This window comes from Klebsiella pneumoniae complex sp. WS1778 (assembly GCF_049472055.1).
Classification (GTDB): Bacteria; Pseudomonadota; Gammaproteobacteria; order Enterobacterales; family Enterobacteriaceae; genus Klebsiella; species Klebsiella quasipneumoniae.
The window spans coordinates 1-114892 of sequence record NZ_JBKGTJ010000002.1 but is presented as its reverse complement, the minus strand read 5'-3'; the positions used below and the strand labels follow the sequence as shown (position 1 = coordinate 114892).

General features: G+C 58.1%; 99 protein-coding genes, 1 tRNA gene and 2 pseudogenes (1 of these 102 cut by a window edge). 48 read left to right on the top strand and 54 right to left on the bottom strand.

Annotated features, from left to right (window positions below; genetic code table 11):
• The 6 genes from mukF to ACLEXF_RS10520 form a co-directional block, all read left to right on the top strand.
• Nucleotides 1–1070: the 3' portion of a chromosome partition protein MukF gene (gene mukF, locus ACLEXF_RS10545; protein ID WP_002898189.1), read on the top strand. Its footprint begins 253 nt before the window's first position; the window shows 1070 of its 1323 coding nt (coding positions 254–1323); its start codon lies off the left edge, out of view; the stop codon is at nt 1068–1070.
• Nucleotides 1051–1755, top strand: coding sequence for a chromosome partition protein MukE (gene mukE / locus ACLEXF_RS10540; protein WP_004150840.1), 705 nt, complete (start codon nt 1051–1053; stop codon nt 1753–1755). Before mukF ends, mukE begins: the two co-directional genes overlap by 20 nt.
• The gene (gene mukB, locus ACLEXF_RS10535) at nt 1755–6203 is read left to right on the top strand and encodes a chromosome partition protein MukB (protein WP_004201401.1); all 4449 of its coding nucleotides are present in this window, start codon (nt 1755–1757) and stop codon (nt 6201–6203) included. The genes mukE and mukB overlap by 1 nt, the downstream gene beginning before the upstream one ends.
• 200 nt (nt 6204–6403) lie before the next feature.
• A complete protein-coding gene (gene ldtD / locus ACLEXF_RS10530; protein ID WP_004201402.1) occupies nt 6404–8194 on the top strand; it encodes a L,D-transpeptidase in 1791 nt (596 codons plus the stop codon).
• Nucleotides 8195–8497: 303 nt separating this feature from the next.
• Nucleotides 8498–9049, top strand: a complete 552-nt coding sequence (locus ACLEXF_RS10525; protein ID WP_004201403.1) for a YcbK family protein — start codon at nt 8498–8500, stop codon at nt 9047–9049.
• Nucleotides 9050–9062: 13 nt separating this feature from the next.
• Nucleotides 9063–9710 (top strand): MBL fold metallo-hydrolase, encoded by a 648-nt coding sequence (locus tag ACLEXF_RS10520; protein ID WP_407259867.1) that lies wholly within the window; start codon nt 9063–9065, stop codon nt 9708–9710.
• 66 nt (nt 9711–9776) lie between these two features.
• Here the strand turns inward: ACLEXF_RS10520 and ACLEXF_RS10515 are convergent, their stop codons facing one another.
• From ACLEXF_RS10515 to pncB, 4 genes are all read right to left on the bottom strand, one after another.
• Complete coding sequence (locus tag ACLEXF_RS10515) at nt 9777–10967, bottom strand: amino acid aminotransferase (protein ID WP_017899450.1); 1191 nt, start codon at nt 10965–10967, stop codon at nt 9777–9779.
• Between the two features lie 187 nt (nt 10968–11154).
• Nucleotides 11155–12237 carry a porin OmpK35 gene (gene ompK35, locus ACLEXF_RS10510; RefSeq protein WP_049116479.1) on the bottom strand — a complete coding sequence of 361 codons (1083 nt, stop codon included), beginning with the start codon at nt 12235–12237 and terminating at the stop codon, nt 11155–11157.
• Nucleotides 12238–12828: 591 nt separating this feature from the next.
• Complete coding sequence (asnS, locus tag ACLEXF_RS10505; RefSeq protein WP_017899452.1) at nt 12829–14229, bottom strand: asparagine--tRNA ligase; 1401 nt, start codon at nt 14227–14229, stop codon at nt 12829–12831.
• A 165-nt stretch (nt 14230–14394) separates the two neighbouring features.
• Nucleotides 14395–15597: a nicotinate phosphoribosyltransferase gene (gene pncB, locus ACLEXF_RS10500; RefSeq protein WP_004201408.1), complete on the bottom strand. Its 1203-nt coding sequence runs from the start codon at nt 15595–15597 to the stop codon at nt 14395–14397.
• 326 nt (nt 15598–15923) lie between these two features.
• On the opposite strand from pncB, the gene pepN reads away from it, so the two are divergent.
• Complete coding sequence (pepN, locus tag ACLEXF_RS10495) at nt 15924–18539, top strand: aminopeptidase N (RefSeq protein ID WP_017899454.1); 2616 nt, start codon at nt 15924–15926, stop codon at nt 18537–18539.
• Between the two features lie 204 nt (nt 18540–18743).
• Here pepN and ssuB read toward each other — a convergent pair whose 3' ends face one another.
• Genes ssuB through ssuE form a run of 5 tightly spaced genes read right to left on the bottom strand, consistent with a single transcriptional unit; the run spans nt 18744 to nt 22988 of the window.
• A complete protein-coding gene (gene ssuB / locus ACLEXF_RS10490; protein ID WP_004201411.1) occupies nt 18744–19517 on the bottom strand; it encodes an aliphatic sulfonates ABC transporter ATP-binding protein in 774 nt (257 codons plus the stop codon).
• On the bottom strand, nt 19514–20305 hold the full coding sequence (ssuC, locus tag ACLEXF_RS10485; RefSeq protein ID WP_004201413.1) for an aliphatic sulfonate ABC transporter permease SsuC: 792 nt from the start codon (nt 20303–20305) through the stop codon (nt 19514–19516). Before ssuC ends, ssuB begins: the two co-directional genes overlap by 4 nt.
• A gap of 10 nt (nt 20306–20315) precedes the next feature.
• Entirely contained in the window at nt 20316–21461 is a 1146-nt protein-coding gene (gene ssuD, locus ACLEXF_RS10480) for an FMNH2-dependent alkanesulfonate monooxygenase (protein WP_004201414.1), read from the bottom strand.
• The gene (locus tag ACLEXF_RS10475) at nt 21458–22420 is read right to left on the bottom strand and encodes a sulfonate ABC transporter substrate-binding protein (RefSeq protein WP_004201415.1); all 963 of its coding nucleotides are present in this window, start codon (nt 22418–22420) and stop codon (nt 21458–21460) included. Before ACLEXF_RS10475 ends, ssuD begins: the two co-directional genes overlap by 4 nt.
• On the bottom strand, nt 22413–22988 hold the full coding sequence (gene ssuE, locus ACLEXF_RS10470) for an NADPH-dependent FMN reductase (RefSeq protein WP_004201416.1): 576 nt from the start codon (nt 22986–22988) through the stop codon (nt 22413–22415). The genes ACLEXF_RS10475 and ssuE overlap by 8 nt, the downstream gene beginning before the upstream one ends.
• A gap of 248 nt (nt 22989–23236) precedes the next feature.
• Between ssuE and pyrD the strand changes: the two genes are divergently transcribed.
• On the top strand, nt 23237–24247 hold the full coding sequence (gene pyrD, locus ACLEXF_RS10465; protein ID WP_004201417.1) for a quinone-dependent dihydroorotate dehydrogenase: 1011 nt from the start codon (nt 23237–23239) through the stop codon (nt 24245–24247).
• 168 nt (nt 24248–24415) lie between these two features.
• Nucleotides 24416–24958: a cell division protein ZapC gene (zapC, locus tag ACLEXF_RS10460; protein ID WP_002898308.1), complete on the top strand. Its 543-nt coding sequence runs from the start codon at nt 24416–24418 to the stop codon at nt 24956–24958.
• Here the strand turns inward: zapC and ACLEXF_RS10455 are convergent.
• The gene (locus ACLEXF_RS10455) at nt 24955–26064 is read right to left on the bottom strand and encodes a YcbX family protein (RefSeq protein WP_114464918.1); all 1110 of its coding nucleotides are present in this window, start codon (nt 26062–26064) and stop codon (nt 24955–24957) included. The genes zapC and ACLEXF_RS10455 overlap by 4 nt on opposite strands.
• A 99-nt stretch (nt 26065–26163) precedes the next feature.
• Between ACLEXF_RS10455 and rlmKL the strand changes: the two genes are divergently transcribed.
• The 6 genes from rlmKL (at nt 26164) to rmf (ending at nt 34082) form a co-directional block, all read left to right on the top strand.
• The gene (gene rlmKL / locus ACLEXF_RS10450; RefSeq protein WP_004201420.1) at nt 26164–28269 is read left to right on the top strand and encodes a bifunctional 23S rRNA (guanine(2069)-N(7))-methyltransferase RlmK/23S rRNA (guanine(2445)-N(2))-methyltransferase RlmL; all 2106 of its coding nucleotides are present in this window, start codon (nt 26164–26166) and stop codon (nt 28267–28269) included.
• Between the two features lie 12 nt (nt 28270–28281).
• Nucleotides 28282–30189: an ABC transporter ATP-binding protein gene (locus ACLEXF_RS10445; protein ID WP_004201421.1), complete on the top strand. Its 1908-nt coding sequence runs from the start codon at nt 28282–28284 to the stop codon at nt 30187–30189.
• A gap of 14 nt (nt 30190–30203) precedes the next feature.
• Complete coding sequence (gene pqiA / locus ACLEXF_RS10440; protein WP_004201422.1) at nt 30204–31472, top strand: membrane integrity-associated transporter subunit PqiA; 1269 nt, start codon at nt 30204–30206, stop codon at nt 31470–31472.
• Nucleotides 31462–33099 (top strand): intermembrane transport protein PqiB, encoded by a 1638-nt coding sequence (gene pqiB / locus ACLEXF_RS10435; RefSeq protein WP_004201423.1) that lies wholly within the window; start codon nt 31462–31464, stop codon nt 33097–33099. The genes pqiA and pqiB overlap by 11 nt, the downstream gene beginning before the upstream one ends.
• Nucleotides 33099–33662, top strand: a complete 564-nt coding sequence (pqiC, locus tag ACLEXF_RS10430; RefSeq protein ID WP_004201425.1) for a membrane integrity-associated transporter subunit PqiC — start codon at nt 33099–33101, stop codon at nt 33660–33662. Before pqiB ends, pqiC begins: the two co-directional genes overlap by 1 nt.
• A 252-nt stretch (nt 33663–33914) precedes the next feature.
• Nucleotides 33915–34082 carry a ribosome modulation factor gene (gene rmf / locus ACLEXF_RS10425; protein WP_002898396.1) on the top strand — a complete coding sequence of 56 codons (168 nt, stop codon included), beginning with the start codon at nt 33915–33917 and terminating at the stop codon, nt 34080–34082.
• Between the two features lie 68 nt (nt 34083–34150).
• On the opposite strand, the gene fabA is transcribed toward rmf, so the two are convergent.
• Together fabA and ACLEXF_RS10415 are read right to left on the bottom strand one after the other, a co-directional pair.
• The gene (gene fabA / locus ACLEXF_RS10420; RefSeq protein ID WP_004201428.1) at nt 34151–34669 is read right to left on the bottom strand and encodes a bifunctional 3-hydroxydecanoyl-ACP dehydratase/trans-2-decenoyl-ACP isomerase; all 519 of its coding nucleotides are present in this window, start codon (nt 34667–34669) and stop codon (nt 34151–34153) included.
• 69 nt (nt 34670–34738) lie between these two features.
• The gene (locus ACLEXF_RS10415; RefSeq protein ID WP_017899459.1) at nt 34739–36496 is read right to left on the bottom strand and encodes an AAA family ATPase; all 1758 of its coding nucleotides are present in this window, start codon (nt 36494–36496) and stop codon (nt 34739–34741) included.
• Nucleotides 36497–36681: 185 nt separating this feature from the next.
• Here ACLEXF_RS10415 and matP point away from each other — a divergent pair, with 185 nt between their 5' ends.
• The gene (gene matP, locus ACLEXF_RS10410) at nt 36682–37134 is read left to right on the top strand and encodes a macrodomain Ter protein MatP (RefSeq protein ID WP_002898404.1); all 453 of its coding nucleotides are present in this window, start codon (nt 36682–36684) and stop codon (nt 37132–37134) included.
• A 194-nt stretch (nt 37135–37328) separates the two neighbouring features.
• Here the strand turns inward: matP and ompA are convergent, their stop codons facing one another.
• Together ompA and sulA are read right to left on the bottom strand one after the other, a co-directional pair.
• Nucleotides 37329–38399, bottom strand: a complete 1071-nt coding sequence (gene ompA, locus ACLEXF_RS10405; protein ID WP_002898408.1) for a porin OmpA — start codon at nt 38397–38399, stop codon at nt 37329–37331.
• Between the two features lie 352 nt (nt 38400–38751).
• Nucleotides 38752–39261 carry an SOS-induced cell division inhibitor SulA gene (gene sulA / locus ACLEXF_RS10400; protein ID WP_017899460.1) on the bottom strand — a complete coding sequence of 170 codons (510 nt, stop codon included), beginning with the start codon at nt 39259–39261 and terminating at the stop codon, nt 38752–38754.
• A gap of 25 nt (nt 39262–39286) precedes the next feature.
• On the opposite strand from sulA, the gene ACLEXF_RS10395 reads away from it, so the two are divergent.
• Nucleotides 39287–39592: a hypothetical protein gene (locus ACLEXF_RS10395; RefSeq protein WP_153351982.1), complete on the top strand. Its 306-nt coding sequence runs from the start codon at nt 39287–39289 to the stop codon at nt 39590–39592.
• Between the two features lie 17 nt (nt 39593–39609).
• Nucleotides 39610–40206 carry a TfoX/Sxy family DNA transformation protein gene (locus ACLEXF_RS10390; protein WP_004201433.1) on the top strand — a complete coding sequence of 199 codons (597 nt, stop codon included), beginning with the start codon at nt 39610–39612 and terminating at the stop codon, nt 40204–40206.
• A 10-nt stretch (nt 40207–40216) separates the two neighbouring features.
• Here ACLEXF_RS10390 and yccS read toward each other — a convergent pair whose 3' ends face one another.
• Nucleotides 40217–42352 (bottom strand): YccS family putative transporter, encoded by a 2136-nt coding sequence (gene yccS, locus ACLEXF_RS10385; RefSeq protein WP_004201435.1) that lies wholly within the window; start codon nt 42350–42352, stop codon nt 40217–40219.
• Between the two features lie 17 nt (nt 42353–42369).
• The gene (locus tag ACLEXF_RS10380) at nt 42370–42816 is read right to left on the bottom strand and encodes a YccF domain-containing protein (protein WP_004201437.1); all 447 of its coding nucleotides are present in this window, start codon (nt 42814–42816) and stop codon (nt 42370–42372) included.
• Between the two features lie 124 nt (nt 42817–42940).
• Between ACLEXF_RS10380 and helD the strand changes: the two genes are divergently transcribed.
• Entirely contained in the window at nt 42941–44995 is a 2055-nt protein-coding gene (gene helD, locus ACLEXF_RS10375; protein ID WP_407259865.1) for a DNA helicase IV, read from the top strand.
• Nucleotides 44996–45006: 11 nt separating this feature from the next.
• Here helD and mgsA read toward each other — a convergent pair whose 3' ends face one another.
• Complete coding sequence (mgsA, locus tag ACLEXF_RS10370) at nt 45007–45465, bottom strand: methylglyoxal synthase (RefSeq protein WP_004201439.1); 459 nt, start codon at nt 45463–45465, stop codon at nt 45007–45009.
• Between the two features lie 154 nt (nt 45466–45619).
• Here mgsA and ACLEXF_RS10365 point away from each other — a divergent pair, with 154 nt between their 5' ends.
• Complete coding sequence (locus ACLEXF_RS10365; RefSeq protein WP_004201441.1) at nt 45620–46033, top strand: CoA-binding protein; 414 nt, start codon at nt 45620–45622, stop codon at nt 46031–46033.
• A 28-nt stretch (nt 46034–46061) separates the two neighbouring features.
• Here the strand turns inward: ACLEXF_RS10365 and hspQ are convergent, their stop codons facing one another.
• On the bottom strand, nt 46062–46379 hold the full coding sequence (hspQ, locus tag ACLEXF_RS10360; RefSeq protein ID WP_002898441.1) for a heat shock protein HspQ: 318 nt from the start codon (nt 46377–46379) through the stop codon (nt 46062–46064).
• A gap of 59 nt (nt 46380–46438) precedes the next feature.
• Entirely contained in the window at nt 46439–47641 is a 1203-nt protein-coding gene (gene rlmI, locus ACLEXF_RS10355; protein ID WP_114505843.1) for a 23S rRNA (cytosine(1962)-C(5))-methyltransferase RlmI, read from the bottom strand.
• A 190-nt stretch (nt 47642–47831) separates the two neighbouring features.
• Here rlmI and ACLEXF_RS10350 point away from each other — a divergent pair, with 190 nt between their 5' ends.
• The 3 genes from ACLEXF_RS10350 to yccX are packed head-to-tail and all read left to right on the top strand — an operon-like array spanning nt 47832 to nt 49522.
• Nucleotides 47832–48386 (top strand): YbhB/YbcL family Raf kinase inhibitor-like protein, encoded by a 555-nt coding sequence (locus ACLEXF_RS10350; RefSeq protein ID WP_060656400.1) that lies wholly within the window; start codon nt 47832–47834, stop codon nt 48384–48386.
• Nucleotides 48387–48403: 17 nt separating this feature from the next.
• Nucleotides 48404–49192 (top strand): AraC family transcriptional regulator, encoded by a 789-nt coding sequence (locus tag ACLEXF_RS10345; protein WP_004201445.1) that lies wholly within the window; start codon nt 48404–48406, stop codon nt 49190–49192.
• A gap of 48 nt (nt 49193–49240) precedes the next feature.
• Nucleotides 49241–49522, top strand: a complete 282-nt coding sequence (yccX, locus tag ACLEXF_RS10340) for an acylphosphatase (protein WP_004201446.1) — start codon at nt 49241–49243, stop codon at nt 49520–49522.
• On the opposite strand, the gene tusE is transcribed toward yccX, so the two are convergent.
• Together tusE and yccA are read right to left on the bottom strand one after the other, a co-directional pair.
• Entirely contained in the window at nt 49519–49848 is a 330-nt protein-coding gene (gene tusE / locus ACLEXF_RS10335; protein WP_004201447.1) for a sulfurtransferase TusE, read from the bottom strand. The genes yccX and tusE overlap by 4 nt on opposite strands.
• An 87-nt stretch (nt 49849–49935) precedes the next feature.
• The gene (gene yccA, locus ACLEXF_RS10330; RefSeq protein ID WP_002898458.1) at nt 49936–50595 is read right to left on the bottom strand and encodes an FtsH protease modulator YccA; all 660 of its coding nucleotides are present in this window, start codon (nt 50593–50595) and stop codon (nt 49936–49938) included.
• 268 nt (nt 50596–50863) lie between these two features.
• On the opposite strand from yccA, the gene ACLEXF_RS10325 reads away from it, so the two are divergent.
• From ACLEXF_RS10325 to ACLEXF_RS10310, 4 genes are all read left to right on the top strand, one after another.
• Complete coding sequence (locus ACLEXF_RS10325) at nt 50864–52516, top strand: ABC transporter substrate-binding protein (RefSeq protein ID WP_423265764.1); 1653 nt, start codon at nt 50864–50866, stop codon at nt 52514–52516.
• A gap of 119 nt (nt 52517–52635) precedes the next feature.
• A tRNA-Ser gene (locus ACLEXF_RS10320) sits at nt 52636–52723 on the top strand.
• 301 nt (nt 52724–53024) lie between these two features.
• Entirely contained in the window at nt 53025–55451 is a 2427-nt protein-coding gene (locus ACLEXF_RS10315) for a glycogen/starch/alpha-glucan phosphorylase (RefSeq protein WP_114505844.1), read from the top strand.
• Between the two features lie 64 nt (nt 55452–55515).
• Complete coding sequence (locus ACLEXF_RS10310; RefSeq protein WP_004201450.1) at nt 55516–55857, top strand: STAS domain-containing protein; 342 nt, start codon at nt 55516–55518, stop codon at nt 55855–55857.
• A gap of 43 nt (nt 55858–55900) precedes the next feature.
• Here the strand turns inward: ACLEXF_RS10310 and ACLEXF_RS10305 are convergent.
• Nucleotides 55901–56662, bottom strand: a pseudogene (locus ACLEXF_RS10305) (EAL domain-containing protein); the annotation flags it as partial.
• Nucleotides 56663–56824: 162 nt separating this feature from the next.
• A pseudogene (locus ACLEXF_RS10300) lies at nt 56825–57436 on the bottom strand (CSS-motif domain-containing protein); the annotation flags it as partial.
• 400 nt (nt 57437–57836) lie between these two features.
• On the opposite strand from ACLEXF_RS10300, the gene ACLEXF_RS10295 reads away from it, so the two are divergent.
• The 4 genes from ACLEXF_RS10295 (at nt 57837) to ACLEXF_RS10280 (ending at nt 62623) form a co-directional block, all read left to right on the top strand.
• Nucleotides 57837–58853, top strand: coding sequence for an iron ABC transporter substrate-binding protein (locus ACLEXF_RS10295; RefSeq protein ID WP_023317875.1), 1017 nt, complete (start codon nt 57837–57839; stop codon nt 58851–58853).
• A gap of 21 nt (nt 58854–58874) precedes the next feature.
• Nucleotides 58875–60449 carry an ABC transporter permease gene (locus ACLEXF_RS10290; RefSeq protein WP_043521068.1) on the top strand — a complete coding sequence of 525 codons (1575 nt, stop codon included), beginning with the start codon at nt 58875–58877 and terminating at the stop codon, nt 60447–60449.
• A 1-nt stretch (nt 60450) separates the two neighbouring features.
• Nucleotides 60451–61479: an ABC transporter ATP-binding protein gene (locus tag ACLEXF_RS10285; protein ID WP_023317877.1), complete on the top strand. Its 1029-nt coding sequence runs from the start codon at nt 60451–60453 to the stop codon at nt 61477–61479.
• A 244-nt stretch (nt 61480–61723) separates the two neighbouring features.
• Nucleotides 61724–62623, top strand: a complete 900-nt coding sequence (locus ACLEXF_RS10280) for a GGDEF domain-containing protein (protein ID WP_114505845.1) — start codon at nt 61724–61726, stop codon at nt 62621–62623.
• Nucleotides 62624–62640: 17 nt separating this feature from the next.
• On the opposite strand, the gene ACLEXF_RS10275 is transcribed toward ACLEXF_RS10280, so the two are convergent.
• Entirely contained in the window at nt 62641–63474 is an 834-nt protein-coding gene (locus ACLEXF_RS10275) for a helix-turn-helix transcriptional regulator (protein ID WP_032455802.1), read from the bottom strand.
• Between the two features lie 261 nt (nt 63475–63735).
• On the opposite strand from ACLEXF_RS10275, the gene ACLEXF_RS10270 reads away from it, so the two are divergent.
• Entirely contained in the window at nt 63736–64503 is a 768-nt protein-coding gene (locus ACLEXF_RS10270; protein ID WP_017899475.1) for a phytanoyl-CoA dioxygenase family protein, read from the top strand.
• Between the two features lie 13 nt (nt 64504–64516).
• On the opposite strand, the gene ACLEXF_RS10265 is transcribed toward ACLEXF_RS10270, so the two are convergent.
• From ACLEXF_RS10265 to ACLEXF_RS10245, 5 genes are read right to left on the bottom strand one after another with little or no spacing between them, the layout of a single operon-like run.
• A complete protein-coding gene (locus tag ACLEXF_RS10265) occupies nt 64517–64858 on the bottom strand; it encodes a PTS fructose-like transporter subunit IIB (RefSeq protein ID WP_004201460.1) in 342 nt (113 codons plus the stop codon).
• A 15-nt stretch (nt 64859–64873) separates the two neighbouring features.
• Nucleotides 64874–65749 (bottom strand): [formate-C-acetyltransferase]-activating enzyme, encoded by an 876-nt coding sequence (locus ACLEXF_RS10260; RefSeq protein WP_423265763.1) that lies wholly within the window; start codon nt 65747–65749, stop codon nt 64874–64876.
• Entirely contained in the window at nt 65715–68012 is a 2298-nt protein-coding gene (locus ACLEXF_RS10255; protein WP_023317880.1) for a formate C-acetyltransferase, read from the bottom strand. The genes ACLEXF_RS10260 and ACLEXF_RS10255 overlap by 35 nt, the downstream gene beginning before the upstream one ends.
• 50 nt (nt 68013–68062) lie before the next feature.
• Nucleotides 68063–68383 (bottom strand): PTS fructose-like transporter subunit IIB, encoded by a 321-nt coding sequence (locus tag ACLEXF_RS10250; protein ID WP_004201463.1) that lies wholly within the window; start codon nt 68381–68383, stop codon nt 68063–68065.
• 20 nt (nt 68384–68403) lie between these two features.
• Nucleotides 68404–69480 carry a PTS fructose transporter subunit EIIC gene (locus ACLEXF_RS10245; RefSeq protein ID WP_407259863.1) on the bottom strand — a complete coding sequence of 359 codons (1077 nt, stop codon included), beginning with the start codon at nt 69478–69480 and terminating at the stop codon, nt 68404–68406.
• A 309-nt stretch (nt 69481–69789) separates the two neighbouring features.
• On the opposite strand from ACLEXF_RS10245, the gene ptsP reads away from it, so the two are divergent.
• A complete protein-coding gene (gene ptsP, locus ACLEXF_RS10240) occupies nt 69790–72291 on the top strand; it encodes a phosphoenolpyruvate--protein phosphotransferase (protein WP_259116442.1) in 2502 nt (833 codons plus the stop codon).
• Nucleotides 72292–72328: 37 nt separating this feature from the next.
• Here ptsP and ACLEXF_RS10235 read toward each other — a convergent pair whose 3' ends face one another.
• From ACLEXF_RS10235 to ACLEXF_RS10215, 5 genes are all read right to left on the bottom strand, one after another.
• Nucleotides 72329–73294, bottom strand: a complete 966-nt coding sequence (locus ACLEXF_RS10235) for a PDR/VanB family oxidoreductase (protein ID WP_407259862.1) — start codon at nt 73292–73294, stop codon at nt 72329–72331.
• A gap of 56 nt (nt 73295–73350) precedes the next feature.
• A complete protein-coding gene (locus ACLEXF_RS10230; protein WP_065697202.1) occupies nt 73351–74799 on the bottom strand; it encodes an NAD-dependent succinate-semialdehyde dehydrogenase in 1449 nt (482 codons plus the stop codon).
• 18 nt (nt 74800–74817) lie between these two features.
• Entirely contained in the window at nt 74818–75942 is a 1125-nt protein-coding gene (gene yeaW / locus ACLEXF_RS10225) for a carnitine monooxygenase, oxygenase subunit YeaW (protein ID WP_407259861.1), read from the bottom strand.
• Nucleotides 75943–75978: 36 nt separating this feature from the next.
• Nucleotides 75979–77586 carry a BCCT family transporter gene (locus ACLEXF_RS10220; protein WP_407259860.1) on the bottom strand — a complete coding sequence of 536 codons (1608 nt, stop codon included), beginning with the start codon at nt 77584–77586 and terminating at the stop codon, nt 75979–75981.
• Between the two features lie 522 nt (nt 77587–78108).
• A complete protein-coding gene (locus ACLEXF_RS10215) occupies nt 78109–79194 on the bottom strand; it encodes a tartrate dehydrogenase (protein WP_017899481.1) in 1086 nt (361 codons plus the stop codon).
• A gap of 82 nt (nt 79195–79276) precedes the next feature.
• On the opposite strand from ACLEXF_RS10215, the gene ACLEXF_RS10210 reads away from it, so the two are divergent.
• Nucleotides 79277–80239: a LysR substrate-binding domain-containing protein gene (locus tag ACLEXF_RS10210; protein ID WP_008805923.1), complete on the top strand. Its 963-nt coding sequence runs from the start codon at nt 79277–79279 to the stop codon at nt 80237–80239.
• Here ACLEXF_RS10210 and ACLEXF_RS10205 read toward each other — a convergent pair.
• From ACLEXF_RS10205 to puuD, 4 genes are all read right to left on the bottom strand, one after another.
• Nucleotides 80236–81516, bottom strand: a complete 1281-nt coding sequence (locus ACLEXF_RS10205) for an NAD(P)/FAD-dependent oxidoreductase (RefSeq protein WP_004201473.1) — start codon at nt 81514–81516, stop codon at nt 80236–80238. The two genes, ACLEXF_RS10210 and ACLEXF_RS10205, sit on opposite strands and share 4 nt — an antisense overlap.
• A gap of 2 nt (nt 81517–81518) precedes the next feature.
• Nucleotides 81519–83006, bottom strand: coding sequence for an aldehyde dehydrogenase PuuC (puuC, locus tag ACLEXF_RS10200; RefSeq protein WP_017899483.1), 1488 nt, complete (start codon nt 83004–83006; stop codon nt 81519–81521).
• Between the two features lie 320 nt (nt 83007–83326).
• Entirely contained in the window at nt 83327–83884 is a 558-nt protein-coding gene (gene puuR, locus ACLEXF_RS10195; protein ID WP_002898590.1) for an HTH-type transcriptional regulator PuuR, read from the bottom strand.
• Between the two features lie 25 nt (nt 83885–83909).
• Nucleotides 83910–84662, bottom strand: coding sequence for a gamma-glutamyl-gamma-aminobutyrate hydrolase (gene puuD / locus ACLEXF_RS10190; protein WP_025999163.1), 753 nt, complete (start codon nt 84660–84662; stop codon nt 83910–83912).
• 225 nt (nt 84663–84887) lie between these two features.
• On the opposite strand from puuD, the gene ACLEXF_RS10185 reads away from it, so the two are divergent.
• From ACLEXF_RS10185 to ACLEXF_RS10175, 3 genes are all read left to right on the top strand, one after another.
• A complete protein-coding gene (locus ACLEXF_RS10185; protein ID WP_002898595.1) occupies nt 84888–86309 on the top strand; it encodes a glutamine synthetase family protein in 1422 nt (473 codons plus the stop codon).
• 172 nt (nt 86310–86481) lie between these two features.
• Complete coding sequence (locus ACLEXF_RS10180) at nt 86482–86673, top strand: hypothetical protein (protein ID WP_049116019.1); 192 nt, start codon at nt 86482–86484, stop codon at nt 86671–86673.
• Nucleotides 86663–88054, top strand: a complete 1392-nt coding sequence (locus ACLEXF_RS10175; RefSeq protein ID WP_023289089.1) for an APC family permease — start codon at nt 86663–86665, stop codon at nt 88052–88054. The genes ACLEXF_RS10180 and ACLEXF_RS10175 overlap by 11 nt, the downstream gene beginning before the upstream one ends.
• 118 nt (nt 88055–88172) lie before the next feature.
• Here ACLEXF_RS10175 and ACLEXF_RS10170 read toward each other — a convergent pair whose 3' ends face one another.
• Nucleotides 88173–88295, bottom strand: coding sequence for a small membrane protein (locus ACLEXF_RS10170; RefSeq protein WP_002898600.1), 123 nt, complete (start codon nt 88293–88295; stop codon nt 88173–88175).
• Nucleotides 88296–88551: 256 nt separating this feature from the next.
• On the opposite strand from ACLEXF_RS10170, the gene ACLEXF_RS10165 reads away from it, so the two are divergent.
• Nucleotides 88552–88773, top strand: coding sequence for a hypothetical protein (locus ACLEXF_RS10165; RefSeq protein WP_004201478.1), 222 nt, complete (start codon nt 88552–88554; stop codon nt 88771–88773).
• A gap of 19 nt (nt 88774–88792) precedes the next feature.
• Here the strand turns inward: ACLEXF_RS10165 and ACLEXF_RS10160 are convergent, their stop codons facing one another.
• Nucleotides 88793–89581 carry an SDR family NAD(P)-dependent oxidoreductase gene (locus ACLEXF_RS10160; RefSeq protein WP_407259859.1) on the bottom strand — a complete coding sequence of 263 codons (789 nt, stop codon included), beginning with the start codon at nt 89579–89581 and terminating at the stop codon, nt 88793–88795.
• A gap of 115 nt (nt 89582–89696) precedes the next feature.
• Entirely contained in the window at nt 89697–90146 is a 450-nt protein-coding gene (locus ACLEXF_RS10155; protein ID WP_064794430.1) for a winged helix-turn-helix transcriptional regulator, read from the bottom strand.
• A 152-nt stretch (nt 90147–90298) separates the two neighbouring features.
• On the opposite strand from ACLEXF_RS10155, the gene agp reads away from it, so the two are divergent.
• Nucleotides 90299–91546 carry a bifunctional glucose-1-phosphatase/inositol phosphatase gene (agp, locus tag ACLEXF_RS10150; protein WP_023317888.1) on the top strand — a complete coding sequence of 416 codons (1248 nt, stop codon included), beginning with the start codon at nt 90299–90301 and terminating at the stop codon, nt 91544–91546.
• 65 nt (nt 91547–91611) lie between these two features.
• Here the strand turns inward: agp and ACLEXF_RS10145 are convergent, their stop codons facing one another.
• From ACLEXF_RS10145 to ACLEXF_RS10135, 3 genes are all read right to left on the bottom strand, one after another.
• Entirely contained in the window at nt 91612–91839 is a 228-nt protein-coding gene (locus ACLEXF_RS10145; protein ID WP_008805934.1) for a YccJ family protein, read from the bottom strand.
• Nucleotides 91840–91859: 20 nt separating this feature from the next.
• A complete protein-coding gene (gene wrbA / locus ACLEXF_RS10140; RefSeq protein ID WP_002898704.1) occupies nt 91860–92456 on the bottom strand; it encodes an NAD(P)H:quinone oxidoreductase in 597 nt (198 codons plus the stop codon).
• A gap of 127 nt (nt 92457–92583) precedes the next feature.
• Nucleotides 92584–92805 (bottom strand): hypothetical protein, encoded by a 222-nt coding sequence (locus ACLEXF_RS10135; protein ID WP_080935870.1) that lies wholly within the window; start codon nt 92803–92805, stop codon nt 92584–92586.
• An 87-nt stretch (nt 92806–92892) separates the two neighbouring features.
• Between ACLEXF_RS10135 and ACLEXF_RS10130 the strand changes: the two genes are divergently transcribed.
• Complete coding sequence (locus tag ACLEXF_RS10130) at nt 92893–93066, top strand: general stress protein (RefSeq protein WP_002898708.1); 174 nt, start codon at nt 92893–92895, stop codon at nt 93064–93066.
• A gap of 163 nt (nt 93067–93229) precedes the next feature.
• Nucleotides 93230–94168 (top strand): DMT family transporter, encoded by a 939-nt coding sequence (locus ACLEXF_RS10125; protein WP_064794428.1) that lies wholly within the window; start codon nt 93230–93232, stop codon nt 94166–94168.
• A 735-nt stretch (nt 94169–94903) separates the two neighbouring features.
• Here ACLEXF_RS10125 and rutG read toward each other — a convergent pair.
• From rutG to rutA, 7 genes are read right to left on the bottom strand one after another with little or no spacing between them, the layout of a single operon-like run.
• The gene (gene rutG, locus ACLEXF_RS10120) at nt 94904–96226 is read right to left on the bottom strand and encodes a pyrimidine utilization transport protein G (protein ID WP_117130259.1); all 1323 of its coding nucleotides are present in this window, start codon (nt 96224–96226) and stop codon (nt 94904–94906) included.
• A 21-nt stretch (nt 96227–96247) separates the two neighbouring features.
• A complete protein-coding gene (gene rutF, locus ACLEXF_RS10115) occupies nt 96248–96742 on the bottom strand; it encodes an NADH-dependent FMN reductase RutF (RefSeq protein WP_423265762.1) in 495 nt (164 codons plus the stop codon).
• 10 nt (nt 96743–96752) lie between these two features.
• A complete protein-coding gene (locus ACLEXF_RS10110) occupies nt 96753–97343 on the bottom strand; it encodes a malonic semialdehyde reductase (protein WP_017901103.1) in 591 nt (196 codons plus the stop codon).
• The gene (gene rutD, locus ACLEXF_RS10105) at nt 97340–98143 is read right to left on the bottom strand and encodes a pyrimidine utilization protein D (protein ID WP_065877937.1); all 804 of its coding nucleotides are present in this window, start codon (nt 98141–98143) and stop codon (nt 97340–97342) included. The genes ACLEXF_RS10110 and rutD overlap by 4 nt, the downstream gene beginning before the upstream one ends.
• On the bottom strand, nt 98140–98532 hold the full coding sequence (rutC, locus tag ACLEXF_RS10100; protein ID WP_102001583.1) for a pyrimidine utilization protein C: 393 nt from the start codon (nt 98530–98532) through the stop codon (nt 98140–98142). Before rutC ends, rutD begins: the two co-directional genes overlap by 4 nt.
• A complete protein-coding gene (rutB, locus tag ACLEXF_RS10095) occupies nt 98525–99235 on the bottom strand; it encodes a pyrimidine utilization protein B (RefSeq protein WP_004204506.1) in 711 nt (236 codons plus the stop codon). Before rutB ends, rutC begins: the two co-directional genes overlap by 8 nt.
• A complete protein-coding gene (gene rutA, locus ACLEXF_RS10090) occupies nt 99235–100326 on the bottom strand; it encodes a pyrimidine utilization protein A (RefSeq protein ID WP_004204507.1) in 1092 nt (363 codons plus the stop codon). The genes rutB and rutA overlap by 1 nt, the downstream gene beginning before the upstream one ends.
• Nucleotides 100327–100610: 284 nt before the next feature.
• Here rutA and rutR point away from each other — a divergent pair, with 284 nt between their 5' ends.
• Nucleotides 100611–101249 (top strand): HTH-type transcriptional regulator RutR, encoded by a 639-nt coding sequence (rutR, locus tag ACLEXF_RS10085; RefSeq protein WP_004204508.1) that lies wholly within the window; start codon nt 100611–100613, stop codon nt 101247–101249.
• On the opposite strand, the gene ACLEXF_RS10080 is transcribed toward rutR, so the two are convergent.
• Nucleotides 101250–101645 (bottom strand): lysozyme inhibitor LprI family protein, encoded by a 396-nt coding sequence (locus tag ACLEXF_RS10080; protein WP_023317894.1) that lies wholly within the window; start codon nt 101643–101645, stop codon nt 101250–101252.
• A 183-nt stretch (nt 101646–101828) separates the two neighbouring features.
• On the bottom strand, nt 101829–105791 hold the full coding sequence (gene putA / locus ACLEXF_RS10075; RefSeq protein WP_043523233.1) for a trifunctional transcriptional regulator/proline dehydrogenase/L-glutamate gamma-semialdehyde dehydrogenase: 3963 nt from the start codon (nt 105789–105791) through the stop codon (nt 101829–101831).
• Between the two features lie 420 nt (nt 105792–106211).
• Between putA and putP the strand changes: the two genes are divergently transcribed.
• Together putP and ACLEXF_RS10065 are read left to right on the top strand one after the other, a co-directional pair.
• Complete coding sequence (gene putP / locus ACLEXF_RS10070) at nt 106212–107720, top strand: sodium/proline symporter PutP (RefSeq protein ID WP_004147889.1); 1509 nt, start codon at nt 106212–106214, stop codon at nt 107718–107720.
• A gap of 134 nt (nt 107721–107854) precedes the next feature.
• Nucleotides 107855–108289: a DUF3574 domain-containing protein gene (locus ACLEXF_RS10065; RefSeq protein ID WP_004204513.1), complete on the top strand. Its 435-nt coding sequence runs from the start codon at nt 107855–107857 to the stop codon at nt 108287–108289.
• A gap of 31 nt (nt 108290–108320) precedes the next feature.
• Here ACLEXF_RS10065 and ACLEXF_RS10060 read toward each other — a convergent pair whose 3' ends face one another.
• Nucleotides 108321–109505 carry a NupC/NupG family nucleoside CNT transporter gene (locus ACLEXF_RS10060; RefSeq protein ID WP_025999331.1) on the bottom strand — a complete coding sequence of 395 codons (1185 nt, stop codon included), beginning with the start codon at nt 109503–109505 and terminating at the stop codon, nt 108321–108323.
• 270 nt (nt 109506–109775) lie between these two features.
• Here ACLEXF_RS10060 and efeU point away from each other — a divergent pair, with 270 nt between their 5' ends.
• The 4 genes from efeU (at nt 109776) to phoH (ending at nt 114366) form a co-directional block, all read left to right on the top strand.
• Nucleotides 109776–110606, top strand: a complete 831-nt coding sequence (gene efeU / locus ACLEXF_RS10055; protein ID WP_004204515.1) for an iron uptake transporter permease EfeU — start codon at nt 109776–109778, stop codon at nt 110604–110606.
• A gap of 51 nt (nt 110607–110657) precedes the next feature.
• Nucleotides 110658–111785, top strand: a complete 1128-nt coding sequence (efeO, locus tag ACLEXF_RS10050; RefSeq protein WP_017901109.1) for an iron uptake system protein EfeO — start codon at nt 110658–110660, stop codon at nt 111783–111785.
• 4 nt (nt 111786–111789) lie between these two features.
• Nucleotides 111790–113073 (top strand): iron uptake transporter deferrochelatase/peroxidase subunit, encoded by a 1284-nt coding sequence (efeB, locus tag ACLEXF_RS10045; protein ID WP_048323645.1) that lies wholly within the window; start codon nt 111790–111792, stop codon nt 113071–113073.
• 504 nt (nt 113074–113577) lie between these two features.
• Nucleotides 113578–114366 (top strand): phosphate starvation-inducible protein PhoH, encoded by a 789-nt coding sequence (phoH, locus tag ACLEXF_RS10040; protein WP_002898923.1) that lies wholly within the window; start codon nt 113578–113580, stop codon nt 114364–114366.
• The last annotated feature ends 526 nt before the right edge of the window (nt 114367–114892 follow it).

The following is a 114892-nucleotide window of genomic DNA, read 5'->3' as shown; positions in this document are numbered from 1 at the left end:
GTCTGCTGAACCGCTTTACCAGCGAAATTACCGAAGGCAATGCAATCTATCGTCTGACGCCGTTGGGGATCGGGATCACCGATTATTATATCCGGCAGCGCGAATTTTCGACGCTGCGTCTCTCGATGCAGTTGTCGATCGTCGCCGGCGAGCTGAAGCGCGCGGCGGATGCTGCGGAAGAGGGCGGCGATGAGTTTCACTGGCATCGCAACGTTTTTGCCCCGCTGAAGTATTCGGTAGCGGAAATTTTCGACAGCATCGACCTGACGCAGCGCATCATGGATGAGCAGCAGCAGCTGGTGAAAGACGATATCGCGCAGCTGTTGAACAAAGACTGGCGCGCGGCGATTTCCAGCTGTGAACTGTTGCTGTCGGAAACCTCCGGCACCCTGCGTGAACTGCAGGATACGCTGGATGCGGCGGGGGATAAGCTGCAGGCGAATCTGCTGCGCATTCAGGATTCGACCATGGCGCGCGACGATCTCCATTTTGTCGACCGGCTGGTGTTCGACCTGCAAAGCAAGCTGGACCGCATCGTCAGCTGGGGCCAACAGGCGATTGACCTGTGGATCGGCTATGACCGCCACGTGCACAAGTTTATCCGTACCGCTATCGATATGGATAAGAACCGCGTCTTCGCCCAGCGTCTGCGCCAGTCGGTACAGACCTATTTTGATGAGCCGTGGGCGCTGACTTACGCCAACGCCGACCGTCTGCTGGATATGCGCGACGAGGAGATGGCCCTGCGCGATGAAGAGGTCACCGGCGAGCTGCCGGCGGACCTCGAATTTGAAGAGTTTAACGAAATTCGCGAGCAGCTGGCGGCGCTGATCGAAGCGCAGCTGGCGGTCTATAAAGAGAAAGGAATACCGCTGGATCTCGGCCTGGTGGCGCGGGAGTTCCTGGCGCAGTATCCGCGCGGGCGTCACTTCGACGTGGCGCGGATCGTCGTGGATCAGGCGGTACAGCTGGGCGTCGCCCAGGCAGATTTCACCGGACTGCCAGCCAAATGGCAGCCGATTAATGATTACGGAGCCAAGGTACAGGCGCATGTCATTGACAAATATTGAACAAGTGATGCCGGTTAAGTTGGCGCAGGCGTTGGCCAATCCGTTATTTCCGGCGCTGGACAGCGCCTTGCGCGCGGGCCGACATATCGGCCTCGACGAGCTGGATAATCACGCATTTTTGATGGACTTCCAGGATTATCTGGAAGAGTTTTACGCTCGCTATAACGTCGAGCTGATCCGCGCGCCGGAGGGGTTTTTCTACCTGCGCCCGCGTTCCACAACCCTGATTTCACGCTCGGTGCTGTCCGAACTGGATATGATGGTGGGCAAAATTCTTTGCTATCTCTATCTCAGCCCGGAGCGCCTGGCAAACGAAGGAATTTTCACCCAGCAGGAGCTGTATGACGAGCTGCTGACCCTGGCGGATGAATCCAGGCTGCTGAAGCTGGTCAACAACCGTTCCACCGGTTCGGATCTGGACCGTCAGAAGCTGCAGGAAAAAATGCGCGCGTCGCTAAACCGCCTGCGCCGTCTGGGGATGGTGTGGTTTATGGGCCACGACAGCAGTAAGTTCCGCATTACCGAATCGGTATTCCGCTTTGGCGCCGATGTACGCGCCGGCGACGACCCGCGCGAGGCGCAGCGCCGCCTGATCCGCGACGGGGAAGCGATGGCCCTGGAAAATCACCTGCAGCTCAATGATGAGAATGAAGAGAACCAGCCGGATAGCGGGGAGGAAGAGTAATGATTGAACGCGGTAAGTTTCGCTCGCTGACGCTGGTTAACTGGAACGGCTTCTTTGCCCGGACCTTTGATCTTGATGAACTGGTCACTACCCTCTCCGGGGGGAACGGCGCCGGTAAGTCGACGACCATGGCGGCCTTCGTCACGGCGCTGATCCCCGATTTAACCCTGCTGCACTTCCGTAACACCACCGAAGCGGGGGCCACCAGCGGCTCACGCGATAAAGGCCTGCACGGTAAGCTGCGCGCCGGCGTCTGTTACTCAGTGCTCGACGTTATCAACTCCCGCCATCAGCGCGTGGTGGTCGGCGTGCGCCTGCAGCAGGTTGCCGGGCGCGATCGCAAAGTCGATATCAAGCCTTTCGCCATTCAGGGGCTGCCCACCTCTATCCTGCCGACCCAGCTGTTAACCGAAACGCTGAACGATCGCCAGGCGCGCGTAGTCAGTCTCAATGAGCTGAAAGAAAAGCTCGAGGCGATGGAAGGGGTCCAGTTTAAGCAGTTCAACTCGATCACCGAGTATCATTCGCTGATGTTCGATCTGGGCGTGGTGGCGCGCCGTCTGCGTTCCGCCTCCGATCGAAGTAAATATTATCGCCTGATCGAGGCCTCGCTATACGGCGGGATCTCCAGCACCATTACCCGCTCGCTGCGCGACTACCTGTTGCCGGAAAACAGCGGCGTGCGTAAGGCATTCCAGGATATGGAAGCGGCGCTGCGGGAAAACCGCATGACTCTCGAGGCGATCCGCGTCACCCAGTCCGATCGCGATCTGTTCAAACATCTGATTAGCGAAGCCACCAACTACGTGGCGGCGGACTATATGCGTCACGCCAACGAGCGGCGTATTCATCTTGATAAGGCGCTGGAGTATCGTCGCGATCTCTTTACCTCGCGTTCGCAACTGGCGGCGGAGCAGTATAAGCACGTCGACATGGCGCGCGAGCTGCAGGAGCATAACGGCGCAGAAGGCGATCTGGAAGCGGATTACCAGGCCGCCAGCGATCACCTGAACCTGGTGCAGACCGCGCTGCGTCAGCAGGAAAAAATCGAGCGCTACGAAGCGGATCTTGACGAGCTGCAGATCCGTCTGGAAGAGCAGAACGAAGTGGTGGCGGAAGCCATCGATCGCCAGGAAGAGAACGAAGCCCGCGCCGAGGCCGCCGAGCTGGAAGTGGATGAGCTGAAAAACCAGCTCGCCGACTATCAGCAGGCGCTTGACGTGCAGCAGACCCGAGCCATTCAGTATCACCAGGCGCTGCAGGCGCTGGAGCGCGCGAAGGCGCTGTGCCATCTGCCGGACCTGACGCCGGAGAGCGCCGACGAGTGGCTGGAAACCTTCCAGGCGAAAGAGCAGGAAGCGACGGAGAAAATGCTGTCGCTGGAACAGAAAATGAGCGTGGCGCAAACCGCGCACAGCCAGTTTGAACAGGCCTACCAGCTGGTGGCGGCGATTAACGGCCCGCTGGCGCGCAATGAAGCCTGGGACGTGGCGCGCGAATTGCTGCGCGACGGCGTGAACCAGCGCCACCAGGCCGAGCAGGCGCAGGGGCTGCGCAGCCGCCTCAACGAGCTGGAGCAGCGCCTGCGCGAGCAGCAGGACGCCGAGCGCCAGCTGGCTGAGTTCTGCAAACGCCAGGGCAAACGCTACGATATCGACGATCTGGAAACGCTGCATCAGGAGCTGGAAGCGCGCATCGCTTCGCTGGCCGACAGCGTTTCTAACGCTCAGGAACAGCGCATGACCCTGCGCCAGGAGCTGGAGCAGCTGCAGTCGCGCACTCAGACGCTGATGCGCCGGGCGCCGGTCTGGCTGGCGGCGCAGAATAGCCTTAACCAGCTGTGCGAGCAGAGCGGCGAGCAGTTTGAGTCCGGCCAGGAGGTTACCGAATACCTGCAGCAGCTGCTGGAGCGCGAGCGCGAAGCTATCGTTGAACGTGACGAGGTCGGCGCCCGCAAGCGCGCCATCGACGAAGAAATCGAGCGTCTCAGCCAGCCGGGCGGTTCGGAAGATCCGCGCCTCAACGCGCTGGCGGAACGGTTCGGCGGCGTTCTGCTGTCCGAGATCTACGATGATGTCAGCCTTGACGATGCGCCGTACTTCTCCGCGCTGTACGGTCCGTCGCGCCATGCCATCGTGGTGCCGGATCTGTCGCAGGTTGCCGAGCAGCTTGAAGGGCTGGAGGATTGTCCGGAAGATCTCTATCTGATCGAAGGCGATCCGCAGTCCTTTGACGATAGCGTATTCAGCGTGGACGAGCTGGAAAAAGCGGTGGTGGTGAAGATTGCCGACCGCCAGTGGCGTTATTCGCGCTTTCCGTCGCTGCCGCTGTTTGGCCGCGCCGCGCGTGAAAACCGCATTGAAACCCTGCATGCCGAGCGTGAATCGCTGTCCGAGCGTTTTGCGACCCTGTCGTTTGACGTGCAGAAAACACAGCGTTTGCATCAGGCTTTTAGCCGCTTCATCGGCAGCCATCTGGCGGTGGCCTTCGAGGACGATCCGGAAGAAGAGATCCGCAAACTCAACAGCCGCCGCGGCGAGCTGGAGCGCGCGCTGAGCGCCCATGAAAGCGATAACCAACAGAACCGCGTGCAGTATGAGCAGGCGAAAGAGGGCGTGTCGGCGCTTAACCGCCTGCTGCCGCGCCTGAATCTGCTGGCGGATGATACGCTGGCCGACCGCGTGGACGAGATCCAGGAACGTCTGGATGAAGCGCAGGAGGCCGCGCGCTTTATTCAGCAGCACGGCAATCAGTTGGCGAAGCTGGAGCCTATTGTTTCGGTGCTGCAGAGCGATCCGGAGCAGTTTGAGCAGCTGAAAGAAGATTACGCCTATGCGCAGCAGACCCAGCGCGATGCGCGCCAGCAGGCTTTTGCCCTGGCGGAAGTCGTCCAGCGCCGGGCCCACTTCAGCTACTCCGATTCGGCGGAAATGCTCAGCGGCAACAGCGATCTCAACGAGAAGCTGCGCCAGCGTCTGGAGCAGGCGGAAACCGAACGCAGCCGCGCGCGCGACGCGATGCGTGCCCATGCGGCGCAGCTTAGCCAGTACAATCAGGTGCTGGCCTCGCTGAAGAGCTCGTATGACACCAAGAAAGAGCTGCTTAACGATCTGTATAAAGAGCTGCAGGACATTGGCGTACGCGCCGATGCCGGCGCGGAAGAGCGGGCCCGTGCGCGTCGCGATGAGCTGCACATGCAGCTGAGCAATAACCGCTCCCGTCGCAATCAGTTGGAGAAAGCGTTGACCTTCTGCGAAGCGGAAATGGACAACCTGACCCGCAAACTGCGCAAGTTAGAGCGCGATTATTGCGAAATGCGCGAGCAGGTGGTGACCGCCAAGGCGGGCTGGTGCGCGGTGATGCGCCTGGTGAAAGACAACGGCGTCGAGCGTCGTCTGCACCGTCGCGAGCTGGCCTATCTTTCCGCCGACGAGCTGCGCTCCATGTCGGATAAGGCGCTCGGTGCGCTGCGTCTGGCGGTCGCTGATAACGAACATCTGCGCGACGTGCTGCGTATCTCGGAAGATCCGAAGCGTCCGGAGCGCAAAATTCAGTTCTTCGTTGCCGTCTACCAGCATCTGCGCGAGCGTATCCGCCAGGATATTATCCGCACCGATGATCCGGTGGAAGCGATCGAGCAGATGGAGATTGAGCTCAGCCGCCTGACCGAAGAGCTAACAAACCGCGAACAGAAGCTGGCCATCAGCTCCCGCAGCGTGGCCAACATTATTCGCAAAACCATTCAGCGTGAGCAGAATCGTATCCGGATGCTCAATCAGGGATTGCAGAGCGTCTCCTTCGGCCAGGTCAACAGCGTGCGTCTGAACGTCAATGTGCGTGAGACCCATTCGATGCTGCTCGATGTGCTCTCCGAGCAGCATGAACAGCATCAGGATCTCTTCAACAGCAACCGCCTGACCTTCTCGGAAGCGCTGGCTAAGCTCTATCAGCGCCTGAATCCGCAGATCGACATGGGGCAGCGCACGCCGCAAACCATCGGTGAAGAGCTGCTCGACTACCGCAACTATCTGGAGATGGAAGTGGAAGTTAACCGCGGCTCCGACGGCTGGCTGCGCGCGGAGTCCGGCGCGCTGTCCACCGGGGAAGCGATCGGTACCGGGATGTCGATTCTGGTGATGGTCGTCCAGAGCTGGGAAGATGAATCCCGCCGGCTGCGCGGCAAGGATATCTCGCCTTGCCGTCTGCTGTTCCTCGATGAAGCGGCGCGTCTCGATGCCCGCTCCATCGCCACGCTGTTCGAGCTGTGCGAACGTCTGGAGATGCAGCTGATTATCGCGGCGCCGGAGAACATCAGTCCGGAGAAAGGCACCACCTATAAACTGGTGCGTAAAGTGTTCAATAATCACGAACACGTCCACGTGGTGGGGCTGCGCGGGTTTGCCGCGCCGCTGCCGGAAGCGCTGCCGGGAACGGCCGACGCCTCCTGAGGCTGCGGCTACATTCTGGCGGTTAAGCGGTGAAGAGGGCAACGTTAAGTTGCCCTTTTTTTCTATCCAGCCCGGCATGTCAGGGTGGTATAATCTTTAAACTTCTTTACATTAGGTAAGGCAAAAGCCTTTTCGTCTTTATATACTGAAAAAGAGCCCCAATTTTGTGGGCTGCAATGTGTGACAACAGGGGGCAAGGGATGTTGCTAAAGAAACGGTATGGTCGTCCATTGTCAGCGCTCAGCCTGAGCCTGGCACTGGCATTTGCTCCGCTGTTCAATGTCCAGGCCGAAGAGCCTGAAGTCGTACCCGGCGACAGTTCCGCGACGCCCGCTGAGGTCTCTGTCGCGCTGGCGCAAAGCGATGGGCAATCGCCGGCGGTCGCGAAGCTGGCCGGTGAGCAGCCGCTGTCGATGGCGACGGCGGCAAACAGTCGCGCCCAGATCGAGGCGCTGTTGCCGGCAGGGTATAAACCCGTCTTTATGAATCCGCTGGTGTCGCTGTACGCCGCCAGGGATATGAAACCGATGTGGGAAAACCGCGAGGCGGTGCAGGCGTTCCAGCAGCAGCTGGCGGAGATCGCCATCGCCGGTTTTCAGCCGCAGTTTACCACCTGGGTCAGTCTGCTGACCGATCCCGCCGTCAGCGGCATGGCGCGCGATGTGGTGCTGTCGGACGCCATGATGGGCTATCTGCACTTTATCAGCGGCATCCCCACCCAGGGGACCCGCTGGTTGTACAGTTCAACGCCGTACAAGATGGCGACCCCGCCGCTGTCGGTGATTAACCAGTGGCAGCTGGCGCTGGACAATGGCTCCCTGCCGGCGTTTATCGCCGGCCTGGCGCCGCATCATCCGCAGTATGAAGCCATGCATCAGTCGCTGCTGGCGCTGGTGGCTGATTCTCGCCCGTGGCCGCAGATGACCGGCAGCGGCTCGCTGCGCCCCGGCGAATGGAGCAATGATATCGGTGCCCTGCGCGAGATCCTCCAGCGTACCGGGATGCTGGACAATACCGCCAATATCGTTCTGCCTGGCGATGTGGTGAGCCCGTCGGCGAAGAAAAAGAGCAAACCCGCGGCGCGCGGCGTGTACGATCGCCAGCTGGTGGAGGGGGTTAAGCGCTTCCAGGCGATGCAGGGGCTGGGGGCGGATGGCGTCATAGGCCAGTCGACTCGCGACTGGCTCAACGTCTCTTCCGCGCAGCGCGCAGGGGTGCTGGCCCTGAACATTCAGCGTTTACGCTTACTGCCGGGCAAACTATCCACCGGCATTATGGTCAATATTCCGGCGTTCTCGCTGGTCTATTACCAGGACGGCAGCCAGGTGCTGGCCTCGCGGGTGATTGTGGGGCGTCCGGACCGCAAAACGCCAATGATGAGCAGCGCGCTGAATAACGTGGTGGTCAATCCGCCGTGGAACGTGCCGCCAACCCTGGCGCGCAAAGATATCCTGCCGAAGGTGCGTAACAATCCAGGCTATCTGGAGCAGCATGGCTACACCGTGATGCGCGGCTGGAACAGTAAAGAGACCATCGATCCTTATCGGGTTGACTGGTCGACCATCACCGAGAACAACTTACCGTTCCGCTTCCAGCAGGCGCCCGGGGCGCGTAACTCGCTCGGACGCTACAAGTTCAATATGCCGAGCTCCGATGCCATCTACCTGCACGATACGCCGAACCATAATCTGTTCCAGAAGGATGTTCGTGCGCTCAGTTCGGGCTGTGTGAGGGTGAATAAGGCTTCGGAGCTGGCCAATATGCTGCTGCAGGATGCGGGCTGGAATGACTCGCGTATTTCTGATGCCCTGAAGCAAGGGGACACGCGCTATGTCAATATTCGGCAAAATATACCGGTGAATTTATATTACTTAACGGCGTTTGTGGACGCTGATGGACGTACACAATATCGAACAGATATTTACAATTACGATATCACTGCGCGATCCAGCGCACAAATTCTGACGAAAGCTGAACAATTAATCAGGTAAATGAAGTAGTTCAATGGATTTTGTTGTCCTAGCACTGGGTAAAAAAGGGCGCTGCTCCTCTGCAGCGCCCGATTTTCCTGGGGTGAGGCTGCCTTGACGTTGGCAATAATGCCCGGTAAGGTGCCTTTCGTGCGCCAGAAGTGCATATACATATCATTCCGCTCAATGCGTAGCGCGGTCAGCACGAACGCTCTCTTTTGCCGGGCTGCATCAAGGCTGTGGCGAGCGATGGCGTGCTGAGGTTCTGCATCGCGCAAGGCGGAAAAAGTATATAACGATTCATTGACTGTAGACCTGATTATCATGGACAAATTTGACGCTAATCGCCGCAGATTGCTGGCGTTGGGTGGTGCTGCGCTGGGTGCTGCCGCCATTCTCCCTGCGCCGGCATTTGCCACCCTCTCGACCCCCCGTCCGCGTATTTTGACGCTGAATAACCTGCATACTGGTGAATCACTCAAGGCGGAGTTTTTCGATGGCAGAGGCTATATTCAGGATGAATTAGCAAGACTTAACCATTTTTTCCGTGATTACCGCGCGAATAAAATTAAGTCCATCGATCCAAATCTGTTCGATCATCTTTATCGGTTGCAGGGACTACTTGGCACCAACAAACCTGTCCAGCTTATCTCTGGCTATCGTTCCCTCGATACCAATGATGAGCTTCGCGCACGAAGCCGTGGTGTAGCAAAACACAGCTATCACACCAAGGGGCAGGCAATGGATTTCCATATTGAAGGTATTTCGTTAAGCAATATTCGCAAAGCGGCGTTATCTATGCGCGCAGGTGGTGTAGGATATTACCCACGTAGTAACTTTGTGCATATTGATACCGGTCCCGTAAGGCACTGGTAACGAAAGGAGCGTCATGAACTATCGTATTATTCCGGTTACCGCGTTCGCGCAGAACTGTTCTCTTATCTGGTGCGAACAAACCCGGCTGGCGGCGCTGGTCGATCCTGGCGGCGATGCTGAACGTATCAAAGCGGTGGTGACGGAGGCTGGCGTCACGCTGATGCAGATTCTGCTGACGCATGGCCACCTCGATCACGTCGGCGCCGCTGCGGAACTGGCGGAGCATTATGGCGTGCCGGTTATTGGTCCGGAAAAAGAAGATGAGTTCTGGCTGGAAGGCTTACCGGCGCAAAGCCGGATGTTCGGCCTGGAGGATTGCCAGCCGCTGCGTCCGGATCGCTGGCTCAATGAAGGCGATGTGGTTAATGTAGGGAATGTGGCGCTGCGGGTGCTGCACTGCCCAGGCCATACGCCGGGTCATGTGGTCTTCTTTGATGACGCTTCCCGACTGCTTATTTCCGGGGATGTGATTTTCAAAGGCGGAGTTGGGCGCAGTGATTTTCCACGCGGCGACCATGGGCAGCTGATCGCTGCCATTAAGGATAAGCTGTTGCCGTTGGGCGATGACGCGACCTTTATTCCCGGCCATGGTCCGCTGTCGACGCTGGGTGAGGAACGCCGCAACAACCCGTTCCTGCAGGATGAGATGCCGGTCTGGTAACCCACCTGACGCGAAGATAAAAAAGGCCGCATTCGCGGCCTTTTTCTTGATATCGAATAATATTGCTTACAGCACGGCGACGATGGCTTCGCACAGCGGCGCCATGTTGTCAGGCGTCATGCCGGCCACGTTGATACGGCCGGACGCGACCGCATAGATGGCGAACTCTTCACGCAGACGCAGCACCTGCTCTTTCGTCAGGCCGCTGAACGAGAACATACCGTTCTGTTTGCTGATAAAGCTGAAGTCGCGGCTCGCGCCTTTCTCCTGCAGGGTATTGACGAACAGCAGTCGCATGCGCTGAATGCGCTGGCGCATATCGGTCAGCTCCTGCTCCCAGATCGCCCGCAGCGCATCGTTGCTCAGAATGGTCGCGACCACGGACGCGCCGTGCGCAGGCGGGTTGGAGTAGTTAGCGCGGATCACCGACTTCATCTGGCTGAATGCGCGGTCTACAGTCTCCTGATCGGCGGCGACCAGAGTGCAGGCGCCGACGCGCTCGTTGTACAGGCCAAAGTTTTTCGAGTAGGAGCTGGCGACCAGCAGCTCTTTATGCAGAGCAGCAAAGGCGCGCAACCCTTCAGCATCTTCTTCCAGGCCGCGGGCGAAGCCCTGATAGGCGAAATCGAACAGCGGCAGCCAGCCTTTCTCGACCGACAGCTGCGCCAGCGTCTGCCACTGATCGAGCGTGGGATCGATACCGGTCGGGTTGTGGCAGCAGCCGTGGAACAGTACCACGTCGCCCGCCTGGGCTTCGTTCAGGCTGGCCAGCAGACCATCAAAGTCCAGCGCGTGGTTAGCCGCGTCGTAGTAGGCATATTCACGCACTTCCAGCCCGGCGGAGGTAAACACACTCTTATGGTTTGGCCAGCTCGGGTTGCTTACCCACACGCGTTTCACGTCGGTGTTTTTGGCGAGGAAGTCTGCGGCGACGCGCAGTGCACCGGTACCGCCCGGGGTCTGCGCGGTGCGGGCGCGTTTATCGGCGATAATCGCATTGCCTTTACCGAACAGCAGCTCCTGGGTGCAGCGACCAAATTCAGGAATACCATCGATGCCCAGATAGTTTTTAGTCGTTTCATTTTCCAGCAGGTACTGCTCTGCTTTTTTGACGCTGGTCAGAACGGGGGTTTTACCAGTTTCATCCTTGTAAACACCAATTCCGAGGTTAATCTTTTCAGGGCGGTCATCGGCACGAAACAGATCGGCCAGACCTAAAATCGGGTCGGCTGGGGCGGCGGTAATGTTCTCAAACATGACGAGGTTCCATTGTGATTACTGAAGGGAAATCCGCTATCAGGTTAACGGGAGAACAACGAATTGCCAACCGTTTGCGACAAAAAGCGCGAAGGTTTTCGAAAGATACGATCTTTGCCTCACGAATAGAGAAAAGCAGGACCGAAGTCCTGCTCTGAAGGCATATCACGAAGGGGTGTACTGCAAATTAGAACTGGTAAACGATACCCACGGCCGCCTGGTCGTCGGTCGCTACGCCAGCTTCACGCGTATAAGCGTTGTCGTCCAGTTGGTTGAACTTGTACGCCGCATAGACGTTCATGTTCTTGTTGAAGTAGTACCAGGTACCCACTTCGACGTATTTAACCAGATCCGCATCGCCGCCGGAGAAGCCGCCGCGCGCCTGCAGGTCTTTGCCTTTGGTCTGTACGTAGCCGATGGACGGACGCAGGCCGAAGTCGAACTGATACTGTACAACGGCTTCGAAGTTCTGGGTTTTGCCAGCGAAGTAGTTACCCTGGTTTTCCGGGGTCATGTTGTAAGTCTGGGAGTACATGACGGCCGCGTAAACGTTGTTGGCGTCATATTTTGCAGAGGTTGCCCAGGCTTCGGCTTTGTCGCCATTGCCGTCAGCTTTCTGATCTACGCTACGGTTGGAACCGGAGTAGCCAGCAGACAGCGCAATACCGTTGTCGAACGCGTAGGTCGCCGCGGTGCTGAAGCCGTCGCCATTCTGCTTGTGAATCGAACGGTCGTGGTCGTTTTTACCCTGGTACTGCAGCGCGAAGCTCAGGCCGTCAACCAGACCGAAGAAGTCAGAGTTACGGTAGGTTGCCACGCCGTTGGTACGGCCGGTCATGTAGTTGTCGGTGTAGTTCCAGCCGTCGCCGCCCCATTCAACCAGCATATCGGTTGCTGCTTCGACGTCGTAGATTGCGCCGTAGTTACGGCCGTAGTCGAATGAACCATACTCGCCCGCTTTCAGACCTGCGAACGCCAGACGGGTTTTGGTCGGCTGGGAACCTTCAACGTTGGAGGCGTCCATGTTGTATTCCCACTGACCGTAGCCGGTCAGCTGATCGTTGATCTGAGTTTCGCCTTTCAGGCCGATACGGGCGTAGGTGGTATCGTCGCTGCTGGTCTTGCCATTGGTGGTCCAGACGTGCTCGCCGACCATTTTTCCGTAGAAGTCCAGTTTGTTGCCGTTTTTGTTATAGATTTCTGCAGCGTTAGCTGCACCGGCTACCAGCAGGGCAGGGATCACCACTGCCAGAATATTGCGCTTCATCATTATTTATTACCCTCATTAATATTTTTTATATGAACACGTGCCACTGCCGTCAATAAGTTCTGTCAATAAAAACTTACAGAACCATTGATGAGAGTTTGGTGTCTGAAGGCATCTTTCCATCCGCGACAACGTTTCGCTAGCCGGAAAATGCTACTAATATCTCATATGAGTAACAAAACGAAAAAACATGTAACTAAATATGTATTTCTGGGAACTTTGTGAACTTAATCAAAATTCCGTTCCACATGGTGAGGTAAATCGCCCTTCCATATCTATCTATATGAAATATTTATGATTAATTTGGATAAAGGTAAATTTGCTCATTTTATGTGTTGAATCCGCCTTCTTTTTATTCAGCCTTTGTCTTGGCAAGATGTGCGGCGTATGGTTAAAAAATGAGCAAATTAATCAGGGGTTTTGCTCTGTTATGAACAAAAAGTGCGATCTGTATCACCAGGATGCACCGAAACAGTGCGTAACATAAATGTGAATTCGAGGCCTTGATGTTTAAGTTTGTTGAATTTTGATAACAGTAATTGACATAAAAAAAGGCCAGCTTGCGCTGGCCTTTCAGGTTTATGTCAGAAAAATTTAGAATGTCGCGTTGCGCGGGGTCCGCGGGAACGGAATGACATCGCGGACGTTCTGCACGCCGGTCACGTAGGCGATCAGACGCTCGAAGCCCAGGCCAAAGCCGGAGTGTGGAACGGTGCCATAGCGGCGCAGATCGCGATACCACCAGTAGTCTTCTTTATTCAGGCCCATCTCGGCCATACGCGCGTCAAGCACGTCGAGGCGCTCTTCACGTTGGGAACCACCGATGATCTCGCCAATACCCGGCGCCAGGACGTCCATTGCCGCGACGGTTTTACCGTCTTCGTTAAGGCGCATGTAGAACGCCTTAATATCTTTCGGGTAGTTTTTCACCACCACCGGCGCTTTGAAGTGTTCTTCAGCCAGGTAACGTTCGTGCTCGGAGGAGAGATCCACGCCCCAGTACACCGGGTTCTCGAATTGCTTGCCGCAGTTTTCCAGAATGGTGACGGCGTCGGTATAATCCACCTGCGCAAAATCAGCGGTGATAAAGCGCTGCAGACGGTCGATAGCGTCTTTATCAACGCGCTCGGCGAAGAACTGCATGTCGTCCGCGCGCTCTTCCAGTACCGCTTTAAAGACGTACTTGAGCATCGCTTCCGCCAGGCCGGCAACATCGTTCAGATTGGCGAAGGCCACTTCCGGCTCCAGCATCCAGAACTCCGCCAGGTGGCGGCTGGTGTTGGAGTTTTCCGCGCGGAAGGTCGGGCCGAAGGTGTAAATCTTCGACAGCGCGCAGGCATAGGTCTCGCCATTCAGCTGGCCGGAAACGGTCAGGAACGACTCTTTACCGAAGAAGTCTTTGTCGAAATCGACTTTGCCCTGATCGTTACGCGGCAGGTTTTCCAGATCCAGCGTCGACACGCGGAACATTTCGCCAGCGCCTTCGGTATCGGAGGCGGTGATCAGCGGGGTGGAGACCCAGAAGAAGCCCTGCTCATCAAAGAAGCGATGCAGCGCCTGCGCCAGGGTGTGACGCACGCGGGCAACCGCGCCGATCAGGTTGGTGCGCGGACGCAGGTGGGCCACTTCACGCAGATACTCGATGCTGTGGCGCTTGGCCGCCATCGGATAAGTGTCCGGGTCTTCCACCCAGCCGGTCACTTCCACGTTGGTCGCCTGGATCTCAAAGCTCTGACCCTGGCCCTGGGAAGCCACGACTTTACCGGTGACAATCACCGAGCAACCGGTGGTCAGACGCAGCACTTCCTGATTGTAATTGGGCAGAGAATTATTAATAACGGCCTGTACAGGATCAAAGCAGGAACCGTCATAGACGGCGAGGAATGAAAAGCCAGCTTTTGAATCTCGGCGGGTACGCACCCATCCGCGGACCGTGACTTCGCTGTCAACGGCAACGCGGCCCTGGAGTACGTCGGCTACAGGCACAACGCTCATAATAATCTCTCTATATAGTCCAATAAAAAAGTCTCTTCCCCCTACAGCGGGGGGATATCTATGTTACCTGTCATCTTCCATCAGACAAGTAGATTTCGCATCATAAGCGGATAATTCGGCAATAAATAATAAAGAAAAAGGAGCCTGAAAGGCTCCTTAAGAAAATTAGCTCGCTTTTTTAATCGGCGGCAGGTCGAACGCTTCGCGCAGGGCGCGGACGAAGGCCTTATCGTGGCAGATGGTTTTCCCCGGGCTGTCGGAGAGTTTCGCCACCGGCTTGCCGTTACATTCCACCAGCTTAATCACGATATTGAGCGGTTTAACCTGCGGCAGATCGCAGGTTAAACGGGTGCCGATCCCAAAGCTCAGCTTCACCCGCGAGGCGAAGTGGCGATACAGGTCGACGGCTTTCGCCAGATCGAGATTATCGGAGAAGACCAGCACTTTGCTCAGCGGATCGATGCCCAGCTTCTGATAATGGGCGATGGCTTTTTCACCCCATTCCACCGGGTCGCCGGAGTCGTGGCGCAAACCCTGATAGCGGGTGGCGAACTCCGGACCGAAATCGCGCAGGAACGCATCCATGGTGATGCAGTCGGTCAGTGCGATGCCCAGTTGGTCAGGATACTCTTCCAGCCAGGCGGCGAGGGCCGCCCGCTGGCTGCTGGCCAGGTTCGGGCTGATCTGCTGATGAGCCTGGAACCACTCATGGGCCTGGGTGCCCATCGGGGTTAAGTTGAGACGGCGCGCCAGATCGTAGTTGCTGGTGCCAACAAACCATGGCTCCTGCTGCAGGCGTTGCACAATGGCTTCCTGCACCTCGCGTGAAAAACGACGGCGGGTGCCGAAATCCATCAGGCGGAAGGCGCTCATATCGAGGTCAGCGGTCATGGTGGCGAAGTCGCCTAGCTTATGTTCAAGCGCGTTTAGCGCTTGTTCCACGCCCGTCTCGGGTGAACGGTAGCGATGTACCAGCTCGCTTATCACCGCCAGCAGCGGGACTTCCCACATGATGGCTTCCCGCCATGGGCCGGTAAGGCGAATGTTCAGCTTGCCATTGTCATTGGTGACCGTGACCTGGCGTGGGTCATAGCGAAAATCGCGCAGCCAGTCGAGGTAATCCTGGCGAAAAAAAGGAAGGGTGGACAGCCAGCGATATTCATCATCCCGCAGCCTCAGGTCGCGCATGGACTCCACCTGCTCGCGGATCGCGTCGGCATAGATGCCGAGCAGGTCGTCTCCGCGGCAGCGAAACTCCGCCGCCACATGTACATCGCCGTAGCGGTGGAAGACAGCCTGCTGCATGTGCAGCTTGTAGGCATCCGTATCAAGCAGCGAGTGCAGTACAGGAGAAGTGAATTGTGTCATGGTGCGCAGTAGCATCCTCTCACTGGAGCGTTCCATCGAAACCAACGCGGAAAAAGGAGGCGGAGTATACCTTTATTACCCGGCTCTGTCCCGCGATGGCGAGCAATGGCGACGCTGACGGTCATTTGCGAGGCCTAGTTTAATATATTGAACATGGATCACACCACAAGCTTTGCGTCGGGTCGAGGGCATTTCGTGCCGCGAGTGTTAACAAAATGTAGCGATTTCCGTGTTTCACGTTGAAAAGATGAAGATTCTGCATAGCGCGATTGACACAACGGGAATAGACTGGGACGACACTTTACCGAAGATGCGAAAGGTTTTTTATGACACAACAGCCCCAAGCCAAATACCGCCACGACTATCGTGCGCCGGAGTATCTGATTAGCGATATCGATTTGACCTTTGACCTGGATGCCGCAAAAACCGTTGTTACGGCCGAGAGCAAGGTCTCCCGCCACGCGGCAGCGTCTGATGTGCCATTGCGCCTGGACGGCGAAGATCTGACTCTGATTTCGCTGCAGGTGAACGGACAGCCGTGGAGCGACTATAAAGAAGAAAACAATCAGCTGGTGATCGGCGGCCTGCCGGAGCATTTCACCCTGACCATCGTCAATGAGATCAGCCCGGCGGCGAACACCGCGCTGGAAGGCCTGTATCAGTCAGGCGAAGCGCTGTGCACCCAGTGTGAAGCGGAAGGTTTCCGCCACATCACCTGGTATCTGGACCGTCCGGACGTGCTGGCGCGCTTTACCACCAAAATTATCGCCGATAAAGCCAAATATCCGTTCCTGCTCTCCAACGGCAACCGTATGGCGGAAGGGGAACTGGAGAACGGTCGTCACTGGGTACAGTGGCAGGATCCATTCCCGAAACCGTGCTACCTGTTTGCGCTGGTGGCCGGTGATTTCGACGTCCTGCGCGACACTTTTACCACCCGCTCCGGGCGTGAAGTGGCGCTGGAGCTGTACGTCGATCGCGGCAATCTCGACCGCGCGCCGTGGGCGATGACCTCGCTGAAAAACTCCATGAAATGGGATGAGGAGCGCTTTGGCCTCGAGTATGACCTCGACATCTATATGATTGTCGCCGTCGACTTCTTTAATATGGGTGCCATGGAGAACAAAGGGCTGAACGTCTTTAACTCCAAATATGTTCTGGCCCGTACCGATACCGCCACCGATAAAGACTACCTCGATATTGAGCGCGTGATTGGTCATGAATATTTCCATAACTGGACCGGCAACCGCGTCACCTGCCGCGACTGGTTCCAGCTCAGCCTGAAAGAGGGGCTGACCGTGTTCCGCGATCAGGAGTTCAGCTCCGACCTCGGCTCGCGGGCGGTGAACCGCATCAACAACGTGCGCACTATGCGCGGGCTGCAGTTTGCCGAAGACGCCAGCCCGATGGCGCACCCGATCCGCCCGGATATGGTTATCGAGATGAACAACTTCTACACCCTGACGGTCTACGAAAAGGGCGCCGAAGTGATCCGCATGCTGCACACTCTGCTGGGTGAAGAAAACTTCCAGAAAGGGATGCAGCTCTATTTTGAACGTCATGACGGCAGCGCCGCCACCTGCGACGATTTCGTCCAGGCGATGGAAGATGCCTCGAACGTCGATCTGTCGCACTTCCGCCGCTGGTACAGCCAGTCCGGTACGCCGATCGTCACCGTCCATGACGACTATAACCCGGAAACCGAGCAGTATACGCTCACCATCAGCCAGCGCACGCCGCCGACCGCCGAGCAGGCTGAGAAACAACCGCTGCATATTCCGTTTGCCATCGAGCTGTACGATAACGAAGGTAAGGTGATCCCCCTGCAGAAGGGCGGCCATCCGCTGCACCCGGTGCTTAATGTGACTCAGGCTGAGCAGACCTTCGTCTTTGATAATGTCTATTTCCAGCCGGTACCGGCCCTGCTGTGCGAGTTTTCAGCACCGGTGAAACTGGAATACAAGTGGAGCGATCAGCAGCTCACCTTCCTGATGCGCCATGCGCGGAATGATTTCTCGCGATGGGATGCGGCGCAGAGCCTGCTGGCGACCTACATCAAGCTGAACGTTAACCGTCATCAGCAGGGACAGCCGCTGTCGCTGCCGGTGCACGTGGCGGACGCCTTCCGCGCGATTCTGCTCGACGAGAAGATTGACCCGGCGCTGGCCGCCGAGATCTTAACCCTGCCGTCGGCCAACGAAATCGCCGAGATGTTCGCCATTATCGATCCTATCGCCATCGCCACCGTGCGCGAGGCGCTCACCCGCACCCTGGCGAACGAGCTGGCGGACGAATTCCTCGCGGTATATAACGCCAATAAGCTCGACAGCTACCGGGTGGAGCATGCCGATATCGGTAAGCGCGCCCTGCGCAATACCTGCCTGCGCTATCTGGCGTTCGCAGAACCGACGCTGGGCGATAAGCTGGTGGCGGCGCAGTATCACCAGGCGGATAACATGACCGACGCGCTGGCCGCGCTGTCGGCGGCGGTTGCCGCTGAGCTGCCGTGCCGCGATGCGCTGATGCAGGAGTATGACGACAAATGGCATCAGGACGGCCTGGTGATGGACAAGTGGTTTATCCTGCAGTCCACCAGCCCGGCGGCCAATGTGGTCGAAACGGTACGCGGTCTGCTGAACCATCGTTCGTTCAGCATGAGCAACCCGAACCGCGTGCGGTCGCTCATCGGCGCTTTCGCCAGCAGCAACCCGGCGGCGTTCCATGCGGAAGACGGCAGCGGCTACCAGTTCCTGGTGGAGATGCTGACCGAGCTTAACCAGCGCAACCCGCAGGTCGCATCGCGACTGATTGAGCCGTTGATTCGCCTGAAGCGTTACGATGAGAAACGCCAGGCGCTGATGCGCGCCGCGCTGGAGCAGCTGAAGGGTCTGAAGGATCTCTCAGGCGATCTGTACGAGAAAATCAGTAAGGCGCTGGCGTAACCGTGGCGTAAACCCGGGTTGCGGCGCACATTGCGCCCTGTCCGGGTTACCTGGTGCCGCAGTGATGTTGTCGGGTGGCGCGATGCTTACCCGGTCTGGAATACGCGGCAGATTTGTCGTTGGTCGCCCGGCTGAGCAAAGCGCGAGCCGGGGACATGTCGGATGACGATATGCCCCCGTTCTGACAGCAGACCGTTACTCCGGTCAGCCATGACTAAATAAACGCGGCACGCTCTCGCTCTTGCCGCGCTTCATCACCCGATCCAGTACCTCCGCCTCCAGCTCGGCCAGCTTCGCCGAACCGGTGCGCCGCGGTCGCGGAATATCCACGTTCAAATCGAGACCGATCTTCTTCTCTTCAATTAACAGCACCCGGTCGGCCATCGCCACCGCTTCGCTGACGTCGTGGGTCACCAGCAGGACCGTAAAGCCATGCTCCTGCCACAGGGAGACGATCAGCTCCTGCATCTCCAGACGAGTGAGGGCGTCCAGCGCCCCCAGCGGCTCGTCCAGCAATAGCAGGCGCGGGCGATGGATCAGGGCGCGGGCCAGCGCAACGCGCTGCTTTTGCCCGCCCGACAGCGCCGCCGGCCACTCCTGCGCGCGACTCTCGAGTCCGACGCTGGCCAGTGCCTGCAGGGCGGCTTCGCGCCAGGCGCCTTTTAACCCCAGCCCCACGTTATCAATCACCGTTTTCCACGGCAGCAGGCGCGCATCCTGAAACATCATCCGGGTGTCGTCCTGGATCGCCGCCAGCGGCGTTGCGCCCGCCAGTAGCTCGCCAGCGTTCGGGGTTTCCAGGCCCGCCAGCAGGCGCAGCAGGGTACTTTTGCCGCCGCCGCTGCGGCCCACCACCGCCACAAACTGGCCGCTGGGGATATGCAGATCCAGCTCGTTAAGAATGGTGTTGTCGCCATAGCGTTTAGTCACCCCGTTCAGCAGCAGCGGGATACCTGGGTTTAGACGGGCAGTGTTCATGCGTTCGCCTCCTGAAGATGATACGCCGGGTTCCAGCGCAGCCAGAGCCGCTCCAGCAGCTGGGCGCTGACGTCGGCCAGTTTGCCAAGAATGGCGTAAAGAATGATGGCGACCACCACCACGTCGGTTTGCAGAAATTCACGCGCATTCATCGCCAGGTAGCCGATACCGGCGTTCGCCGAGATGGTTTCGGCGACAATAAGCGTCAGCCACATCAGACCGAGGGCGAAACGCACGCCGACCATAATCGAGGGTAGGGCGCCGGGTAAAATCACGTGACGGAAAAGAGCAAAGCCGGATAAACCATAGCTGCGCGCCATCTCCACCAGTCCGCGGTCGATATTGCGGATCCCGTGCCAGGTGTTGATATAGATCGGGAACAGGGTGCCCAGCGATACGAGGAAGATCTTGGCGGTCTCATCGATGCCGAACCACAAGATCACCAGCGGGATCAGCGCCAGATGCGGCACATTGCGCAGCATCTGGATCGACGTGTCCAGCAGGCGCTCGCCCCAGCGTGACAGACCGCTGATCAAGCCGAGCACCAGCCCAATGGAGCCGCCGATGGCGAAGCCGACCAGCGCCCGCCACGAGCTAATGGCCAGATGCTGCCACAGCTCACCGCTGGCCGAGAGGGTCCAGAACGCTTTCAATACGCCCTCCGGCGAGGGCAGCACCCGCGTCGACAGCCAGCCGACGGACGAGGCCAGCTGCCAGACAATGACCGTTCCCACCGGCAGCAGCCAGGGGGCGAGGCGTAATAACAGGGGATGGGTTGATTTTGCCATCACGACCTCCTCAGCTCTGCGCCACTTTACGCGGGATAAACTCGTTAGCGACGGCTTCTCCCTGCAGGCGCAGGCTTTGCGGCTGCGGGACAGACGGCACCGCGACGTCGAGCAGCGGGAACAGCAGTTCGCCGACCCGATACGCCTCTTCCAGATGCGGATAACCGGAGAAGATAAAGCTATCGATACCCAGCGCGGCGTACTCATTGATCCGTTCGGCCACGGTGGCGGCATCGCCCACCAGCGCGGTCCCGGCGCCGCCGCGCGCTAAACCGACGCCAGCCCACAGGTTGGGGCTGATTTCCAGCTTATCGCGTCGGCCATTGTGCAGGGCCGCCATCCGCTGCTGGCCGACGGAGTCGGTTCTGGCGAAGGCTGCCTGGGCGCGGGCGATAGTCTCATCATCAAGATGAGAGATAAGGCTGTCCGCTGCCTGCCAGGCTTCCTCATTGGTTTCCCGCACGATCACATGCAGGCGGATGCCGAAACGCACCCGGCGACCGTGCCGGGCGGCTTTCTCCCGCACCTGAGCAATTTTCTCTGCCACCTGGGCCGGTGGTTCCCCCCAGGTAAGATAGAGATCGACCTGCTCAGCGGCCAGATCCTGCGCCACCTCAGACGAGCCGCCGAAATAGAGCGGCGGACGCGGCTGCTGGAGCGGCGGAAACAGCAGTTTAGCGTCGCGAACGCGCTGATGCTTACCGTTAAAGGTGACAGTTTCCCCTTCCATCAGCTTGCGCCAGATGTGGGTAAATTCAGCCGAGGCCTCATAGCGCTCGGTGTGGTCGAGGAAGACACCGTCGCCAGCCAGCTCGGCGGGATCGCTGCCGGTGACCAGATTGAACAGCGCCCGGCCGTTTGACAGCCGGTCCAGGGTCGCCGCCTGGCGCGCGGCCACCGTCGGCGACACCACGCTTGGCCTGAGGGCGACAAGAAATTTCAGCCGCTGCGTTACCGGGATCATCGAGGCCGCAACCAGCCAGGCATCTTCACATGAGCGCCCGGTCGGGATCAGCACGCCGGTGAACCCCAGCCGATCCGCCGTCTGCGCGATTTGCTGCAGATAGCCATAATCGACCGGACGGGCTCCCTCTTCGGTACCCAGATAACGACCATCACCATGGGTCGGTAAAAACCAGAACATATTCAGACTCATGATTTCGCTCCTTGTGCGGCGGCGGGCTGCCAGATGCGGGCCCGGATATCTACTTTTTTCGGCACCAGCTTGTTCTCATAGAACAGGTCGGCCGTCTGCTGCTGGCGAGCGGCGGTTTCGGCGCTCACCGGGGTAACCGAGGTGGGGGGACGATGGTCCAGGTAGCTGGCGATCACCGCCTCCGGTAACCCCATCGTTTTCGCCAGCAGCGTAATGCTTTGCGCGCGCTGGCTATGGGTCAGGGCATCGGCCTGCGTAAAGGTATCGAGTACACCCTCAATAAAGGCGCCATTGCGTTCAGCGTAAGGGCGGGAAGCGAGATAGAAGGATCCTGTCTGTTTCAGGTCGGTTCCGTCGGTTAGCACCCGGGCGCCGCCCTGCAGCAGCGCGGCGGAGTAATACGGATCCCAGATCGCCCAGGCGTCGACATTGCCCTGCTGGAAGGCGGCGCGCGCATCGGCGGGGGCGAGATAGACCGGCTGAATGTCGCTAAACTTCAAACCTGCCAGCTGCAGGGCGCGCAGCAGCAGATTGTGGGAGCTGGAGCCTTTCTGAAAAGCAACCTTTTTTCCTTTCAGCTCCGCAACGTTATGAATCGGGCTGCCCTGCGCCACCAGAATCACTTCCGCTTTGGGCTTGGGCGGTTCCGAACCGATATACACCAGATCGGCGCCCGCCGCCTGCGCAAAGATAGGCGGAATGTCGCCAGTGCTGCCGATATCGATGCTGCCAACGTTCAGCGCCTCCAGCATCTGCGGACCGGCCGGGAATTCTATCCACGAGATATGGGTCTTTGGGTAGCGCTGCTCCAGCAGCTGATGGCTTTTCGCCAGCACCATGCTGACGCTGCCTTTCTGATAACCGATGCGCAGGGCGTCAGGCGCCGCCGGGGCGGCGTGGCCCAGGGTGGAAAAGAGCAGCAGTCCGCCGAGGGTCAGAGCGCGGAGAGGATTAAGCATGTTCCACCCCACGCAGAGACGTTAATGACGGCGCGCGGCTGCTGGGGCGGTGCAGCGCCTGCCAGAAGGTCTCGAGGGCTTCATCGAGGCGCCGCTGCAGGTTCGGGGTAAACTGCGGCTTGTGCTGGTAATCGGTCACCTGGCTGTCGTCGGCGAAGACGCCGTGGAGGATCTCCTGAGCCTTGAGGGCATTCAGCACCGGCTTCAGGGCGTAGTCCACCGCCAGCATGTGGGCGATGGTGCCGCCGGTGGCCAGCGGCAGTACGATTTTGCCCTCCAGCGCCCGCTCAGGAAGCAGGTCGAGCAGCGTTTTCAGGGCGCCGGAAAACGAGGCTTTATACACCGGCGTGGCGATGATCAAGCCGTCAGCCCCGGCCAGCTGCTCATTGAGCGTCTGCAGCGCCGGGTTGTCAAAGCGAGCGTAGAGAAGGTCTTCCGGGGCAAAGTTCTGCAGATGCCAGTGGCAGACTTCGATATCGGCGGCGGTGAGCGTCTCTCTGGCATATTCCAGCAGGGCGCTGGAACGGGAAGGGTAACGCGGGCTGCCCGCAAGCGTAATGACGCGCATCTCTCTCTCCTTATAACTAAATGTTTGCATTTATCTATAATTGATAACATTTATAGTGAGTGTGACAGAGGGCCATTATTTCCCTAAATGATTTATCCACCGTTAGATAGCCGAAAAGCGCATAACGGCGCGCGGGGAGGTAATCGTTTGCGCTGATGGGGGATTTTTTGTCGCAGGTCAATTCCCTTTCCGCAACAGATCGCACATAATACGCCCCCGGTTTGCACACCGGGAATCCAGGAGAGTTCATGTACTACCCCTTCGTTCGTAAAGCCCTTTTTCAGCTCGATCCTGAGCGCGCTCATGAAGTTACTTTTCAACAATTACGCCGTGTCACCGGGACGCCGCTGGAAATCCTGGTTCGCCAGAAGGTGCCGGCCAGGCCTGTCACCTGCATGGGGTTGACCTTTAAAAACCCGCTGGGTCTGGCGGCCGGGCTGGATAAAAACGGGGAATGCATTGACGCGCTGGGCGCGATGGGTTTTGGCTCCATTGAGATCGGCACCGTGACGCCGCGTCCGCAACCGGGCAACGATAAGCCAAGGATCTTCCGTCTGGTGGATGCTGAGGGGTTGATCAACCGCATGGGCTTTAATAACCATGGCGTCGATAACCTGGTCGAGAACGTGAAAAAGGCGCATTTTGACGGCGTGCTGGGCATCAATATCGGTAAAAATAAAGATACGCCGGTTGAGCACGGGAAAGATGATTACCTGATTTGTATGGAAAAAGTCTATCCCTACGCTGGCTATATCGCCATTAATATCTCCTCGCCGAACACCCCGGGGCTGCGCACGCTGCAATACGGCGAAGCGCTCGACGATTTACTCTCCGGTATTAAAAATAAACAGCTTGAGCTGCAGCAGAAGCATCAAAAATATGTGCCGGTCGCCGTGAAGATCGCGCCGGATCTTTTGCCTGAGGAATTGATCCAGGTTGCCGATAGCCTCGTGCGTCATAATATTGATGGGGTGATTGCCACCAATACTACTCTCGATCGTTCTCTGGTCCAGGGAATGAAACATTGCGATGAGACCGGCGGGCTTAGCGGTCGTCCATTACAATTAAAGAGTACCGAAATTATTCGCATGCTCTCCGCAGAGTTGAATGGCCGTTTGCCTATCATTGGCGTGGGCGGTATTGATTCCGTGATTGCCGCGCGGGAAAAGATGGCCGCTGGGGCATCGCTGGTGCAGATTTATTCCGGATTTATTTTTAAAGGTCCGCCGCTGATTAAAGAAATTGTTACCCACATCTAATCTTTTACCCCTTTGAATCCCCCCAGGGCTTTATTTCCGGCCCTGGTTGTTTTATATTCCCTCACTGTTGCTTATTTAAACATTTTAGACTTTTCTTAATTTTAGAAAATATTCTGCGGTAAGTCGCAACAGCTTTGCAGAGGCGTATGAAAGGGGACAGGGGGAAAAATGCGGATTAAACCTGACGATAACTGGCGTTGGTATTACGATGAAGAGCACGACCGCATGATGCTCGATCTGGCCAATGGCATGTTATTTCGCTCGCGCTTCGCCCGGCGCATGCTGACGCCGGACGCCTTTGCCCCATCGGGATTCTGCGTTGATGACGCCGCGCTCTATTTCTCTTTTGAAGAAAAATGTCGCGATCTCGAGCTATCGAAAGAGCAGCGGGCGGAATTAGTCCTTAACGCGCTCACCGCCATCCGTTTTCTCAAACCGCAGATGCCGAAAAGCTGGCACTTTATCGCCCATACCCATCACTGGCAGCCGAGCGGCGGCGACGCGGCCTGCGTCTGGCTGAGTGATACCGGCGAGCAGGTGAATTTACTGGTGGTGGAGCCGGGCGATAACGCCGCGCTCTGTCTGTTGGCTCAGCCGGGTCTTACGCTTGCCGGCCGGGTTATGCAGCTGGGCGATGTCATTAAAATCATGAACGACAGGCTGCAGCCGGCGCAGAGCGCGGTCAGCTACAGCCTGGGGCAGGCGGTTTAAGGCGCCAGGCGCAGGGCCGTTTTCGGCACGCAGCTGCAGGCGAGAATGGTGCCATCTCCGGCGACCGCGTTTTTCTTTAACGGACTCACTTCCCCCTCTTCAAGACGGATGCGGCAGCTGCCGCAGATCCCCGCCCGACACGAGTAGGGTACGCGAATGCCCTGTTGCTCCAGTTGTTCCAGCAGCACCTGCTGGTTATTGCCGGTAAATTGTTGACCCTGCCATTCAATGGCAACCGTGGCCTGCAGCTGCGCCTCGGGAGCCGGGGTATCGTCGCTTTCGCCGGCGCCGTAGGCTTTCGCCGGGCCGCGGGCGAGGATTTCCACTTCATCCCCCACCCGGATCACGCCGCTGTTACGGGCAATCAGGTTCTGACCAAAGTCAACATCGCCATTATCCTGCGCGGTGCGGAAGCGCTTTAAGGTTTCAAGCGGCTCTCCGCTGGGATGCTTCTGCCCGCGCTCCGGACTGACGGTGGTAAAAATGCAGCGGCTGCACGGTTTGGCGACGTCAAATACCACCTCGCCGACGCGGATCACTTTCCAGCTATCTTCATCCCAGGCCGCCGCGCCGGTGACCACGAGATTAGGGCGAAACTGTTCTATGCTTACGCTGGCCGGGCAGCGCTGCTGCAGATCGCGCAGGGAGGCTTCGTTCGCCAGCAGGTAAGGGTAGCCGTCGGCGAAGGAGAGCGGTACCGCATCGTGGCGCTTCACCCGGCGGGTTAACTGTGGCCCCAGCCAGCGCAGCTGGACGTCGCGATTGAAAAAGCCGCTGAGCCACTGATTAACCGCTGCGGGCGCGATAAGGGCGGTAAAATGGTTGCCCCAGACTTCTGTCGGTTCGGCCTGAGGGGCGAAATCGTTAAAACGCACCACGGCGCTGCTGCCGTCCGGTGCGGTCAGGTGAAGGCCATCATGCAGCGGCGCCGGAATAAATTTCACCATTTGCGGAAACTGACGGGCGGTAATAAAGGTGCCGTCGGTTTCGGTGACCATAAACAGGCGATCGAAGGCCAGGCCGCTGATATCGGCAAAGGCGTGGGTCAGGCCCATGCCGCGCATGGATTTAACGGGATGAATAAAAAGACGCGAGAGCGTTACCATACGCTGCCTCCGGGTTCCAAAAATAAGCCTATAACTTTATGACATAGGGCACATATTGGCTATAATGCGCACCAATTTTCTTTAAGTAAAAGTGACGATATGAATTCTCTGTTTGCCAGTACGGCTCGTGGGCTGGAAGAGCTGTTAAAAACTGAACTGGAAGGGCTTGGCGCGACGGACTGCCAGGTAGTCCAGGGCGGGGTCCATTTTCAGGGGGATACGCGCCTGCTGTATCAGAGCCTGATGTGGAGCCGGCTGGCTTCGCGCATCATGCTGCCGCTGGGCGAGTGTCGCGTATACAGCGATCTGGATCTGTACCTCGGCGTACAGGCCATTCCGTGGACGGAGATGTTCAACCCTGGCGCCACCTTCGCGGTGCATTTTAGCGGTCTCAATGAGGAGATCCGCAACAGCCAGTACGGCGCGCTGAAGGTCAAAGACGCTATTGTCGACAGCTTCACCCGTAAGAATCTGCCGCGTCCGAACGTCGATCGTGAGTCGCCCGATCTGCGGATCAACGTCTGGCTGAACAAAGAGACGGCGCACATCTCGCTGGATCTGAGCGGCGAAGGCCTGCACCTGCGCGGCTACCGCGATGGCACCGGTATGGCGCCGATCAAAGAAAACCTCGCGGCGGCGATCGTGATGCGCTCCGGCTGGGTGCCGGGCACCCCGCTGCTCGATCCGATGTGCGGCTCCGGTACCCTGCTGATTGAGGCGGCGATGCTGGCGACCGACCGCGCGCCGGGCCTGCACCGCGGCCACTGGGGCTTTGGCGGCTGGGCACAGCACGACGACGTCATCTGGAAAGAAGTGAAAGCGGAAGCGCAAACCCGCGCCCGTCAGGGGCTGGCGGCATATGGGTCACGCTTCTATGGATCCGATGTCGACGCACGCGTCATTGACCGCGCCCGCCGCAACGCCCGTCGGGCCGGCATCGGCGAGCTGATCGATTTTGAAGTCAAAGACGTCGCCCAGTTGAATAATCCGCTGCCGAAAGGCCCGTACGGCACCGTGATCAGCAACCCGCCGTACGGCGAGCGTCTGGAAAGCGAGCCGGCGCTGATCGCCCTGCACAGCTTGCTGGGCCGGATCATGAAAAGTCAGTTTGGCGGCTGGAACCTGTCGGTGTTCAGCGCCTCGCCGGAGCTGTTAAGCTGCCTGCAGCTGCGCGCCGACAAACAGTTTAAAGCCAAGAACGGCCCGCTGGACTGCGTGCAGAAGAATTATCACCTGGCGGAGAGCGAAGGCGGCAAGCCGGCGATGCTGGCAGAAGATTTTGCTAACCGTCTGCGTAAGAACCTGAAGAAGTTTGAAAAATGGGCCCGTCAGGAAGGCATTGAATGCTATCGCCTGTACGATGCTGACCTGCCGGAATACAACGTGGCCATCGATCGCTACGCCGACTGGGTGGTGGTCCAGGAGTATGCCCCGCCGAAAACTGTCGACGCGCATAAAGCGCGCCAGCGCCTGTTCGATATTATCGCCGCGACTATCGCGGTGTTAGGAATCGCGCCGAACAAGCTGGTGCTGAAGACCCGCGAGCGGCAAAAGGGGAAAAATCAGTATCAGAAGATGGCGGAGAAAGGCGACTTTATCGAGGTGCAGGAGTACAACGCGCGTCTGTGGGTCAACCTCACCGACTACCTGGATACCGGTCTGTTCCTCGACCACCGGATCGCCCGCCGTATGCTTGGCCAGATGAGCAAAGGCAAGGATTTCCTCAACCTGTTCTCCTATACCGGCAGCGCCAGCGTCCACGCCGGCCTCGGCGGCGCTCGCTCCACCACCACGGTGGATATGTCGCGCACCTATCTGGAGTGGGCGGAACGCAACCTGCGTCTCAATGGCCTGACCGGCCGCGCGCATCGCCTGATGCAGGCGGACGTCCTGGGCTGGCTGCGGGAGAGCACCGAGCAGTTCGATCTGATCTTTATCGATCCGCCGACCTTCTCCAACTCCAAACGAATGGAAGATGCTTTCGACGTCCAGCGCGATCACATTCGCCTGATGACCGATCTGAAACGTCTGCTGCGTAAAGGCGGCACCATTATGTTCTCGAATAACAAACGCGGTTTCCGTATGGATCATGACGGGCTGGCGGCGCTTGGCCTGAAGGCACAAGAGATTTCGCAAAAAACGCTGTCGCAGGATTTTGCCCGCAACCGTCAGATCCACAACTGCTGGCTGATTACCGCAGCCTGAAAGGAATAAAGAATGTCACTGATTAGTATGCATGGCGCCTGGCTTTCCTTCAGCGATGCGCCGCTGCTGGATAATGCCGAGCTGCATATCGAAGATAACGAGCGCGTCTGCCTCGTCGGACGCAACGGCGCCGGTAAATCGACCCTGATGAAGATCCTCAACCGCGAGCAGGGGCTGGATGACGGGCGCATTATTTATGAACAGGATCTGATTGTGGCGCGTCTGCAGCAGGATCCGCCGCGTAATGTCGCCGGTACGGTGTACGATTTTGTCGCGGAAGGCATCGCCGAGCAGGCGGCCTACCTGAAGGCCTACCATGACGTATCACATCAGGTCATGACCGATCCGAGCGACAAAAATTTAAATGAACTGGCGCGCCTGCAGGAGCAGCTCGATAACCTGGGGCTGTGGCAGCTGGACAGCCGCATTAACGAAGTGATTGAGCAGCTTGGCCTTGATGCCAATGCCCAACTGGCCTCCCTGTCCGGCGGCTGGCTGCGTAAAGCGGCGCTGGGCCGCGCGCTGGTCAGCGGGCCGCGCGTGCTGCTGCTCGATGAACCTACCAACCACCTGGATATCGAAACCATCGACTGGCTGGAAGGGTTCCTGAAAACCTTTAAAGGCACCATTATCTTTATTTCGCACGACCGCTCCTTTATCCGCAATATGGCGACGCGCATCGTCGACCTCGATCGCGGCAAGCTGGTGACCTACCCGGGCGATTACGATCAGTATCTGCTGGATAAAGAAGAAGCCCTGCGGGTTGAAGAACTGCAGAATGCGGAATTCGACCGCAAGCTCGCTCAGGAAGAGGTGTGGATCCGTCAGGGGATCAAAGCGCGCCGCACGCGTAACGAAGGCCGCGTTCGCGCCCTGAAGGCGATGCGTCGTGAGCGCGGCGAGCGCCGGGAAGTGATGGGCAGCGCCAGGATGCAGGTTGAAGAGGCTTCGCGCTCCGGCAAAATCGTTTTCGAAATGGAGAACGTCAACTATCAGGTTGATGGCAAAGTGCTGGTGAAAGATTTCTCCGCGCAGATCCAGCGCGGCGACAAGATTGCCCTGATTGGCCCCAACGGCTGTGGGAAAACCACGCTGCTGAAGCTGATGCTTGGCCAGCTGCAGGCCGACAGCGGGCGGATCCACGTTGGTACCAAACTGGAAGTTGCCTACTTCGACCAGCACCGCGCAGAGCTGGATCCGGACCGGACGGTGATGGATAACCTTGCGGAAGGTAAGCAGGAGGTGATGGTTAACGGTAAGCCGCGCCATGTGCTGGGCTATCTGCAGGACTTCCTGTTCCATCCGAAACGGGCGATGACTCCGGTGCGGGCGCTCTCTGGCGGGGAACGTAACCGCCTGCTGCTGGCGCGGCTGTTTTTGAAACCCAGCAACTTGTTGATTCTCGATGAACCGACAAACGACCTGGATGTCGAAACGCTGGAGCTGCTGGAAGAGCTGATCGATGGCTATCAGGGCACCGTGATGCTGGTGAGCCACGATCGTCAGTTCGTGGATAACACCGTAACCGAATGCTGGATCTTCGAAGGCGGCGGTCGCATCGGCCAGTATATCGGCGGCTATCACGACGCCCGCGGACAGCAGGCCCAGTCGTTGGCGCAGAAGCAGCCGGCAGCGAAAAAAACGTTGGAAGTCGCTCAGCCAAAAGCAGAAACTGTCAAACGCGGCGGGAACAAACTAAGCTATAACCTGCAGCGCGAGCTGGAACAGCTGCCGCAGAAGCTGGAAGCCCTCGAGGCCGAACTGCAGACGCTGCAGGAGCAGGTGGCCGATCCCGACTTCTTTGGACAACCGCACGATCGCACGCAGCAGGTGCTGGCAAAGCTGGCCGAAGCGGAACAGGCGCTGGAAGCGGCCTTTGAACGCTGGGAATATCTCGAAGGATTAAAGAACGGCGCCTGAGCCGAGGAGTTGTCATGTGCGATCATCATCATGCTGCGCGACATATTTTATGTCCCCAATGTGATTTGCTGGTGGCTTTGCCGCAGCTTGAGCATCGCCAGAAAGCCGCTTGTCCGCGCTGCGGTACAACATTAACCACCACGTGGGACGCGCCTCGCCAGCGTCCCACGGCGTATGCGCTGGTTGCGCTGTTTATGCTGCTGTTGGCCAACCTGTTTCCGTTCATCTATATGAAAGTGGGCGGGATCAGCAGCGAAATAGAGCTACTGGAAATTCCCAATGTGTTATTTACCGAGGATTACGCCAGCCTCGGCACTTTCTTTTTACTCTTTGTGCAGCTGGTACCGGCGTTTTGCCTGGTCACCATTCTGCTGCTGGTCAATCGGGTCAGAATGCCCGCCGGTCTCAAGGCGTTCCTTGCGCGTATTCTGTTCCACCTGAAAACCTGGGGCATGGCGGAGATCTTTCTTGCCGGCGTGCTGGTGAGCTTCGTCAAGCTGATGGCCTACGGCGATATCGGCATCGGTCTGAGTTTTGTGCCGTGGTGTATGTTTTGCCTGCTGCAGTTACGTACTTTTCAGTGCGTCGACCGCCGCTGGCTGTGGGATGATATCGCCCCCATGCCGGCCATTACCCAACCGCTGAAGGTCGGTGTGGCCGGTATCCGCCAGGGGCTGCGCTCCTGCGCGTGCTGCACGGCGGTGTTGCCGGCCGATCTGACGATCTGCCCGCGCTGTCACAGTAAAGGAACGGCGCGGCGTAAAAACAGCCTGCAGTGGACGCTGGCGTTGCTGGTGACCTCATTTATCCTTTATCTTCCTGCCAATATTATGCCGATCATGATCACCGATCTGTTGGGCGATAAAATGCCGTCGACCATTATGGCTGGGGTCGTTTTACTGTGGAGCGAAGGTTCTTATCCGGTGGCGCTGGTGATCTTTATCGCCAGTATTATGGTGCCGACGCTGAAGATGATCGCTATTGCCTGGCTGTGCTGGAACGCCAATGGCAACGGTGAGCGCGATTCGGAACGCATGCATCTGATCTATGAAGTGGTGGAATTTGTTGGCCGCTGGTCAATGATTGATGTTTTTGTCATCGCCGTACTCTCTGCGCTGGTGCGCATGGGAGGGTTGATGAATATCTATCCCGCTATCGGCGCGGTGATGTTTGCCCTGGTGGTGGTGATGACCATGTTTTCAGCCATGACGTTTGATCCCCGTTTACTCTGGGATCGTGAGCCAGATTCAAGCCATGAGGAAATACAACAACATGGAAAATAAGAGCGGAGAAGCGAAAGTGCAGAAGGTGAAGAACTGGTCACCGGTGTGGATCTTTCCTATCGTCACTGCGCTGATCGGGGCGTGGATCCTGTTCTATCATTACAGCCATCAGGGCCCTGAGGTCACGCTGATCACCACCAACGCGGAAGGGATTGAAGGGGGAAAAACCCGCATCAAGAGCCGCAGCGTGGACGTTGGGGTAGTGGAGAGCGCGACGCTGACCGACGATTTAACCCACGTGGAAATCAAAGCCCGCCTCAACTCAGGGATGCAGAAATTACTGCACAACGATTCCGTCTTCTGGGTGGTGAAACCGCAGGTAGGGCGCGAGGGGATCAGTGGTCTTGGGACATTGTTGTCCGGGGCCTATATTGAACTGCAGCCTGGGACGAAAGGTTCGGTGCCAGCGCAGTATCCGCTACTGGATTCTCCGCCGCTGGCCTCGCCGGATGCCAAGGGGATCCGTATTCTGCTGGAAAGCAGCAAGGCGGGGCAGCTGTCGCCGGGCGATCCGGTGCTGTTCCGCGGCTATCGCGTGGGGTCGGTGGAAACCAGCACCTTCGACACCCAGAAACGTCGTATCACTTATCAGTTGTTTATCAATGCGCCCAATGACCGCCTGGTGACCACCAATGTCCGCTTCTGGAAGGACAGCGGCATCGCTGTAGATTTGACTTCGGCGGGGATGCGCGTCGAGATGGGTTCGCTGTCGACGCTGTTTGGCGGCGGCGTGAGCTTCGATATTCCTGAAGGATTGGATCTCGGCGAGCCGGTGGCAAATAAAACGGAATACCATTTATTTGACGATCAGAAGAGCATCCAGGATTCGGTCTTTACCGAACATATTGACTATGTGATGTTCTTCAAAGACTCGGTTCGCGGCCTGCAGCCGGGCGCGCCGGTAGAGTTCCGCGGCATCCGTCTGGGAACCGTCGGCAAAGTGCCGTTCTTCATTCCCGGTCTGAAGCAGCGTTTGAACGACGATTATCGCATTCCGGTGGAAGTGCGGGTGGAACCGCAACGTCTGATTAACCAGCTGGGCGGCGATCCGAATATTCGTGCCCACATTGACGATCTGATCAACCGCGGACTGCGCGGCTCGCTGAAAACCGGTAACCTGGTGACCGGCGCGCTGTATATCGATCTCGACTTCTATCCGAAGGCGCCGCCGCGCGGGAAAATTCAGGAGTTTAACGGCTATCCGATTATCCCGACCATCAGCGGTGGTCTGGCGCAGATCCAGCAGCGTCTGATGGATGCGCTGGATAAGATTAATAACCTGCCGCTCAATCCGTTGCTGGAGCAGGCGACCAGCACCCTGGCGCAGAGCGAGAAGACCATGCAGCACGTGCAGACCACGCTGGATAGTCTGAATAAGATCACCTCCAGCCAGTCGATGCAGCAGTTGCCTGCGGATATGCAGACGACGCTGCGCGAGCTGAACCGCAGCATGCAGGGCTTCCAGCCGGGCTCCGCGGCCTACAATAAGATGGTGGCCGATATGCAGCGTCTGGATCAGGTGCTGCGTGAATTGCAGCCGGTCCTGAAAACGCTCAATGATAAGAGCAATGCGCTGGTATTTGAGGCGAAGGATAAAAAAGACCCACAGCCGAAGGGAGCGAAATAATGAAAAAATGGTTACTGGCGGCAGCCGTATGCGTGCTGACGGCGTGCAGTAGCGGCGGCGAAAGCAAAACATATTACCAGCTGCCGGTGGCGCAGGGCGGCGCACAGAGCGCCGCCAGCCAGGGGGCGCGTCTGCTGTGGGTTGAGCAGGTCAGCATCCCGGATTACCTGGCGGGTAACGGGGTGGTCTATCAGACCACCGACGTGCAGTATGTGATCGCCAATAATAATCTGTGGGCCAGCCCACTGGACCAGCAGCTGCGCACCACGCTGGTGGCGAACCTGAGCCAACAGCTGCCGGGCTGGGTGGTGTCATCCCAGCCGCTGGGTAGCGAGCAGGATACGCTCAACGTCGCGGTCAATGGCTTTCACGGACGCTACGACGGACGGGTTATCGTCAGCGGTGAGTGGCTGCTGAAGCATCAGGGACAGCTGATCAAGCGCCCGTTCAACATCGTGCTTAAGCAGGATCAGGATGGTTATGACGCGATGGTCAAGACCCTGGCGCAGGCGTGGAGCCAGGAGGCGGCGGCCATTGCCAGCGAGCTTAACCGTCTGCCATAAGTAAAATTCATCACGCTGATCTGCCGTGCGGTTCGTCTGAGCCGCACGGCTTTTTTTTGTCAGGTCAGTTCGTTACCGGCTGGTGTGTCAGATGAACAAAAAATGAACTCTTATATAGGTCACAAATATGACAATGGCGTGAATTTTGCGCATTGACGTTGCCTTCATTTCGCGGTATTCGTAACCCGTGGCTGCATAATTTGCGACCACTGTTTTCTTTTCCACCAGATCAAAGAATGAGGGAAACGAGGCATGAAGAGACAAAAACGAGATCGCCTGGAACGGGCACATCAACGCGGATATCAGGCGGGTATCGCAGGAAGATCGAAAGAAATGTGTCCATACCAGAGCCTTAATCAACGCTCATGGTGGCTGGGAGGCTGGCGAGAAGCCATGGAGGACAGGGTACTAACGGCCTGACACTGTCTCTTTAAAAAAGAAGCCTCCGCATAGCGGGGGCTTCGCCTTTTAACCGCTGCTGAACGTTATCAGAAAGCGGAAGTATCCTGGAACAGACCCACTTTCAGATCGCTTGCGGTGTAGATCAGGCGATCGTCAACCAGCACTTCACCATCCGCAAGGCCCATAATCAGACGACGGTTAACGATGCGCTTGAAGTGGATGCGGTAGGTCACTTTTTTCGCGGTCGGCAGAACCTGACCCGTGAATTTCACTTCGCCAACGCCCAGCGCGCGGCCTTTGCCTTCGCCACCGAGCCAGCCGAGATAGAAACCCACCAGCTGCCACATGGCATCCAGGCCCAGGCAGCCCGGCATCACCGGATCGCCGATAAAGTGGCAACCGAAGAACCACAGGTCCGGGTTGATGTCGAGTTCGGCCTCAACATAACCTTTGTCGTAGTTACCACCGGTTTCGGTCATTTTGATGACGCGGTCCATCATCAGCATGTTTGGCGCCGGCAACTGCGGGCCTTTCGCGCCGAACAGTTCACCACGACCAGAGGCAAGAAGATCTTCTTTTGTATAGGATTCGCGTTTATCTACCATGTTTTCAGTAAGCCTTATTTTAAGTTCGGGACGCAGGATAGCTAACACGTGTAAGCTGAACAAGTCCGATCAGTTAGAACTTGTCCCACCTAACCAGCGTAGCGGCCACGGAAAACGATGGCGAGTCTCCTGCTGGGTCGCCTGCGCTATCCGCTCCTGAATGGTTTGTCGCAGCGTCTGTCCTTCACCGTCCCACATCAGCTGGGTCAACATCGGCAGCGCTTCGCTAATATCGTCTATTGCCCAGATAGCAAACTGGTTGTCGGCAACGGCCTGACGTAGCTCGTGGCTCAGGCTAAGATGGCGAACGTTGGCGGCAGGGATAATCACTCCCTGTTTGCCGGTTAAACCGCGCTGCTGGCAGATAGTGAAGAAGCCTTCAATTTTCTCGTTCAGACCGCCGACCGGCTGCACACGACCAAACTGGTCGACAGAGCCGGTGATCGCGATGCTTTGATTAATCGGCACGTTGGCCAGAGCGCTGATTAAGGCGCAGAGTTCAGCCATGGAGGCGCTGTCGCCATCCACTTCACTGTAGGACTGCTCAAAGGTCAGCGAAGCGGAGAAGGGGAGTTGTTGCTCCAGCTCCAGCTCGGACATCAGAAAAGCCTGCATGATCATCATGCCTTTCGCATGAATGTTGCCGCCCAGCTCGGCTTTACGCTCGACGTCGATAAACTCGCCGTCGCCAATGTGCACGACGCAGCTGATGCGCGAAGGTTCGCCGAAGGCGCGTGGATGACCGGGGAATTCAATGACCGAGAGGGCGTTAATCTGCCCGACGCATTCGCCTTCGGTTTCAATCAGGATCTGTTCCTGCAGGATTTCCTCCTGCATACGCTCCGCCAGGTAGCCCTCACGCCACTCACGACGCGCCAGCATCGTCTGCATCGCTTCGCCGGTAATCTCTTCGCCTTCGCAGAAGGCGGCAGACTCACGCAGCTGGCGGGCTATCCATAGCGGGCTGAGCGGCAGGGTCTCCTGGTCGCCGGTGTAGCGCGTTCCTTCATCGATCAGCAGTGGCCAGGCATCGCTCGCCGGGCCCGGTAGTTCCAGCTGCTGTGCATTCTGCCATACCCACTGGCACCAGGCCTTCAGCGTATCGGCGTCTGCAAACTGCAGGGTGTCTTCATACTCACTATAGATGGCCTGGGCAGAGAGCTCTGGCTCCATTTCCTGGAAATCGGCCAGAGATTCGCGTTCGCCCACCAGCATGACTTTCAGGCTCAGCGGCATGGAAGGGATGCTGACCGGCAGCGGCCGTGATTCATCGATGGAGAGCCAGTCAAAGCGTTGACGGGTCACCATATTTTTCAGGCGCACCCACAGTAGCGGTTGTGCCAGTAGTGTGCGTAGTGAAAGCACCAGCACGCCGCCGTTGGCCTGATGGACCAGGCCAGGCTGAAGTGTGATTTCACCGTTAAACTGGCGTACGCAGCCAAACAGCTGTTCCGCCTCCAGCCAATCGGCCGCCACGACCGGAGCGGTACTGGCAAAATTATCTTCAGCGCGTTGCGCCGGCGCGAGCGTCACGTGAGCGCCGTTAACCTCATAGCGGACTCCGTGAAGCGGTGCGGCAGGTTCGTGCAGCGTACGAGTTTCAGCCGCCAGCCATTGCAGATATTCCGGCTCCTCAGGGGCTTTCACCAGCATGAAGGAGGAGACTGCCGGGGTGCACAGCAGCTGCTCAAGCGCATAGAACAAACGCGGCTGCAGATCGCCCGAGAGGGAAGGGGCCGGATGAGAGAGTTCAGCTTGAGCAAACAGCGCCTGGTAAGGTTCCAGATCAGGCGCAAGGTCGGTTCGGGTCAGTTTCGTAATGGTCAAAGTCGCTGTTTTTTAGTTAGATGTAAAGCGCGCAATTATACCTGATGCCGCGTCAGAGCACACGGAGGATTATGAGTACCCCGATGATTACCCGGCCATCCACATCACGAATAATGATTTATATTCAGCACATCAGGAAAAAACTGATATCCTGAAATGAGTTACACGGTCACATTGAGATCGCAATGAAATATCAACAACTGGAAAATCTTGAAAGCGGCTGGAAATGGAAATATCTGGTAAAGAAGCACCGGGAAGGTGAGCTGATTACCCGCTACATTGAGGCCAGCGCTGCGCAAGCTGCGGTAGATGACTTGCTGACGCTCGAGAATGAACCTGTGCTGGTGCATGCCTGGATTGAGCAGCATATGAATCCGGCGCTGATGAACCGCATGAAGCAGACTATCCGCGCGCGACGGAAACGCCATTTTAACGCCGAGCATCAGCATACGCGTAAGAAGTCAATCGACCTTGAGTTTGTCGTCTGGCAGCGCCTTGCCGGTCTGGCGCAGCGGCGGGGGAAAACCTTGTCCGAAACCATTGTTCAGCTGATTGAGGATGCTGAGCATAAAGAGAAATATGCCAGTAAAATGTCGAGCCTGAAGCACGATCTGCAGGTACTGCTGGGTAAAGAGTAACCGGCATGCCCGATCAGCGGTTGCTAAGGCGCAGGTCGCAGCGCACGGTCGACAATGCACAATCCATCGCTCACGGTCTTTAGCTATCAGCTATCAGCTATCAGCTATCAGCTTCAGCTTCAGCCTTCAGCCGCTAAAGCGAGCGAGAAGGCATAAAAAAACCCGCCGAAGCGGGTTTTTTCATCAGTGATAACTTAAGCCGCAGGCTGAGTTACAACTTCTTTGTAGCCTTTAACTTCGATCTCTACACGACGATCCGGAGCCAGGCAGTCGATCAGGGCAGCGCGAGCTTTCACGTTGTCACAGGTGTTGCCAGTAACCGGGTTGGATTCACCCATGCCGCGAGCGGAGATTTTGCCAGCCGGGATGCCTTTAGCAACCAGGTAGTCAACAACGGACTGAGCACGTTTCTCAGACAGCTGCTGGTTGTAAGCTTCGGAACCGATGCGGTCGGTGTAGCCCAGAACAACAGCGGAACCGTCTTTCGGATCCATGTTGCTCAGCTGGGTGTACAGCTGATCCAGAGCCTGCTGACCTTCCGGTTTCAGGGTTGCTTTGTTGAAGTTGAACAGTACGTCAGACTTCAGGGTGAAGTGCTTGGTCGCCACTTCCGGAGCCGGAGCCGGAGCCGGAGCTACAACCGGTGCAGCATCTTCCTGACCGAAACGGTAGGAAACACCCAGGCTCAGCATGCCGTTATCAGGACGGGTACCAACAGTGCCAGCGTCGCCGATGTTGTTAACCCACTGGTATTCCAGACGGGTAGCGATGTCACGAGTAACAGCCCACTCTACGCCGCCAGCAAATACTGGGGATACGCCAGTGTCGTGTTCGCTACGGGAAACGCCGGTGGAAGCGTAGTTGCCTTTGGAGTCAGCGCGCCAAACCATGCCGCCCAGACGGGTGTAGATATCCAGATCGTCAGTGATCGGGTAACCCAGTTTAGCGGTCAGCTGAACGCCCTGAGCTTTGAAAGCACCGTTATCAACGCTGCCTTTATATGCCATACGGCCCAGCCAGTCATAACCCATTTCGAAACCGAGGTACGGGTTAACCTGGTAACCACCGAACGCACCAGCACCAAGCTGATCGTTACGGGTCGGACCATTGTTGTTCTGGAAACCGTTACCGTAGAAACCGGTGTCGTGATACTGGGACCAACCCAGTTTACCACCTGCATACCAGGTGTTATCTTTCGGAGCGGCCTGCGCTACGGTAGCGAAGCCAGCCAGTGCCACTGCAATCGCGATAGCTGTCTTTTTCATTTTTTGCGCCTCATTATCATCCAAAATTCGCCATGAAGTTACAAAAGACCTCACGGTTAAATCCTTCACCGGGGGCGTGACTTGTTGTTAACTATGCTGATACATGCAGCGTAAGCCGATCACCCCTGGCGATGTAAAGTCTACAACTTAGTTCAAAACTTACAAGTGTGAACTCTGTCAGGCATATGAAAAAAAAGGGTTGTGTACACAATATTTAACAAATATGGTTGATTTTCGTACACGAAAAAAAGGCACAAATCCCCGTGTGGCAGGCATTCCGCGAAAAAGACCCTAAAAAACACAACGCCTTTACCACCGGTAAAAAAAATTCCAGGAATAATCCTAATTTCACTCAATGATACAAATTTGAGTGAATTTTTAGCCCGCTGAGTTGTCTGCCGAGCGTGCCCTGATTTCGGACCGGGCGCATGATGAACCCCATTGCGCAGCCTTCCTGGGCGGCATTGACCAGACGCTCATGTTCGTCAGCGGTTAACTCCTCCGCCAGCCAGCAGATAACCACACTATAATTACCGGTGCGCAGAGCACGGATCATAGAGTCTACGGTATGGCAAGGAGAGAGCTGGCTAATTTGCATGACTTTAGACAGCGGCAGACCGGCAGACTGAACCCACTCGCGGCTTAGCTTTTGTTGCGGCGTAAGCCACAGCTGCCAGCGAGACTGTTGACCCAGCTGCTGTAATAAAGGTAGCAACAACAACTGTGTCATCATGGGTTGATCTTCACGATAGACAATTTCACTGATCAGCCCATTGGCGGCCTGTTCGCCAGAACGATGAGCGTAGTGGCCTGCCGGAGCAGAAGCCTGTGCTGAACGGTTTGCGTGAGCTGAAGTAAACATAGTCTATCCCGCCTGTAGTTACTGTATGCATATACAGTATATCCGCCAGGGGAAAAGATCAACCGCAATTTGTCATTTTGCTGATGGAAATTTAATCGCTTTCAGCCACCCTGACTGTCCGGCTTTGCGGCTGACCTCAACACCATCCTTAACGCCAGCTAATCCTTTCTCTCCTGTCTTCCAGTTGCAGCAACAGCTGCAATTTTCTGAAAGCGTCTCGCAAAACCGCACTCTGGTGGAAAAGCAGGCAAAAATCATCTTGCTGCTGTCAGGGAAGTCCCTTATGTTTTCTCTTAGCGGATCCGTTAACAACTTAAGTTTAATTACATGATTCACAAAGGAATGATCATGAAAAAACTTGTATGTCCGCGGCTCCCGCAATTTCAGGCCTGCGTCTCACCGCTGGGTCAACTTCACTCTCGCCCCCTGTTTGGCGGCTACAGCCTGGCTATCGAAGATACCGTGTTTGCGATGGTGGCAGAGGGAAATATTTATCTGAAAGCCTGCGAGCAGAGCGCTGCCTATCGGGTAGAACACCATAATCCTTTATTGATGCTGCGCCGACATGGGCGCATCGTGCCGCTAAAGTATTATCAAATTGACGATGCCTTGTGGCGCGATGAGAAACAGCTTTTCCGCTTATCGCTGATGTCGTGGCAGAGCGCCCAGCGTGAAAAATGTCGCCGCCGGTCGTCGGGACGCCTGAAAGATTTACCTAATATCAGCTTTCATATGGAATTGCAGCTGATTCACTCGGGCATACCAGATGTGTTAGCGCTACGGGAGGTGGGCGCCCGCCAGGCCTGGCTAAAGCTGCGTGAGAACAATGCTTCCCTATCACACAACGTCTTGCTGGCGCTGGAGGGGGCTATCGTTGGCGTCCATGCCGCCGCGCTCCCGACGCCACGGCGTCAGGAGCTTCTGGAATGGGCGGCTGCCCGCTAGTGGACAACGGTTATTCCGTTTGAGCGTGTACCCGCTGCTGCAGGCGGCAGATTTCAGGCAACAGCGCCAGCAGCAGGCCAATCTGTTGTAACACAAGGGGCTCTTTACTGTCCGCGCGCGGCTCCAGATGGTGGATCCGGTCTTGCAGGCTGGCCAACGCCTTCTGCACTCGCTGTTCATCCGCTGGGGTATGATGTAAGGCGTCATCCACATAGCAGACCGCATCATCCAGCAGGGCGAGGATGTCCGGCGTGGACAGTTTTTCCCGATGCGCGCCGAGGGCGGAGATGTAGCTGGTGAAGGTATGATTGAGACACAGCAGGCGAAAGGCGGTCTCGCGCTGTGCGGCATCCGCCCGTGGTTCCGTCGACAAGTTCGAGACGACGGAAGCCAGCTCAGCATCGCGGTTGTAGGCGTCACGGCGTGCGACACGGTAGGCCAGCCGGTTGTCGCGGCCCTGGTGGTACTGCTCCAGGATGGCATCCAGATAACGGCAGTTCGCGTTCATCGCGCGATCCAACACCCGTGGCAGGTTGCGGAATTTCCAGTCCGGCCAGATGAAGCTCACTGCCGCCCAGGCGATGGCGCAGCCGATCAGCGTATCAATGATGCGCGGCAGGGCGACTTCAAAACCTTCGCCAAGCAGGTTAAAGCACAGCAGCACCAGCAGCGTAATAAACATCGTGGCATGGGCGTACTGCACGTTACGGAAGGCAAAGAACAGCACGCCGGTGAGAACGATCAGCAGCAGCTGTCCTTCAACCGACGGTACCAGCAGGAGGACCGGCAGGCCGATCGCCACCCCGACCAGGGTGCCGATGATCCGCAACGCCAGGCGATGGCGGGTGGCGTTATAGTTCGGCTGACAGACGAACAAGCTGGTCAGCAGGATCCAGTAGCCATGCTGAAGCCCGGTAAACTGGATAAAAGCGTAGCCGGCGCAAAGCACCAGCGACATACGCACCGCGTGGCGAAAGAGGGCTGACTCTGGCGACATATTGCGCTGCAGGCGCAGCCAGATATCGTTCAGCCCGCCGAGCCTGTCGTCGGCCAGCAGCGTCTCGGTATTACTCCCGGCGGGAGCGGTGGTTTGCACCGATTCAATCGTGGCCAGCTGCGCATCAATGGCGCGCAGGTTATTGAGTAAATAGCCGAGGGCGTTGAGCTGCTCGTCGGATGCGCCGCCGGCGCGCACGCGCTCGAGTGCTGCATCGAGATGCATAAACGCCCGTTCGAAATGGGCATCATGCTGATAGGGTTCGCGCAGCAGAATCGCCCGCGAGAGTTTCTGACAGGCCTGCGCCTGCATCGACAGCATGCGCTGGAAACGGAACATCACATCGCTGTAGCGGAATTGATCGCGCAGGGTCTGATATTGGATATGCGATGAGCTGGCGCGTTCATGAATATCCTGGGCCACAAAGTAATACTGCAGCGTGCGACGAGTACCGCGCTGCCCACGGTCGCCTCGTAGACGGGTCAACAGTGAAACCTTGGTTTGGTTAAGGGTCGCCACCAGCTGGCCGTTGGCGAGGGCCAGATCGTACAGCGGCGCCTGGCTCTCATCCTCAAGGTCTGGATCAAACAGCCGTGATTTGAGCTCCAGATAGCGGGCCAGTTGCTCATAGCTACGCGCCAGGTTGTCCTGCAGTGGACGAATCGGAAAGATCAGGTGGCCGGACAGCGTCAGCAGGTTGTACCACACGGCACCCGCCAGCAGGAACAACGGCTGCAGATACCAGTGATCGTACAGCGTAACGCCAAGCATGGTGTAGATGGCGATAAGCAGGGCGCCGAAGGCAATGGTCGCATAGCGCTGGCCGAGGCCGCCGAGCAAAATAAAGCCGATGGTAGACACGGTCAGACCAAGGGCAAACAGCGGCGGCCACGGAAACAGCAGCTCCACAGAGGCGGAGGCGATGAAAAAGCAAACCAGAGTAATGGCGAGGTTGCGCAGACGGCCCGCCAGACGGTCGTCAAGGTCGGTCAGCGCCGCGGCCACGACGCCGAGGGTGAGGGGGATGGTCAGTTTGACTTCGCCGATCCACCAGGGAAACAGCGTCGTGCCGCAGAGCGCGATAAAAATGCGTACGTTATAAAGCCAGGCGCTGTTCCAGGTGTAGCGGCGTAGCAGGGGGCTAATCATGTCCGTGTTCCGTTCGGTTACTGAAAGCGACGACGCGCATTGGCTTCACGCGCGGCGCGCGCGGTTTCCACAGAGACGACCCGGCGCCCCACTGGCCAGAGGGCGATGGCGGCGATTTTAAAATTAGCGATCCCCACCGGGATGCCTATGATAGTCAGGCACTGGGCGATGCCGCTGAAAATATGCATCAGGCACAACCACCAGCCGAAAAAAATAAACCACAAAATGTTCAGGATGGTGCCGCCGGCGTTCAGCAGACTGTTTTGTCGACCAGGCTCGAGCTCATCAACATGAATCGCCTCGTTACCGTAGGGGAATAACGAAAGGCGAGTGATTTCCCAGCAGGAACGAGTCAGCGGCAGCGTGACGATCAGCATAATGCTGACCAGGGTGGCGAGCAGCCAGCCTAAAGTGGTGGCGAAACCGCCAAGAATAAAGTTCAGAATATTCAGAATGGTACGCATAAACCCTCGGTTTTGCCCTGTGGATAAGAAGACCTGACAATTGTAACGTTTTTTTGCGCTGGAGCACCTGGTCCGGGGCGGTTAAACTGAAAAACAATCCACCCTGATTGAAAATCGACATTATATGGAACTTAAAGCGACAACATTGGGCAAACGCATGGCTCAGCATCCTTATGACAGGGTGCAGTTACTGAACGCCGGGGTAAAGGTTTCCGGCGATCGTCATGAGTATCTTATCCCTTTCAATCAGTTATTGTCAGTGCATTGTAAGCGCGGTCTGGTCTGGGGCGAACTGGAGTTTGTGCTGCCGGACGATAAAGTCGTGCGTTTGCACGGTACCGAATGGAGCGAAACGCAGCGCTTTTATCACCATTTACATACGCTCTGGCAGCAGTGGAGCACGGAAATGAGCGATATCGCCGCCGGGGTGCTGAAGCAGCAGCTGGCAGCCATCGAACGCACCCGGGCAGAAGGTAAGTGGCTGACGCGTCAGCAGGTAGCGAACGTTCAGGATAATATTCGCCATGCGTTAACCGGGCTGCCGATGCCCACCAGCCGGCTTGACGCCTTTGATAACTGCCGGGAACTGTGGCGGGAGTGTCAGCGCTGGTTAGGGGATATTGAAGCGGCGCGTCAGGCCCATAACCAGGCCTTTACCGAGGCGATGCTGGAGCAGTATCGCGGCTTTTTTGACGGCGTGGAATCCTCCCCGCTCAACCCGTCGCAGGCGCGGGCGGTGGTGAACGGCGAGCGCTCCCTGCTGGTGCTGGCGGGAGCGGGCAGTGGTAAAACTTCGGTGCTGGTGGCGCGAGCGGGCTGGCTGCTGGCGCGGGGAGAAGCGGCGGCAGAGCAAATACTGCTGCTGGCGTTCGGCCGCCAGGCGGCGCAGGAGATGGATGAGCGGATCCGCGAGCGTCTGGCTTCAGACGATATTACCGCTCGCACCTTCCACTCGCTGGCGCTGCATATTATCCAGCAGGGCAGCAAAAAAGTGCCCACCATCAGTAAGCTGGAAAGCGATACTGCGGCCCGCCACGCATTGCTGCTGAAAAGCTGGCAAAAGCAGTGCCAGGAGAAAAAAGCGCAGGCGAAAGGCTGGCGTCTGTGGCTGGAAGAGGAGATGGGCTGGCAACTGCCGGAGGGGGACTTCTGGCAGGATAAAAAAGTGCAGCGGCGGATGGCCAGCCGGCTTGACCGCTGGATCAGCCTGATGCGCATGCGCGGCGGCTCCCAGGCGGAGATGATCGCCGGCGCGCCGGAAACGGTACGCGATCTGTTCAGTAAACGGGTGAAGCTGATGTCGCCGCTACTGAAAGAGTGGAAAGCGGCGCTGAAGGCGGAGAATGCGGTCGATTTTTCCGGCCTGATCCATCAGGCGGTCAATATTCTCGATAAAGGCCGCTTTGTCAGCCCGTGGAAACACATTCTGGTGGATGAATTTCAGGATATTTCGCCGCAGCGAGCCTCGCTGCTGGCCGCGCTACGCCGGCAAAATAGCCAAACTACGCTCTTTGCCGTTGGCGATGACTGGCAGGCGATTTATCGGTTCAGCGGGGCGCAGCTCTCCCTGACCACCGCGTTCAACCATTACTTTGGCGAAGGGGACTGCTGTGCGCTGGATACCACCTATCGTTTTAACGGGCGTATCGGCGAAATAGCCAATGGTTTTATCCAGCAGAATCCGCATCAGTTAAGCAAACCGCTGAACAGCCTGACCGCGGGAGATAAAAAGGCCGTCACGCTGTTAGCCGACGATAAGCTGGACGATCTTCTGGATAAATTGAGCGGTTACGTTAAGCCCGAGCAGCGGATCCTGCTGCTTGCCCGCTATCACCATCTTAAGCCCGAGGCACTTGATAAAGCGGCGACGCGCTGGCCGCACCTGCAGCTTGATTTTATGACCATTCATGCCAGCAAAGGTCAGCAGGCCGACTATGTCATTGTGCTGGGACTGCAGGAGGGCGTGGATGCGTTTCCGGCCCCGGCGCGCGAGTCGATCATCGAGGAGGCGCTCCTGCCGCAGCCGGAAGATTTTCCGGATGCGGAGGAGCGTCGACTGCTGTACGTGGCCATAACCCGCGCCCGTCACCGGGTGTGGCTGTTATTTAACAAGGCGCAACCGTCGCCGTTTGTTGAGATCCTGCAGGCGCTGGATGTGCCTGTGGCCAGGAAGCCGTAATCGCGGCTCGATTATTTCAGGCGCTCGGCAAGATAGCGTGGATAATCCGGGATCAGAATATCGAGCGGTTGAGCGAAGTGCGGCGACTGGATAATAAAGTCAGCGGTGGAGACGTTAGTGGCGACCGGAATGTTCCAGACCGTGGCCAGGCGCAGCAAGGCTTTGACATCCGGGTCGTGAGGAACCGCGTTCAGCGGATCCCAGAAGAAGATCAGTACGTCGATTTTGCCTTCTGAAATGAGAGCGCCCACCTGCTGGTCGCCGCCCATCGGGCCGCTCAGCATGGCATTGACCTCCAGCCCGGTAGCCCGGGAGACCAGGTTGCCGGTAGTGCCGGTGGCGTACAAAACATGTTGCGCCAGCAGCGCCTGATGGCGAGCAACCCATTTCATCAGCATATCTTTGCAGTGATCGTGAGCCACCAGCGCGATATGTTTTTGCGCGGGCAGGGTACGTGTTGTCAGTTCCATATTTTCATTCCACATTTTGACCTGTTGACAGATTACTGAATGTGGCTGTCGCTGCAAGCATCGCGGATGAAAATTTTGCTGGATCTGTGGGTTAGCCTGGATGGCCCCCTGCTGCGGATTAGCATACACTTAGGTGAAATAGCAGGAGGAAACCATGAAAGAGAATGATATTGCTGACATCCTGACCTCGACACGGACGATTGCGCTGGTCGGAGCCAGCGACAAACCTGACCGTCCGAGCTACCGGGTCATGAAGTATCTGCTGGATCAGGGGTATCACGTTATCCCGGTTTCGCCGAAGGTGGCGGGCAAGACGCTGCTGGGGCAGCAGGGATATGGAACGCTTGCTGATGTTCCGGAAAAGGTCGACATGGTTGATGTCTTCCGTAATTCAGAAGCGGCATGGGGCGTGGCGCAGGAGGCGATTGCTATCGGCGCGAAAACGCTGTGGCTGCAGCTGGGAGTGATCAATGAGCAGGCCGCAGTGCTGGCCAGAGAAGCCGGGTTAAACGTGGTGATGGATCGCTGCCCGGCCATAGAGCTGCCGAGACTGGGATTAGCAAAATAACAAAAAACCCCGCCAGGCGGGGTTTTGTTTAGTTGCGAAGGCGCGGAGCCTGCAGCTGCTGGCGAATCGTTTTGGCCAGCTCGTCAAGGGACGGCTGTTCCGGGTGTTCGTCGCGGGTTTCGCTGCTCAGCTGCGCTTCTGCCAGATAGGTGTGGATCGGCTGACCGTCATCATCTTCCATCACTACATGGTACCAGGGCGCCGCACGCAGTTCGTCATTGGCGGCAATTTCATCCTCTTCCGGCTCCGCGAGCGAGTACTCGGGATCGACATCGACGATGACGCCCAGGTAGCCCAAGAGCGTATGGCGGACCTGTTGGCCGATACCGAATTTGCTGGCTATCATAGGCACCTCCTGGGAAACATGAATACTCCCTATATGAGGCTCATGTTTCGTTTTTCAAGTTACATGACGCGACAGGCAAACCCCTTCAGATACAGCCCTTCCGGGTAGGTTGCGATCACCGGGTGGTCGGCAGCCTGACGGAACTGTTCTATAAATTGTACATCACGCCCGGCATCAATTGCGGCATCCGCGATGATTTTCTGAAATAAATCGGTGGTCATCAGGCCGGAACAGGAGAAGGTCAGCAGCACGCCGCCGGGGTTCAGCAGCTGGATCGCCAGCATATTGATGTCTTTATAGCCGCGGCATGCACCCATCAACTGGCTTTTGTTTTCCACGAACTTCGGCGGATCCATCACGATGACGTCGAATTTCTCTCCCTGATCCCGGTACTTACGCAGCAGTTTGAATACGTCGTCGCGCACAAACTCCGCTTTGGACAGATCCAGTCCGTTGAGCTCCACGTTCTGGCGCGCAACGTCGAGCGCCTCCTGCGAGGTATCCACGCTGGTGACCTTGCGGCAGCCGCCCATCAGCGCCGACACCGCAAAGCCGCCGGTGTAGGAGAAGCAGTTCAACACCCGTTTGTCCGCCACGTAGCGACGGGTCGCCAGGCGACTGTCGCGCTGGTCGAGGTAGTAGCCGGTTTTGTGCCCGCCCTGAATATCAACCAACAGCTTCATACCGTGCTCGGTAATCGGCAGCAGCGCTGGCGGCAGTTCTCCCACCACCGGCCCCTGGGCCAGCTCCAGACCCTCTTTTTTACGCACCGCGACATCGCTGCGGTCGTAAATGGCGCAGTCCGGGAACAGGGTCTGCAGGGCGCTGATGATGGCGGCGCGCTGGTATTCGGCGCCTGCGCTGAGGAGCTGCAGCACGAAAAAGTTGCCAAAGCGGTCGATCGTCACGCCCGGCAGCCCATCAGACTCGCCGGCGATCAGACGGTAGCTGTCGAGGCCATCGCGCTCGGCCAGCCTGGCACGCCAGGTTTGCGCTTGCTGCAGGCGGCGTTCAAAGAAGGCGTTATCGATGGCTTCGTTGCGGTCGAATGTCCACACGCGGGCACGGATCTGTGACGAGGGCGAGTAAGCGCCGCGGGCCAGCCATTTTCCCTGATGGTCAACGATATCGATGGTTTCACCGCTGCGGGCTTTACCTTCCATACGGGCGACGCCGCCGGAGAAAATCCACGGATGGCGACGCAGCAGGGATTTCTCGCGTCCTTTGGCTAACACTAAGCGGGGGAATAGGGAATCTGTCATGGAGCTACCTTTAAGCAACGGGAATGTCGGCACCGAAAAATGGCGCGTAGATTAGCACACCTGGCGCACGCAAGCATCTTTCCTCCGGCAGGCGCAGGTGAGCGTTTCGGCACAAAACGCAGGCGCATCGGCACATTCACCGTGCATGGACTGTCATACCCTGTCTTCTCACCCCCAGGAGGAGAAGACGATGAAAACAGGAATGCGGATGACCGTGGCGATGGTCGCGGCAGTGAGCAGTGGCGCGATGGCAGCGCCGTTTAGCGTAAGCAGCGATGATATGCATGACGGGCAAGCGCTGGCCCAGCAGCACTGGTTTGCCGGTTTCGGCTGTACCGGAGGCAATGTCTCTCCGCAGCTGGCATGGAAAAATGCCCCAGCGGGGACGCGCAGCTTCGCGGTCACCGTCCGGGATCCTGATGCGCCTACCGGCAGCGGCTGGTGGCACTGGACGGTGGTCAATATCGCCAGCAGCGTCTTTTCGTTACCCGCTGGTGCGGGAGATAAAAACAGCGCTACACTGCCGGACGGAGCGGTGCAGGGGCGCAATGATTTTGGCTATGCCGGCTTCGGCGGCGCCTGCCCGCCGGCGGGAGATAAACCGCACCGCTACCGTTTTACGGTGTGGGCGCTGGATGTCCCCACGCTGCCGGTGAATGCCGAGGCCAGCGGGGCGCTGGTCGGGTATCTGTTACACAGCCATGCTCTCGCCAGAGCGCAATTGACGGCGACGGCCGGGCGCTAAAACAAAAGGTCGGTCTGATGGAGAGTATCCATTTTCAGCATAACGCCCTGACTGCCGCGGAGATTACCACCCGACGGCTGTGCAGGCTGCACCGCGTGCGTCTGTTTTCCCCGGCGCTCTGTCGGGTGAAACGCGGGAGCAAAGTGATTGTGCAAGGGGAGAGCCGTGTGCTGGCGACACCGCAACAGCTGATTGTGTTGCCGGCTGACGTTGAGCTGGAAGTGATTAACCAGCCGGACAACGGCCTCTTTTGCTCCGATCTGCTGTCGCTGACGCCTGAGCTGCTGACGGCGTTTAAGACCCGCTATCTCAGCGAAAAACCACCGGGGCGTCTGACTTCGCTCTGCGCCCCGGTGACCAGTGAGCTGGCTTTTATGTGGCAAAGCGTTCTCCAGGCGGTGCGGGAAGGATTATCCACTGCTTTGCAGCAGCACCAGACCATGGGCCTGCTGCTGGCGCTCCACGAGGCGGGGTATGCCGGCCCGCTGCTCGTCGAGCGGCAGCAGGATCTGTCGGCGCAGGTTCGGCAGCTGGTCATGCTATCGCCGGCGCAGGCATGGAGCGTGTCGCGGGTGGCGAAAATGCTCTTTCTCGGAGAGTCCACGCTGCGCCGTCGTCTGCAGCAGGAATCGCAGAGTTTTCGCCAGATCGTCGAGGAGGTGCGGATGGCCCACGCCCTGGGACAGCTGCAGACCACCTCGCGGCCAATAGGCGAAATCGCGCAGAACAGCGGATATCAGTCGGGATCGCGCTTTACCGCGCGCTTTCGCCAGCACTATGGTTTACTACCAAAGCACGTACGCTGAGCGAATTTGCTATCCTCAGCGTAAAGGGTAAGTCAAAAGGAGAGGTTAATGGCCAGTATCTGCACCATGGCATGGGTATACGGTTCCGTTCAGGGCGTAGGGTTTCGCTATTCCACGCAGCGGGAAGCGCTGCAGCTGGGGTTGACCGGCTATGCCCGCAATCTGGACGACGGCGGCGTAGAAGTCCTTGCCTGCGGCGAGGCGGAGCAGGTGGAGAAACTCATCGCCTGGCTGAAAGCCGGCGGGCCGCGCAGCGCGCGGGTTGACCGAGTGTTGACTGAACCCCATCAACCCACCCGCAGCTGGGACAAATTCGCGATCCTCTATTAGATGCACTTCACCGGCTTCGGCAGCCCGGCGATTTTGGTCGCCTGTTTGGCGGGGCCTTTCGGGAACAGGCGATAGAGATAGCGGCTGTTGCCTTTCTCTTCACCAAACTTGTTGGCCATCGCCTTGACCAGCATGCGGATCGCCGGTGAGGTGTTGAATTCAAGGTAAAACTCGCGCACAAAGCGCACCACTTCCCAGTGCTCAACGGCGAGCGTTATCCCTTCCTGCGCGGCGATAACGTCGGCCATCGCCTCGCTCCACTGGGTAGTATCCTTCAGATAGCCTTCGCTATCCGTCTCAATTTCGTTGCCTTCAAAAATAAACATAATTTTTCACATACCGCCTGAAACTGGCCGCAGTGTAGCAAAAAAAAAGGCCCCGCATAAGCGAGGCCTCTGGTAGCAGGGGAGCGGTTAGTCCCGGCTGGCGAAGCCCAGGATGCTCAGCAGGCTGACAAAGATGTTGTACAGCGAGACATACAGGCTGACCGTGGCGCGAATGTAGTTGGTTTCACCACCGCGGATGATGTTGCTGGTCTCGAACAGGATGGCGCCCGAAGAGATCAGGATGAACACCGCGCTAATCGCCAGGTGCAGCGCCGGCAGCTGCAGGAACAGGTTAGCGACCATACCAATCAGCACCACCACGACGCCGGCCATCAGCATACCGCCGAGGAAAGACATGTCTTTGCGCGTCGTCAGCACGTAGGCCGAGCAGCAGAAGAAGACCAGCGCCGTACCGCCCAGCGCCAGGCCGATTAAATCGCCCATGCCGGCAGAAAGGTATGCGTTCAGCATCGGCCCAAGGATATAGCCGAGAAAGCCGGTGAAGGCGAAGGCGGAAATAATCCCGGTGGGCTTATTCGCCGTTTTATAGGTCAGGAACATCAGACCGTACATCCCCACGAGGGTCAAAATCAGCCCCGGGGAAGGCAGCATCAGCACCGTGCTGGCGGTAGCGGTGATGGCGGAAAACGCCAGCGTCAGGCTGAGCAGGAAGTAGGTGTTACGCAGAACCTTGTGCGTGCTGAGCAGCGAGGAACGGTCACGCGATGATGTAATTATGCGATCCATGAGTCACTCTCTTATGACAGATGTAATTAGGGATAAAGAATAAGAAAAACAAGCGTGAAGCCCTAATGCTTTTACCCATCTTTACTTAGTTTTTGCCGCGTTTGACTAGCATAAAATTCTACATGGATTGGAAAAAGCGATATGTTTTCGCGTTTCGCTTCGGTGAGCCGATCGAAATCTTATAGGTTGCTGAAAAATATTGCTTTATTGAAATTCTGCGACTAAGTGTGGAAGGGGGAATAACTCCGTACGTTAAAGGCAAAGGGAAATGACATTACATAAAAACAATCACATCACGCGAACGCTCCTGGCCGTAAGTATGATAGCAATGTTCGGCGGGGCGCAGGCGGCGCAGGTGCCGCCGGGGACTCAGCTGGCAGAAAAGCAGGAACTGGTCAGAAATAACGGCAGTGAACCTGCCTCACTCGATCCGCATAAAGTCGAGAGCGACATTGAATTCAACATCATTAGCGATCTCTTTGAAGGGCTGGTCAGCGTGACGCCTGCGGGGGCGATCCAGCCCCGACTGGCGGAACGCTGGGAAAACAAGGACAACCTGTTATGGACCTTCCATTTACGCCCTGGTCTGACCTGGTCCGACGGCACGGCCATCACGGCGCAGGATATCGTCTGGAGCTGGCAACGGCTGGTCTCGCCAACCACCGCCTCCCCCTATGCGAGCTATCCCGGCAATATGCATATCGCCAACGCCCGTGAAATTGCCCTGGGGCAAAAGGGACCGGAGACGCTGGGGGTGAAAGCGCTGGACGACACCACGCTGCAGGTCACTCTGAACCAGCCGAATGCCGCCTTCCTGGCGATGCTGGCGCACCCTTCGCTGGTACCGATCGACAAAGTGCTGGTGGAGCGTTTTGCCGATAAATGGACCCGCCCAGAGCATATCGTTACCAGCGGCCCGTATAAGCTGACCCAATGGGTGGTGAATGAGCGGTTGGTGGCTGAACGTAATGCGAAGTACTGGGATAATGCGCACACCGTTATTAATAAAGTGACTTACCTGCCCATCTCTTCCGAGGCTGCCGATGTCAACCGCTACAAAGCGGGGGAGATCGATATTGTTTATACGGTGCCGATCAATCAGTTTGCGCAGTTGCAGAAAACCATGGGCGACCAGCTGGACGTTTCGCCGCAGCTGGCGACCTATTACTACGAATTCAATACTACCCGGCCGCCGTTTAACGACGCCCGAGTGCGTCGCGCGCTGAATATGGCGCTTGATAAAGATATCATTGCCGGAAAAGTACTTGGCCAGGGGCAGCGCCCGGCCTGGGTGATCAGCCAGCCGGATATCGGCGGTGTGACGCTGCACAACCCGGATTACGCCAGCTGGCCGCGCGAGAAGCGGATTGCCGAGGCGAAAAAACTGCTGGCGCAGGCGGGGTATGATGACAGTCACCCATTGGTCTTTACCCTGCTGTATAACACCTATGAGTCGCACCAGCGTATCGCCATCGCCGCCAGCTCTATGTGGAAGAAAAACCTCGGCGTCGAGGTGAAGCTGCAGAACCAGGAGTGGAAGACGATGCTGGATACCATGCATACGCATAACTTTGACGCTGTCCGCTATGCCTGGACCGCCGACTACGACGATGCCGCCACCTTCCTCAACACTTTCCGTACCGGGGATAGCGAGAACACCAGTCAGTACAGCAACCCGACTTACGATGAGGCGCTGCGCAATGCGGCGAAAGCCTCCGACGTGGCGAGCCGGGGCAAATACTATCAACAGGCGGAAGATCTGCTGGCGCAGGATGTTCCCGCCATTCCGGTCTATCACTATGTGCGTACCCATTTAGTGAAACCCTGGGTGGGAGGCTTCACGCCGGATAAGCTGGGGTATTACTACACCAAAGACATGTACATTAAAAAACACCCATCCGCTAGCGGCGACAGGCGCTGATTTTCTGCGCGAACTGCCTGAAATTCAGACGAATAACACAAAATTGTTTGTTTTTAAGGCAGTTGAACAAAATGGTGCTTTACAGCATCCGCCGAGGTGTTTATAGTGCGCCTCACACCGGAAGTGTGGCCGAGCGGTTGAAGGCACCGGTCTTGAAAACCGGCGACCCGAAAGGGTTCCAGAGTTCGAATCTCTGCGCTTCCGCCATATAAAAGAAGGGGTTACCGAAAGGTAACCCCTTTTTACTTTTCCCCTGGCCGTTCTGACGGCGCGTCATCTTCACGTCACGACTGCGCAAACCCACCCTGCCTGCAGCGTTATCGCTGGTGAAAATGTGACGATTAATCCATTTCAAATTGTTGTTATTTTAATTATTCAGTCTCACATTATAAACGGAAATGGTGCTCAGGAATAAAAAACCTGGTGCAAAATATCTTCGTCTATACTTGGAAAACGATGATTTACCTGCCATGGTGCTTTCGCAGAAACAGAGACCAGTGAGGTCAGCATGCCTGTCATTAACCCGCAAGATATCAAAGCATTACGGGCGTTGGTTGAACAGAAATTAAAATACACGCTGTGTGTTAACTTAAATAAAGCGACAAATGGCGATATTTTTAACGCGGTGGCGCTAGCCATTCGTCATTTTCAGCAGGACCATTTTCTGACGAGCCAGGCGCGGCAGCGCGAAGAGCGAAAAAAGCGCGTTTACTACCTGTCGATGGAATTTTTACTCGGCCAGTCGCTGCGTAATAACCTGGTGAATATGAATTTACTGGATGAGATGCGCCAGGTGGTCAATAACCTGGGGTTTGATCTTGAACTGATCCTTGACGAGGAGCCTGACGCCGCGCTGGGTAACGGCGGGTTAGGCCGTTTAGCCGCTTGCTTTATCGACTCGATGGCTACCCTTGATATTGCCGCATCCGGGCATGGCATCAAATACGAATATGGGCTTTTTCGCCAGTCCTTTCAAAACGATCAGCAGGTCGAGCATCCTGATGACTGGCACTCCATGCATTCCCCATGGCTGGTGGAGCATCACGCTCAGCAAATTCTGATCCCGCTGGGGGGGTATATTGAGCACAGCGAAGATATTGATGGCAACTACAATCCGATGTGGCTCGGTTGGAAAACCATCATCGGTATTCCCCATGATTATTTTGTTTCCGGCTACCGGGATACATCAACTAACACGCTGCGCCTTTACAGCGCGGTGGCCTCTGACTCCTTTAATATCCATATTTTTAATCGCGGGGATTATATTAAGGCAGTAAGTGAGAAAATCGCCTCGGAGAATATTTCAAAAATACTCTATCCTTCCGATGAGGTCCTGACCGGAAAAGAGCTGCGTCTGACGCAGGAGTATTTTTTGGTGGCCTGTACGCTACGGGATATTTTTCGTGACTATGCCGAGGTTAATGACGACATTACTTTGCTAGCGCAGCATGTGGCTATTCAGCTTAATGACACCCATCCGGCATTAGCGGTGGTGGAGCTGATGCGGATCCTGGTCGATGAATACCGACTGCCATGGGAGCAGGCGTGGGAGATAACGCAAAATACCTGCGCCTATACCAATCATACGCTGATGCCGGAAGCGCTGGAGACCTGGCCGGTGTCGTTGTTTGAGAAACTACTGCCGCGTCATTTGCAGATTATCTTTGAGATTAACCATCGTTTCCTTGAAGAAGTAGCCCGGCGCTGGCCGGATAAACCTCATCTGTTATCTTCACTGTCTTTAATTGACGAGCATCACGATAAGCAAATTCGCATGGCTAATCTGGCCATTGTCGGTAGCCACCGCGTCAACGGAGTAGCGTGGCTGCATTCGGAACTGGTCAAAAAACAGTTGGTGCCCGACTTCTATTTTATGACCCCGGAGAAATTCATTAATCAGACCAACGGCGTCACGCCGCGTCGTTGGGTGCAGCAGGCTAACCCGGGCCTGGCAGAATTTTTACAGCAACAACTGGGGGAAGGGTGGCCAACTGATTTACCCCTGCTTTCCCGCCTGGAAGATCTGGCCAGCGAGCCAGCCGTGATTGAGCGTATCCGGGCCATAAAATTTGCCAATAAAACCGCACTCAGCAAGCTGGTGGCTCAACGCTACGGCATCGCGCTGGATCCGCTGGCGATGTTTGACTGTCAGGTCAAACGTATTCATGAATACAAGCGCCAGTTGCTCAATATTCTGCACGTGATCGCGCTGTATCTGGATATCAAAGAGAACGGGCGCACTATCGCGCCAAAGGTGCATCTGTTTGCGGGTAAAGCGGCGCCAGGCTATCGGATGGCAAAGCTGATTATTCAGTTGATTAATACCGTTGCCCGAAAAATTAACAGTGACCCGCAGGTTGCCGGGCAGCTTAAAGTGGTATTCCTCGAAGATTATAAAGTCTCGCTGGCGGAGAAAATCATTCCCGCCACGGATCTCTCTGAGCAAATTTCCACCGCCGGCACCGAGGCGTCCGGCACCAGCAATATGAAGTTTGCCATGAACGGGGCGTTAACTATTGGCACCTATGATGGGGCGAACATCGAAATCCGCGAGGCGGTGGGGAGCGAGAATTTTTATCTGTTTGGCGCGGTGGCGGAAGAGATTGAAGAGAGCCGACGCCTTGGGCGGCATCATGGGTTCTATCATGACAACCCGGCTATCGCGCGTGTTGTCGATAGCCTAGTGTCCGGGCTGTTTTCAGCCGATCGCGAGCTGTTTGCGCCGCTGCATCAGATGCTGACAGGGGCCGATCATTACTGCCATCTGCTGGATTTCGACAGTTATTGTCTGGTGCAACGGCAGGCAATGGCCGATTTTGAACAGCCGGATCAGTGGCACCGCCGGGCCTTGCTCAATATTTGCCGGATGGGGGAATTTTCCAGCGACCGAACCATCCGCGGCTACGCCAGGGATATTTGGGGTATCAGGTGCTAAAGAGAACACATGCCGAACAGAGCAGGGACGCGTCGACGGTTATCAGCCAACATTGAGGATGAACATGAACGTTGAATTACATACTGAGCAGGGCGTCAAGGTCATTGTCCCCCTGGTTCGCCGGCTGGATGCTTCCGTCGCATCAGCGTTTAAGCAGCAGGTTCTTGAGGCTCTTGACGGTCAGACGAAAAACCTGGTGCTGGACCTGAGCCACGTCGATTTCATCGACAGTAGCTGCCTGGGCGCCCTGGTATCCATTCTCAAGAGCGTCAGTGGGCAGGGAGAGCTGGTGCTCTGCTCGGTCAATGGGACAATCCAAAACCTGTTCAAGCTCACCCGCATGGATCGCGTCTTTTCGATTAAAGAGACTCGTCAGGATGCACTGAACCTGTTGACTGCGAAATGACGCTCAGGCAGGCCTGGAAGGCCGCGGATTATCGATCGCCCGTTCATTCTTCGATAATCCGCGCCTTTGGTTTGCTCAGCAGAAGCATCACCAGCGCGACGTAGGGCATCGGCTTCCAGAAAAAGTAGCCCTGCAGTAGATGAATATTCTGGCGATTGAGATACTCTAGCTGAGCCTGAGTTTCGACGCCCTCGGCAATGATGCGCAGTGACAACGTCCGCGCCATCTCTATCACGCAGTCCAGCAGTTTGCTTGACGGCGCCTCGTCAGTCACCCGGCCGACAAAGCTCTGATCGATTTTGATATAGTCGAAAACCAGCTCATGCAGATAGGAAAGCCCGGAATAGCCGGTGCCAAAGTCGTCCAGCGCGATGGAAAACCCGCGGGAGTGTAATGCGTTGAGCTTGTCGACAACCGCCTCGTTGAGCAACAGCGGCTCCTGTTCGGTGATCTCCAGCATCAGCTTCACCGCTGTGCCCTCAAAGCCGCGCTGAAAGTGCAGGCAGTCATCGATAAACGACGGGGCGTTGATATGTGATGCGCTGATATTGACGCCGATATGAAACCCGTCCGGCAGCTTACTGAAGATCGGCCTCATCTGGGCGGCGACCTGCGCCATCAGGCTACAAGTGAGTGGGATAATCAAGCCGGTACGCTCGGCCAGCGGAATAAATTCAGCGGGCGAACGCCACTGCGCCGTGGTGTTTGGCCAGCGGGCGAGGATTTCCACGCCATAGATCTCTCCGGTTTTGCCGTTCACCAGCGGTTGATAGTAGGGAACGATAGCGCCCTGAGCGATGGCGTAGCGCAGCCTCTCCTCTTCTGAGGTATAGACATTGAGGTATTTGCGCAACAGAAAATAAAACAGCAACGAAACAGAGAAAATAAAAATCAGCAGCCCGGACCCATTATGAAATAAGCGGCCGGGGCTAAAAAAAGGCGACTCAGGATAGGCAATATGAAATGGATAGTCTGGTGAGCTAAAAATATCCTGGTTCGGACCAGCGTTGAGTGGCTTCACATCGCCATATCTGGCAATCATTTGATTGTGAACCAAAAGCGCCAGCCCGCCGTTATCCTCATCGCTATACAAGGCATCGCGCAAATGGATATCGCTGATGCTGACAATGACTCTTACCTGCGCCGAACGAGTGTGATAGATCAGCACTGGCCGCTTATTCACCATCATTCTGGCGGGCAGCAGCTGCAGTGGCTCATCGGGTAAAGACTCAGGATGGAGCATCAGTACCCGATTGCCCGGCAGCGACGAGCACCACACCTGGCCCTGTTTTACCAGCACAATTGTGCGCAGATGCGGCTGCAGGGCGGCCTCGGTCCCGAGCTGAAACTGGCCCTGCACGGAGCAACCGCCGCGGCTAACGTTCATCGCCGTCATCGTTGCTGCGCGGGCCTCATCCAGAATAACGGCGATTTTCTTTGCCGCCTGACGGGCGGTGGCGACATGCGAGGCCTGATCGGAATGCCACAGTTGCCAGTTTATTACGAACACGCCAGCCAGAAATACCACCAGCGCCAGGGAAAAGGCAATCCATGCGTTTCGTCGCTTTATCTCTTTCATTTGTTGGGCATGCAATGGTGTTTGTGCATAAAGTGAACCATCTCTCTGGCAGTAAAGGCTTTTCTATGATCGTAGAAGGGAGATAACTTCCGCGATGACGGTGCATCATAAAAATATGATCGCTATCACAATACCTGCCGACAAAGGCCGGTTATATCGCGTTGACGCTACGTACCTCTTCTGCCGGTAATAAAAATAAAAAATTAATGTTTTCTTAATATATTTTTCTGGGCCGGCTGGTTATTAGCATTTTCCAGTCCGTAGTGGCGTGCTTGCGCTATTTTTTGCTTTTTTAAGTTTATGATAATTGTTTTCATTATCATTCTTTTTTTGCTGTGATTTAATCCTCTCCGCTCAGGCTATTTACCATTAATTTCCCTGGTTCATTAAGGATGCGTTCATGAAATCTCGCTTATCGCCCCTCTGTACGGCAGCGCTGGTTGCCGCTTCTCTGTTTCTGGCGCCGCAGGGGATGGCGGCTGACGGTCAGGACGGGATTGTGGTCTACAACGCCCAACACGAAAATCTGGTGAAGTCGTGGGTGGATGGATTTACGAAAGAGACTGGTATTAAAGTCACGCTGCGCAATGGCGATGACAGCGAGCTGGGTAATCAGCTGGTTCAGGAAGGCGCCGCGTCGCCAGCTGATGTGTTTCTGACCGAGAACTCACCGTCGATGGTGCTGGTTGATAACGCCAAACTTTTTGCCCCGCTGGATGCGGCCACCCTGCAGCAGGTTCCGGCACAATATCGCCCTCAGCACGGTCGCTGGATTGGCATCGCCGCGCGTAGCACCGTGTTCGTCTATAACCCGGCAAAAATCAGCGAGGCGCAGCTGCCGCACTCGCTGATGGATCTGGCAAAACCGGAGTGGAAGGGCCGCTGGGCGGCTTCGCCATCGGGGGCTGATTTCCAGGCTATCGTCAGCGCGATGCTGGCGCTGAAGGGTGAGCAGGCGACCCTCGACTGGCTGAAGGCGATGAAAACCAACTTTGTCGCCTATAAAGGCAACAGCACGGTGATGAAAGCGGTCAACGCCGGGCAGATCGACGGCGGAGTGATCTATCATTACTATCGCTTCGTTGACCAGTCAAAAACCGGCGAGAACAGCAAAAACACCCAACTGTATTACTTCAAACACCAGGATCCGGGGGCCTTCGTCAGCATTTCCGGCGGCGGCGTGCTGGCCTCCAGCAAACATAAAGCACAGGCGCAGGCCTTTATTAAATGGATCACCGGTAAGCAGGGACAGGATGCGCTGCGCACCAATAACGCCTTCGAATATGCGGTGGGGGTAGACGCGGCCTCTAACCCGAAACTGACCCCGCTGAAAGATCTGGATGCCCCGAAGGTGGAACCTTCCTCGCTGAACAGTAAAAAGGTCATTGAACTGATGACGCAGGCTGGCCTGCTCTGATCCTGAGGAAGTGATGTTGCTATGTCTGTTCTGAGTCTGTCGCTCGGAAAGAAAACAGGACGCCTGCCTGAGCGCAGGCGTCCTGCATTTCCGATGGTTGCCTTAGCGCTCCTGTTTTCATTGCTGGCGCTGTTGCCGTTAGGGTTTGTGGTGGCGGTCGGATTCGATACCGGCTGGCCGACAATCAAAGCGCTGGTCTTTCGCCCGCGGGTAGGCGAACTGCTCAGCAATACCCTGTGGCTGACGGTGCTGACTGTCCCCATCAGCATTGTGCTTGGCGTGACGCTGGCCTGGCTGACGGAACGTACCGCGCTTGCCGGGCGGCAGCTGTGGTCGGCTCTGGCGGTGGCCCCGCTGGCCATTCCGGCCTTTGTCCAGAGCTACGCCTGGATCAGCGCTGTGCCCTCGCTGCATGGCCTGGGCGCTGGGGTGTTTCTCTCGGTGCTGGCCTACTATCCGTTTATCTATATGCCGGTGGCGGCCGTGCTGCGCCGACTCGATCCCACCCTTGAGGATGTCGCCGCGTCGCTGGGCACGCCGCCGTGGAAAGTGTTTTTCCGGGTGGTGCTTCCGCAGCTGCGGCTGGCCGTCTGCGGCGGTGCGCTGCTGGTGGCCCTGCATCTGCTGGCGGAATATGGTCTGTATGTGATGATCCGCTTCGATACTTTCACTACCGCCATTTACGATCAGTTCCAGTCGACCTTCAGCGGTCCGGCCGCCAATATGCTGGCGGGCGTGCTGGCTCTGAGCTGTCTGGCGATCCTGCTGCTGGAGAGCGCTTCGCGTGGTAAAGCGCGCTATGCGCGTATCGGCGCCGGGGCGGCGCGCGAGCAGAAGCGCCTGGTGCTGGGGAAAGGGGCCGCCTTCGGCGCGCAGCTGCTGCTTCTGCTGCTGGTGCTGCTGGCGATGGGGGTGCCGTTGCTGGTCCTGGGGCGCTGGCTGTGGCTGGGCGGTATCGATAACTGGCTACATGCCGATCTGTGGCATTCCCTGCGCCAGACTCTGTTGCTGGGGGCGGGCGGGGCGCTGCTGACGACGGTCTGCGCGATCCCCATCGCCTGGCTCGGCGTGCGCTATCCGCGTCCGCTGTTCCGCCTGCTGGAGGGGTGTAATTACATCACCAGCTCGCTGCCCGGCATTGTGACCGCGCTGGCGCTGGTCACCGTCACCATCCACTATGCCCGTCCGGTGTACCAGACCGAAGTGACGCTGTTTCTGGCCTATTTGTTAATGTTTATGCCGCGGGCGCTGATTAACCTGCGCGCCGGTATCGCCCAGGCGCCGGTGGAGCTGGAAAACGTCGCCCGCAGTCTCGGACGCAGCCCGGCCCGCGCCCTGTGGAGTATCACCATGCGACTTGCCGCCCCGGGGGCGGCCGCCGGCGCCGCGCTGGTGTTCCTTGGCGTCAGCAATGAGCTTACCGCCACGCTGCTGCTCTCGCCGTTAGGCACCCGCACGTTGTCGACCGGCTTCTGGGCGTTAACCAGCGAGATCGACTATGTGGCGGCGGCGCCCTACGCGCTGTTGATGATCATCATTTCGCTGCCGCTGACGGCGGTTCTCTATATGCAGTCGAAAAAAATGGCAGGGTTGTAACATGCTGGAATTGTCTTCTGTTTCGAAATCCTTCGCCGATGCGCAGGTCCTCGATAATATTCATCTTCAGGTGGCTCCGGGTAGCCGGACGGCAATTGTGGGTCCGTCGGGTTCGGGAAAAACCACGCTGCTGCGCATCCTTGCCGGTTTCGAAACGCCCGACAGCGGACGCATCGTGATGCACGGCGCGCCTCTGTTTGCCGAGGGCGTGTTTGTTCCTGCCCACCAGCGACGGATCGGCTACGTTCCGCAGGAGGGGGCGCTATTTCCTCACCTCAATGTCGCGGACAATATCGCCTGGGGGCTGGACGCCAGCCGCGAGGAAAAACGTCGTCGGGTGGGCGCACTGATGGAGATGGTCGCCCTTGACCATAGCCTGGCGCGCCACTGGCCGCATGAGATCTCCGGCGGCCAGCAGCAGCGTGTGGCCCTGGCTCGCGCCCTGGCCCAGCAGCCGGCGCTGATGCTGCTCGATGAGCCCTTTTCTGCCCTGGACACCGGACTGCGCGCCAGCACACGCAAAGCGACCGCCGATCTGCTGGCGGAGACCGGCATCGCCTCGATTCTGGTGACTCATGACCAGACCGAAGCGCTGTCGTTCGCCACACAGGTGGCGGTGATGCGCCAGGGACGTTTCGCCCAGGTGGGTACCCCGCTGACGGTTTACTCGCAGCCGGTGGACGAAGAGACGGCGCTGTTTCTCGGCGATGCCCTGATCCTCCCCGCACGGCTGAGCCCCGGGCGGGCCAGCTGCGCGCTGGGCGACCTGGCGACAGACGCAGCGCATCCTGCTGGTGAAGGTAAGGTGATGTTGCGTCCGGAGCAGCTGAGCGTCAGCGTGAGCGGACCACAGGAAAGTACCGCCACCATCCGCGATGTTGATTTCTCCGGCCAGCTCTCCACGCTGACGCTGTCGATGTCCGGGCACGATCGGCCGATTGTTCTGCGAACCGTAAGCCAGCCGGCGTGGCAGCCAGGCGCGACGGTGCGACTGACGGTCAGCGGCAAGGCGCGCGTGTTCAGCGGCTAATCTCTGAGCAGGCGCCGCCGGATAACGGTGGCGCCGCACGGAAAGCTAATCAACTGACGGATTTAGCCGATAGTATCCGCGCCACTGACCTCGTCGCCATGGAGTGGTAGTACGTTGGAACAATTCCGCGGGGTCAGTCTACCTCACCGCCGTTTTGTCGGCGCGTCGCTTTTTCATTCGTCCCGCTGCGCTTAACTGCTATCCTGTCCCGCGATCGGCCCTGTTGTTACCGTGAGACATCGTTATGCCTGAATGCCATACTCCTGCGAATCGCTCCATTCCGTCCGCTTTGGCGCGGGGTACGTTGCTGCCTGCGCTGCTGGTCATCGTCGCCGTCGCTGTCGGCTGTGCGCTGGTGTCGCCGCCGATCGGCACGTGGCGTGAGATCCTGGCCAACCCCGGGCTCTATATCGATTTGCTGGCGCTGCTGTTTCTGGTGTTTATGCTGTGGAGCTCAGCAAAGGTGCGGATTAGCCATATCGCCGTCAACTGGGTGCGCTATGGGCTGCTGCTGTGGATTGCTGGCGGCACGTTCGATGTGATGGATGAGATAGTGGTTCAGCCGCGCTGGATGGGTTATTACTGCGAAGATCTGCTGCGCCTCTCCGGGATGCTGCTGACCGTGGTGGGCGTCTACAAAATTATTGAGCGCATCAACCTGTTGTACGTTGACGCGCGCTCGCAATCACTGAAGGATGAGCTCACCCAGTTGCCCAATCGCCGTTTTTTCATCGATACCATTCGCGAAAAGTCCGGGCATGCGCTGGGGCTCATGATTCTGGATATCGATTTTTTCAAGAAAATCAATGATACCTGGGGCCACCTGGTGGGGGATGAAGTGTTATTTTCCCTGGGGAAACAGCTGGCGAAACTGACCAGCGAGCAGGTCCTGCCGGCGCGTATTGGTGGGGAAGAGTTTGCCATTATCGTCGATGGCCTGTCGGAGCCTGAGCTGCACGCCCTGGCGCAGTCGATCCTCGACAATGCCCGCATCATCCTGATCAATCATCAGGCGCCGCTGTCGATCAGCATTGGCGTGGGAACCTGGCGGCCGGGTGAAGCGCAGGAGACGTTTATCCGCAAAGTCGACGAGGCACTGTACAAGGCCAAGCACAACGGGCGTGGGCGCGTGGAGTGGGCGTAATATTCCGACACGGCAGGTTAGGTCTGCTGCGTGCTGCGGCAGTGTCGCCGATACTCTGACGGCGAACGCTCGGTGTAGCGTTTGAAGACCCGGCAAAAATAGTTGCTGTCGACAAAGCCGCAGTTATGGGCGATCTCTTTCACCTTCAGGTCGTAGCCGCGCAGCAGCTGTTTTGCCTTTTCCAGACGCACCCGGGTCAGATATTCGTTAAATCCCACCGAGCCTGATTTCTGAAAAATATGCGAAAGATAGTTGGGCGTGATGTGAAAACGTCTGGCCACCGATTCCCGCGTCAGCGGCAGGCTAAGATTTTCCTCGAGGTAGTCCTGAACGGCGAGAAACAGATCCCGGCTGCGACTGACGCGCATTTCCAGCCCAACCAGCTGTTCGCGACAGTGACTCAGCAGCGCGGCGACCACCAACCGCGCGGTCAGCGGATCGGGCTGCAGGCTGACTTCGTTCAGGCTCAGCAACAGGTAAGAGCCCACGCGCGGTCCAAGGCGGGCAACGCTTTGCTTTTCCGTGTGCAGGCTTTTCCCGTCCCAGCGCTGAATACTGAACCCCAGCTTCTGTCGACCAAACAGAATACTCAGGGTGGTGGCCGGGCCGGTCCACTGCGGCAGCGTCCATTTTCCCGCCTGCACGTACAGCACCTGTAAAGTGGTTAACGTCGAGGCGGCCAGTGGCAGCCCCTGTTCACTGAGCTGGCCCTCCAGCACTATTTCCAGACGCGGAAACGGCACGTTGAGGGCGAGGGCAGGGACGGAGATATCCGGCTCAGGAAATCTCACCTGTAAATGATCTTTTTGACTGATTAACCGATGCAGAATATCTGGCAGATCTTCAATCATTCTTTGCCCTCAGCATGCGCATTATCCTGTTGATGGTAATCTATTTTTTATCCCCAGACAGCGTTTGTTTCGTCAATTTGCGCAGCGAATTCCCTGCCAGGCGCCGCGCATGCATCGCCGGAGAGGAGATTGTTGATGCCCATCACACTTCGGTGGCTCGCGTACGTATGTCCAGTTTTTCGTAGCGCTCGCCTCCTGTCATGCCGCGGATGGACCAGTAGAGTTTGTTTGTGTTATCGGAACGTTAAAAAGGAACGCAAAATGAACTCACCATCGGCTAGTTTTCTCGATGCGTTAGGCGCCAGTCAGGCGCTTAGTGCGCAAATGAAACATGAACTCGACACCCTCGGCTACACCGTCGTGCATAACGTCGTTGACGCCCAGTGGCTGAGCGAAATGCGCCGGCTAATTGATACCCTGGTTGAGCGTGAAGGCGACAATCTGGCGATGGAACACCATCAGGAAGCGACTGCGACGCGGATCGCCAACCTGGTGAATAAGGGGGTTATCTGGGAGAAAGTCTGGTCCCACCCGCTGATCCTCTCCGCCTGCCGCTATATCTTCAACGGTGATTTTAAAGTCTCCAGCCTTAATGCGCGTGAGGCGCTGTATAACGGCGGTCACCAGCCGCTGCACGCCGACTGGAAAAAGCCGCGCCCGGATTTTCCCAAAGTCCACCTGGTGAATACCATCTGGGCGATAGACGATTTAAGCGCCGCTAACGGCGCGCCGCGGATTATCCCTGGAACCCACCTGCGGCCGGAGTTGCCGGAAGAAGTCTTGGACGACCCGGAACAGGCCCACCCAGACGAGATTGTGTTTGCTGCGCCGGCCGGCAGCGTGATGATCTACAACGCCCACGCCTGGCACGGCGGTACCCGTAATCGTGAGGGTAGCCGACGACGCGTGCTGCATGGGTTATATATCGATCGCGCGGATACGCCGCAGCAGGACCAGCGGCGCTGGCTGACGCCGGAAACGGCAAGCCGCCTGACGCCAGCGCAAAAGTGGCTGCTGGATGTAGAGTAAGACTCGTCGCCGGTCAGGGAAGTTCTACATAGACGACCGGCTTTTTCATGATGCTTTTCACGGCCTCGACGATCTGCTGCGGCTGCAGCAGGAAGCTCTTGATGCTGGTTTTAATCGTCCGCAGGCCGCTAAAGCGCTGGGCGTCGTCAATTTCGATATCCGTCACCAGCAGCACCACTTCGGCGCGGGCGATATCTTCTGCGGTAATGCGATTTTCAACGCCGAGCGCGCCCTGGGTTTCCACCTTCAGGTGCCATTTTTCATGATGACCGACCTTTTCCAGCCGTTCGGCAGCCATATAGGTGTGCGCCACCCCGCTGACGCAGGCGGTGACGGCGACAATATTGAAGTCCATAACATCCTCCTGGCGTTAACCGCCGATAGTGACGTGGAATCCGGCCGCTTCGGCCATTATCCGATAAGGTTGAATGTCCGCTTCGCCAGGCGCTTTCACGCTGGCCAGCGTCCAGGGTTTGCCCAGCAGACGGTATTTTGGCTCGCCATATTGATGAAACGGCAACAGGTGCATTTCTTTTAGCGCGAACGGCGCGAGAAACGCCAGTATCTGGCGAAAATTATCCACGCTCATGGTGTAACCCGGGATCAGCGGCACCCGCGGGATCAGATTGATGTTTCTTGTCGCCAGCTGGCGAAAATTGTCCAGTACCCGCAGCTGATTCATTCGCAGCAGCGACCGCGCCAGCTCAGGATCCATGATTTTAAAATCAAACAGCACTTCGTCGCTGGATTCAGCCACCGGCAGCAAACGGTCAAAGGCGCCGTCGCCGGCGGTCTCGATGGCGGTGCGGATCCCCCACTGGCGCAGGCGCTGAAGAAAACGGGCGGCAAACCCGGCCTGCATGAGCACCTCCCCGCCGGAGAGGGTGACACCGCCGCCGGAGGCGCGGAAGAAGACTTCATCTTTGAGCACCTCCTGAAGGAGGTTCTCCAGCGTCACGTCGCGACCGATCTGCTCCCATGCCCCGGAGGGACACTCGGCGACGTCCTGCAGACAGCGGGTGCAGCCCAGACATTTGCTCTGCCGGCGCAGGGTCTGGATCTTCGGCGACATTGACTCCGGGTTGGCGCACCACTGGCAGGTGTGGGGGCAGCCTTTGAAAAAGACCACCGTGCGGATCCCCTGACCATCGTTGAGCGAGTAGCGCTGCAGGTTAAAAATACGCGCCCGATCGGCGCGCGTCTCGATCACCTCACAGCTGATGCGCGGTGCGGCGGATGATGTCATCCTGAATCTCCTTCGACAGCTCAACAAAGAAGGCGCTGTAGCCCGCGACGCGCACCACCAGGCCGGCAAAGTCCTGCGGCCGCTGCTGCGCTTCACGCAGGGTGTCGGCATTGACCACGTTAAACTGAATATGCTGCAGCTTGAGCTTGCAGAAAGCCTGTAAAAAGTCTGCCAGCTTGTTCAGCCCGCCGTCGCCGGCCAGCGTTGCCGGGGTGAATTTGACGTTAAGCAGCGTACCGTTCGACAGCAGATAGTTATCCAGCTTGCTGACCGATTTCAGCACCGCCGTCGGCCCCTGAGCATCCTGACCGACCATCGGCGACAGGCCGCCGTCCGCCAGTTGTTCGCCGGCCAGCCGCCCGTCCGGGGTAGCCCCCACTACCGAGCCCAGCGGCACATGCGCCGAGACGGTATAGGAGCCGGGAGTAAAATGGCCGCCGCGCGGGTTCAGGTACTGCTCCACCTCTTTGCAGTAAAAGCGCAGCAGATCGGCGCTAATATTATCGACTTCGTCGATGTCGTTACCGTACTTCTCAAAACGGTTAATCAACCGGGCGCGGATCTTTTCCCCCTCCGGCGTGCGGAAGTTGGCCTTCAGGACCGCCATCAGTTGGTCAAAACTGAGACGCTGCTGATCGAAAACCATCCCCTTCAGGGCGTGCAGTGAATCGCTCAGGTTGGCGATCCCGATGCCCTGGACGCCGGAAAAGTTATAGCGCGCGCCGCCGGCGGTGATATCTTTGCCGTGCCGGACGCAATCTTCAATGAACGAGGAGAGCAGGGGGACCGGCGCCCAGTCGCGATGGCCGATATCGCAGATATTGCTGCCCTCGACCATCAGCTTGATGTAATAACGAATTTTGTCACGGATCTGACTGATAAGTCCTTCCCAGCTGACCTCCGGTTGCCCTTCATTTTCCTGCAGGACCAGTTCCATAACCTTCAGCAAGTTGAACATGGCGATATCATGCAGGCCGTAGGTGCGGCCAGGGATCGACAACTCGACGCAGCCGACCACCGCGTAGTCGCGGGCGTCTTCCAGCGACACGCCGCGATTGAGGAAGGCGGGGACCACCACCTCGTCGTTGAAAATCTGTGGAATGCCGGTGCCCAGGCGGATGGTTTCAGCGGTTTTACGCAGGAACGGGCGGTCAATCAGCTCGTTGACCCGCACGCCAAGATTCGGCTGCGGCAATTGCACGTTCTGATAGGCATCGAGGCATAAAAACGACAGCGCGTTGACCGCGCTGCGTCCGGTTTCCGTCAGTCCGCCGAGCAGAGCTGTGTAGCCGGTGGGAAAACCAGCGAAATAGCGCGCGCTGCTCGAGGAGCGCAGCAGCACGATATCGTTGCATTTCACCCACAGCGACTCCAGGAGCTCCCTGAGATACGCCGGATCCTGACCCTCATTCAGCGACGCCTGATAAAACGGCAGCATATACTGATCAAAACGCCCCAGTGAAATTGAGCTGGCGTTGGATTCGTACTGCAGAATGATGTTCATATACCAGAACAGCTGGCAGGCCTGGGGGAAGTCCGTTGGCCGGTGCTCCGCGTTGTGGCGCGAAATAGCGGCGATGGTTAACAGCTCCTGCTGACGCTGCGGGTCCTGACAGTGCCCAGCCATCTCCTCGGCCAGCGCGGCGTAGCGCAGAATATGGCGCCGGGAGGCTTCCAGCAGGATCAGCACCGCCTGATAAAAGTGGTTCCCGGGTTGCTGCTCGCAGTGGGCTTTTAGCTCCGCCACCAGCGCCCCGAGGCCATGATTGAGCAGACGCGGATAGTCGATGATGATATGGCCCTGGCCCTTATCGGTCTGGTTCACGCTGAATATCTGGGTGCTGACGGCGGCCTTGACCTCGTCGGTCATCTGGCCGTTGATAAAATCCTTCATTGAGCGCTTTTCCCAGTAGGGGAACAGCGTTTCGCGGTATATTTGCTTATCTTCTTCGCTTATCGCGAAGCGGTCCTGCGGCCGGGTCGGAAAGGCGTCGAGTTCGTTGAGCAGCCAGTAGGGATCCATCTCCGGCGACATAATGCCTGCCCGCGGTTTGATGGTCCGGTTGCCAGCAATCAGTTCATCATCACGAATCGAAATGTCTACCTTATCGAGGATCCAGGCGGTGGCCTTCGCCCGGCGAATAATCACCGGTTCGCCCTCCGTTTGCTGATGACTGGCGGTATACAGCAGAGCGCGCTCCAGGGAGATTTCGCGCGGCTGGGCGAACAGGCTGGCTTTCAGGCGTTGAGTACGATTCGTCATGACAAACTCCATGTGGTGGCGAAGGGCGCGAGGGCGCCCCTTGTAAGGCTTCAGGTACGCTGAGAAAGATGGCTGTCTATCTTGTTCATGATGGCGTCGGCGCGCTTGACCGCATCGCTGATATTGACGCGCACGATAGTTTTCCCGGCAAAACGCTCTTCGAATTTGATACCGATATCTTTGGTCAGGATGACCATATCGGCGGCGGCGATCTCTTCGGCGGTCAGTTCGTTTTCAATGCCGATTGAGCCCTGGGTTTCGACTTTAACCTGCCAGCCTTTGGCTTTGGCGGCGCTTTCCAGCGACTCGGCGGCCATGTAGGTGTGAGCCACGCCCGACGGGCAGGCGGTGACAGCGATAATGTGGGTCATAATCTGTTCCTTCCAGTCTGTTAGTTAATTTCGAAATCAAGATCTAATTCGTCGTCGGCTTTAGCGTCAGACGATTTCTTTTTAGCCAGCGCTTTCAGCACAATGACGCAGGCGGCGCTGACGCAGGCACCGACCAACAGCGCGGCGATAAAGCCAAGTTTGCCCTGGACCACCGGCAGCACGATGAGCCCGCCCCAGCCGGCGTAACACTGGGCCCCCAACAGCGCCGCGGTGACGCAGCCGCTGGCAGCGCCAATCATATTGGCCGGAATAACGCGCAGCGGGTCGGCAGCGGCAAAGGGAATCGCCCCTTCAGTGACCCCGACGCAGCCCATCACCAGCGCCGCTTTGCCGGTTTCCCGCTCTTCGGCGGTGAAATATTTACGGCCGATCAGCGTCGCCAACCCCATCCCCAGCGGCGGCACGGCGATGCCGACGGCGGCGATAGCCACCACGCTGTAGACCCCCTGCGAGACGCAGATCAACATGAAGGCGTAGGCCACTTTGTTCACCGGGCCGCCCATATCAAAGGCCAGCATCAGGCCCATAATGATGGCCAGCACCACGATGCTGCCTTCACGCATACCCTGCAGCCAGCCGGTCAGGTTAGCGGTTAGCGTGCCCACCGGTTCGCCGAGCCCCCACATCATGATCCCGGCGGTAATAAAGGTGCCGATGATGGGAATAATGAAAATCGGCATCACCGAGCGCAGCACCTTGTGGACCGGTATTTTTTTCAGGTAGTAGACCACCAGGCCGCCGATCATGCCGGCGATCAGCGCGCCGAAGAAGCCGGCGCCGAAGCTGTTGCCCACCCAGGCGCCGATGGCGCAGGGCGCCAGCGCGGCGCGGTCGGCGATGGAGTACCCGATGTAGGCGGCGAGAAAAGGGACCATCAGCGTCAGCCCGGCGACGCCGATGTCAAACAGCTTCTTCAGGTTGGGATCGGTGGCGGCATCGGGAACTGCGCCTTTGCCATACAACATGACGGACACCGCCAGCAGGATCCCACCGGAGACCACAAAGGGGATCATGTGTGACACGCCGGTCATCAGATGCTGGCGGGTATTTTTTAGTATTTGCACCAGTTCGTTCATTGTTTGCTCCTGAGCGCTGTAGGGCCCGTGACAGTATTGATGGCTCAACATTAGAAAAAGGGCGCCGCATAAAACAGTAGAGAAAAAGTGCATTTACTGGACATTTGTAAGGTTAGAAAGGAATTGCGATCCACCTCAAATCTTAGTGATGGCAGGAAGGATGAGCGCTAAATGGATGGAATTGTGATGGCGGGCATAAAAAAGTATCGTGTGTACAATAGTCCAGTAATTGCCAGTTTTATCACCTAGTCCCCGGCCCCTTCATTCATTACCTTTTGGGTAAATAATGGATTGCTCAGGAGGAAGGCGATGGCTCTGGTCATTGAATTTACATGTGATTTGCCAAACGGCGTGCATGCGCGTCCGGCCAGTCTGGTCGAAACGCTGTGTAACCGTTTTTCATCGGCGATTGAATGGCGCAATCTGCGCCGCGAGACCAGCGGAAATGCCAAGAGCGCGCTGGCGATCATCGGCAGCAATACCCTGAAGGGCGATGCCTGCCAGCTGGTCATTCACGGCGAAGATGAAGCCGACGCGTTCGCCGCCTTAAGCGCCTTTATCGAAAATGAATTCCCGCAGTGCGACGCGCCGCTGCCCGCTGCGCCAACGCTGGATGTTCAGCCGGTGCCAGAGTCGCTTTCACGGCTGAACCCGACGCTGTTTCATGCCCATCCGGTGTGCGCCGGCAGCGCGGGAGGGACGCTGGTTCATCTCAAATCACGCGATCTGCACGAGCTGGGCGAACTGCCGGGCGCCGTCAGTCCCGAACAGGAGCAGGCGGCGCTGGATAATGGCCTGCGCCTGCTGGTAAAAGATATCGAGCTGCGGCTGCTGGACAATGACGGTACCGCCAGCGCAATCCTCGACGCTCACCGTTCGCTGGCGACGGATGCCTCGCTGCGCCAGCACCTGCTTGGCGGTATTCTCACCGGGCTGAGCTGCGCGCAGGCGATTGTCGCCACCAGCGACCACTTCTGCGCCCGGTTCCGTGATTCCGGCAACAGCTATCTGCAGGAGCGGGTGCTGGATGTGCGCGATGTCTGCTTCCAGCTGTTGCAGCATATCTATGGCGAAGCCCGCTTTCCGCCCCCGGGCCAGCTGCGGGAGGCCGCCATTTGCCTTGCCGACGAGCTGACCCCCAGCCAGTTTCTCGAACTGGATAAAGCGCATCTCAAAGGGCTGCTGCTGCGCGGCGGCGGCACCACGTCGCACACCGTGATCCTCGCCCGCTCGTTCAATATTCCGACCCTGGTGGGGGTTGACCTCGACGCACTGTTGCCGTGGGAGGGTACCCAGGTGCAGATCGACGGCACCGCCGGATTGCTGGTGGTGGATCCGAGTCCGGCGGTGGCGCGATACTATCAGCAGGAGGCGTGGGTTCAGGCGCAGATCCAGCAACAGCAGCAGGTATGGCTGGATAAGCCAGGGCAGACGGAAGACGGTATCCGCGTCGAGATCGCGGCGAACATCGCCCATTCGGTAGAGGCGGTGGCGGCATTCAACAATGGCGCGCAGTCGGTTGGCCTGTTCCGCACGGAGATGCTGTATATGGACCGGCCCGGCGCGCCATCGGAAGATGAGCTTTACAACATCTTCTGTCAGGCGCTGGAGCCTGCCGCCGGGCGCAGCATTATTGTGCGGACTATGGATATCGGCGGTGATAAGCCGGTGGCCTATCTCAACATTCCTGCGGAAAATAACCCCTTCCTCGGCTACCGCGCGGTGCGCATCTATGAAGAGTACCAGGCGCTGTTTCATACTCAGCTGCGGGCGATTCTACGCGCCTCGGCGCACGGCGCGCTGAAGATCATGATCCCGATGATTTCCTCCATGGAAGAGATCCTGTGGGTGAAAGAGCGGCTGGCGGAGGCCAAACAGTCGCTGCGCGTTGAACAGATCCCGTTTGATGAAAAAATCCCGCTGGGCATCATGCTGGAGGTGCCGTCGGTGATGTTCATCATCGATCAGTGCTGCGAAGAGGTGGACTTCTTTAGCATTGGTAGCAATGACTTAACGCAGTATCTTCTGGCGGTCGACCGCGATAACGCGAAAGTGACGCGCCATTACAACAGTCTCAACCCGGCCTTCCTGCGTGCGCTGGACTATGCCGTGCAGGCGGCGCACCGGCAGGGGAAATGGATCGGCTTGTGCGGCGAGCTGGGGGCCAAAGGTTCGGTGCTGCCGCTGCTGGTCGGCCTCGGCCTGGATGAACTGAGTATGAGCGCGCCGGCGATCCCGGCGACCAAAGCGCGTCTGGCGCAGCTGGACAGCCGCGCCTGCCGTCAGCTGCTGAATCAGGCGATGCAGTGCCGTACCTCGCTGGAAGTGGAGCATCTGCTGGCCCAGTTCCGTATGCGCCAGCAGGAGGTGCCGCTGGTGAGCGCCGAGTGCATTACGCTCAACAGCGACTGGCGTAGTAAGGAAGAAGTGCTGAAGGGGATGACGGATAACCTGCTGCTGGCCGGTCGCTGCCGCTACCCACGCAAGCTGGAGGCTGACCTGTGGGCCCGTGAGGCGGTGTTCTCCACCGGGCTTGGCTTTAGCTTCGCCATACCGCACAGTAAATCCGAGCATATTGAGCAGTCGACCATCAGCGTCGCCCGGCTGGCGCAGCCGGTGATGTGGGGCGATGAAGAGGCGCAGTTTGTGATTATGCTGACGCTGAATAAGCACTCGGCGGGCGATCAGCATATGCGCATCTTCTCGCGGCTGGCGCGGCGCATTATGCACGCGGAGTTCCGTCAATCTCTGGTATCCGCAGAGAGCCGCGAAGATATCGCGCAACTGCTGCGCCGCGAGCTGGAGCTATGATCGGTTTTCCGGCCAGCGGCGCTGGCCGGAGAGCGAGCTATAAATCCAGCACTAACCGGCCGCCTTTGGCGCGCGAGCAGCAGATCAGCATACTCTGTTGGCTGGCTTTTTCTTCCTCGCTGTAATACTGATCGCGGTGGTCCGCTTCCCCTTCCAGAATCATCGTTTCGCAGGTGCCGCAGACCCCTTCGCGGCACAGACATTCCACCTTCGCCGCTTTGTTATTCTCAATAACCTGCAAAATGGTCATGTTCTGCGGTACGGTAAATTCGCGGCCGGAACGCGCCAGCACCAGGGTAAACGCCTCTCCGCCTTTATCCTCAACGATAAACTGCTCAAAGTGCAGCTGACTGGCGGGCACCTGATGGCGTTCGGCGGCGGCTTTCACCGCCTCGTTAAGCGCCGCCGGGCCGCAGGTATACACGTGGGTTCCGGGCTCGAGGTCGGCGAACAGGCGCGGCAGGTCGAGACGGCTGCCGAGCGCTGATACATGAATATTGACCCGATCGCGCCACGGCGCGGCGCTGAGCGCATCGACGAAAGCATTATTGTCGGCGTCGTGGAAACAGTAGTGCAGCTGCCAGTCGGCCTGCTGTTGTTCCAGTTCCGGAATATGCGACAAGAATGGCGTAATGCCGATACCGCCGGCGATCAGCAGATGTTTTCGCGCCTGTGGTTCGATGGCGAACAGGTTGTTGGGCGTGGACACCGTCAGGGTATCGCCCGGGCGCACCTGCTGGTGCATAAAGCGCGAGCCGCCTTTGGAAGGCGACTCAAGACGCACCGCAATCTGCCAGCTGGTGGTATCCAGCGGCGAGCTCATCAGCGAATAAGCATTGCTGTAGCGCTGCTCGCCATCCTGCATCTGGACGATAATATGGCTACCGCCGCTGAATCCCGGCAGCGGGGCGCCGGTCGGCGACACCAGCGTAAAACGCTTCACCTGGGCGGTGATCTGTTCAACATCGCGAACGATCGTCTCAAACATTTGATAATCAGACATCGCTGAACTCCATCAAAAATCCCGGCGTGGCCAGAGCCGCCGCCGGGAGAATACATTTATAACCCCTGGCAGAGATACTTCATCTCCAGGTAATCTTCGATTCCGTGTTCCGAGCCTTCGCGGCCAAGACCCGACTGTTTCACCCCGCCAAATGGCGCGACTTCGTTGGAAATCAGCCCGGTATTGATGCCGACCATGCCGTATTCCAGCTGCTCGGAGACGCGCCAGATACGGGCGGCATCGTTGCTGTAAAAATAGGAGGCGAGACCGTAGATGGTGTTATTCGCCTGCTCGATGACCTGCTGCTCATCGTCAAATTTCACCAGCGCCGCCACCGGGCCGAAAATCTCTTCCTGCAGCAGCAGTGACCCCGGTTGTACGTCGCCGATCACCGTAGGGGTGAAAAAATTACCGCCCAGTGGGTGCGCTTTACCGCCGGTTAACAGCGTGGCGCCGCGGCTCAGGGCGTCGTCGAGCAGGGACTGGACTTTGCGCCCGGCGTCGGCGTTGATCAGCGGGCCAATCTGGACATCGGACTCGCTGCCATCGCCCACTTTCAGGGCGGCGACGCGGGCGACGAATTTATCGCAGAATTGGTCGTAGACGGCGCGATGAATATAGAAGCGATTGACGCAGACGCAGGTTTGCCCGGCGTTGCGGAACTTGGCGATCAGCGCTCCCTCGACCGCTTTATCGATATCGGCGTCATCAAAGACGATAAACGGCGCGTTACCCCCGAGCTCTAAAGAGAGCTTTTTGATGGATTCCGCGCACTGGCGCATCAGCACGCGGCCAACTTCGGTCGAGCCGGTAAAGGAGAGCTTACGCACCCGTTCATCGCCAGTGAGAACCGCGCCAATCTCACGCGACTGTCCGGTGACAACGTTAATAACGCCCTGCGGGATCCCGGCCTGATTCGCCAGTTCCGCCATCGCCAGCGCGGTAAACGGCGTTTCGTTGGCGGGCTTTATCACCATCGTACAACCCGCGGCCAGCGCCGGGCCGGCCTTACGGGTGATCATCGCCGCCGGGAAGTTCCACGGGGTGATCGCCGCGCAGACCCCCACTCCCTGGCGGATCACCATCAGGCGTTTATCGGCGCCAGGGGAGGGGATTATCTCGCCGTTGGCACGTTTCCCTTGTTCGGCAAACCACTCGATAAATGAGGCGGCATAGGCGATTTCGCCTTCCGCTTCCGCCAGCGGCTTGCCCTGCTCGGCGGTCATTATCTGCGCCAGCGCGGTCTTGTTTTCGAGGATCAGGCGGTGCCAGTTCTTCAATAACGCGGCGCGCTGGGCGGCGGTAAGCGCGCGCCATGCCGGCAGCGCGGCAGCGGCGGCATCCACCGCCTGCTGCGCTTCCGCCCGACCCATATTGGGGATCTGGCCGAGCGTCGCGCCGGTGGAAGGGTTGCTGACGGCAAGCGTCGTGCCGTCGGCGGCGTCGCGCCAGCTTCCGGCAATCAGCGCCTGCTGGCGAAACAGATCTGAGTGAAACACTGACATAGCCAACTCCTTCAACGATTACGGCTGGAACACCTGGGCCACCAGATTGTGGAAATGCGCGATACCGTGCTCGGAGATACCGCTGCCGCTGTTATCCGCCATAATGCGCCCCTGGCCGCGATAGCCGCGGGACTTCAGCCCCTTCTGCACGCTTTCCACCAGGCGTAAATCTTCCGGGCGGAACACGTCGCGATACCACTCAATCAGCGCTTTCTGATCGTCAGTCAGCTCTTCGTTGGTGAAATAGATGTCGTAATTCTGCAGAGTGGTCTCTTCATCCACCGGGAATTCATAGATCACGGTCATCATGCCCTTGATCGGCGTCACGTTGAACATGGTGCACGGCCACAGCCAGAAACCGTGGAACGCGGCGTCGGTACCTTCTTCGAATTTAAACGACTGCTCGGACGGCTTGGCGAAGCCATACTGCAGCGTCCATTTGCCGTGCATGGTGTGCCAGTAACGGTCAACCTGTACGGAATCCGAGAAGCCCGGGTGCGCCGGGCCGCAGTGGTAACATTCCAGATAGTTATCGACGATATTTTTCCAGTTCGCCGGGGTGAGAGTGGTAAAGCGCGCCGCCAGTTTCAGATCATGCACGTCCGGGCAGGCTTCCAACACTTTGTCCTGCAGGCCCGGCAGCTGCGTTTCCACGCTCTCCGCTTGCGGGGTCATATTGATAAACACAAAGCCGGCATACTCTTCCAGGCGAACCGGCACCAGCTGCGCCTTTTCGCTATCGAAATTCGCCACGTTTTCGCAGTTGCGGGCGTGGGCGAGATTGCCGTCAAGCTTGAAGGCCCAGGCGTGATAGGGGCAGGTAATCACGTTTTTGGCTTTACCTTCACCGCTCAGCAGCTGGTGGCCGCGGTGCGGGCAGACGTTATAGAAAGCGCGCAGAATGTTGTCGCGGCCGCGGACGATAACGATATTTTCGCCAATGATCTCCCGGGTGATGTAGTCGTTCGGCCGGGCGACCTCGCTGCCGTGAGCGACGCAAATCCAGCTATTGGCGAAGATGCGCTCTTTCTCGTGTTCAAACGCCTGGCTGTCGGTATAAAAACGGGCCGGAATGGTCCAGGCATCCTGCGGATTGGCGCAAAAGTTAATCGGCAGAGTAAAGTCAGGGCTCAAATTGCTCATGTAAGGTCACCTTGTGATTATTGTCAGTAAGAGGTTTTACAGCGACTGGCCGTCGCCTTTGAGTACCGTGCCAACCGGTAGCGTCTCGGCTTTAATCATTGGCTCGGGCGTATAGGTTTCTATCTGATTGACCGGCACGTGGGCGTAGTCCTGTTTTAGCCAGCGCACGAAGCCGCCGGTTTTAATCAGTAAAATGGCCAGGAATGGTAGGGCGGTCAGCACCACGGTGGTTTTCATGGTCTCAAGCGAAGCGCCGGTAAACAGAATTGATAGCGGGATGAGGGTGATTACCACGCACCAGAACAGGCGCATGCCGCGATCCGGATCGTCGCCTTCGCGCAGGTTGCGGGTGCTGGTCGCCGCCATGGTGTAGGCCACCGCATCCATATGCGAGGCGAGGAAAACAATCATCACGAACAGATAGGCGGCGAGGAACAGCTTACCTGCCGGCAGCGACATCAGGACCTGCTGGACGGCGGTTTCGCCGCCAAGAGTCTGCATCACCTGCGGTACGTTAATCACGCCGTTAACGAACTGGTGCATGGCGTAGCTTTCCATCACCCCAAAGAAGAACCAGCAGCCGGCGGTGCTACCAAGGAGCAGTCCCCATATCACCTCTTTGATTTTGCGCCCGCGGGAGACGCGGGTGACGAACATCGCCACGCCCGGGGTATAGGAGATCCACCACAGCCAGTAGAAGACGGTCCAGTTGCGGGTAAAGGCGCCGTCGCCGAGGGGATCGGTAAACAGGCTCATCTGCAGGAAGTTCTGAGTCGTCAGGCCGACGGCGTTAATGATGTTATTGGTGATGAATTCGGTTGGGCCAACCAGTAATACCACCAACGGCAGCAGAAATGCCCCCCAGCCGACCATTTTGCTCAGGCGCTGCAGGCCGTTGTTGATGCCAATCCACGAACTCATGCAGAAAATCCCGCCGGAGAGCAGGATCACAAACGCCTGCACGGTGAAGTTATCCGGCAGCCCGGTCAGCGCTGACAGGCCGCGGGTGAAGGTGGCGGCAGTGACCACCAGCGAAATGGTTAACGCGCCGACGGTAGCGATCAGGAACATCAGATCGACCAGACGGCCCCAGAAGCCCTGCGGACTCACTCCGGTGATCGCTGAAATGATCCCGGAGAGGCTGAGGCCTTTATTTTTCCGCACGTGGAAGTGATAGGCCATGATCAGCGAGGCGAGAGTGTAGGTCGCCCAGGCGCTAACCCCCCAGTGGAAGAAAGAATAAGGGATGCTGTATTCCAGCGCTTTCGGCGATTGCGGGGCAATGTTCAGGCCCGGGGTCTGGTAGTAATAAGCCCATTCGGCGACGCCCCAGTACAGCGTGGAGGAGCCGAGCCCGGCGCAGATAAACATAAACAGCCATGAGAGGGTACTGTATTCGACTTTACCTTCGCCGAGACGGATATTGCCGTATTTGCTGGTCGCCAGATAGAGCACCAGTCCCAGCGCCAGCAGCACCAGTACCTGTACCGTGGAACCCAGCAGGCGGGTCACGCCGTTAAAAATCGAATCAGCCGCCTGCGCGGTTTGCTGCGGGAAGAGACTTAATGTAGCGGCGATGAAAACAATGGCCGCCAGGCTGATGGCAATCAGCGGCACATCTTTTTTCTTTACGTTGCTCAACATGGGTGATCTCCTGGGCATGATTGCCCGTCGGTGGCTTTAGCCTGTCGTTGTTATCACGCTGTAGGGTCAAGGTTCGTAGCAAAAGCTATTAACAATCGGATTATTTCTTCGTTACATGAATTAAACAATTGGCCGTTTCGTGAAGCAATAAAACACGGAACGGAAATAATAAAAGGTGAATTGGCGCAGGTTCTGTCTTTTCAGGAATTAATAAAGTTTGACGCTGTGATGCGGTCCACTTGTCAATCGTGGGGGATTCTGCATAGCGAAAAGAGAGGGAAGTTGGCGCAGGTCTTCCCGGGTAGCGGCTGCGCCTTACCCGGGCTACGGTCCGTGCGGCCTGCCTTTAATTTATTCACCATTGTTGCTGAAACTGCCGGTGTTGGCGGCCTCAACATCGCTGAGACGTTCCCGGCAGGTCGGGGCAGCCCGCAGGGATGCGGGCTGAGGGCCGTGTTTTTACATTATTGTGCCTTTTGTAGCCCCGGTAAGCGCCGCGCGACCGGGGAGCGGCTTGGGTAATTACGCCAAAATGGCTTTGCAGATAGCGTCGCTGACCTGTTGCGTTGACGCGCTGCCTTTCATATCCGGGGTTTTCGGCCCGCTGGCAATCACCTGCTCAATCGCCGCCAGAATGCCGTTGTGCGCGGCGTGATAGCGCTCATCGCCGTTGCCGAGAAAATCGAGCATCATCGCCCCGGCCCATATGGTGGCGATCGGGTTGGCGATATTTTTACCATAGATATCCGGCGCCGACCCGTGAACCGGTTCGAACAGCGACGGGAAGGTGCGCTCCGGGTTGAGATTCGCCGATGGCGCAATACCGATGGTGCCGGTACAAGCCGGGCCGAGATCGGAGAGAATATCACCGAACAGATTGGAGCCGACGACCACGTCAAACCGCTCCGGCTGCAGCACGAAGCGGGCGCACAGGATATCGATATGCTGCTTGTCCCAGCGAATATCCGGATAGTTTTTGGCCATCTCTTCCACCCGCTCATCCCAGTAGGGCATGCTGATCGCCAGACCGTTGGATTTGGTTGCGGAGGTCAGCGTTTTGCGTGGGCGGCTTTGCGCCAGTTCGAAGGCGTAGCGCAGGATCCGGTCCACGCCGCGGCGGGTAAAGACCGACTCCTGAATCACCACTTCATGCTCGGTGCCTTCATTGGCGCGCCCGCCGAGGGCGGAATATTCGCCTTCGGTATTTTCGCGCACCACGTAAAAATCGATATCGCCGGCCTTTTTGCCCGCCAGCGGGCAGGGGACGCCGGGGAACAGACGCACCGGACGCAGGTTGACGTATTGGTCAAACTCACGGCGGAACTTCAGCAGCGACCCCCACAGCGAAATGTGGTCGGGAACGGTATCCGGCCAGCCGACGGCGCCGAAGTAGATGGCATCGAAGCCCTGCAGCTGCTCGCGCCAGTCGTCCGGCATCATCTTGCCGTGATGGGCATAATATTCGCAGCTTGCCCACTCCATCTGCTCGAAGCTCAATGACAGATCCCAACGCTGTGCGGCGGCTTGCAGCACGCGAATCCCTTCAGGCAGAACTTCTTTGCCAATTCCGTCACCCGGGATGGCGGCAATACGATAGTTTTTTTTCATTCCGGTTCTCACTTTTTAGCGATGATGTTTGACCACCTGCCTATCCTATAATTGACTGGTTCATAATTAATCACGCTAACTGGTGAAACATAAAACACAGATCATGAATAATCTGCCGCTGCTAAATGATTTACGCGTCTTTATGCTGGTCGCTCGCCGGGCCGGGTTCGCCGCCGCCGCCGAAGAGCTTGGCGTATCACCGGCGTTCGTTAGCAAGCGGGTTTCGCTGCTGGAGCAAACCCTGAATGTGGTGTTGTTGCACCGGACCACCCGCCGGGTCACCATTACCGAGGAGGGGGAGCGGATCTACGAATGGGCGCAGCGCATTTTGCAGGATGTCGATGAGATGATGGACGAGCTTTCCGACGTGCGCCAGGTGCCGCAGGGAACGCTGCGTATTATCAGTAGCTTCGGCTTTGGCCGCCGGGTGGTGGCCCCGGCGCTGTCGGCGCTGGCCCTTCAGTACCCGCAGCTGGAACTGCGTTTCGATGTCCAGGACCGGCTGGTGGATTTAGTCAATGAAGGGGTGGATCTCGATATTCGCGTGGGCGATGATATCGCGCCGAATCTGATTGCCCGCCAGCTGGCGGCCAACCACCGCGTGCTCTGCGCCTCGCCGCAATTCCTTGCCCGCCATCCACCGCCGAAACAGCTGAGCGATCTGGCCGCCTTACCCTGCCTGGTGATTAAAGAACGCGATCATCCGTTTGGCATCTGGCAGTTGCACAGCAAAGAGGGGCAGCATGCGATCAAGGTGACCGGGCCGCTGTCGTCCAACCATGGTGAAATTGTGCATCAGTGGTGTCTGGACGGGCAAGGAATTGCGTTACGTTCATGGTGGGACGTCCGGGAGAATATCGCCAGCGGCCATCTGGTGCATGTGCTGCCGGAATTCTTTCAGCCTGCCAACGTCTGGGCAGTCTATGTCTCCCGGCTGGCGACGTCGGCTAAAATTCGCACCACTGTGGAGTTTCTGCGCCACTACTTTCAGCAGCACTATCCGCAGCATGAGCCGACGGCCAGCGCCGTCGGCAGAGGCGATTAAACCCCCAGGCGGTCGCGCAGACTGTAGTAGGCGGCGCCCATGGCGGTGAAGGGAATGCGCAGGCTGCGGCCGCCCGGGAACGGGTAGTGCGGCAGTTTGGCAAAGGCGTCGAAACGCTCAGCGTCACCGCGCAGCAGTTCCGAAATCAACCGTCCGGCGAGGTGGGTACAGGTGACCCCATGCCCGCTGTAGCCCTGCATGTAGTAGATGTTGGTATCGAGGCGACCAAACTGCGGCATCCTTGAGAGGGTCAACAGGAAGTTGCCGGTCCAGCGGTAGTCGATTTTCACCCCTTTCAGCTGCGGGAAGGTTTTCAGCAGCTTCGGCATAATCAGCCGTTCCACATCGTCCGGGTCGCGGGCGCCGTAGACCACGCCGCCGCCATACAGCAGGCGGTTGTCGCCGGTGAGGCGGTAGTAATCCAACAGATAGTTACAGTCTTCCACACAGTAGTTTTTCGGGATCAGCGAGCGAGCGACCTCCTCCGACAGCGGAGCGGTGGTGACCACCTGGGTGCCGCAAGGCATGCTGCGCTTCGCCAGCTCCGGCTCCAGTTTGTCGCCGAGATAGGCGTTGCCGGCGACGATCACATAGCGGGCAGTGACCTGGCCGCGGGCGGTGCTGACCACTGCCGGAGTGGAGTGCTGAATGCGGGTGACCGGCGACTGCTCATAGACCCGGCCGCCGTTCAGGCGAATGGCGTCCGCTTCGCCGATGGCGAGGTTGAGCGGATGAATATGGCCGCCGCTGTGGTCGAGCAGGGCGCCGACGTAGCGGTCGCTGTCCACTTCGCGACGAATCGCCTCTCTGTCCAGCAGCTCCAGCTGCGTGTTGCCGTAGCGCTCCCAGTTGGCTTTCTGTTCTTCCAGCGTCTCCAGCTGTTTGTGATTCATCGCCACGAACAGGCCGCCCGGGCGATAATCGCACTGGATCTGGTAGCGCTGGATACGTTCGCGAATAATATCGCCGCCTTCGAACATCATGCTGCCGAGCATTTTAGCGGCATCCGGGCCGTAGTTTTTTTCAATCACGTCGATATCGCGGCTGTAGGAGTTAACCAGCTGACCGCCATTGCGGCCGCTGGCGCCGAAGCCGATGCGCGCCCCTTCCAGCACCACCACGTCGTAGCCCATTTCGGCCAGATGCAGGGCAGACGAGAGTCCGGTGTAGCCGCCGCCGACGACGCAGACGTCGCAGCTTATCGATTCGTCCAGCGTCGGAAAGGGTTCATATTTGTTGGCGCTGGCGGCGTAATAGCTGGTGGTATGTTCGGTCATGATTAAGACTCCAGGGCAATCCAGATGGTTTTCAGTTCGGTGAATTTTTCCAGCGCGTGCAGCGACTTATCGCGTCCGTTGCCGCTCTGTTTGTAACCGCCGAAGGGGACGGTCATATCACCATCGTTATAGTTGTTGACGAAGACCGAACCGGCCTTCAGGCGGCGGCTCATGCGGTGGGCGCGTGAGAGATCGCGGGTCCATACCGCAGCGCCGAGGCCGTAGTCGCTGTCGTTGGCAAGCCGCAGCGCCTCGTCTTCGCTTTTGAAGCGAGTCACCACCAGCACCGGGCCGAAGATCTCTTCCCGGCTGAGGGTGGAGGCCGGGTCGACGTCAACAAAAATGGTCGGGCCGACGGCGGCAGGCCACGGATTTTTCCGCCCGTCGAGGAACAGCGTGCTTTTGCTTTCGCCGCCGCGAATAAAACTGTGCACGCTGTCGGCATGGGTGTTGTCAATCAGCATGCCCATGGTGGTGTTTGGGTCGAGCGGGTTGCCCGGCTGCCAGTGTTGCGCTTCGGTTTTCAGTCGTGCCAGGAACTCGTCGGCGATGCTCTCCTCCAGCAGCAGGCGAGTGCCGGCGATGCACACCTGCCCCTGGTTGTAGAAGATGCCGCCGGCGGTGGCGCTGACCGCTTTTTGCAGATCCGGGCAGTCGGCGAAGACGATGTTGGCGCTCTTGCCGCCCGCTTCCAGCCACACGCGCTTCATATTGCTGTCGCCGGCGTCTTTCAGCAGCTGCTTGCCGGTGCGGGTGGAGCCGGTAAAGGTAAGGACCTCCACGTCTGGATGCAGGGCCAGCGCCTGTCCGGCTTCGTGACCAAAGCCGCTGACCACGTTCAGCACGCCGTCCGGCAGGCCCGCCTCTTTCGCCAGCCCGGCGAGGCGCAGCGCGGTGAGCGGCGATTTTTCCGAGGGCTTAAGGATCACGCTGTTGCCCGCCGCCAGCGCCGGGCCGAGCTTCCAGCAGGCCAGCAGCAGCGGGAAGTTCCACGGCACCACCGCGGCGATGACGCCAATCGGTTCGCGGACGATCATCGCCAGCTCGTTGCTGCCGGTAGGAGCCACTTCGCCATAGACTTTATCCAGCGCTTCGGCATACCAGCGGATGGCGCGGGCGGCGCCGGGAATATCGTCGCGCAGGCTGTGGCGAATCGGCTTACCGGTATCCAGCGTTTCCAGCAGCGCCAGCTCTTCGCAGTGGGCCTCTATCAGGTCGGCAAAGCGTGTGAGAACCGCTTTACGCTGCGTGGGAGCGGCCTGTGACCAGTCGCCGTTATCAAAGACCCGACGCGCGGCCTTCACCGCCAGCTCAACGTCGGCTTTTTTGCCGCGAGCGACATGGGCTAACGTGTGCTGCGCGGCAGGGTCAATGGTTTCAAAGGTGGTATTATCGACCGCGGCGCAATATTCGCCGTTAATAAATAATCGTGTTTCAATGGCCAGGCTTTTCGCTTTTTCCTGCCAGTAAGCCAGGTGCTGAAAATTCATCATGACTCCTTAAAAACATTATCGGCAAATTAATCATTTCGGCGTTTTCAGGCTGCACGGGGGCGCTGCGCCAGGCGCAGGGCATAGTGTATCCCCGGAGTTGAATACCGTTTTATCACCCTAAATTTCGACAGGTTGTCTGCATGCCGAATAATTCAGGGGTGAGTCGCCATTCACGGCGTTAATTATTTCAGGGCCAGCAGAAAATAAGATTCCCTTCCGGCACCAACGTTATGACTGCGAGTTTTTCGCGGCGACGAAAATAAAATTTCCGCCGCCGCAGGTCTGAAGAAAGCCTGAAGCTCGTTCAGGCTAAATATTCAGAATGTGGTGGGGGTGTGGGCACTGATGATGCGGCAGATGCCTGCCGAGGTGTTGCTGAAGCTGTGCGGGATGCCGGTATTAATGGCATAGCTCTGTCCAGCCACCAGGTGGTACGACTGACCGTTAATCGTCAGCACAATCTCACCCTCCAGTATGGTGCCTATCTCCTCACCCTGATGCTTAATCCTCTCCCCGGTCGTGGTTCCAGGCTGGTAAGTTTCAAAAATCATCGCCAGCGTACGGTTCGGATTTCCGTTATGAACCAGCTTCATGGAAACGCCCTGACTGCCCATTTCGATAAGGTCATCCTGATTAATGACCACCTGGGGTTCGTCCGGCTTTTCGGGTTCAGAAAAGAATTCCGAGAGCGACAGCCCATAGACTTTCAGCAGCTTTTGCAGCGTACTGATGGCAGGACTGACTTTGTCCTGCTCTATGGTGCTGATGGCACTATGTGTTAACCCAGACAGTTCGGCGGCACGACGCTGCGAAAGACCCAGCTGTTGGCGGATCTCTGACAGACGTTTCCCTGGCGCCAGTCCGTCATCGCTCATATTTGCATTTCCTTAACGGTAGTGGTCAGCGCCGCCGCTTTTCAGCATGATGGCCCTGACAGGCGGTGATAAAACCATCAAACAACATACGCGACAGGGCGTATTCGCTACTGTTCCATTCAGGATGCCACTGTACGCCCAGCGCGAAAGGGTGATCGTTCACGCTGACCGCTTCCACCAGTCCATCCGGCGCTCGCGCCTCCACGCGCAGCTGCGGACTGAGGGTTTTTGCCCCTTGCCCATGTAGCGAGTTTACCCAAAACGTGTTGCAGCCCGGTATCAATTGCGACAGCAATCCTCCTTCCTGAACCTCAACCTGATGGGACGGCGCATACTGCTGCTCGACGGGCAGTTCAGGATCTTCGCGATGCTCCAGCAGCTCAGGCTGCTCGAACAGACGACGATACAGAGTCCCACCGGTGGCGACAACCAGTTCCTGCAGTCCACGACAGATGGCGAAAATGGGGATGCGCCTTTCGAGTGCGGCGTTAATCAGCGCCATGCTCAGAAGATCACGCCCGGGGTCGGCGTCAGGCTCATCGCCGTTTTCACCATAAAGGTGCGGCTGCACGTTACTGGGGCTGCCTGGCAGGTATATCCCATCCAGTTTATCGACTAACGCGTTCAGCAGATCCGGCTCTGCCAGCGCATGTGGCAGGGCGATCGGCAGTCCGCCGGCGTTAACAATTGCATTCAGGTACTTTTCTTGCAAGGTTTGGGTCTGGTGACCCTTAAGCCTGTTTCTACACATCACGACGCCAATAACTGGCTTGTACATTATATTTTCCATGATCGCCCTCACAAAGTGGACTAAATTATGACCGCTATAGCGGGTTTAACGGCCATATCGTTCAATATTTTCTCAATCTAGCAGTGGAAATAGCCCTTTGCAAACTTAATTTAACATTTGACAAACAATTTATTTGCATACACAGTCGATGGGGTGGACATTATATTTAACGGTCTGAGTGCAGGACCGAAACCAAACCAACGGCGGTGAATCATGGAAACCAATATCGTAGAAGTTGAGAATTTTGTTCAGCAAACGGAAGAGAGACGGGTCAGCGCGTTCGCGAAAGAAGTGAAGCGCTACCTCGAAACCTACCCTGATACCCAATATGTTGATGTCCTCCTCACTGACCTGAACGGCTGCTTCCGCGGCAAGCGCATCCCGGTTGCCGGCCTGAGCAAGCTGGAGAAAGGCTGTTATTTCCCGGCTTCGGTGTTTGCGATGGATATTCTCGGCAACGTCGTGGAAGAGGCCGGTCTGGGCCAGGAGATGGGCGAGCCGGATCGCAGCTGCATTCCGGTGCCCGGCACCTTAACGCCTTCAGCGGCCGATCCGCAGTCGATAGCCCAGGTACAGTTGACCATGGTTGATGAAGATGGCGCTCCCTTTGACGTTGAGCCGCGGAACGTACTCAACCGCCTCTGGCAGCAGTTGCGCCAGCGCGGGCTGTTCCCCGTGGTAGCGGTAGAGCTGGAGTTCTATTTACTGGACCGCAAACGCGATGCCGAAGGCTACCTGCAGCCGCCGTGCGCGCCGGGCACCGACGATCGCAACACCCAAAGCCAGGTCTACTCGGTCGATAACCTGAACCACTTTGCCGACGTGCTCAACGATATCGACGAGCTGGCGAAACTGCAGCTGATCCCCGCCGACGGCGCGGTGGCCGAAGCCTCGCCGGGCCAGTTTGAAATCAACCTCCACCATACCGATAACGTGCTGGACGCCTGCGATGATGCGCTGGCGTTAAAACGTCTCGTGCGTTTAATGGCGGAGAAGCATAAGATGCACGCCACTTTTATGGCTAAGCCTTATGAAGAGCATGCGGGCAGCGGAATGCATATCCACATCAGCATGCTGAACAATAAAGGGGAAAACGTGCTGGTGGACGGCGACGGGGAAGACTCCGCGCTGCTTAAACGCGCGCTGGCCGGGATGATCGATCTGATGCCGGCCTCGATGGCGCTGCTGGCGCCGAACGTGAACTCGTATCGCCGCTTCCAGCCAGGGATGTATGTCCCGACGCAGGCTTCCTGGGGGCATAACAACCGTACCGTGGCGCTGCGGATCCCATGCGGCGAGCGGCAGAACCACCGCGTGGAGTATCGCGTGGCGGGGGCGGACGCCAACCCGTATCTGGTGATGGCGGCGATTTTCGCCGGCATTCTGCACGGGCTGGATAACCCTCAGCTGCCTTTGCAGGAAGAGGTGGAAGGTAACGGCCTGGAACAAGAGGGTCTGCCGTTCCCGATCCGCCAGAGCGATGCGCTGTGGGAGTTTATGCAGAACGATCACCTGCGTGAGCGTCTCGGCGAGCGTTTCTGCCACGTTTTCCATGCCTGCAAGCATGATGAATTACTGCAGTTTGAGCGTCTTATCACAGAAACTGAAATTGAGTGGATGTTGAAAAACGCCTGATGGTCGCCCCGCAAGGGGCGCATGAGTTGAGTCATGAGTAGCATCATACGGCCTGAGCGGAGCCTGGTCGTCCTTTTTGCTGGGAGCCCAGCCATTTCCCGGATGTCGCGTTAAGGAGCGCAGGCGGCAACGGGGCTTCAGTTAACGACACAGTGTGTGACGAGGAAATGAGATGATGCAGATGTTCAAATATCCGCAGGGAGAGGGAGGCCGCTCAGGCCGCATTGGATGCCAGCCAGCAACCGCTCACCGGTCCGTCTTACCCTTTTATTTATGCCTTATCCCCTTGCTAAGCAGGTTTGTCACGCGAACGTTGTGTCCGCAAACTGTTATCCGCAAGGGGGGAATGGGCGATGGCTATTAATCTTCCTGCGCATAACGCCGCTCAGGCGGGCAGACCGCGTCTGCGTAAATCCCTCAAACTCTGGCAAGTGGTGATGATGGGGCTGGCCTATCTGACGCCGATGACGGTGTTTGATACCTTCGGCATCGTCTCCGGTATCAGCAACGGCCACGTCCCGGCGTCGTATTTGCTGGCGCTGGCTGGCGTGCTGTTCACCGCCATCAGCTACGGCAAACTGGTACGCCAGTTCCCGGAAGCCGGCTCCGCCTACACCTACGCGCAAAAATCCATCAGTCCGCACGTCGGCTTTATGGTCGGCTGGTCCTCGCTGCTGGATTATCTGTTCCTGCCGATGATCAACGTCCTGTTGGCGAAGATCTATCTCTCGGCGCTGTTCCCGGAGGTGCCGCCATGGGTGTGGGTGGTGACCTTTGTCGCCATTCTGACCGCCGCAAACCTGAAAAGCGTTAATCTGGTGGCGAACTTCAACACCCTGTTCGTGCTGGTGCAGATCTCGATTATGGTGGTATTCGTCATTCTGGTGGTTCAGGGGCTGCACAAAGGCGAGGGGGTAGGGACCGTCTGGTCGCTGCAGCCGTTTATCAGTCAGAATGCGCATCTGATCCCGATTATTACCGGGGCGACCATTGTCTGCTTCTCGTTTCTCGGCTTCGACGCCGTGACCACACTGTCGGAAGAGACGCCTGACGCCGCGCGGGTGATCCCGAAGGCGATTTTTCTCACCGCGATGTACGGCGGCATTATTTTCATCGTTGCGTCGTTCTTTATGCAGCTGTTTTTCCCGGATATTCATCGCTTTAAAGACCCGGACGCCGCGCTGCCGGAGATTGCGCTGTACGTGGGCGGCAAGCTGTTCCAGTCAATATTCCTCTGCACCACCTTTGTTAACACCCTGGCGTCCGGCCTGGCGTCCCATGCCAGCGTCTCCCGTCTGCTGTACGTGATGGGTCGCGATAACGTCTTCCCGGAGCGCATTTTCGGCTATGTGCATCCGAAATGGCGCACCCCGGCGTTGAACGTGATTATGGTGGGTATCGTCGCGCTGTCGGCGCTGTTCTTCGACCTGGTGACCGCCACCGCGTTAATTAACTTCGGCGCGCTGGTGGCCTTCACCTTCGTTAACCTGTCGGTGTTCAACCACTTCTGGCGGCGCAAGGGGTACAACAAAACCTGGAAGGATCGACTGCACTATCTGCTGCTGCCGATGGTCGGGGCGTTGACGGTAGGGGTGCTGTGGATCAACCTCGAGGCCACTTCCCTGACGCTCGGCCTGGTGTGGGCGGCGCTTGGTCTGCTGTATCTGGCTTATCTGACCCGACGCTTCCGTAAACCGCCGCCGCAGTTCGATGCCGCCAAGGCGGAGCAGGCCTGGGAGTCCTAGAACCTGACGCTGAAACCGAACGAAGGCAGGCCCGCAGGCCTGCCTTTGTTTTTGGTTCGGTAAGGGACAGTACAGGATGGTAAAGCAATCAGCAGAAAACGGCGGAGAACGGAAGGTATTATTTCTTCTTTTTATGGACAGGTAACTGACTGGCGCGCCGCTCTTTGAGGTACGACACCAGGCTGTAGATGGCGACGCCCAGCAGCGCCACCGCGACGATAAAGAGAATAAGACCCGACATAGACCAACCTAATATTCTGTTTAGAAAGGGAAAAAGATACAGGGCTCTGTGTGAAGATAACATCGGGATATGTCTGAAAGATGACGCCTCATCGCGAGAATAACTGCTGTCGGGGTTGTGATAAAATATTTCCCGCAGGAATGTGACAGCCTGGCTTTCAGCTGAAATGGCGTAACACTCCGTTAAGTGATTTTACAGAAGTGCGGCCAGCAACGGGTTACGCTGACCGCGAATAAGAATGATCTGAGAGTAAGACATGTATAAGACAACCCTCAGCCTGCTGGGCGTGGCGCTGGCGCTGACGGCCTTCGCCAGTCAGGCTGAAAATGAACGTCAGGCGAGCCGCGAGCGGATCGTGGAGCAGGTCCTGAAACCCTGTGAAGGCAAAAAAGCGGGCGATAAGGTAGTGATCACCGATCGCCGCGGCGGGGAGCACGAGGCGATCTGTACCCTGGCGGCGGTTCCGCTGCCGGAATAATGCCCGCCGCCGGGGCGAATTAGCGATACCGCGGCGCCGGTTGCCCGGTTCGCGCGCTGGTAAACAGCGCCAGTCGCGTCTGCTCGAAAGCCTCCCACAGTCCCAGATCATGCACCGGCGGTAAGGTGACCTTTTCCCCCATTTCGAGTCCCCTGAGAGCGGCGTCAACCAGATCCTCGGTGGTCATTACCGTACCGGTGGGCAGGGCGTCGAGCGCCACGCCGGAGGTCGGCCACAGATCGGTGGCGGTCGCCGCCGGCAATACCGCCTGAATACGCACGCCGCTGTCGGCGAACTCATCCTGCAGGCCACGGGTAAAGCTCAACACCCAGGCTTTGCTGGCGCTGTAGACCGCGCTGCCCGGCAGCGTATGCAGCGCAAGAATAGAGGCAATATTGATCAGCGTTCCGCGGCCCCAGGGAGTGAAAGCGGCCAGCGCGGCATAGCTCAGGCGCAGAAGCGCGGTGGTGTTGAGCGTATGAATCGCCTGGTGCTCGCGCGACGTGCTGGCGAGAAAGCCCGCCATTTTTGCCGTCCCGGCGTTGTTGATGAACAGGTCAACGGCGGGATCCTGCTGCAGACGCTGCTCCACGGCTTCAATGCCTTGCTCCTCGCTCAGGTCGGCCTTGAGGATGCTGGCCCGGATGGCGTAGCGTGCCTGCAGTTGCCCGGCGAGCGCTTGCAGCCGATCTTCACGACGGGCGGCGAGGATCAGATCGTAGCCGCGGGCGGCAAGTCGTTCGGCATAGATCGCGCCGATACCTGAGGAAGCGCCGGTGATAAAAGCAGTGTGCGATGACTGGGACATGAGTATTGCCTCTTAAAAGGTTGCATTATTAAACCAAATTCAGCATGAGATACTTGGTTTAATAATGCAACTATTTTGCCGGGCTTTTTTTATTTCTGCCTGCCGCGGGCCGCGTTTAGTCGTTCAGCGGAACGGCGATGGTGATATCCGTCGGGGCCAGCTCACGGCCATCCGCCGCCTGCAGGACCAGCTTACGCAGGGGCTGGCGCTGCTGGCGGTCAATGAGCCGCGTCGCCGGTTCGTCCGGGTCGAACAGATAGTCGTCCGCCCACTGGGAGAGGGCGACCAGCACGGTCTGCAGGGCGCGGCCCTTATCGGTCAGGACATACTCCTGCCAGGCGCTGCCGTCGGAGGCCGGCTGCAGGCGCAGGATGCCTTCATCCACCAGCATTTTCAGCCGCCCGGCGAGCATATTTTTGGCAATGCCGAGGTTTTTCTGGAATTCGCTAAAACGGCGTACCCCGCGCAGGGCATCACGGACGATAAGCAGCGACCACCAGTCGCCGATAACGTCGAGGGAGCGGGCGACAGGACAGCAGCTGTTTTCCAGACGGGTACGTTTCACGAAAGCCTCCAGGTTAGTTGTTTCATTATAAAACTATTTGGCCGGCAGAGGAAATTTTCGGCTCCGGTCTAAGTTTGCGAGCGAATGCCAGGAAAAATGGCCTAAATCCGTCACAATTAACCCGATGATAATAAATGACTAAGGATGAAGGGATGAAAATACGTCTACTCGCCGCCGCCGTAGCCGGCGCGGTCATGTTATCCGCTGGCGCCCAGGCTCAGGACACGGCCGCCCCGGAGGGGTATCAGCTGCAGCAGGTGCTGATCATGAGTCGTCATAACCTTCGCGCGCCGCTGGCCAATAACGGCAGCGTGCTGGAGCAGTCCACCGCCAAAGCCTGGCCGCAGTGGGATGTGCCGGGCGGCCAGCTGACCACCAAAGGCGGCGTGCTGGAGGTGTATATGGGCCACTATATGCGCGAATGGCTGGCGCAACAGAAGCTGGTGACCAGCGGGGAGTGCCCGCCGGAAAACGCCGTTTACGCCTACGCTAACAGCCTGCAGCGCACCGTCGCCACTGCGCAGTTCTTTATCACCGGCGCGTTCCCGGGCTGCGGCATTGCGGTGCATCATCAGCCGCAGATGGGCACCATGGACCCGACCTTCAACCCGGTTATCACCGACGACTCCCCGGCGTTTCGCGAGAAAGCGCTGCAGGCGATGGAAAAAGAGCGCCAGGGGATGCAGTTGACCGAGAGCTACAAGCTGCTGGAGACGATGATCGATTACCGCAACTCGCCCTCCTGCAAAGAGAAGCAGGTCTGTTCCCTGAGCGAGGGTAAAGATACCTTTAGCGCCGGTTATCAGCAGGAGCCGGGAGTGTCCGGACCGTTGAAGGTGGGCAACTCGCTGGTAGACGCCTTCACCCTGCAATACTATGAAGGCTTCCCGAAAGATCAGGTGGCGTGGGGGGAAATCACCAGCGATAAGCAGTGGCAGGTGCTGTCGAAGCTGAAAAACGGCTACCAGGATAGTCTGTTCACCTCGACGGCAGTGGCGCAAAACGTGGCCAAACCGCTGGTTAAATATATCGATAACGCGCTGGTGGGCGAGGGAGCCAGCAAGGCGAAAGTCACCCTGCTGGTGGGACACGACTCGAATATCGCCTCGCTGCTGACGGCGCTGGACTTTAAGCCCTATCAACTTCCTGGCCAGTACGAGCGCACGCCTATCGGCGGCAAACTGCTGTTTCAGCGCTGGCACGACAGCGGCAGCAACCGCGATCTGATGAAGATTGAGTATGTCTATCAGAGCACTGAGCAGCTGCGTAATGCCGACCCATTGACGTTACAGACCCCGCCGCAGCGGGTCACGCTGGCGCTTAACGGTTGCCCGGTCGATGACCAGGGATTCTGCCCGCTGGAGACCTTTAAAAAGGTGATCAACGAGGCGGCGAAATAATGAAAAAACCCGGAGCAATCCGGGTTTTTAGCAGGTTAGGGTGAGACTCGGCAGGGATAAACGCCCTATACGTTTTTACGCTCAATCGTCTGTTCACCCCAGAACAGCGCATCTTTATCGGTTTTGGCAAAGGCCAGCGCCAGCACTTCGTCGCTGCCTTCCTCCCAGATTTGCTCAGCCAGTTTTTCATCGTAGTGGGCAACTTCGAAAATTGCCTCGGCGATCTCCGGCGAGGTGTTACGTAAACTTGCCCATTCGCCGACGCGATGTGCTTTTGCTTCTTGAGTTGGCATAGTGCTCCTCCTGCGGAAGATTAGCCGTGCAGTTTAACGGCCAGTTTGGCGACATGTTCACCCTGATAGCGGGCGATGGCTAACTCTTCCTCGCTTGGCTGACGCGAGCCGTCGCCGCCGGCAATAGTGGTGGCGCCATAAGGCGTCCCGCCGCGGACCTGGGAGATGTCGAACAGCTCCTGTGCGCCGTAGCCGATCGGGACGATGATCATCCCGTGGTGGGCCAGCGTCGTCCAGGTGGAGGTAATGGTTTGTTCCTGGCCGCCACCGGTGCCGGTTGAGCTGAATACGCTGGCGATCTTGCCGTACAGCGCGCCGGATGCCCACAGGCCGCCGGTCTGATCGAGGAAGGTGCGCATTTGTCCGGACATATTGCCGAAACGAGTCGGGGTACCAAAGATGATGGCGTCATACTCAGCCAGCTCCTGCGGCGTGGCGACAGGCGCGTTTTGCGTTTTCCCGCCTGCTTTGGCAAACGCTTCTGCCTGCATGGTTTCCGGCACGCGCTTCACAACCACCTCAACGCCGTCCACCCGGTTCGCCCCATCGGCGACGGCGTGAGCCATGGTTTCAATGTGTCCATACATGGAATAATAAAGCACCAGAATTTTAGCCATTTCCATCACTCCTCGGTTGCATTATAAGCCAGCCAAATAGCTGGTACCTTTAAAGATAAAGCCTCTGCCGAAGAGTGCAAATCCAACGGGCATTTATTTGATTTATAACAAAATGACAAAACATTATTTACTTTTCCTTGCGCAGCGCGGCCTGAGCGGCTGAGAAGCGGGAAGCGATGCCTCCGTTATACTGGCCGGTGCGGCGAGGATGTAGCATCAGGATACATTTTTTGCTGACTATTTTTTCTTCGGCAGCAGAGCAGGTTAGCGCCATCAGGCGGCGCGAGGGGATTTTTTTCGCCAGGCTTTGTTTCTGAATGTGACATTTGCCATCGTCACCGGCAGTCATTCACTAACCTTATAGATACGCGGCAGAACAGCGGCGTCGCCGCTCCCGCGTAATGCACTATGATGTCTAACCTAATGGAGGTCAGTAATGGCAAACCATCGTGGCGGTTCTGGCAACTTTGCTGAAGACCGTGAAAGAGCATCAGAAGCAGGACGTAAAGGTGGCCAGCATAGCGGGGGGAATTTTAAAAATGACCCTCAGCGCGCCTCAGAGGCTGGCAAAAAAGGGGGTAAAAACAGTCATGGTAGTCGTGAGAGTTAACGCGCGACTGGCACTGTTCTCTTTGATGCGGTGTTAATCTCCCCGACCCAACCGCATCGCCCTCGCCGCCGGCATCTGCCGGCGGTTTTTTTTAGCTGTCGGAGGTTGCGCTCCCGCCGGGCCGATTGCACACTGGTCGCCCGTTTATCGTCATGGCTGTCTTATGTCTTCGTTAAAATTCTCCGTTAGCCGCCAGGAAGCGCTCCTTATCATGATCACCATGTTCTGGGGAGGGACGTTCCTTGCCGTACAGTATGCGGTCAGCCTCAGTGGGCCGCTGTTTTTTGTCGGCCTGCGTTTCGCGACCGCCGCGCTGGCGGTGGGCCTGCTCTCGCTCCGCACCCTGCGCGGCCTGACGTGGCTGGAGGTGAAGGCGGGGGTGGCGATTGGCGTGGCGATTGCGCTGGGGTATGGCCTGCAGACCTGGGGGCTGCAGTCGATCTCCAGCAGCAAGTCTGCCTTTATCACGGCGATGTATGTGCCGCTGGTGCCGCTGCTGCAGTGGCTGTGTCTGGGGCGTATGCCAGGGTTGATGTCCTGCGTGGGGATTGTGCTGGCCTTTATCGGTTTGATCCTGCTGGCCGGGCCGGAAAACAATCTGTTGGCGCTTGGCGTGGGGGAGATGATCACTCTGGCGAGCGCGCTGGCGATCGCCGCGGAGATTATCCTTATCAGCGCCTGGGCCGGAAAAGTGGATGTCCGACGGGTGACGGTGGTGCAGCTGGCGACCGCGTCGCTGGTGGCTTTCGCTGCCATGAAGCCGGCCGGTGAGTCGGTGCCGCCGTTGACGCCGACGCTGCTCGGCGTGGCGCTGGGGCTGGGCATTTTCAGCGCGATCATTCAGGTGACCATGAACTGGGCGCAGCGCAGCGTCTCGCCGACGCGGGCCACGCTGATCTATACCGGCGAACCGGTATGGGCCGGTATTTTTGGCCGGCTGGCCGGCGAGCGTCTGCCGCTGCTGGCCCTCCTTGGCTGCTTCTTTATCCTCGCGGGAGTGCTGGTGAGCGAGCTGAAGTGGAAGCGCAAACCGCCGCCGCAGATGTCAAAGAATGACGATGTGCAGCCGCTTCCGGAGCTGGTCGATCGACGCGAGCCGTAATTTTACGCTTCTGATCCTACAGCGGCGCTTAGCCTGGCTGGCCTACTCGTCCGGCTCTGATCGTCTCCAGGCCCGCGCAAGCGCAGCGCCGCCGGACGATAGCATCAGGCACGGCGTCGTTTTTATGCCGGGTGGCGGCTGCGCCTTACCCGGCCTACGTTCGTACGACCTGTTATTAATTTAACCACTTGCGCGACTGAAACTGCCGGTGCTGACGGCCTCAAAATCGCTGAGACGTTCCCGGAAGGCCGGGGCAGCCCGCATGGATGCGGGCTGAGGGCCGTGTTTTGCAGGGACGCTGCCTCGGCCCGACCCGCAGCCTGCAGGGATAAGTCGAAGGCACCACGCAGTGGCGATTTTGCTGGCCGGAGCCCGGGGGTACAGGGGGCGGCGGCGATTGGCCGCCCCCTGTGCGCTCCCTGCGCTATGGAAAACAGAGTGCAGAAAAATTAACCGGGAGCGCAATCTGCCCGGCATTAACATAGAAGTTGTAGCCCTGCTAAGCGCAGCGCGAGCAGGGAAATATTCGGTTGTACCGTTATTTCGCCGGGTGGCGGCTGTCGCCTTACCCGGCCTACGTTCATACGACCTGTCGTTAATTTATTCACCATTGTTGCTGAAACTGCCGGTGCTGACGGCCTCAACATCGCTGAGACGTTCCCGGCAGGCCGGATGGCGGCATAAATGCCTTATCCGGCCCACCCGCTCCCTGCGCCAAGGCCGCGCTAATGTGGCTTAAACCGGCGTTACTCTGGCGTCCTTCGCCTCCCGAGTCCCGCGATGAAGCAGCGCGTGCAGCAGGATCGCCCCGAAGGTGGCGGTACCAATCCCGCCCAGCGTAAAGCCGCCCAGCGACAGCGCGAAATCGCCGGCGCCCAGCACCAGGGTCACCGACACCATGATCAAATTGCTGTTTTGACTCAGATCCACCCGGTTTTGCACCCAGATCCGCGCCCCGGCGACGGCAATTAAGCCAAAGACCACGATCGAGGCGCCGCCGATCACCGGCCCGGGAATGGTGTGGATTAATGCGCCGAACTTCGGCGAGAAACCCAACAGCATGGCAATCAGCGCCGCGGCGACAAACACCAGCGTTGAGTAGACCTTGGTCACCGCCATGACGCCGATGTTCTCCGCATAGGTCGTGACCCCGCTGCCGCCCACCGAGCCGGAGAGCATGGTCGCCAGACCGTCGCCGACGAAGGCGCGCCCCATGTACGGGTCCATATTGCGCCCGGTCATCCCGGCGACGGCCTTCAGGTGCCCGAGGTTCTCGGCCACCAGGATCACCGCGACCGGGGCAATCAACATCATCGCCTGGCCGTTAAAGGATGGGGGGGTAAAGTGCGGCAGCCCGAACCACGCCGCCTGGGCGAGGGGGGAGAAGTCCAGCGGTTTGCCGAGGCCAAAGCCGTTAGCCAGCAGGGCGTACAGCGCGCAGGCGACGATCAGGCCGACCAGGATCAGCAGTCGCTGCAGCATCCCGCGGGTAAATACCGCCACTATGCCGATGCAGAGCACAGTTAACACCGCCATCCAGCTGTCGAAGGCGCTGGCGGAGACGCTGCGCACGGCAATCGGCGCCAGGTTCAGGCCGATAGCCATCACCACCGCGCCGGTCACCACCGGCGGCATCAGGCGCTCGATCCAGCGGGTGCCGATCTTCATCACCACCAGACCAATCAGGGTGTAGACCAGCCCGCAGGCGATGATCCCGCCAAGGGCGACGCTCAGATGAGGGTTCAGCCCCTGGCCGTTAAAGCCGGTAATGGCGATCACCACCCCGACAAAGGCGGCGCTCGAGCCGAGATAGCTCGGCACCCGTCCGCCGGTGACGACAAAGAACAGCAGGGTGCCGACTCCCGACATCAGTATCGACAGGTTAGGGTCGAGCCCCATCAGCAACGGCATCAGCACCGTCGCGCCGAACATCGCAACGGCGTGCTGCACGCCCATCACCAGCGTTTGCCCGGCCGATAAGCGTTCATCGGGCGCGACGACGCCGGATTCGGCGGCGGGGGAGGTCAGCTTCCAGCGAGGAAAATCGAAGAGTGCCATGATGATATCCCGGGTTAGAGGTTAACAAGCGGGTCGCATAAGCGTGTGATAGCCGCGGTCAAACCACATCAGACCCCGGGGCTCCGGGTGACGGGTAATGGCCACGACGTGACAAAACAGGATGTCGTGCGTGCCGACGCTGACGCGCTGGTCGATGCGGCAGTCAAAGCTGACCAGCGCCGCCTCCAGCCGCGGGCAGCCGGTGGCGCCGGTCAGCCAGTCGGCGGCGGCAAAGCGCTCGTCCATCGCCGTTTTTCCGCCAAACAGCGTCGACAGCGCCTCCTGTCCCGCCGCCAGGGTATTGACGCACAGCGTGTGATGTTCGCTGAACACCGGCCACACCGAGGCCGAGCGGTTCAGGCAGACCAGCAGGGTCGGCGGCGTGTCGGTAACGCTGCAGACCGCGCTGGCGGTAAATCCCGCCCGGCCCGCCGGGCCATCGGTGGTAATAATGTTAACCGCGGCGCCGACGTGGGCCATGGCGTCACGGAAACTCGCTTTGTCCGCTAACTCCATCGTAAACTCCTTATGCCAGCAGGCAGGCTTCATCAAAGGACAGACGCGGCAGGCGGCCGTACAGTTTGCCGGGGTCGCCATAGCCGATGTTCACCAGCAGGTTGCTTTTCCAGCCGTTGTCGGCGAAAAACGCCGCATCGACTTTTTCCCGGTCGAAGCCGGACATTGGCCCGGTGTCGAGACCCAGCGCCCGGCAGGCGAAAATCAGATATGCCGCCTGCAGGGAGCTGTTGCGAAACGCGGTCTCCTCCGCCAGCTGCGGGCTGGAGGTGAACCAGCTGCGGGCGTCACCGTGGGGAAAGAGGGTCGGTAGCCGGTCGTAAAAGGCGCTGTCCCACGCCACGATGGCGGTCACCGGCGCCTGCATGGTTTTTTGCAGATTGCCGCTGGAGAGCGTCGGGCGAAGTTTCTCTTTGCCTTCCGCGCTGCGCACAAACACGATGCGCGCCGGCGAACAGTTGGCGGAAGTCGGCCCCATTTTCATCAGGTCCCAGACTGCCTGCAGCTGCGCATCGCTCACTGGCTTATCCAGCCAGCCGTTGTGGGTTCGGGCCTGGGTAAACAGCGTCTCGCAGGCCGTCTGGTTTATCGCGTCGTTCATCGGGTCTCCGTGGCGACCGGCAGCATAGCGGCCAGCCCGTCGCGTAAAATGGTATTAAAGGTATCGGCGTCGGTGACGTTACAGGCATGGCCGCCCCATGGCATTTCCACGTGCTGGCTGCCGGAGATAGCCGTCTGCAGCACGCGGGAGCAGGAGGCCGGGACCAGCAGATCGTCAGCGGCGCTGATAATCAGCGTCGGGCAGGCGATGGCCGCCGCGCGACGCGAAAAATCAGCCTGCTTCAGGGCCTGCAGCCGCTTCAGCAGGTTCTCCTTGCCCTGAAAATGGCTGATGGCAAGCGCATCTTCCGCTTCGAGGCGCGGCAGGCGCGCGGCCATCCATTCCGCCGGGTAGAGAAACAGCGGCTGTGCTTCGACCCACGCCTGCGCGCCGCCGGCATGCAGCAGACGCTCGCGCACCAGGAAGCAGCGGCGGGTGTGCGGCGACAGCGACAGCCAGCCGTTGACCAGCACCAGGGCGCTCACCGCCTCGGGGCGATCGAGCGCCAGCTGCAGGCCAATTAGCGCCCCCAGCGCGTGGCCCATCAGCGCGAAGCGGGCGATCCCCGCCGCCTGCAGAGCGCTGAACAGCTCTCCGGCCATCGTCGCCATGCTGTAGTCGGCGGGCAGCGGACCGGCGTTCTCCCCGGTCCCGTTATGGTCATAACTCACCAGCTGATACTGTTCCTCCAGCGCCGCGCGCTGCGCCAGCCAGTAGCCGCCGCCGCCGCCCAGACCGGCGCTGAGGACCACCACCGGCGCGCCGGGCCATGGGGCTGGAGCAATATTGAGCCTCATCATGTCGGGGTGCCGATATGGGCGACGCTGGCGATTTCCACCAGCGCATCGGGTTTCACCAGACCGCACTGAATGCAAAAGCGCGCGGGTTTATCGCCGGGGAAAAACTCGGCGTAAACCTCGTTAATCGCGGCGTAATTTGTCCAGTCGGTGATAAAGATGCTGTTGAAAGTCACATCCGCCATACTCCCGCCCGCCGTTTCGATAACGCTCTTGATGGTCTCCAGCACGTGGCGGGTTTGCGCCTTTGGGTCGCCGATGTGCACCACATTATTTTGCTTATCAAACGGCAGAGTGCCGGAGACGTAGACCACGCCATCGGCGAGCGTCCCCGGAACAAAGGGGGCAATCGGCGCGGTGGTGCCTGGCGGAATGATCACCTGTTTAGGCATAACGTTTCTCCTTGGCTAAAGACAGCGGGGTGGCAGGGGATAGCGCGCGGCAGAAGCTCTCGACGTCGCTGACCCAGCCGAAAAAGGTTTCAATATTGAACAGCGCCGCCTGCTGGGCGAAGGCCGGGCCGGCCTGATGGGTGGCATCCTCCAGCACTACGCCGAAGTATTCGAGGAAGAAGCCATCGCGCAGCGTCGATTCGACGCAGACGTTGGTGGCGATCCCGGTGAACACCAGGTGGCGTATACCGCGGCTGCGTAAAATGCTGTCGAGCGGGGTGTTAAAGAAGCCGCTGTAGCGCGGTTTCGGCAACACGATGTCGCCTTCCTGCGGCGTCAGTTCGTCCACCAGCTGATAGTCCCAGCCGCCTTTCGCCAACAGCTTGCCCTGCAGCTCCGGGCGCTGACGCATCGTTTTCAGCGCATTGGACTTGTGGTAGTTCGGCGAGCCCGGGCCGCCGGCTTCAACATACTGGTCATCCCAGCCATTCTGGAACCAGATAATCAGCATGCCCGCGGCGCGGGCGGCGGCGACGGCGGTATTAATATTGTCGATAACCGGTCGGGTGGCGGAGACGTCAAAGCCGGCAAGATCCAGATAGCCGCCCTGGCTGGCGTAGGCGTTCTGCATATCGACAACAATCAGCGCGCTCTGCTGCGGCGCGAAGGTCAGGGATTCCGGGCGAGCGGGAAGGGTAATCATCAGGCCACCTCACGGGTAACAGGAGCAATGTGGTCCCGGCAGCGCATCAGCGGCTGAATGCGTTCGCCAAAGGCGTCGATGCCGGCAAGAAAATCATCAAACGTCAGCAGCACGCCGTCGGTGCCGGGCACGCTCGCTACTTCATCAAGCATACGGGCGACGCTGGCATACGATCCGACAAGGGTGCCCATGTTGATATTGACCGCCGAGGTTGGGTCGGCCATCTGGCGCACGTTGGTATCGCTGCCGGAGCGGGTGTCTTTCTGACTCTGCTCGGTGAGCCACGCCAGCGCTTCTTCATCGGCGCCCGCTTTGTAGTGCTCCCATTTGGCGCGCGCCGCTTCGTCGGTTTCGTCGGCGATCACCATGAACAGCACATAGGAGCCTACGTCACGGCCGGTTTTTTCCGCCGCCTGCATCATGCGCGCTGCGGTCGGCGCGAAGGCCGTCGGCGTGTTGACCCCTTTGCCAAAGCAGAAGTTGTAGTCCGCGTGCTGGGCGGAGAAGGCCATACCGGCGTCGCTCTGCCCGGCGCAGATCACCTTCATTGGCTGCGAAGGGCGCGGGCTGACCCGGCAGTCGTTCATGGTGAAGTAATCGCCTTTGAAATCGCTGCGCCCGGTGCCCCACAGGTCGCGTAGCACCTGAACGTATTCGGTGAGATAGTCATAGCGGCTGGCGAAATAGTCATCCCCCGGCCACATGCCCATCTGGTCATATTCCGGTTTTTGCCAGCCGGTCACCAGATTGACGCCAAACCGGCCGCCGGAGATGGAATCGATGGTGGAGGCCATCCGGGCGACGATCGCCGGCGGCAGCGTAAGGGTGGCGGCGGTGGCGTAGATCTGGATCTTCGAGGTCACCGCGGCCAGGCCGGCCATCAGGGTGAAGGACTCCAGGTTGTGATCCCAAAATTCTGTTTTCCCGCCGAAGCCGCGCAGCTTGATCATGGAGAGCGCGAAGTCGAAATGGTAGTGCTCGGCTTTCTGCACGATAGCCTTATTCAGTTCGAAGGTCGGCATATACTGCGGGGCATGGGTAGAGATCAGCCAGCCGTTGTTGCCAATGGGAACGAAAACACCAATTTTCATACCTACCTCTCTACAGTCATGGAAGATGGGTTGCGGTGGTGCGGCATCCTGCCTCTCCCTGGACCACCTCGCAGAACAGGTAAAGCAAACGCGATGCCAGTTTTATAAATGTTAATGTTATTAATGTGTTGCTATTGGGTTGCTAAAAAGGACGATAAAAAAGTGGACTGGATGGTCAAAATCAGTGCACGAAAAAACGGCAGTCATGCGCAATCAGGGTGCATGGGGTCGTGTCGGCGAAGGGCTTTTGCTATGCTGGTGGCGTCAACTGAAGGAGAGGATGTATGGCACAGGGCGCGGTGAAGAAAAACGGCAAACGTTCACAAGCGGTCAGCGCCAAAAAGGAGGCCATCCTGGCCGCCGCGCTGGAGGCATTTTCGCAATTTGGTATTCACGGTACGCGGCTGGAGCAGGTAGCTGAGCGCGCCGGGGTGTCGAAAACCAATCTGCTTTATTACTACCCTTCGAAAGAGGCGCTGTACGTGGCCGTTCTGCAGCAGATCCTCGCCATCTGGCTGGCGCCGCTGAAGGCCTTTCGCGAGGATATCAGCCCGCTGGTGGCGATCCGCGAGTATATTCGCCTGAAGCTGGAGGTGTCCCGCGATCACCCCCAGGCCTCGAAGCTCTTCTGCCTTGAGATGCTGCAGGGCGCGCCGCTGCTGATGGGTGAGCTGACCGGGGATCTGAAAGCGCTGGTCGATGAGAAATCGGCGATTGTCTCCGGCTGGATCGACCGCGGCAAGCTGGCGCCGGTCGATCCGCAGCATTTAATCTTTATGATCTGGGCCACTACCCAGCATTACGCCGACTTCGCCACCCAGGTAGAGGCGGTCACCGGCGCCACGCTGCAGGACGCGGCCTTTTTTGAGCAAACGGTCGATAATGTCCAGCGGATGATTATCGAAGGCATTCGCGTCCGTTAGTTAATTGGCCGGCGGCAGCGGGCAGCTTTGATCGCCGTCCTCGCACTGCAGCAGCGAGGCGAGGAAAGATTCCCGCTCCACGCTCTTATCGGTCATGCACTGGCTCAGCAGCATCGGCTGCATGCTGCCGCCTTCGGCGCCGGACGCGAGGAAGGCGCAGTCGGCGTCGCGCAGGGCGATCCATGCCTGCTGCGCCTGCTTCAGTAATGTCTGCTGTTTACCCGCCGCCCGCTGCAGAGCCTGCTGCCAGGTGTCGTTCAGTTTTTTGTCGGCCGCCTGAAACTGCGCGGCCGCGCACTGATTCATTTCGGTTTGGGTGTTGGCGTTGCTGCACTCGTCCGCCAGCGCCGCGCCGCTGGCCAGCAGGGCCGCCACGGCAAATAACATGCGTTTCATTGTTCTGCTCCCATAAAAAAGGCTCCCGTCAGGGAGCCCTAATTAAGCACAGCTGACGTCGGCTGTCATTAGCTGATCGCATCGCAGATTGATTGCCCGAATGGCGGCGCACAGCGCCTTATCCGGGCTACCCTTTACGGTGTTATGTAGCCCCGGTAACACAGCGCCACCGGGGGGCCCGGGTTAGCCGATGGTCATCAGGCTGGCGTTACCGCCTGCCGCCGCGGTGTTGACGCTCAGCGAACGCTCGATATACAGCCGCTCCAGCAGCAGATTGGTTTCGCCGCGGGCGAAGCCCTGCACGGAGACAATCGCCCCGTCGCGCGCCGCCACCTGCTCGCACAGCTCGCGCAGCTGGTCGGAATCGCCGTGATAGATAACCGCGTCGAAGGCCTGACCGGGCAACTGATCCGCTTTGGCAAAACGGATCCGCTCGCTGACGTCCCGCGGCAGTTTCTTCGCCAGATCGCGCTGCAAGGCGCTGTCCGGCCACAGCACTTCACAACCGACCGCCAGCACAGCCGCCAGCTGGATCAGCGTATCCTGCTCATTATCCGCCACGCACAGCACGCGCTCGCGGGGCATCAGCGTCAGGGTGTTGCGCTCGCCGGTTGGCCCCGGCAGCAGGCGTTGGGTGCCGCTTTGCGCCTGCTCGCTGTACTGCTGGCACAGCGCCTGCAGCTCAGGTCGGCCCGCCGCCCACTGCTGCAGCGCCTGCAGTGGTTTTTCCAGCAGCGTTTTCAGCTGGGCGTCCAGCGGACGCTCTGCATCCTGGCGGGCGAAGGTCACGCCAACGGCGCCCTGCGGACGGCTGGAAAGCAGACGGTAAAGGTACAGCGGGCCGCCGGCTTTCGGACCGGTACCGGACAACCCTTCGCCGCCGAACGGCTGCACGCCGACCACGGCGCCAACCATATTGCGGTTGACGTACAGGTTGCCCACCTTCGCGCTGCCGGTGACCTGGGCGATGGTCTCGTCGATGCGGGTATGCACGCCGAGGGTCAGGCCGTAACCGGAGGCGTTAATCTGCTCCACCAGTTTATCCAGCTCGTTACGGTTATAGCGCACCACGTGCAGCACCGGGCCGAAAACCTCTTTTTTCAGCTCGTCAAAGCTGTCGAGTTCGATAAGCGTCGGCGGCACGAAGGTCCCGTGGTTCCATTCGCGGGCGTCTTCGCTATTCTCGCGCACCGCCTGATAGACGGTGCGGCCTTTGGCGCGCATCGTCTGAATATGGCGTTCGATATTCTCTTTCGCTTCTGCATCGATAACCGGACCGATATCGGTGGTCAGGCGGCCCGGATTGCCCATGCGACACTCGCTCATCGCGCCGCGCAGCATGGTTAAGGTGTGGTCGGCTACCTCTTCCTGCAGGCAGAGGACGCGCAGGGCGGAGCAGCGCTGGCCGGCGCTGTCGAATGCGGAGGCCAGGACGTCGATCACCACCTGCTCGGTGAGCGCCGACGAGTCGACGATCATCGCGTTCATCCCGCCAGTTTCGGCGATCAGCGGCGTCGGGCGTCCCTGAGCGTCGAGGCGGCTGGCGATATTGCGTTGCAGCAGGGTGGCCACTTCGGTGGAGCCGGTGAACATCACGCCGCGCACGCGCTCATCGGATGTCAGCGCGGCGCCGACGGTTTCCCCGCGGCCCGGCAGCAGTTGGATCACCCCTGGCGGCACGCCGGCTTCCAGCAGGATCGCCACGCCCTGGGCGGCGATCAGCGGCGTCTGCTCGGCCGGTTTCGCCAGCACGCTGTTGCCGGCCGCCAGCGCGGCGGCAATCTGCCCGGTGAAGATCGCCAGCGGGAAGTTCCACGGGCTGATACAGACCACCGGACCCAGCGGACGGTGGGTTTCATTATCGAAATCGTCGCGCACCTGGCCGGCATAGTAGTGGAGGAAGTCAACGGCTTCGCGCACTTCGGCGATGGCGTTGCTGAAGGTTTTACCCGCTTCGCGCACCAGGATCCCCATCAGGGTCGGCATCTGGCTTTCCATCAGCACCGCGGCGCGCTCGAGAATGGCGGCGCGCTCCTGCGGCGGGGTGGCGAACCAGATTGGCGCGTTGTTGATAGCGCTGGTCAGCGCCTGCTGCACTTCGTCATCGCTGGCTTCGCGGACGTAGCCGACAATGTCCTTTGGCTCAGCCGGGTTGACTACCGGCTGCGTCTCGCCTTCGGCTACCGGCTGCTCCAGCATCGGCAATGCCTGCCATTTATGCAGGGCGCTGTTGAGCAGGGAAGAGGAGAGGGAGGCCAGACGATGCTCGTTAGCCAGATCCAGACCGGCGGAGTTGCTCCGGCCGCTGCCGTAGAGATCGCGCGGCAGCGGGATTTTCGGATGCGGCAGGCCGGCCTGGCCTTCCTGCTGCGCCAGTTTTTCTACCGCGCTGACCGGGTCGGCCACCAGCTCGTCCAGCGGCAGGGTATTGTCCGCAATACGGTTGACGAAGGAGGTATTGGCGCCGTTCTCCAGCAGACGACGCACCAGATACGCCAGCAGCGTCTCGTGGGTGCCCACCGGGGCGTAGATCCGGCACGGCCGGTTCAGTTTGCCGTCGGCGACTTTGCCCACCACCTGCTCGTACAGCGGTTCGCCCATGCCGTGCAGGCACTGGAACTCATACTGGCCAGGGTAGTAGTTCTGGCCCGCCAGCTGGTAGATAGCCGCCAGGGTATGGGCGTTGTGGGTGGCGAACTGCGGATAAATCAGGTTCGGCACCGCCAGCAGCTTTTTCGCGCAGGCGAGATAGGAGACGTCGGTGTAAACCTTGCGGGTGTAGACCGGATAGCCTTCGAGACCTTCCATCTGCGCGCGTTTGATTTCGCTGTCCCAGTAGGCGCCTTTCACCAGACGGATCATCAGGCGACGGCGGCTGCGGGTGGCGAGGTCAATCAGGTAATCAATGACAAACGGACAGCGCTTCTGGTAGGCCTGAATCACGAAGCCAATCCCGTTCCAGCCCGCCAGCTCCGGCTCGAAGCACAGTTTTTCCAGCAGGTCGAGTGAGATCTCCAGACGGTCCGCCTCTTCGGCGTCGATGTTAATGCCGATGTCATACTGGCGCGCCAGCAGGGTCAGCGATTTCAGACGCGGGTAGAGCTCTTCCATCACCCGGTCATACTGGGCGCGGCTGTAGCGTGGGTGCAGAGCCGACAGCTTAATGGAGATGCCCGGCCCTTCATAAATGCCGCGGCCGTTAGAGGCTTTGCCGATGGCGTGGATCGCCTGCTGATAAGATACCATATAGGCCTGGGCGTCGGCGGCGGTCAGGGCCGCTTCGCCTAGCATGTCGTAAGAGTAACGGAAACCTTTATCTTCCAGCTTGCGGGCGTTGGCCAGCGCTTCGGCGATGGTTTCCCCGGTGACGAACTGTTCGCCCATCAGTCGCATCGCCATATCCACGCCCTTGCGGATCAGCGGTTCGCCGCTCTTGCCGATGATGCGGTTCAGCGAGCGGGAGAGGCTGGTTTCGTTGTGGGTGGAGACCAGTTTGCCGGTGAACAGCAGCCCCCAGGTGGCGGCGTTGACGAACAGCGACGGGCTGCGGCCAATGTGCGACTGCCAGTTGCCGTTGCTGATTTTGTCGCGGATCAGCGCATCGCGGGTGGCTTTATCCGGAATACGCAGCAGGGCTTCCGCCAGACACATCAGCGCCACCCCTTCCTGTGAGGAGAGGGAGAACTCCTGCAGCAGACTCTGCACCATGCCGGCGCGGCCGCTGGCGGTCTTCTGGTTGCGTAGTTTTTCCGCCAGTTGATACGCCAGCTTATGCGCCTGCTCGCCCAGCGGCTGCGGCAGTCGGGCCTGCTCCAGCAGCATCGGCACCGCGTCGGTTTCCGGGCGACGCCAGGCGGCGGTGATCGCCGCGCGGCTTACCGACTGCGGCAGGATCTGCTCGGCGAATTCGAGGAACGGCTGATACGGCTCTTCCGTTAATACGCTGGCGTCATCGCTTTCGTTGGCGGCCCCGGAGAGCAGCGCCGGTAGCTCGGGCAGCGTCTCATCGTTCTCCAGTTTTTCCAGATAATTGAAGATGGCCTGCTTAATCAGCCAGTGCGGCGTGCGGTCAATGCGGCTCGCGGCGGACTTAATGCGCTCGCGGGTTGCGTCGTCAAGCTTAACACCCATGGTGGTGGTGCCCATGCTCAAAACTCCTGTCATTTATCGTTAGCTTATGCGGTTGCATGGAAATATCCACTATGTTGCAACTTTGTGCAACCATGTTAATTATGGCTTGTGACGAAAGCCGTGAAATGGCGGATTTGTTAAAAATAATGCCTAAAATAGCAGAATTTTAACCCCGGGCTCATAGGGTATTTGTATGCGTGAGTTAACACTTTTGTTTGGTGCAACCTTTAAAAACGTGAGAGAGTGCAACCTCTCGCAAATTGACGTTTTGCGCCGTCGGATTTTCGTGTAAATGCTGTGTTAAATCGTTTGTGAAAAACCGAAGCTTCCGTCAGGATACGGTCGCCCAATTAAACAATGCGCCATTACCCCGTTCCGGTAGTGGAAAAAAACGACGAAGTTGGACGCTGTCGATAAAAATTCTGGAGACTTTGCATGGCTATTAGCACACCGATGCTGGTGACATTTATTGTTTATATTTTTGGTATGGTATTGATAGGGTTTATTGCCTGGCGTTCGACCAAAAACTTTGATGATTATATTCTCGGGGGGCGGAGTCTGGGGCCATTTGTGACCGCGCTTTCCGCCGGCGCCTCGGACATGAGCGGTTGGCTGCTGATGGGCCTGCCGGGCGCCATTTTCCTCTCCGGGATTTCCGAAAGCTGGATTGCCATCGGCTTAACGTTGGGGGCGTGGATTAACTGGAAGCTGGTCGCCGGGCGCCTGCGCGTGCATACCGAGGTGAATAATAACGCCCTGACGCTGCCTGATTATTTTACCGGCCGTTTTGAAGATAAAAGCCGGGTGCTGAGAATTATTTCGGCGCTGGTTATTCTGCTGTTCTTTACTATCTATTGCGCCTCGGGAATTGTGGCGGGGGCGCGTCTGTTTGAAAGCACCTTTGGCATGAGTTATGAAACCGCGCTGTGGGCCGGCGCGGCGGCGACAATTATCTATACCTTTGTCGGCGGCTTCCTCGCCGTCAGCTGGACGGATACCGTGCAGGCCAGCCTGATGATTTTCGCGCTGATCCTTACCCCGGTAATCGTGATTATATCCGTCGGCGGTTTTGGCGATTCGCTGGAAGTCATTAAGCAGAAGAGCATCGAAAATATCGACATGCTGAAAGGGCTGAACTTCGTGGCGATTATTTCGCTGATGGGCTGGGGACTGGGCTATTTCGGTCAGCCGCATATTCTGGCGCGCTTTATGGCGGCGGATTCGCACCACAGCATCGTCCACGCGCGTCGCATTAGTATGACCTGGATGATCCTCTGCCTCGGCGGGGCGGTGGCCGTCGGCTTCTTTGGCATCGCTTACTTCAATAACAACCCGAGCCTGGCGGGCGCGGTTAACCAGAACGCCGAACGCGTGTTTATCGAGCTGGCGCAAATCCTGTTTAACCCGTGGATTGCCGGGATCCTGCTGTCGGCGATTCTGGCGGCGGTGATGTCCACCCTGAGCTGTCAGCTGCTGGTTTGCTCCAGCGCGATTACTGAAGATCTGTATAAAGCCTTCCTGCGCAAAAACGCCGGTCAGAAAGAGCTGGTCTGGGTGGGCCGTATGATGGTGCTGGTGGTTGCCCTGGTGGCCATTGCCCTGGCGGCCAACCCGGAGAACCGCGTGCTGGGTCTGGTGAGCTATGCCTGGGCCGGTTTCGGCGCCGCCTTTGGCCCGGTGGTGCTGTTCTCGGTGATGTGGTCGCGTATGACCCGTAACGGCGCGCTGGCCGGGATGGTGATTGGCGCCCTGACCGTGATCGTCTGGAAGCAGTTTGGCTGGCTGGGCCTGTATGAAATTATTCCGGGCTTTGTCTTCGGCAGCATCGGGATTGTGGTCTTTAGTCTGCTGGATAAAGCGCCGTCAGCCAGCATGCAGCAGCGCTTCGCTGAAGCGGATGCCCACTACCATACGCCGCCGCCGGTACGCGCCACGGCTGAGTAAGCTCATCTGACGCTCACGAGCCCGCCGCTGGCGGGCTTTTTATTGCCTGTTGCCGGGCCGGAATATTATAACCCTTGCTAATTATTTGAAAATCCGCTGATATTTCCTGACTAATAACAATGAGGATAGCAAAGATGACGTTCAGACAGGGTGTAATGGCGCTGGTGCTGGCAGGGTTACTCAGCGGCTGCGCGGCGGGTGGAAGTTCATCGACCAGCGCGCCGAAGCCCGGCGCCTGCCCGGCGGATCAGTCCATGGTGCAAACCACGCTTTACTTCGGCCTGAGCCGCCCGGCGGGGAAAGACATCACCGCTGAAGAGTGGCAACAGTTTGTCGACCGCGACGTCACGCCGCGCTTTCGCGACGGGCTGACGGTGTTTGATGCCCACGGCCAGTGGCTTGGCCAGAATGGTCAGGTGGTGCGGGAGCAGAGCAAGGCGCTGATGGTGATCCATGGCCACGACGCGCAGAGCGAGACCGGTATTGAGGCCCTGCGCGAGGGCTATAAATCGCGCTTCGCGCAGGAGTCGGTGATGCGTGTCGACCAGCCGGTCTGCGTGCAGTTCTGAGTAAACGGCGGGGGCAGCCCCGCCGTTTGTCTTACAGCACCAGCCCGGCGAAGCTGGCGGAAAGCAGGCTCACCAGCGTGGCGCTAAACACCAGCCGCAGGCCGAAGCGGGAGACGATATTGCCCTGCGGTTCATTCAGGCCTTTGATCGCCCCGGCGATAATGCCGATTGAAGCAAAGTTAGCAAACGACACCAGGAAGACCGAGAGAATGCCGAGCCCGCGCGGCGTCATGCTGGCGGCAATCTTTTGCAGCTCAATCATCGCCACAAATTCGTTAGCGACCAGCTTGGTGGCCATGATGCTGCCGGCGTTCAGCGCATCGCTCAGCGGAATGCCGATAAGCCAGGCTAACGGATAGAAGACGTAGCCGAGGATCTGCTGGAAGCTGAGGCCAAACAGGGTAGCGAACAGCGCGTTAATGGCGCTGATCAGGGCGATAAAGCCGATCAGCATCGCCAGAATAATCATCGCCACTTTAAAGCCGGCCAGAATATATTCCCCGAGCATTTCAAAGAAACTCTGTGATTCATGCAGCTTCTCCAGCTTTATTTCCTGCTCGCTGCCCGGCCGCGTCGGGTTAATCACCGACAGCACGATAAAGGTGCTGAACATATTCAGGATCAGCGCCGCGACGACATATTTGGCGTCCAGCATGGTCATATAGGCGCCGACGATCGACAGCGATACGGTCGACATGGCCGTCGCCGCCATGGTGAACAGACGCCGTGAGGAGAGGTCGCCCAGTACGCCTTTGTAGGCGATGAAGTTTTCCGACTGGCCGAGGATCAGGGAGCTGACGGCGTTAAAAGATTCCAGCTTACCCATGCCGTTGACCTTCGACAGCAGGGTGCCAATCACGCGAATAAAAATCGGCAGGATCCGCCAGTGCTGGAGAATACCAATCAGCGCGGAAATAAACACAATCGGACACAGGACGCCAAGAAAAATAAAGGCTAAGCCTTTATCGCTCATGCCGCCAAAGACGAAATTGGTCCCTTCGGCGGCAAAGCCTAACAGCGAAGCAAAAAAGCCGGAAATATTTTTTACCAGCCACAGCCCGCTTTCGGCGTGCAGGAAAAAGAAAGCGAGCGCTATTTCTATAATAATCAACTGAAGAATATAACGAATACGAATTTTTTGTCTGTCGTAGCTGACAAGCCAGGCCAGGGCGAGGATCACCGCCAGCGCCAGCAGGAAATGAAAAAATGCAGTCATGTTGTTCTTTTCGCAGGTCAATAAGGCCGCCATTTAGCCATAGCCGCCGCGACGGGTAAATATCTGGCGTAAAAAATCCTTTGCTTATTCTTTTCTCTCATAACAGGCGAATATTTTCATAAGTCATTATTTGCCAGCGATTTATTTACAGATAGTCATCATTCTCTAAACATTTCGCTTGTGTTTCTGAGTATTGTAATGATAATCACTATCATAAATATTACCTGTTTTTGCATTCGTTGACGGTGCTTTACATTTAAGGGTATTGGCATGTTTGTCCCATTTCTCATTATGTTACGCGAAGGCCTGGAGGCGGCGCTGATTGTCAGCCTGATCGCCAGCTATCTGAAACGCACCCAGCGCGGCAACTGGATTGGCGTGATGTGGATTGGCGTGATCCTCGCAGCGGCGCTGTGTCTTGGCTTAGGCATCTTTATCAACGAAACCACCGGGGAATTTCCTCAGCGCGAACAGGAGCTGTTCGAAGGGATCGTCGCGGTCATTGCGGTGGTGATCCTGACGTGGATGGTCTTCTGGATGCGCAATGTCTCACGCAACGTCAAGCAGCAGCTGGAGCAGGCCGTGGATAAGGCGCTACAGCGCGGCAATCACCACGGCTGGGCGCTGGTGATGATGGTCTTTTTCGCGGTCGCCCGTGAGGGGCTGGAGTCGGTCTTCTTCCTGCTGGCGGCATTCCAGCAGGACGTTGGCATCTGGCCGCCGCTGGGGGCGATGCTGGGGCTGGCCACGGCAATCGTGCTGGGTTTCCTCCTCTACTGGGGCGGTATCCGTCTCAACCTTGGCGTGTTCTTCAAATGGACCAGCCTGTTTATCCTGCTGGTGGCCGCTGGCCTGGCGGCGGGGGCGATCCGCGCCTTCCACGAGGCGGGCCTGTGGAACCTGTTCCAGGAGACCGCCTTCGATCTGAGCACTGTGCTGTCGACGCATACGCTGTTCGGCACGCTGCTGGAAGGGATCTTCGGCTACCAGGAGACGCCAAGCGTCAGCGAAGTGGCTGTCTATCTGCTTTATCTGATCCCGGCGCTGGTGCTGTTTGCGCTGCCGCCGCGAAATAATACGACTGCCTCGCGGGCTGCCTGACCAGGCGCTGCGAGCTTATAAGCGACACTCTACTTACCGAAAGGGATGATCATGATGATTCATTTTCGCCGTAATGCGCTGCGGGTGACCGTGGCCGCGCTGCTCAGCTCTGCATTCGGTGCTCAGGCTGCGGATATCCCGCAGGTCAAAGTCACCGTCAACGACAAACAGTGCGAGCCGATGCAGGTGACCGTTAACGCGGGTAAAACCCAGTTTATTATTCAGAACCACAGCCAGAAAGCGCTGGAGTGGGAGATTTTGAAAGGGGTGATGGTGGTGGAAGAGCGCGAAAACATCGCGCCGGGCTTTACCCAGAAGCTCACCGCAAACCTGCAGCCGGGCGAATATGACATGACCTGCGGTCTGCTCACCAACCCGAAAGGCAAACTGATCGTCACCGGCGCCGCCACCAAAGACGCGGCGAAAGCGGATGCGGTGCTGAGCCTCGGCGAAGCGATCACCGCTTATAAAGCCTATGTGACGGCGGAAACCGCGCAGCTGGTCAGCGGCACCAAAGCCTTTACCGACGCGGTGAAAGCTGGTGACATCGAAAAAGCGAAAGCGCTGTACGCCCCGACGCGCCAGCATTACGAGCGCATTGAGCCGATTGCTGAGCTGTTCTCTGACCTTGACGGCAGCATCGACGCCCGCGAAGACGATTTCGAGAAAAAAGCGGAAGATCCGAAATTCACCGGATTCCACCGTCTGGAAAAGGCGCTGTTTGGCGATAACAGCGTCAAGGGCATGGAAAAATATGCCGATCAGCTGAACAGCGATGTGCTGGAGCTGCAAAAGCGCATCAGCGAGCTGGCGTTCCCACCGTCAAAAGTCGTGGGCGGGGCGGCAGGATTAATTGAAGAAGTCGCAGCCAGCAAGATCAGCGGTGAAGAAGATCGCTACAGCCATACCGACCTGTGGGACTTCCAGGCCAATATTGACGGCGCGCAGAAAATTGTCGATCTGCTGCGCCCGCAGCTGCAAAAAGAGAACAGCGCACTGCTGGCTAAAGTGGACGCCAACTTTAAGAAAGTGGACAGTATCCTCAGCAAATACCGCACCAAAGAGGGTTTCGAAACTTACGATAAGCTGACCACCGCTGACCGTAATGCGCTGAAAGGGCCGATCACCACCCTGGCGGAAGATCTGGCTCAGCTGCGCGGGATCCTGGGTCTGGACTAAGTCGATGGCACAACAGAAACCACACGACGTGAACGAGCCGTCACGTCGTCGCTTACTGAAAGGGATCGGCGCGCTTGGCGGCGCGCTGGCCATCACCGGCGGCTGCCCGGTAGCGCATGCGGCAAAAGCGGAAAGTTCCCCCGGGACGCTCACACCTGACGCGCGCCAGGAAAAACAGCCATTCTATGGCCCGCATCAGGCGGGTATTCTGACGCCGCAGCAGGCCTCGATGATGCTGGTGGCGTTCGATGTGCTGGCGTCAGATAAAGCCGACCTCGAGCGTCTGTTTCGGCTGCTGACCCAGCGTATCGCCTTTTTAACCCAGGGCGGCCCGGCGCCGGATACGCCTAATCCGCGTCTGCCGCCGATGGATTCCGGCATCTTAGGGCCGTGGATTGCCCCGGATAATCTGACCATCACCGTCTCGGTCGGCCATTCGCTGTTTGATGAGCGCTTTGGTCTCGCGGATAAAGCGCCGAAAAAGCTGCAGCCGATGACTCGCTTCCCCAATGATTCACTGGATGCCGCCCTGTGCCATGGCGACCTGCTGCTGCAGATCTGCGCCAATACTCAGGACACGGTGATCCATGCCCTGCGTGATGTCATCAAACATACGCCGGATTTGCTCAGCGTGCGCTGGAAGCGGGAAGGGTTTATCTCCGATAGCGCGGCGCGCAGCAAAGGCAAAGAAACCCCCATCAACCTGCTGGGTTTCAAGGACGGTACCGCTAACCCGGCGAGCCATGACAGCGCGCTGATGGATCAGGTCGTGTGGGTCACGGCGGATCAGGACGAGCCGGCCTGGGCGGTGGGCGGCAGCTATCAGGCGGCGCGCATCATTCAATTCCACGTCGAGTTCTGGGACCGGACGCCGCTCAAGGAGCAGCAGACCATCTTCGGCCGCGACAAGCACACCGGTGCGCCGCTGGGGATGAAAAACGAACACGATACCCCGGATTACAGTAAAGATCCTAACGGTGAGACGATCGCGCTGGATAGCCATATTCGTCTGGCCAACCCTCGCACGCCGGAAACCCAGTCCAGCCTGATGATGCGCCGCGGCTACAGTTATTCGCTGGGAGTCACTAATGCCGGGCAGCTGGATATGGGGCTGTTGTTCGTTTGCTATCAGCACGATCTGGAAAAGGGTTTTCTGACGGTGCAGAAACGGCTTAACGGCGAGGCGCTGGAGGAGTACGTCAAACCCATCGGCGGGGGCTACTTCTTTGTTTTACCCGGCGTGGTGGATGATAAGCACTACCTGGGACAGACGCTGCTGCAGGCTTGATACCGACCCTGTCCGCAAGGGCAGGGCGTTTTCTGCTGTTTTTCTCTTTTTTATTATATTTCCTGCCATGTGTTATATTTCTGTAATACAAATGACCGATAGTCTCCTACACTTGCTTAAGAACTATTTGTTGCGTCATTGTGAAAAATAAGTTGCATTAAGAATCTTTTTTGATGTACTTATTACATACGCGGTAGTTCCCGGCAGTGTGACGTTTCACTATGGAGATCGCGAATGGTAAGGTCCCGTACCGGACAACGTAAAACCACAGACCGTACTCTTCAGCACGGAAGCCCCGCTTCCGGCAGCGATTTTCTCACTCTTTCTCCCTCCGCTTCGAATTATTACCACCTTGGCAGGGTACGCGGTGCGCGTAGCCGCGACTCGTTGTCAGTTCTACCGGCAAGCAATGGCTTACAAGGAAGCCAAACCTCAATCGTTCGTGCGCATAGTCGCGTCGATGTTGACGCGTGTGATGTAAACCTACAACGCAAGGTGCTATCCATGGGAAGACAAAAAGCAGTGATCAAAGCTCGTCGTGAAGCAAAACGTGTGCTGAGACGGGATTCACGCAGCCATAAGCAGCGTGAAGAAGAATCGGTCACATCGCTTGTGCAAATGAGTGGCGTAGAAGCAATTGGCATGGCGCGGGACAGCCGTGATACTTCCCCAATTGAGGCGCGCAATGAGGCTCAGGCGCATTATCTGAATGCCATCGACAATAAACAGCTGATTTTCGCCACCGGCGAAGCCGGATGCGGCAAGACCTGGATCAGTGCGGCGAAGGCAGCTGAAGCGCTGATCCATAAGGATGTGGACAGAATTATTGTTACCCGTCCCGTTCTGCAGGCCGACGAAGATCTCGGCTTCTTACCGGGAGATATCGCCGAGAAGTTCGCGCCCTATTTCCGACCGGTTTACGACGTGCTGGTGAAAAGGTTGGGGGCTTCCTTTATGCAGTACTGCCTGCGTCCGGAAATCGGCAAGGTGGAAATCGCGCCGTTCGCCTATATGCGCGGACGTACTTTTGAAAATGCGGTGGTGATTCTGGACGAGGCCCAGAACGTGACCGCAGCGCAAATGAAGATGTTTTTAACCCGCCTCGGGGAGAACGTGACGGTCATCGTCAATGGCGATATCACCCAGTGCGACTTGCCCTCAGGGGTGCGGTCCGGCCTGAGCGATGCGCTGGCGCGTTTTGAGGAAGATGAGATGATCGGCATCGTGCGTTTCACCACCGATGACTGCGTGCGCTCGGCCCTCTGCCAGCGGACGCTGAAAGCCTATTATTAATCGTCATACTGTGAGCAAGGCCCGGGCGAGCCCGGGCTTTGTTGTTTTTGGGGGGGCCTCCCGGCGGCGCTGCGCATAGCGGGCTACCTGGCGGGTACGGTCTGGTAGCCCGGGAGAGGCATTGATGCCGACCCCGGGGATGTCTGCGGTGCCACATGCGAAAAAAAGCCCGTACTTGCGTACGAGCTCTTCTTAAAATATGGCGGCGAGGGGGGGATTGACTCGCTTCGCTCGCCGTTACTCGGCCCATCCATGGGCCTCGCCCCTGCGGGGCCAACGCAGGCGTTGTTCAAAAACGCTCCCGGCGTTTTTGTCGGGGCAGCCCGCTCGCGGGCTCGCGGTCTGTCCAACTGGCTGCGCCAGTTGTCGAACCCCGGTCGGGGGTTCTCATCCCCCCCGGTGGGTGCCACATGCGAAAAAAAGCCCGTACTTGCGTACGAGCTCTTCTTAAAATATGGCGGTGAGGGGGGGATTGACTCGCTTCGCTCGCCCCTGCGGGGCAGCCCGCTCGCGGGCTCGCGGTCTG

Bases quoted from the DNA above. Each gene is read 5' to 3' on its own strand.
- mukE (WP_004150840.1), top strand. From the start codon at position 1,051: ATGTCATTGACAAATATTGAACAAGTGATGCCGGTTAAGTTGGCGCAG.
- mukB (WP_004201401.1), top strand. From the start codon at position 1,755: ATGATTGAACGCGGTAAGTTTCGCTCGCTGACGCTGGTTAACTGGAAC.
- ldtD (WP_004201402.1), top strand. From the start codon at position 6,404: ATGTTGCTAAAGAAACGGTATGGTCGTCCATTGTCAGCGCTCAGCCTG.
- ACLEXF_RS10525 (WP_004201403.1), top strand. From the start codon at position 8,498: ATGGACAAATTTGACGCTAATCGCCGCAGATTGCTGGCGTTGGGTGGT.
- ACLEXF_RS10520 (WP_407259867.1), top strand. From the start codon at position 9,063: ATGAACTATCGTATTATTCCGGTTACCGCGTTCGCGCAGAACTGTTCT.
- ACLEXF_RS10515 (WP_017899450.1), bottom strand. From the start codon at position 10,967: ATGTTTGAGAACATTACCGCCGCCCCAGCCGACCCGATTTTAGGTCTG.
- ompK35 (WP_049116479.1), bottom strand. From the start codon at position 12,237: ATGATGAAGCGCAATATTCTGGCAGTGGTGATCCCTGCCCTGCTGGTA.
- asnS (WP_017899452.1), bottom strand. From the start codon at position 14,229: ATGAGCGTTGTGCCTGTAGCCGACGTACTCCAGGGCCGCGTTGCCGTT.
- pncB (WP_004201408.1), bottom strand. From the start codon at position 15,597: ATGACACAATTCACTTCTCCTGTACTGCACTCGCTGCTTGATACGGAT.
- pepN (WP_017899454.1), top strand. From the start codon at position 15,924: ATGACACAACAGCCCCAAGCCAAATACCGCCACGACTATCGTGCGCCG.
- ssuB (WP_004201411.1), bottom strand. From the start codon at position 19,517: ATGAACACTGCCCGTCTAAACCCAGGTATCCCGCTGCTGCTGAACGGG.
- ssuC (WP_004201413.1), bottom strand. From the start codon at position 20,305: ATGGCAAAATCAACCCATCCCCTGTTATTACGCCTCGCCCCCTGGCTG.
- ssuD (WP_004201414.1), bottom strand. From the start codon at position 21,461: ATGAGTCTGAATATGTTCTGGTTTTTACCGACCCATGGTGATGGTCGT.
- ACLEXF_RS10475 (WP_004201415.1), bottom strand. From the start codon at position 22,420: ATGCTTAATCCTCTCCGCGCTCTGACCCTCGGCGGACTGCTGCTCTTT.
- ssuE (WP_004201416.1), bottom strand. From the start codon at position 22,988: ATGCGCGTCATTACGCTTGCGGGCAGCCCGCGTTACCCTTCCCGTTCC.
- pyrD (WP_004201417.1), top strand. From the start codon at position 23,237: ATGTACTACCCCTTCGTTCGTAAAGCCCTTTTTCAGCTCGATCCTGAG.
- zapC (WP_002898308.1), top strand. From the start codon at position 24,416: ATGCGGATTAAACCTGACGATAACTGGCGTTGGTATTACGATGAAGAG.
- ACLEXF_RS10455 (WP_114464918.1), bottom strand. From the start codon at position 26,064: ATGGTAACGCTCTCGCGTCTTTTTATTCATCCCGTTAAATCCATGCGC.
- rlmKL (WP_004201420.1), top strand. From the start codon at position 26,164: ATGAATTCTCTGTTTGCCAGTACGGCTCGTGGGCTGGAAGAGCTGTTA.
- ACLEXF_RS10445 (WP_004201421.1), top strand. From the start codon at position 28,282: ATGTCACTGATTAGTATGCATGGCGCCTGGCTTTCCTTCAGCGATGCG.
- pqiA (WP_004201422.1), top strand. From the start codon at position 30,204: ATGTGCGATCATCATCATGCTGCGCGACATATTTTATGTCCCCAATGT.
- pqiB (WP_004201423.1), top strand. From the start codon at position 31,462: ATGGAAAATAAGAGCGGAGAAGCGAAAGTGCAGAAGGTGAAGAACTGG.
- pqiC (WP_004201425.1), top strand. From the start codon at position 33,099: ATGAAAAAATGGTTACTGGCGGCAGCCGTATGCGTGCTGACGGCGTGC.
- rmf (WP_002898396.1), top strand. From the start codon at position 33,915: ATGAAGAGACAAAAACGAGATCGCCTGGAACGGGCACATCAACGCGGA.
- fabA (WP_004201428.1), bottom strand. From the start codon at position 34,669: ATGGTAGATAAACGCGAATCCTATACAAAAGAAGATCTTCTTGCCTCT.
- matP (WP_002898404.1), top strand. From the start codon at position 36,682: ATGAAATATCAACAACTGGAAAATCTTGAAAGCGGCTGGAAATGGAAA.
- ompA (WP_002898408.1), bottom strand. From the start codon at position 38,399: ATGAAAAAGACAGCTATCGCGATTGCAGTGGCACTGGCTGGCTTCGCT.
- sulA (WP_017899460.1), bottom strand. From the start codon at position 39,261: ATGTTTACTTCAGCTCACGCAAACCGTTCAGCACAGGCTTCTGCTCCG.
- ACLEXF_RS10395 (WP_153351982.1), top strand. From the start codon at position 39,287: ATGCATATACAGTATATCCGCCAGGGGAAAAGATCAACCGCAATTTGT.
- ACLEXF_RS10390 (WP_004201433.1), top strand. From the start codon at position 39,610: ATGAAAAAACTTGTATGTCCGCGGCTCCCGCAATTTCAGGCCTGCGTC.
- yccS (WP_004201435.1), bottom strand. From the start codon at position 42,352: ATGATTAGCCCCCTGCTACGCCGCTACACCTGGAACAGCGCCTGGCTT.
- ACLEXF_RS10380 (WP_004201437.1), bottom strand. From the start codon at position 42,816: ATGCGTACCATTCTGAATATTCTGAACTTTATTCTTGGCGGTTTCGCC.
- helD (WP_407259865.1), top strand. From the start codon at position 42,941: ATGGAACTTAAAGCGACAACATTGGGCAAACGCATGGCTCAGCATCCT.
- mgsA (WP_004201439.1), bottom strand. From the start codon at position 45,465: ATGGAACTGACAACACGTACCCTGCCCGCGCAAAAACATATCGCGCTG.
- ACLEXF_RS10365 (WP_004201441.1), top strand. From the start codon at position 45,620: ATGAAAGAGAATGATATTGCTGACATCCTGACCTCGACACGGACGATT.
- hspQ (WP_002898441.1), bottom strand. From the start codon at position 46,379: ATGATAGCCAGCAAATTCGGTATCGGCCAACAGGTCCGCCATACGCTC.
- rlmI (WP_114505843.1), bottom strand. From the start codon at position 47,641: ATGACAGATTCCCTATTCCCCCGCTTAGTGTTAGCCAAAGGACGCGAG.
- ACLEXF_RS10350 (WP_060656400.1), top strand. From the start codon at position 47,832: ATGAAAACAGGAATGCGGATGACCGTGGCGATGGTCGCGGCAGTGAGC.
- ACLEXF_RS10345 (WP_004201445.1), top strand. From the start codon at position 48,404: ATGGAGAGTATCCATTTTCAGCATAACGCCCTGACTGCCGCGGAGATT.
- yccX (WP_004201446.1), top strand. From the start codon at position 49,241: ATGGCCAGTATCTGCACCATGGCATGGGTATACGGTTCCGTTCAGGGC.
- tusE (WP_004201447.1), bottom strand. From the start codon at position 49,848: ATGTTTATTTTTGAAGGCAACGAAATTGAGACGGATAGCGAAGGCTAT.
- yccA (WP_002898458.1), bottom strand. From the start codon at position 50,595: ATGGATCGCATAATTACATCATCGCGTGACCGTTCCTCGCTGCTCAGC.
- ACLEXF_RS10325 (WP_423265764.1), top strand. From the start codon at position 50,864: ATGACATTACATAAAAACAATCACATCACGCGAACGCTCCTGGCCGTA.
- ACLEXF_RS10315 (WP_114505844.1), top strand. From the start codon at position 53,025: ATGCCTGTCATTAACCCGCAAGATATCAAAGCATTACGGGCGTTGGTT.
- ACLEXF_RS10310 (WP_004201450.1), top strand. From the start codon at position 55,516: ATGAACGTTGAATTACATACTGAGCAGGGCGTCAAGGTCATTGTCCCC.
- ACLEXF_RS10295 (WP_023317875.1), top strand. From the start codon at position 57,837: ATGAAATCTCGCTTATCGCCCCTCTGTACGGCAGCGCTGGTTGCCGCT.
- ACLEXF_RS10290 (WP_043521068.1), top strand. From the start codon at position 58,875: ATGTCTGTTCTGAGTCTGTCGCTCGGAAAGAAAACAGGACGCCTGCCT.
- ACLEXF_RS10285 (WP_023317877.1), top strand. From the start codon at position 60,451: ATGCTGGAATTGTCTTCTGTTTCGAAATCCTTCGCCGATGCGCAGGTC.
- ACLEXF_RS10280 (WP_114505845.1), top strand. From the start codon at position 61,724: ATGCCTGAATGCCATACTCCTGCGAATCGCTCCATTCCGTCCGCTTTG.
- ACLEXF_RS10275 (WP_032455802.1), bottom strand. From the start codon at position 63,474: ATGATTGAAGATCTGCCAGATATTCTGCATCGGTTAATCAGTCAAAAA.
- ACLEXF_RS10270 (WP_017899475.1), top strand. From the start codon at position 63,736: ATGAACTCACCATCGGCTAGTTTTCTCGATGCGTTAGGCGCCAGTCAG.
- ACLEXF_RS10265 (WP_004201460.1), bottom strand. From the start codon at position 64,858: ATGGACTTCAATATTGTCGCCGTCACCGCCTGCGTCAGCGGGGTGGCG.
- ACLEXF_RS10260 (WP_423265763.1), bottom strand. From the start codon at position 65,749: ATGACATCATCCGCCGCACCGCGCATCAGCTGTGAGGTGATCGAGACG.
- ACLEXF_RS10255 (WP_023317880.1), bottom strand. From the start codon at position 68,012: ATGACGAATCGTACTCAACGCCTGAAAGCCAGCCTGTTCGCCCAGCCG.
- ACLEXF_RS10250 (WP_004201463.1), bottom strand. From the start codon at position 68,383: ATGACCCACATTATCGCTGTCACCGCCTGCCCGTCGGGCGTGGCTCAC.
- ACLEXF_RS10245 (WP_407259863.1), bottom strand. From the start codon at position 69,480: ATGAACGAACTGGTGCAAATACTAAAAAATACCCGCCAGCATCTGATG.
- ptsP (WP_259116442.1), top strand. From the start codon at position 69,790: ATGGCTCTGGTCATTGAATTTACATGTGATTTGCCAAACGGCGTGCAT.
- ACLEXF_RS10235 (WP_407259862.1), bottom strand. From the start codon at position 73,294: ATGTCTGATTATCAAATGTTTGAGACGATCGTTCGCGATGTTGAACAG.
- ACLEXF_RS10230 (WP_065697202.1), bottom strand. From the start codon at position 74,799: ATGTCAGTGTTTCACTCAGATCTGTTTCGCCAGCAGGCGCTGATTGCC.
- yeaW (WP_407259861.1), bottom strand. From the start codon at position 75,942: ATGAGCAATTTGAGCCCTGACTTTACTCTGCCGATTAACTTTTGCGCC.
- ACLEXF_RS10220 (WP_407259860.1), bottom strand. From the start codon at position 77,586: ATGTTGAGCAACGTAAAGAAAAAAGATGTGCCGCTGATTGCCATCAGC.
- ACLEXF_RS10215 (WP_017899481.1), bottom strand. From the start codon at position 79,194: ATGAAAAAAAACTATCGTATTGCCGCCATCCCGGGTGACGGAATTGGC.
- ACLEXF_RS10205 (WP_004201473.1), bottom strand. From the start codon at position 81,516: ATGACCGAACATACCACCAGCTATTACGCCGCCAGCGCCAACAAATAT.
- puuC (WP_017899483.1), bottom strand. From the start codon at position 83,006: ATGAATTTTCAGCACCTGGCTTACTGGCAGGAAAAAGCGAAAAGCCTG.
- puuR (WP_002898590.1), bottom strand. From the start codon at position 83,884: ATGAGCGATGACGGACTGGCGCCAGGGAAACGTCTGTCAGAGATCCGC.
- puuD (WP_025999163.1), bottom strand. From the start codon at position 84,662: ATGTACAAGCCAGTTATTGGCGTCGTGATGTGTAGAAACAGGCTTAAG.
- ACLEXF_RS10185 (WP_002898595.1), top strand. From the start codon at position 84,888: ATGGAAACCAATATCGTAGAAGTTGAGAATTTTGTTCAGCAAACGGAA.
- ACLEXF_RS10180 (WP_049116019.1), top strand. From the start codon at position 86,482: ATGATGCAGATGTTCAAATATCCGCAGGGAGAGGGAGGCCGCTCAGGC.
- ACLEXF_RS10175 (WP_023289089.1), top strand. From the start codon at position 86,663: ATGGCTATTAATCTTCCTGCGCATAACGCCGCTCAGGCGGGCAGACCG.
- ACLEXF_RS10170 (WP_002898600.1), bottom strand. From the start codon at position 88,295: ATGTCGGGTCTTATTCTCTTTATCGTCGCGGTGGCGCTGCTGGGCGTC.
- ACLEXF_RS10165 (WP_004201478.1), top strand. From the start codon at position 88,552: ATGTATAAGACAACCCTCAGCCTGCTGGGCGTGGCGCTGGCGCTGACG.
- ACLEXF_RS10160 (WP_407259859.1), bottom strand. From the start codon at position 89,581: ATGTCCCAGTCATCGCACACTGCTTTTATCACCGGCGCTTCCTCAGGT.
- agp (WP_023317888.1), top strand. From the start codon at position 90,299: ATGAAAATACGTCTACTCGCCGCCGCCGTAGCCGGCGCGGTCATGTTA.
- ACLEXF_RS10145 (WP_008805934.1), bottom strand. From the start codon at position 91,839: ATGCCAACTCAAGAAGCAAAAGCACATCGCGTCGGCGAATGGGCAAGT.
- wrbA (WP_002898704.1), bottom strand. From the start codon at position 92,456: ATGGCTAAAATTCTGGTGCTTTATTATTCCATGTATGGACACATTGAA.
- ACLEXF_RS10135 (WP_080935870.1), bottom strand. From the start codon at position 92,805: ATGACTGCCGGTGACGATGGCAAATGTCACATTCAGAAACAAAGCCTG.
- ACLEXF_RS10130 (WP_002898708.1), top strand. From the start codon at position 92,893: ATGGCAAACCATCGTGGCGGTTCTGGCAACTTTGCTGAAGACCGTGAA.
- ACLEXF_RS10125 (WP_064794428.1), top strand. From the start codon at position 93,230: ATGTCTTCGTTAAAATTCTCCGTTAGCCGCCAGGAAGCGCTCCTTATC.
- rutG (WP_117130259.1), bottom strand. From the start codon at position 96,226: ATGGCACTCTTCGATTTTCCTCGCTGGAAGCTGACCTCCCCCGCCGCC.
- rutF (WP_423265762.1), bottom strand. From the start codon at position 96,742: ATGGAGTTAGCGGACAAAGCGAGTTTCCGTGACGCCATGGCCCACGTC.
- ACLEXF_RS10110 (WP_017901103.1), bottom strand. From the start codon at position 97,343: ATGAACGACGCGATAAACCAGACGGCCTGCGAGACGCTGTTTACCCAG.
- rutD (WP_065877937.1), bottom strand. From the start codon at position 98,143: ATGATGAGGCTCAATATTGCTCCAGCCCCATGGCCCGGCGCGCCGGTG.
- rutC (WP_102001583.1), bottom strand. From the start codon at position 98,532: ATGCCTAAACAGGTGATCATTCCGCCAGGCACCACCGCGCCGATTGCC.
- rutB (WP_004204506.1), bottom strand. From the start codon at position 99,235: ATGATTACCCTTCCCGCTCGCCCGGAATCCCTGACCTTCGCGCCGCAG.
- rutA (WP_004204507.1), bottom strand. From the start codon at position 100,326: ATGAAAATTGGTGTTTTCGTTCCCATTGGCAACAACGGCTGGCTGATC.
- rutR (WP_004204508.1), top strand. From the start codon at position 100,611: ATGGCACAGGGCGCGGTGAAGAAAAACGGCAAACGTTCACAAGCGGTC.
- ACLEXF_RS10080 (WP_023317894.1), bottom strand. From the start codon at position 101,645: ATGAAACGCATGTTATTTGCCGTGGCGGCCCTGCTGGCCAGCGGCGCG.
- putA (WP_043523233.1), bottom strand. From the start codon at position 105,791: ATGGGCACCACCACCATGGGTGTTAAGCTTGACGACGCAACCCGCGAG.
- putP (WP_004147889.1), top strand. From the start codon at position 106,212: ATGGCTATTAGCACACCGATGCTGGTGACATTTATTGTTTATATTTTT.
- ACLEXF_RS10065 (WP_004204513.1), top strand. From the start codon at position 107,855: ATGACGTTCAGACAGGGTGTAATGGCGCTGGTGCTGGCAGGGTTACTC.
- ACLEXF_RS10060 (WP_025999331.1), bottom strand. From the start codon at position 109,505: ATGACTGCATTTTTTCATTTCCTGCTGGCGCTGGCGGTGATCCTCGCC.
- efeU (WP_004204515.1), top strand. From the start codon at position 109,776: ATGTTTGTCCCATTTCTCATTATGTTACGCGAAGGCCTGGAGGCGGCG.
- efeO (WP_017901109.1), top strand. From the start codon at position 110,658: ATGATGATTCATTTTCGCCGTAATGCGCTGCGGGTGACCGTGGCCGCG.
- efeB (WP_048323645.1), top strand. From the start codon at position 111,790: ATGGCACAACAGAAACCACACGACGTGAACGAGCCGTCACGTCGTCGC.
- phoH (WP_002898923.1), top strand. From the start codon at position 113,578: ATGGGAAGACAAAAAGCAGTGATCAAAGCTCGTCGTGAAGCAAAACGT.